The sequence below is a fragment of the Pseudomonas sp. 2835 genome, from assembly GCF_050435905.1.
Taxonomy (GTDB): domain Bacteria; phylum Pseudomonadota; class Gammaproteobacteria; order Pseudomonadales; family Pseudomonadaceae; genus Aquipseudomonas.
This window is the reverse complement of sequence record NZ_JBNDLE010000023.1, coordinates 1-85091: the sequence shown is the minus strand read 5'-3', so window position 1 is coordinate 85091 and position 85091 is coordinate 1. Positions and strand designations below refer to the sequence as shown.

The window sequence follows — 85091 nt, the reverse complement described above, 5'->3', positions numbered from 1 at the left end:
GCTGACTACACCGGCCTCATCGCGGACAAGCCCGCACACAGTGGATCTGCATTCAACGGACCGGTGGGAGCTGGCCTTGCCGGCGATCGAGCGCGAAGCGGTCGCAATTCAGCCACATCTGATGTGCTGACTACACCGGCCTCATCGCGGACAAGCCCGCACACAGTGGATCTGCATTCAACGGACCGGTGGGAGCTGGCCTTGCCGGCGATCGAGCGCGCAGCGGTCGTAATCCAGACGACACCTGAGGTGCTGGCTGCACCGGCCTCATCGCCGGCAAGGCTCCCACAGGTTTTATGCAATGCCTGTGGAAGCGATCAATCGCGAATCTTCAGCAGCCCATCGCAGCCCAGGCAACGCACTTTCTTCAGCTTGCGCACTTCGCTGAAGCCGACCCGGCGTGACAGCGCGGTGCCGACCTCATCCTTGTACAAGTGCATCATCGCTGCGTTGCACAGTGGGCAGCGCACCAGCATCGACAACGGAAAGGTCAGGAAGCCAAGGCCCAGAACCAACAGGATCCAGGTGGTGCCTACGCTTTTCGGCATCCAGTCGAACAGGGTCAGCACCATCAGCGGCGCGCCGATATAGATGATGAAGTCATTGATGTAGATATTCAGAAACGCCACGCGGCGGTAGTCGAGCTGGGGCATTTCAGTTCATCGAGTCATAGGGCAGCAGGGCGGTATCGACCACCATGTCCGCCGGCAGGGTGACAATCGCAGCCACCGGGCAGACGATGGTCACCCAGCAGAAGATCGTTGAATAACCTTCGTAGCCGCTGGCGCCGATGGTGGTCAGTAACTGGACGTTGGCCTGGGTGCCTTTGTAGTAATCGCCGCTGCCGTAGCTGTTGGAGCCGCGCGCGAGAAAAGTGCCGCAACTGGCCAGGAACAGGGTCGAGGCCAGGAGCAAAAAGGTGAAGATTCTGATGATGCCATTCCTTAGCAGATAGAGAGGCGAAACCTGCGCGCATTCTCGCACAACTGCCCTAGGATCCGCGCATCCCGCGTGCACTGAAGTACTCTTCAAGTACCTCGGGCCCGGCGCCAACCTGGGCCAGGGCCACGTAGCTGTCCGGGCGCAGCAGGTACACGCCGTCCCGCTGCAAGCCGGCCGCCTCGTGGGCGTCGCGCCATTCGAACACTTCCAGCGGCATGCCGCGCTCGCTGCACCAGGCCACCAGGCTGCCATTGGCGGCACCATACACCTGGACCTGCCAGCACAGCCGCGCCAGCCCGGCAAAGTTGTCGTGGTTGCCATCGCTGACCCACGGCATGCGCTCGCCGCCGTGCACCTGGCCAGCACTACCGACGCTCAGGGGCATGTCGCGGTAGTTCAGGTTGATTTGCGAAACGGTGCGAAACAGGAACGCCCGCGCAGCTTTGAGCGCCGCCACTCGCGGTAGCAGCACGGGGGCCAGGCGCGTGCGCAGCAGGGCGGCCAGGCGGCCGTCGGCGGTGATGAAATTGAACACCTGGTCGGTGGTCGACACCAGCCGCTGGGCGAAGGCACTGCGCTCGATTTCATAGGTATCGAGCAAGGCGTCTGTGGCGCTGCCTTGCAACACGGCCGCCAGTTTCCAGGCCAGGTTGATGGCATCGCCGATGCCGGTGTTCATGCCCTGGCCGCCGGCCGGGCTGTGCACGTGGGCGGCGTCGCCAAGCAGGAAGGCGCGCTGGTGACCAAACTGCTCGGCGACCCGGTGGTGCACGCGGTAGGTGGAGAACCAGTTGACCTGGGTGATCTCGACCTTCAGGTGCGCCATGGCCCGCTGGCTGACATCTTCGAAACGCAGGTCGCGGGGGTGTTCGGCACGCTCGTCGCGCACCGTGCCGATCAACCGCGCGCGGCCGCTGCCGGCCAGTGGGAATACGGCGAGAAAGTCGGCCTCGTCGAGGTCCACGTGCAACTCGCCATTGAACGCCGGCCCCACGCCATCGACATCGGCGACATAGAACACCTGCTCGTAGGTGCCACCGGGAAAGCCGATGCCCAACACCTTGCGCACCGTCGAGCGGGCGCCGTCGCAACCGGCCAGGTAATCGGCCTCACAAACTTCCTCGACACCGTTGGCATGGCGCAGGCGTGCAGTGACGCCGTCGGCGTCCTGGCTGAAGCCGAGCAGTTCGGTTTGCCGTTCGACGGCAACGCCATAGCCTTGCAGGCGTTCGATTAACAGGTGCTCGTGCTGGTCCTGCGGGTAGATGTGCAGGAACGGGTAGGGGGTAAAAGTGGCGCCAATGCTGTTGAACGGCAGCCGCGCGGCGGTTTCACCCTTGACCCACAAGTTGGCCGCCGGCACCTGGTGACCCTGCTCGAGGATCGCCTCGGTCAGGTCCAGCTGGCGATACAGCTCCAGGGTTCGCGCCTGCACCGCCAGGGCCCGCGAGGTGGTGCCGGGGCCGGTGGTCCTGTCGATGATCCGCACCTTGATGCCCAGCTTGCTCAGCCACAGCGCCAGCACCAGCCCAGTGGGGCCGGCGCCGATAATCAGTACGTCACAGCGGTTCATCGCAGGCGCTCCTCAGCGATGGGCGAACGCCAGGTTCAGGCCCAGGCCGGCAAAAGAGGCAGCAAAACTGCGGCGCAGCCAGTTCTGAACCCGCGGCGATTCAATCACCGCGCGACGGAACAGGTTGGCCAGCAGGCCATACAGCACAAACACCACGAAGGTCATGAGCATGAACACTGCGCTCAGGCTGAGCATCTGCCCGCTCACCGAGCCCGCCTCGGCGCTGATGAACTGCGGCAGGAACGCCAGGAAGAAAATCGTCAGTTTCGGGTTGAGGATGTTCAGCAGGCAGGCCCGCAGGATCAGGCTGCCAGCGCTACCCACCGCGCTGTTGCTGTCGACGGCGAAGGCCGAGCGGTCGCGCCAGGTGGCATAGGCCAGGTACAGCAGGTAGGCGACGCCGGCGAACTTCAGGCCCTGGAAGGCCAGGGCGCTGGTGTGCAGGATCGCCGACAGGCCGAGGATCGAGGCCAGCAGGTGCGGGACGATCCCCGCCGTACAGCCCAGCGCGGTGTAGAGGCTGGCGCGCTTGCCGGCCACCAGGGCGGTGGAGATGGTCAGGATCACGCCGCTGCCGGGAATCAGCACGACGATCAGTGAGGTAATGAGAAAATCCAGGCTCGGCATCGCGACAGGCTCCATCTCGTCAAGGTTGGCTGCAAGCATGTCTACAGACGTCAACCGTTCAGATCAAGTGTAAGAGCACTGGCAGCTTTTGCTAGTCAGTCGTCGGCGCATGGCCTGGTTACTCGGCCTTGCCGCGCACGATGCGCCCGATCTTGATTTCATCGGCATAGGCCTTGAGCTTGTCGGAGTCTTTGTACAGGCGGTTCATCAGGTGCAGCACGGCGACCACGTCGACGCCATCGATGCGCTCGGCCAGCTTGCTGATTTCACCGGCGGTGCGTTCCAGGTTGCCGGCGACGGCTTTAAGGTCGCGCTTGAGTTCGGCGGAAGATTTCTTGATGCCCATGGGGAGTCTCTTGGTGGGGTGGTGCTTGTGAGCGGGCTGCGGTGCAGCCCATCGCCGGCAAGGCCGGCTCCCACAATGCCAAGGTGCACAGTGCACCTGTGGGAGCCGGCCTTGCCGGCGATTGCTGTATCAGCCGGGAAACAAAAACGGGCTGACACCACTGCGCCCATAGCCTTCGCGCTCCACGTCGGCGTCCAGCGCCAGGGAGGCGAGGTCATCGGCCAGCACTTCCTGGTCGCGGTCCTTTTCCGGGTACAACACTTTCAGGTAGCTGTGACAGTCGTTGCAGCTCTCGGCCTTGATTGGCGCATCCTGCCGTTCCAGCGACCAGTAGTCCAGGGCGCCGGTGGCTTCGCAGTTGCTGCATTTTACCCGAACCATGTGCCAGCGGCTTTCGCACAGGCTGCAATGCAGGTACCGCAGGCCGGCCTGGGCACCGGTCATGATCACGCTGGCCACTGGCGCGCTGGCGCACACCGGGCAATGCTGGCGCTGCTCGCCCAGCGAGGCTTTGGCCGAGGCCGGCAAGGCGTTGGCCAACTGGGTGAAGTACAGCGACAGCGCGCTCCAGAGGAACAGCGCCTGGCCGCTGTCGACCTGCTCGTAGCTACCGGCCAGTAAGGCGCTGGCGCGCTCTTCCAGTTGCGCTGGCGAATAGCCGCGCAAGGCGTCGAGGGTGCTGCGCACCGCTGGCGTGGCGTCGTCGTACAGTGCCTCGATCAAGGCGCCGAGCAGCTGCTGCCAGTAAGCGTCGCGCGGGTACTCTGCGCTTGCCAGCGGCGCCCGGCCGGCGTCCAGGCGCGCCGCCAGCCCGGCCGCCAGTGCTTCAGGCAGCGGCAGGGTGGCAAGCAGGTGTTGCTGAGCCTCGGCGATACCGGCACAAAAACCCAGGTAATCGCCCATGGCGTGGCCGTCGGCCAGCTGGCGCAGGCGTGCTGCGCGTTTTGAGTAACGCTCCTTGAGCGACGGCAGCAGCACCGCGACGATCTCGTTGACGCCACCGCTGGGCGTTTGCACCGGGGTCATCTGGATGCTGCTCATTTGTCGCTCCCGGCTTTGCCTTGCTTGCTGTTCAGCTGGCGGTACCAGCGGTCGTGGTGGGTCTTGGCCCAGCTGCGGCTGACGTAGCCGGTGACCATGCCGCGGATCGAACCCTTGACCCAGAACGCCAGGTAGGCATGGCCGATGATCAGCAGAATCAGGCTTATGCCGGCCAGCGCATGCACCAGCAAGCCGATGCGGATGGTCGGGATGCTGAACAGCGGCGCGAAGTACGGCCGCCAGATCACCACGCCGCTGAGCAGCAGCAGGCTGATCAGGCCCATGATTCCCCAGAACAGGATCTTTTGCCCGGCGTTGTACTTGCCGATGTTCAGCGCCGGCTCATGCTTGCCGGCCAGCACCTGCTTGATGTTCTTGAACCACTGCAGGTCTTCGCGTTCCGGCAGGTTGTAGCGCACGAAGCGCACGAACAGAAACATCAGCAGCAAAAACACCACCACGCCGAAGAACGGATGGAGGATGCGCGCCAGCTGCGGGGTGCCGAACACCGCGTTGAGGCCGTTGAGCGAGGGGAAGAACCACGACAGCCCCGACAGCGCCACGGCGAAGAAGCAGATCACCATGAACCAGTGGCTGGCGCGCTCGATGAAGCGCGTACGCAGGATCAGTTTGTCCTTGTTCATGCGTGGGTATCCTCTTCGATCTTCTGGTCCTGTTCATCGACTTCGTTGGGGCCGACGCCGATGTAGTGGAACAGGGTGCCGGCCAGGGTGGCGAAGAACGCCGCCGCGGCCACCGGTTTCATCCAGCCTTTCCAGCCCTGGATGGCGTTACTGATGCGCGGGTCGGTGGGCAGCTTGTGGTACAGCTGCGGCTTGTCGGCATGCTGCAGCACGTAGACCACGTGGGTACCGCCGACGCCTTGCGGGTCGTAAATACCGGCCCCGGCAAAGCCGCGGCCCTGCAGCTCGGTGACCCGTTCGCTGGCCTGGTGCAGCATGTCGTCCTTGCTGCCGAAGTTGATCGCTCCGGTCGGGCAGGTCTTGACGCAGGCCGGCTCCTGGCCGACCGACACGCGGTCGACGCACAGCGTGCACTTGTAGGCCTTGTTGTCTTTCTGGCTGATGCGCGGCACATCGAACGGGCAGCCGGCGATGCAGTAGCCGCAGCCGATGCAGTGCTCGGACTGGAAGTCGACGATGCCGTTGGCGTACTGGATGATCGCCCCCGGTTGCGGGCAGGCTTTCAGGCAGCCGGGGTCGGCGCAGTGCATGCAGCCGTCCTTGCGGATCAGCCACTCGAGCTTGCCGCTTTCGTCTTCGACTTCATCGAAGCGCATCAGCGTCCAGGTTTCGGCCGACAGGTCGGCCGGGTTGTCGTACACGCCAACGTTGTGGCCGACCTCGTCACGCAGGTCGTTCCATTCGTTGCACGCCACCTGGCAGGCCTTGCAGCCGATGCAGATGCTCACATCGATCAGCTTGGCCACTTCGGCCTGGTGATCGCGGGTGTGCGGCGCCGGGGTCAGCACGTTGGTGGCTGAGCGGCGGACGATGTCTTGGGATTGCATGGACATGGTATTCGCCCTCAGACCTTTTCAATGTTCACAAGAAACGCCTTGTACTCCGGCGTGTGGGTGTTCGACTCGCCAATGCCCGGGGTCAAGGTGTTGGCCAGAAAACCCTTGCGCGTGCTGCCCTCGTAACCCCAGTGGCAGGGGATGCCGATGGTGTCGACATCCTGGCCATCGACGGCCAGGCGGCGGATGCGCTTGGTCACCACGGCCTTGGCCTTGATGTAGCCACGCTTGGTGCTGACCTTGACCAGGTCGCCCTGGACGATGCCCTTGTCGGCGGCGAGCTTCTCGCCGATCTCGATGAACTGCTCGGGCTGGACGATGGCGTTCAGCCGCGCGTGCTTGGTCCAGTGGCGGAACAGTTCGGTGATCGAGTAGGTGGTCGCCACGTAGGGGAACTCTTCGCGCTTGCCCATGCGCTGGCGGTCGCTTTCGTACAGCCGCGCGGTTGGGCTGTAGGTCACGTTTGGGTGCAGCGGGTTGCTTGCCAGCGGGCTTTCGGTCGGCTCGTAGTGCTCGGGGAACGGCCCGTCGTTCATGGCGCCGACCGAGAACAGCCGGCCCAGGCCTTCGGGCAGCATGATGAACGGGTTGACCTTGCCACCGGGGGCAGCAGTGACGGCGAAGTCCGGCACGTCGACGCCGCTCCAGCGTACACCGTCCCAGCCGATCAGCTTGCGTTTCGGGTCCCAGGGCTTGCCCTGCGGGTCGGCCGAGGCGCGGTTGTAGAGGATGCGCCGGTTCTGCGGCCAGGCCCAGGCCCAGCCCGGGGTGCAACCCAGGCCGCTGTCGGCGTTGTCGCGGCGGGCCATCTGGTTGCCCTGTTCGGTCCAGGAGCCGGCGAAGATCCAGTTGAAGCACTGGGTCGTGCCGTCGTCGCGCAGCTGCGAGAAGTCGCTGAGCAACTGGCCCTTGCGCAAAATCAGGTTGCCTTGCTCGTCGTGCAGGTCGGCCAGGGCGCGGCCGTTAGACTCCTTGGCCACTTCTTCAGGCTTGGGGTCCAGCGGGTCGGCGTAGTCCCAGGCCATGTTGAGAATCGGTGCCGGGTTGGCGCCGCCTTCTTTTTCGTACAGCTCGCGGATCTTCAGGAACAGGTGGCCGAGGATCTTGCCGTCGTGCCAGGCCTCGCCCGGTGGCGCCGCGCCGGCCCAGTGCCACTGCAACCAGCGCCCGGAGTTGACGATCGAGCCGTCTTCCTCGGCAAAGCATGAGGAGGGCAGGCGAAACACTTCGGTCTGGATCGCCGCGGTGTCGACGTCGTGCTGCTCGCCGTGGTTCTGCCAGAAGCTCGAGGTCTCGGTGGCCAGTGGGTCGATGATCACCAGGAACTTGAGCTTGGCCAGCGCTGCCTGGGCCTTGTTCTTGTCGGGGAAGGCCGCCACCGGGTTGAAGCCCTGGGCGATGTAGCCGTTGACCTTGCCCTCGTACATGCGGTTGCTGAAGTTGAGCACGTCGTAGCTGTCGTCCCACTTGGGCAGCCAGTCGAAGCCCCAGTCGTTGTCCTTGGTGGCCTTGTCGCCCCAGAGGCTTTTCATCAGGCTGACGAAGAATTTCGGCGTGTGCTTGTAGTAGTTGACCTGATCTTCCAGCAGCGCCACCGGCGTCACCTGCTTGAGGTAGGTGGCCAGGTCGGTCTGCTCGTCAGACGGCAGGTTCATGTAGCCGGGCAGGCGCAGCGACAGCAGGCCCAGGTCGGTGTAGCCCTGGATGTTGGAGTGGCCGCGCAGGGCGTTGACGCCACCACCGGCCATGCCGATGTTGCCCAAAAGCAGCTGGATCATGCCCGAGCCGCGAATCATCTGCGCGCCGTTGGTGTGGTGGGTCCAGCCCAGGGCGTAGAGGAAGGTCGCGGTCTTGTCCGGGGCGCTGGTTTCGCCAAGGATCGCGCAGATCTTCAGGAAGTCCTCTTTCGGCGTGCCGCAGACGTTGGTGACCATCTCCGGGGTGTAGCGGCTGACGTGGGCCTTGAGCAGGTTCCACACGCAGCGCGGGTGCTGCAGGGTCAGGTCGCGCTTGGCGTAGCCCTTGCTGTCGAGCTCGTAGGTCCAGGAGCTGCGGTCGTAGCTGCGCTTGTTGGCGTCGTAGCCGCTGAACAGGCCGTCGTCGAAGTGGTAGTCCTCGCGCACGATCAGGCTGGCGTTGGTGTAGTGACGTACGTATTCGTGCTGGATCTTGTCGTGGCTGATCAGGTAGTTGACCACGCCCATCAGGAAGGTCACGTCGGAGCCTGCGCGGATCGGCGAGTAGATGTCGGCCACCGCAGCGCTGCGGTTGAAGCGCGGGTCGACGACGATGACCTTGGCGCCGTTGCGGATCTTCGCCTCGATCACCCACTTGAAGCCTACCGGGTGCGCTTCGGCGGGGTTACCGCCCATGATCAGCACAACGTTGGCGTTCTTGATGTCGACCCAGTTGTTGGTCATGGCGCCACGGCCAAAGGTCGGCGCCAGGGCCGAAACCGTCGGCGCGTGGCAGACCCGCGCCTGGCTGTCGGTGCCGAGAATGCCCAGGGCACGGGTGAAGCGCTGGTCGAGCGAGCCGGTTTCGCTGCTGGCCGCCGACGAGCAGAGCATGCCGGTGCTGAGCCAGCGGTTGACCGTGGTGCCCTTGGCGTTCCTCTCGATGAAGTTGGCGTCGCGGTCGTCCTTCATCAGCCGGGCGATGCGCTCGATGGCGTGGTCCCAGCTGATGCGCTGCCATTTGTCCGAGCCCGGTGCGCGGTATTCGGGGTAAAGCAAGCGCTGTTCGCTGTGCACATAGTCAACCAGGCCGGCGCCCTTGGGGCACAGCGAGCCACGGCTGACCGGGTGATCGGGGTCGCCTTCGATATGGAAGATGCGCGCCTTGGCGTTCTTGGCGCCGTCGCCGAGGCTGTACATGAGAATCCCGCAACCAACCGAGCAATAGGTGCAGTTGTTACGGGTTTCCTTGGCGCGCAGCAGCTTGTACTGGCGCGACTGGGTCGCCTGGGCCACGCCCGGGGCAAAGCCCAGGCTTGCACAGGTGGCGGTGGCGACGCCGGCGGTACACAGCTTGAAAAACTGTCGTCTGCCAAGTCCCATGGGTATCTCCTCATTCTTATCGGCTGCACAAAGCTGCGGGCATAGGCATGCCCGGCAACAAGGCGTCGCAAGCGCAGTTGGCTGGGGTGTCGAAGCACGGTGTGTCGCAGGTCCCTGTCTGGCGCAGGGTTTTAAGCGGACGTATGCGCGCTAGTGTATTCCCGTACGGAATGTGGGACTAATCGACCTTGTTGATAGGTCTATCGATGGGATCTATCAAGGCCTGGGCCATGATCAACTGTTCGCCAGGTAACAGCAGTTGGACAGATACCGGCAATTCGAACAATTGTTTTAACCACTGCAACCGCTCAAACCCAAGGATTTCAAGGGATTTTACGGTTGGCACGGACGCTGCAACAGCTCCCTTCGAGATTGACTATACCAATAGAAACTCGCCTATTTTTTAATCAGGTGGGGAGCAAGACCTTGAATTTCGTGCCTCGGGCAACATCCGTTTTATCCAAATCTTCGACCAAAGTAGTAGGCAAGGACTGGAAGCTGGCCAGCGTCGGTGCCGCCCTGTTGAGCCTGGCGCCGCTGGCCCAGGCCGAAGACGCTGCACAGACTGAAAAACGCCTGGAGACGGTCACCGTCCAGGCTGCCAAAGCTACTCCGGTAGAAGCTGCGCAGGCGCAACTGGACGAGATCCCCGGGGGTACCGGGCTGGTCCAGCAGGCCGAGGTGGAGAAGGGCCGTTCGGCCACCCTCGAAGACACCCTGGCCTATCAGCCGGGGGTGTATGCCCAGGCGGCCGGCGGCAACGATGCGATCAAGATTTCCATCCGTGGCTCGGGCGCCAACACTTCGCCTGGCTATTTTCGCGAAGGCACCAAGTTCCTGTTCGACGGCCTGGCCCTGACCGGCGCCGGAGGCACGCCCTATGAGCTACTCGACACCCAGGGCCTGAGCTACACCGAAGTGCTGCGCGGCGCCAACGCCTTCGAGTACGGCGCCTTGTCGCTGGGCGGGGCGATCAACTTCGTCACCCACTCCGGCCTCACTGCGCCGGGTAACCGCATCAAGGTCGAAGGCGGCAGTTTCGGCTGGCAGAAACAGACCCTCAGCACCGGTGGCGTGGCCGGCAACGCCGACTACTTCATCAGTGTCGACAACTCCAAGCGTGACGGTTACCAGGACTTCACCTTCACCAAGGCCAAGGGCGTGGTGACCAACTTCGGCTACCGCTTCAACCCCAAGCTGGAAACCCGCCTGTACATCCGCTACCGCGAGGAATACCACGAGAACTCCGGGGCCCTGACCCTGGCGCAACTGAAGAAGAACTCCTCGCAAACCAACCCCAGCACCCGCGCCACCCGCGGCGACTCGACCAAGGAAGGTTCGACCTGGGTCGGCAGCAAGACCACCTACACCTTCGATGACGATTCGACCCTGGTGGCCGGGCTGGTCTATCACAACTACCCGCAGATCCTCAGCAAGAAGAGCACGGTCAACCCCAACTACTGGGACTGGCGCGACATCAACTACTCGCTCAAGTACACCCGCAGCGACCAGCTGTTCGGCCTGCCGAGCACCACCACGGTCGGCTGGAGCAGCACCCAGCACATCCGCTCCGGGGTGCGCACCTACAGCGGCGACAAGGACCTCGGCCGGTTGCAGAAGCAGGTCGAGTACGACGGCTCGTTCGACCATGTGTTCTCGCTGGGCAACGACCTTGGCCTGACCGACAACCTGTACCTGTCCACGGGCCTCTCGGCCATCGAGGTCAAGCGCAATGTCGATGTCAACTTCAGCGACCGGCCCAACACCAGCGGCATCCCCAGCCACTACCGCTATCAGGAGTGGAAACTGGCGCCACGGGTCGGCCTGCGTTACTACCTGACTCCGGACGTGCAGGTGTTCGGCAACGTCAGCCGCTCGATCGACCCGCCCAGCTCCTGGTCCAGTTCCGGCTCGGGGGTGACCACCAACTTCGCCAAGACCCTGGTGCCACAAAGCGCCAACACGGTTGAACTGGGGATTCGCGGGCGCTCGGAGATTTTCGACGGCAGCCTGACCCTGTACAAATCCTGGATCAAGGACGAGCTGCTCAACGTCGAAATTCTCCCGGCCACCAACACCTCGGCCGCCGTGGTCTCGACCTCCAACGCCAGCCCGACCATCCACCAGGGCATCGAGGCGGGGCTGACCACCAAACTCTGGCAACGCGATAACGGCGATGTGCTGAGCTGGCGCCAGGCCTACACCCTCAACGACTTCCACTACCGCAACGACCCGCTGTTCAGCAAGAACGAGCTGCCGGGCCTGCCCAAGCACATCTACCAGGGCGAGCTGTTCTACCAGTACGCCAACGGTTTCTACGCCGGGATCAACGTGCGCTCGGCATCCAGTACGGCGGTGGACTACGCCAACAGTTTTTACGCACCGTCCTACACCCTGTGGGGCGCACGCCTGGGCTACGACGCACCGAACAAGACCTGGCAGGTGTACCTGGACCTGAAGAACCTCACCGACAAGGACTACGTCACCGCCCTGGTGCCCAGCTACGACGCCAAGGGCCAGGACACCGCCTCGCTGTACCCGGGTGACGGCTTCGGCGCCTACACCGGGATTGCCTACAACTTCTGAGCCAGGGGCGGGTGCCGTTCGCGCGGCACCTGCAGGAGAACCGCATGAGAGTAATCGCAAGGCTGGGCGCGCCCGCCGTGCTTGGCGCGCTGCTGGCCCTGGGCGCCTGCAAGCCGGTGGAGCAATCGCCGGGGCAGGGCAGCAGCGGCATCGACGGCACGCTGCACAACGGCACCCTGAGCTATGCCGCGCAAGACTATTACGAGGCCGCTCCGGGCAAACCTGGCGGCACCCTGCGGGTGTCGACGGCATCGGACACCACGACGCTGGACGTGCATTCGATTTCCCACGGCAATGTGCAGTGGCTGGGGCGCATTCTGTTCGACTGCCTGCTGTACCAGGACGAGCAGGGCAATATTTCGCCGTGGCTGGCCAAGGCCTGGGAGATCTCCGACGACGGCAAGACCTACACCTTTCACCTGCGCGATGACGTGACCTTCAGCGATGGCGAGAAATTCAACGCCCGCGCGGTGCAGGTCAACCTTGAACACATGCGCGACCCGGCGACCAAATCGCCGCTGGCCGCGGCCTACATCGCCCCGTATGTCGACGGGCGCATCGTCGATGAGTACACCTTCGAAGCCCACCTGCGCGAGCCGTATTCGCCGTTTCTCGATGTGCTGGCGCAGTCGTGGCTGAGCATGATTTCGCCCCGGCAGATCCTCGAAGCGCCGAAGACCATCGCCGAACACCCGATTGGCTCCGGGCCCTTCGTGCTGGAAAGCTATACCCGCGACCAGGGCGCCAACTTCGTCAAGCGCAAAGGCTACAACTGGGCGCCCGCAGTCACCCGCCACCAGGGCGAGGCCTACCTCGATCGCCTGGAGCTGAGCATCGTCCCCGAACCGATGATCCGCTTCAGTACCCTGGAAGCCGGCCAATCGGACTTCACCGTCGATGCCCCGACCCAGAACGCCCGGGCCATTCGCGACAACCCGGACTTGCAGATGCGCAGCCGGATTCGCAAGGCCAACCCGTTTCGCAGCCTGACCTTCAACGTCGAGCGCTTTCCCTTCGACGACGTGCAGGTGCGCCGCGCCGTGGCCAAGGCCATTGACCGCGACGGCCTGGCCTGGATCACCGGTTTTGGCGAGTACCTGGCCAAGGGTGATTTTCTCGCCGCCAACACCCGCTACTACGACCCGGCGTTCAAGGACGTGCTGGCCTATGACGTCGCCGAGGCCAACCGCATTCTCGACCAGGCCGGCTGGAGCGAGCGCGACGCCGAGGGTTACCGGGTCAAGAACGGCCAGCGCCTGGCCGCGCACCTGCTGACCTACGAAACCGCGGCCTACCCGAGCAGCATCGCCGTGGCCATCCAGGCCGACCTGAAGAAGATCGGCCTCAAGATCGACATCGACCTGCTACCCCTGGCCCAGGTCACCCAGCGCCGTTACGCCAGTGACTTCCAGCTGATCGGCGGTGGTTACTGGCACACCAACACCCCCGATGGCCTGTACATCCTCTACCACAGCCAGGCGATCAGCACCGCCAAGCTGATCGGCCAGAACGCCGGGCGCTTTCGCGATGCCGAGCTCGACCGGGTGCTCAGCGCCGCCCGCCAGACCACCGACCCGGTGGCGCTGAGCAACCTTTATCGCATCGCCCAGCAGCGCCTGGCGCAGACCATCCCGGCGGTGCCGGTGTTCGAGAGCCATGTGCTGCTGGCTTACCGCAAGCAGGTCAAGGGGCTGATTTTCGACACCTCGCACAACACCCCGTTTTTCACCAGTGTCTGGCTCGACCCGGAGGGCAAATGACTAGCTTGCAACGATTGGCCTGGCGCCTGCTGGCCGGCATCGGCGTGCTCTGGGGCGCGGCGACCCTGACCTTCCTGGCCATCAACCTCAGTGCCGGCGACCCGGCCCTGGCGATTCTCGGCGGCCCCGATGCCATGCCCAGCGCCGAGCTGATCGCCCAGGTGCGCGCCGAATACGGCCTCGACCAGCCGTTGTGGGTGCAGTACGGCCAGTACCTGGCGCGCCTGGCCCAGGGCGATCTGGGCGAGTCGTACCGATTGCGCATTCCGGTGCTGCAGGTGATCGGCAGCCAGCTGGGCGCCACGGTGCAGCTGTCGCTGGCCGCCGCCTTGCTGTCGATTGTGCTGGCGGTGAGCTGCGCGGTGCTCACCGCCAACCGGCCGCGCTGGGTGCGCTCGCTGGTGTCCGGCACTGAACTGGTGCTGTCGTCGGCGCCGTCGTTCGTGATCGGCATCCTGCTGTTGCTGGTGTTTTCGTTCGGCTGGCACCTGCTGCCGCCGTCCGGCTCCAACAGCTGGCAGGCGCTGATCTTGCCGAGCCTGGCCCTGGCCCTGCCGATCGCTGCGGTGCTGACCCAGGTACTGCGCCAGGAACTGGAAGACATCCTCGAACAGCCCTTTATCGCCATGGCCCGCGCCCGTGGCATGTCCGAGACCGGCGTGCGCCTCAAGCATGCCTTGCGCCATGCCCTGGTGCCGCTGGTGACCTTGTCGGGCTTTGTTTTCGCCAGCCTGCTGGGCGGTGCGGTGATCATCGAAATGCTCTTTGCCCGCCAAGGCATCGGCCGCTTGATGCTCGACGCCGCGCTCACCAAGGACATGCCCTTGCTGCTGGGCATCACCCTTTTGGCGGCGGCGATTTATGTGGTCGTCAACTTTCTCGTCGACCTGATCAACCACTGGGTCGACCCCCGCGGCAAAAGCCTATGAACCCGAATTTCAAGGACCAGCCATGAGTGCCCATGAACTGCCAACAGCCCTGGCTGCGAACCACGCAGGCCAGGACTACGTAAACCTGCAGGCGCGCTTTGCCCCGGTGTTTGCCCGCATTGCCGAAGGTGCGGTCGAGCGCGAGCAGCAGCGTAGCCTGGCCCATGAGCCGGTGGCCTGGCTGCGCGAAGCCGGCTTTGGCGCCCTGCGCGTACCCCAGGCATTGAACGGCGCCCAGGTCAGCCTGCCGGTGCTGTTTCGCCTGCTGATCGACCTGGCCGAAGCCGACTCCAACCTGCCGCAAATCTTTCGTGCCCACTTCGGTTTTGTCGAAGGCCGGCTGTCCAGTGGCGATGCCGCTTCGCAACAGCACTGGCTGGCCAAGGTGGCGGCGGGGCAGTTGTGGGGCGCGGCCATGGCCGAACGCACCGACACCACCGGCAACTCGGTGCTGCTCACCGCCGCCGACCCGCAGGCCCCCGAGGCCGGCTGGTTGTTGCACGGCGAGAAGTACTACTGCACTGGCGCCATCTATGCCGACTGGGTGGCGGCGGTGGCCATGCTCGATGAGGATTTTGTCAGCGTGGTGGTGCCGACCACGGCGCCAGGGGTCAGCCTGGAAGATGACTGGGACGGTTTCGGCCAGCGCCTGAGCGGCAGCGGCACGACGCGTTTTGCCAATGTCGCGGTGCCGCCGCAGCAGGTCTTGCGCCGCTTCAAGCCCGGTGAGCTGCGCGCCGAATCTTACTTGTCAGCCTTTTACCAGCTGTACCACCTGGCGACGCTGGCCGGTATCGCCCGCGCCGTGCAGCGTGATGCCGTGGCCTTCGTCCAGGGCCGCACCCGCGCCTTTGGCGTGCCGGGCCAGTCCAGCCCCAAGGACGACCCGCTGGTGCAGCGGGTGATCGGCCGCCTGTCGAGCCTGGCCTATGCCAGCCAGGCCCTGGTGCTGGATGTCGCCCAGGTGCTGCAGCGCGTGCATGAAGCCGAGCTCGACGGTTCGATTGGCGAGGCGCATTACGTCGAGGCCGACATTCGCACCTACCAGGCCCAGCAGATTGTCCTTGAGCAGGTGCTCGAAGCCACCACCTTGCTGTTTGAAGTCGGCGGCGCCTCGGCCACCAGCCAGGCCCGGCGCCTCGACCGGCACTGGCGCAACGCCCGCACCCTGGCCTCGCACAACCCGGCGATCTACCGCGAGCGGGCGCTGGGTAACTACTACCTCAACGGCATCAGCCCCGGCGCCGCCTGGCGCCAGTTGCACGCCCAGGACAACGCCGCCCGCGACGAAGCCAGCGCGGTCTGATCCCACTCAAGGAGTTGCCATGAGTCAGCCTGAAAAACACATGAGCATCGGCATGAACATCCTCGGTTTCGGCGCCCATTCCGGTGCCTGGCGCCAGGCCGAGGTGCCGGCCAATGCCTATCTCGATCACCAGTACTACAGCAACATCGCGCGCATCGCTGAACGCGGCAAGCTCGATGCAATCTTCCTCGCTGACGGCCCGGCGCTGATCGGCGATGTTGGCCAGCACCCGGCCGGGCGCCTGGAGCCCACCGTGCTGCTCACCGCCGTGGCCCTGGCCACCCGCCATATCGGCGTGATCGCCACCGCCTCGAGCACCTACAACGACCCGTATAACCTGGCCCGGCGCTTCAGCTCGCTGGACCATATCAGCGGCGGCCGCGCGGCCTGGAACGTGGTCACCAATGCCGGTGATGCCGCCGCGCAGAACTTCGGCCTGGCCGGTGCGCCGCGGCACGTCGACCGTTATGCCAGGGCCGATGAGTTCATCGATGTCACCCTCAAACTGTGGGACAGCTGGGAAGATGACGCGGTGATCGGCGATGCCCGCCGTGGGCGTTTTGCCGACCCGGCCAAGGTGCATGCCATCGACTTTGTCGGCGAGCATTTCTCTGTCAAGGGCCCGCTCAACCTGCCGCGCTCGCCCCAGGGCCGGCCGGTGCTGGTGCAGGCCGGGTCTTCCGAAGGCGGCAAGGCCCTCGGCTCGCGCTATGCCGATGCGATCTTCACCACCCAGACCACCCTGGTCGACGGTCAGGCCTTCTACCAGGAAATGAAACAGCGCGCCCGCCAGTGGGGGCGCAACCCCGAGCACCTGAAAATCATGCCGGGGCTGTCGACGGTAATCGGCAGCAGCGAGGCCGAGGCCCAGGCGCGCTTCGATGAGCTCAACGCCTGGTACGGCGAAGAAGGGCTGATCAACCAGGTGGCGGCGCGGGTGGGCCTGGCGGTCAGCGAGCTGCAGCTGGACGCGCCGCTGCCTTGGGAGCGGATCGGCCCGGTGGCGGACTTCGAGCGCGGCTCCCACGGTTTTCTCGAAGCCCAGTTGAACCTGGCGCGGCGCGAGAACCTGACCATCCGCGAACTGTCGCGGCGCATCCTGGTCGGCCACCGGCTGATCGTCGGCACCCCCGAACAGGTCGCCGACACGCTTGAGCACTGGTTCCGTGCCGGCGCTGCCGATGGCTTCAACATCATGCCGGACATGTTCCCTTCCGGCGTCGAGGTGTTCGTCGACCAGGTCGTGCCGCTGCTGCAAAAACGCGGGGTGTTCCGCCAGGAGTACCAGGGCAGCACCTTGCGCGAGCACCTGGGCCTGCCGTACCCGGCCAGCCAGTACCAGCGCGCCGCCGAAGCGGTTTGAGCCTTTTAAATTACGATACGGAGCGAGCATGATCAAACGTAGATTGGGCCACAGCGACATCCAGGTCAGCGTGCTGGGGCTGGGCAGCATGACCTGGGGCCACCAGAACAGCGAAAGCGATGCCCACCGCCAGCTCGATGCGGCGCTGGCCGCTGGCATCAACCTGATCGACACCGCCGAGATGTACCCAACGCCGACCCACGGCGAAACCTGGGGCAGTACCGAGCGCTTCATCGGCAGCTGGCTGGCGAACAGCGGGCGGCGCGCCGAGGTGGTGCTGGCCAGCAAGATCATCGGCCCGGCACGCCAGCCGGGGGCCGGCGCGCATATCCGCGAGGGCCGCACGCGTCACGACCGGGCCAATATCGTTGCCGCCCTGGACGGCAGCCTCAAGCGCCTGCAAACCGATTACCTGGACCTCTACCAACTGCACTGGCCGGACCGCACCACCAATATTTTCGGCCAGCGCGAATACCCCTATGTCGAGGATGACCGCGAAACCGTGAGCATCGCCGAGACCTTGCAGGTGCTGGCCGATCAGGTTGCCGCCGGCAAGATCCGCCATATCGGCGTGTCCAACGAAACCCCGTGGGGCGTGGCCGAGTTTTTGCGCCAGGCGCGTGAGCAGAACCTGCCGCGCATCGTCAGCATCCAGAACCCCTATAGCCTGCTCAACCGCCTGTACGAGGGCGGCCTGTCGGAGTTCAGCCAGCGCGACAACATTGGCTTGCTGGCCTATTCGCCGCTGGCCTTCGGCGCCCTGACCGGCAAGTACCTCAACGGTGCCTTGCCGCAGGGCTCGCGGCTGTCGTCGGTGTACCGCACCTTCAACCGTTACGACAGCCCCGGCGCCCATCAGGCCATCGGCGCTTATGTGGCGCTGGCGCAGGAGCTTTCGATCAGCCCGGCGCAACTGGCCCTGGCCTATGTGATCAACAAGCCGTTTGTCAGCAGTGCGCTGACCGGGCAGACCAGCCTGGCGCAACTGGCCGACAACCTCGGCGCATTGGAGGTGAAGCTAGGCAGCGAAGCCCTGGCGCGCATCGAACAGATCCACCGGCAGATCCCCAACCCTGCTCCCTAACGTTCAGTTCATGGAGGTGCCCGATGGCGCCGATCAATTCAACGGCGGCGGTGCTGCCGGTCAGCGGCCTGATCCCGGCCCAGGGGCACTTTGCCAGGCGCCGGCCATTGGCGGTGCGCCCGGGGCTGGTGCTGGCGGCGCTGTTCGTCGCATTTTTGCTGCTGGCGGCGCTGCAGCCAGGCTGGCTGGTGGCCGCCGACCCGCTTGACGCCAGCGCCCGCCAGGCGTTTCAGCCACCGAGCAGCCTGCACTGGCTGGGTACTGACGAGAACGGCCGCGACATCCTCGCGCGGCTGGTCTACGCGGTGCGCCCGTCACTGGTGCTGGGCCTGAGTGCCACCGCCCTGGGATTGCTGCTGGGCACCGTGCTGGGGCTGCTGGCCGGCCTCGGTCCACGCCTGGTTGACGGTGCGGTGATGCGCCTGGTCGATGTGCTGCTGGCCTTTCCCGACCTGCTGCTGGCGCTGGTGATCATCACCTTTTTTGGCCAGGGCGCGCTCAACACCATCATCGCCGTGGGCATTGCCAGCGTGCCGCGCTATGCGCGCCTGGTGCGGGCGCAAACCCTGGTGGTGCGCAATGCCGGCTACGTCGAAGCGGCCACCACCCTGGGCCTGCCACGGCGCCAGGTGATCTGGCGGCACGTGCTGCCCAATGCGATCAAACCGATCCTGATTCTCGCCACCATCGGCATCGGCAGCACCATCGTCGCCGGCGCCGCCCTGAGCTTTCTTGGCTTTGGCGCGCCACCGCCGGAGCCGGAATGGGGCGGCATGCTCGCCATCGGCCGCAACTACCTGGCCAACGCCTGGTGGCTGGTGGCCTGGCCGGCCCTGGCCATCACCCTCACCGTGGTTTCGATCACCGCCATCGGCCGCGAGCTGCTGCGCCGCAACGAAGGTAAACGCCTATGAACGCTGTTCTTCAACACCCCACGCCGCTGATCGAGGTCAGCGATTTGCAGGTGCGTTTTGGCCAGGGCGTGCCGGTGCTCAAGGGCATCAGCTTCACCGTGCAGCAGGGCGAATGCCTGGCGCTGGTGGGCGAGTCCGGCTCGGGCAAGAGCGTCACCTCGCGCACCCTCGCCGGGCTCACGGGGGCCCATGCCCAACTGCAAGCCAGTCGCCTGGCCTTTGCCGGGCAGGACCTGCGCCAGTTCGACGAGCGCGCCTGGCGGCGGGTGCGCGGTGCGCAAATCGGCTTTGTCATGCAGGACGCCCTGGGCTCGCTCGACCCCCTGCGCCCGGTCGGCAAGGAGATTGCCGAGCCGCTGCAACTGCACCGCGAGCTGAACCGCGAACAGCGCCAGGCGCGGGTGCTGGAGCTGCTGCGTGCAGTCGGTGTGCCGGAACCTGAACTGCGCGCCCGCCAGTACCCCTGGCAGCTCTCCGGTGGCTTGCGCCAACGGGCGCTGATCGCCTCGGCAATTGCCTGCAGCCCAAGGCTGTTGATTGCCGACGAACCGACCACGGCGCTCGATGCCACGGTGCAGGCCCAGGTCTTGAGCCTGCTCGAGTCCCTGCGTGGCGACAGCACGGCGATGCTGATCGTCAGCCATGACCTGGCGGTGGTCTCGCGCCTGGCCAACCGCGTGGCGGTGATGCACAACGGCGTGATCGTCGAGCAGGGCAGTGTCGAGGCGGTGCTGCAAGACCCGCAGCACCCCTACACCCAGTACCTGCTCAAGGCCGGCGCCGCCGTGCATTTTCGCCGGCCGCAGGCAGCAAAACTTGCGGCCGTGGCGCCGCCGGTGGTGGAAACCAGCGCACCGCTGTTGCAGGTGCAGCAACTGAGCAAGGCCTTCAAGGGCCCGGACGGCGCCATGCGCACCGTGGTCGACAAGGTTTCGCTGCAGCTGCACAAGGGCCGCACCTTAGGGATTGTCGGCGAGTCGGGCTCGGGCAAGACCACCCTGACCAGGATGATCCTCGGCCTGGAAACCCCCGACAGCGGTGCAATCCAGATCAAGGGCCGGCCCTGGCTGCAACTCGATGACCAGGAGCAACGCACGCTGCGCCGCAGCATCCAGGTGGTGTTCCAGGACCCGCTGAGCTCCTTCGACCCGCGCTACACCGTGCAGCGGGTGTTGTTCGAGGCGCTGCAAGTGGCCGGTCACCTGCGCGGGCAATGGCGCCCGCAGGCCGTCGAGTTGCTCAAGCTGGTACGCCTTGACGAAAGCCTGCTGGAGCGGCGCCCGATCGAGCTGTCGGGCGGCCAGCGGCAACGCATCGCCATCGCCCGCGCCCTGGCCGCGCAGCCGCAGATCCTGGTGTGCGACGAGCCGGTGTCGGCGCTGGATGTGTCGGTGCAGGCGCAGATCCTCGAGCTGCTCGACGACCTCAAGCAGCGCCTGGGCCTGGCTTGCCTGTTCATCTCCCACGACCTGGGGGTGATCAACCACGTCAGCGACCAGGTGCTGGTGATGAAAGACGGCGTGGCGGTGGAAAGCGGCGCCGTGCGCGATGTTTTCGACCGCCCGCAACACCCCTATACCCGCGCCTTGCTCGATGCCATTCCACACCTGGAAAGCGGCCGTAAGGTCAGTTTTGAATTTCTCCGCCTGGCGATCTGATCGCCTGATCTGCACAAGGAAAGTCCATGCCTGGTTTATCCGCAGTACCGCATTTTGATCGTCGCAACCTCGACGACCTCAAAGGCAACACCGAAAACCTGCTACCGCTGATTGGCGCCGGCGCCGCGCAACGTGAACGCGAGCGCCAGCTGCCCTATGACGCGGTACGCCAGATTGCCCAGGCCGGGCTCTATACCTGCCGCATTCCCGAGCAATATGGCGGCCCGGGCGGCAGTGTCAGCGATGTGATCGGCCTGCTGCTGCGCATCGCCTCGGTGGACTCCAACGTTGCCCAGGCGCTGCGCCCAGGCTTCGGTTTTGTCGAGGGCTTGTTGTCTTCCACTGCCGACGGCGCCGAAGCTGAGCGCCAGCGCTGGTTCGCCCGCTACCTGCAAGGCGCGGTGCTGGGCAATGCCGGCTGGGAAGTGGGCGGCGCCAATGGCGCGATCAGTGCGCGCATCGTGCGTGACGGCGAGCATTACCGTGCCAGCGGCAGCAAGTACTACAGCACCGGCTCCCTGTACGCCGACTGGGTCAGTGCCGTGGCCCTGGATGAAAACGATCAGCCGGTGTCGTTCGTGCTGCCGCGCGAGCGCCAGGGCCTGGAGCTGCTCGACGATTTCGACGCCATGGGCCAGCGCCTGACCGCCAGCGGCACCACGCGCCTGAACGATGTCGTGGTGTACGCCGACGAGATCCGCACGCGCACCGTGGAGGAGGGCAAGCGCACCATCGTCACGCCGTTCTTGCAGTTGTTCCTGGCCACGGTGCAGGCCGGTATCGCCCGTAACGCGCTGGACGATGCCAGCCGCTTTGCCCGCGAGCACGCGCGGCCGATCAAGCACAGCAGCGCCACGCGTTCGGTGGATGACCCTTACGTGCAGCTCAGCGTCGGCGAGATCGCCGCCCGTGCCTTTACCGCCGAAGCCGTGGTGTTGCGCGCGGCAGCGTCGATCGACCGCGCCTGGGCCAGCGGGCTTGACTCGCAACAGGTTGACCAGGCTGCCATCGACGTCGCCCAGGCCCAGTACATTGCCGCCGAGTCCGCGCTCAAGGCTGGCGAGTTGCTGTTCGACGTCGGCGGCGCCTCGACCACCGGCCGCAGCCACAACCTCGACCGCCACTGGCGCAACGCGCGCACGGTCGCCAACCACAACCCGCGGCACTGGAAGGCCGCAGCGGTGGGCGCCTGGCAACTGACCGGCACGCCGCCACCGACTTCGGGCTTGTTCTGAGGTGGGCAGCTTGCAGGCGCCACTGTTGACCCACAGTACCGGGCAGTCACGGCGGGTACCGATGATCATCGGCTGTGCGTTACTGATGGAGCTGATCGATTCCACCGTGGTCATGACCGCCTTGCCGCAGATGGCCAGCGAGTTCGGCGCGCCGAGCGTGCGCATGAACCTGGTGGTGTCGCTGTACATGCTCGCCGCCGCGTTGGCAGTGCCGGTCAGCGGCTGGGCGGCGGACCGCTACGGGCCACGGCGGGTGTTCGTCCTGGCGATTGTGCTGTTCACCCTGTCGTCGCTGGCTTGCGCCCTGGCGGTGTCGTTGCTGCAACTGTGCCTGGCGCGCCTGTGCCAGGGCGCGGCGGGGGCGATGATGGTGCCGGTGGGCTTGATGATCCTGCTGCGCTGGTCGCCGCGCGAGCAACTGCTGCGCAACATGTCCTACCTGACCATCCCGCCACTGGTGGGGCCGATGCTCGGGCCGCCGCTGGGCGGTCTGCTGGTGACGCTGCTGTCGTGGCAGTGGATTTTTCTGGTCAACCTGCCCATCGGCGTACTCGGGGTGTACCTGGTGCTGCGCCATATTCCCGATTACCCCGGCGACAGCCAGCAACGCCTGGACCTGCGCGGCTTGTTGCTGGCCAGCGTGGCCCTGGCGTCACTGGTGTTCGGCTTCGAGGCGTTGGGCCATGGCTTGCTGGCGCGGCGCTGGGTGTTGCTGTTGCTGCTGCTCGGGCTGCTGGCGGCGCTGCTATACGTGCGCCATGCCCGCCGCTGCGCCCAGCCGCTGCTGGACTTTTCGCCCTTGCGTGTGCGCAGTTTTGCCTTGAGCTTCTGGGGCGGCAACCTGTTCCGCCTGGGGACGGCGGCGCAGCCGTTTTTGATGGTGTTGCTGTTTCAGCTGTGCTTTGGCTTGAGCCCCTTGCATGCCGGTTTGCTGACCTTTACCGGTGGCGTGGGTGCCTTTGTGGTCAAGCTGCTGGCGGTGCGCATCGTGCGCCGCTTCGGCTTTCGCCGCACCTTGAGTATCAATGCGTTGTTCACCGGTTTGAGCCTGGGCGCCTGCGCCAGCTTCAACCTCGACACGCCGTACTGGCTGGTGGTGGTGATCCTGTTCGTCAGCGGGCTGATCCGCTCGTTGCAGTTCAGCGCCATGGGCGGCCTGACCTACGCCGATGTGCCCGCACACCTGCACAGCCGCGCCAGCAGCCTGTCGGCGGCGACTGTGCAGTTGACCATGAGCTTGTCGGTGGGGGTGGCTGCTTCACTGCTCAGTGCGTTGATGAGTGTGAAAGGCGAGCAGCAGGTGGCGGTGGCGGATATCGCCCTGGTGATTGGCGTCGGGGCGCTGCTGTGCATGGCCTCGGCGCTGGTGTTTCGCACGCTGGCGGCGGATGCGGGGAGTGAGATTTATCGCTGATTGCGAGCGCTGCGCGCTCGATCGCCGGCAAGGCCGGCTCCCACAGGTTTGGTGTACACAGAGCCTGCCAGCGATAAGGCCATTAGATCGACAAGTTCAGCACCCGCTCGCCCTGGGTACTGCCCCCAGGCTGCCGGCGATTCACCGCCAGTTCACCCATCTTGATCAGCCGTGTGCGGGTGACGTTGCGGCTCAGGCCGAGCAAGTTGGCGGTGTGCACCTGGTTGTAATGGCTAAAGCGGTAGGCTGCGCGCAACAGTGCGTCCTCGACCTTTTCGTGCAAGGCGCCGCCAGGCTGTTCGAAGAGTTTCTGGAAAGCCCGCGCCAGCAAGCCTTCCGCCGAATCATCGGTGCCGGGGCTGTCGTCGGCGCGTTCGATGCGCATGTTCGACAGGCGCAGGTCCTCCTGGCGGATCACGCCATCGCGGCAGATCAGCAAGGTGTGGTGGATGACGTTTTCCAGCTCGCGGATGTTGCCCGGCCAACCATAGCTGCGCAGCTTGGCTTCGGCCTCGCTGCTGAGGCTGACCTGGCCATAGCCCAGGCGCTGGCTGTAGGCCTGGATGAAGTGACGGGTCAGCGGCAGGATGTCGCCCGGGCGCTCGCGCAGCGGCACCAGCTCCAGGCTGACGACGTCGAGGCGGTAGTACAGGTCTTCGCGAAAATGCCCGGCGTTGATGGCTTTTTCCAGTTGCACGTTGGTCGCCGCCAGCACCCGCACATCGATGGGGATGCTCTTGCGCGAGCCCAGGCGCACCACTTCGCGCTCCTGCAACACGCGCAAAAGCTTGACCTGGATCGGCATCGGCAGGTCGCCGATCTCGTCGAGGAACAGCGTGCCGCCGTTGGCTTCTTCGAACCAGCCGGCCTTGGCACTGAGGGCGCCGGTGAACGCGCCTTTTTCATGGCCAAACAGCTCGGCCTCGACCAGCGATTCGGAAAACGCCCCGCAGTTGACTGCCACGAACGGCTTGTCACGGCGGCCGCTCAAGTTGTGGATGTGCCGGGCCACCAGCTCTTTGCCGGTGCCGGTCTCGCCAATGATCAGCACGCTGGCTTCACTCGGCGCGACCCGCTGCAGGTGCGCCAGCAAGGCCCGCGACTTGGGGTCTTCGAACACCTGCGCGGTGGCGCGGATCGAGGTGGCCAGGGCCGGGGAGGGTGGAAGGGTCAACAATTGCATGGCGGTCACACTATGAGTAGAAGGTCGGAGTCGGCAATTGCCCGCGCAGGGCCCATTCACCGAGTTCGTGCAGCTTGTAGTCGAGCGGGTCGTGCAGGCTCTGGGTGCGCAGGTTGCGCCAGTGCCGGTCGAGGCCCACCGAGGCCTGGGTGGCGCGGGCGCCGGTGACTTCAAACACCTTGCTGCAAATTTCCAGGCCATCGCGGCTGGCGGCCACCTTGGCGGTGGCGATGGTCACCGCCAGGCGCCCGCGTTGCTCGGCACTCAGCGCCGCGCCTTTGCCCCAGGCCTGGTCCAGCTCATGGGCAGCCCGGTCGACCAGCAGGCGTGCGCCCTGCAGGCGCACCCAGAAATCGCCGAAATGATTGAGTACATAAGGGTCGGCGCTGCTCTGTTCGGCGAGCGATTTGAACCATGGCCGCGACTCGCGCAGGGCGTAGTGCCGGGCCTCTTCGAAAGCACCTTCGGCGATGCCGAGGAAGATATTGGCGAAATGCAGCTGGGCAATCAGCGGGCGCAGGCAGGCGAACGGCGTGCTCAAGGGGCCGGGGTCGAGCAGCAGGTCGCTTTCTTCCACCCGCACCCGTTCGAAGGTGGCGCTGCCGCTGTCGGTCTGGCGCTGGCCCATGTTGTGCCAGTCGTTGTGCAAGGTGATACCGGTGCGCCCGCTGGGGATCGCTGCGATCAACAGCTTGCCGCCGGCGCTTTCGTCCACCGCCGAGGCGATGAGCATCTCCGAATCGCTGGCGCCGGAGCAGAAGCTTTTTTTTCCCGAGAATTCGCGAAAGCTGCCACGGTCCTTGACCACCGTGCGGGTATCCAGGGGGTTGAGGGCATTGCCCCAGAACCAGCTCTTGCGCGCGGTCAGTTCGAACCACGGTTGCCACTGCGCCGGGGTGGCGAACAGGCGCACGGTGGCGAGCATCAGGTGATGAAAACCAAACACGTGGGCCAGGGAGCTGTCGACCCGGGCGAATTCGCGGACCACGTCGAAGGTTTGCGTCCAGCTGGCGCCCAGCCCGCCGAAGTCGCGGGGGATGCTCAAGGCCAGCAGGCCGCTGCTGCGGATGGCATCGCGTTCGGCCTTGGGCGTGCCGCCCTGGCGGTCGCGCTCGACCGCACTGCGGGCGAACTCACTGGCCAGTTCCCGCGCGATGTGCAAAGGAGTCGATGGAGTGCTGTGCAAAGGTGGCGCTCACTTGCTCTATGAGGGTGGCACCGATGCTAAAGGATCTAAAAAACTGAAAATAAATAACTTATAGGTCTTTCGATATGTCGATTTATATATTTCTTTTGGTTCTATATTCGTAAGTATTTATTCTTTTTAATTTTATCCGCTCGAGCGCAATCTGCACCTCAAGCACTGCGCGGCAGTGCACCCCAGGATGAGGAAGCAGCACATGACCATCAAGGCAATCAACGTACGCAATCAGTTCAAAGGCACGGTCAAGGAGATCATCGAAGGCCCGGTGGTGTCGGAGATCGATGTGCAGACCTCCGCCGGCATCGTCACTTCGGTGATCACCACTCGCTCGGTGCACGAGCTGGAACTGCGGGTCGGCAGCGAAGTGATTGCCTTCGTCAAATCCACCGAGGTGTCGATCGCCAAGCTATGAAGGGCAGGAACAACAACAGGCCGAGCCCCGGCAACGGGGCTCGGCCTTTTTTGTTTCAGGACTGGCTGGTTTGCGGCAGGATCATCTGCGCCGGGGCATCGGCGGCCTTGCGCCGTGCAACCAGGTAATACAGCACGCTGGGCACTACCAGGCCGATGATCCACGACAGGTCGACGCCGCCCAGGTGGGCAACCATCGGGCCGGTGTAGAGCTTGGTGGAAATGAACGGCATCTGCACCAGCACGCCGAGGGTGTAGACGATGATGCCGGGCATGTTCCAGCGCCCGTAACGGCCGTTCGGGTCGGCCAGGGCCGGCACGTCGTAGCGCTCCTTGGTGATGAAGTAGTAGTCCACCAGGTTGACCGCGCTCCAGGGTACGAAGAAGGTCAGCAGGAACAGGATGAACGATTTGAACGCCGCCAGGAACGAATGCTGGCCGAGCAGGGCGATCAACGTCGAGGCGCCAACGATGGCCAGGACGAAGAACAGCCGCTGGCGGCGGCTGACTTCGATGTGCCCGCGAAAGCCACTGATGATGGTGGCGATGCACATGAAGCTGCCGTAGGAGTTGAGGGTCGAGATGGTCACCTTGCCGAAGGCGATGCTGAAGTACAGCAGCGCGGCGGTGGCACCGGTACCGCCCAGGCCGACGATGTAGGCCACTTCACGGCCGGAGAACTGGCCGTTGGCGATCGCCGCGGCAAACACCCCGAGCACCATCGACGCCTGGGCGCCGACCACTGAGCCCAGGCCTGCGGCAAGGAAGGTCTTGAACGAAGAGGTGTTGCTCGGCAGGTAGCGCGAGTAGTCCGCCACATAGGGGCCGAAGGAGATCTGCCAGGACGCCGACAGCGACACCGCGAGCAGGAACGAGGCCCAGCTGAAGTGGCGGTTCTCCAGCAGCTGGCCGATGTCGCTGATGACCATGATGCGGCTGAACAGGTAGACGAAGGCGATGATCCCCAGCACGCTGGCGACCCGGCCGATCCAGTGGATCATGCGGTAGCCGAACACCGTGGCAAGCACGATGACCCCGGCGAAAATCAGAATGCCGGCGCTGTCGCTGACGCTCAGCAACTGGCCGATGGCCTGGCCCGAGAGCACCGTGCCGGTGGCGGTGAAGCCCAGGTACATCAGGCACACCAGGGCAATCGGGATGGCTGCGCCATAGACACCGAACTGCACGCGGCTGGAAATCATCTGCGGCAGGCCGAGTTTCGGCCCTTGGGCTGCGTGCAGGGCCATGACCGCGCCACCGACCAGTTGCCCGAGCAGCAGGCCGATCAGCGACCAGAACACATCGCCGCCGAGCACCACGGCCAGGGCCCCGGTGACGATTGCGGTGATTTGCAGGTTGGCACCCAGCCACAGGGTGAACTGGCTGTAGAGGCGTCCGTGTCGTTCGTTTTCCGGGATGTAGTCGATCGAGCGCCGCTCGATCAGGGGCTTGCTGCGCGAGGCACTGGCCTGGGTCATTGCTCGGGGTCTCCGCCTATTGTTTTGTTGTCGCGGTCGGGTCGCCGGCCGAACGCAGGTCGGCGACTGAAACAGATATGAGCATGTCTATACAAATACAGTCAAGTGAAGGTGTCGGCTTTGCTGCATCCATCCGTCGCGATGGATGCTGCGATGTTTTCGCCCATAAGGTTATGCTGTTGCGAAATATTACAAAGCCGTTGAGGGAAGCATGCCGTTAAAGGATTTGCTGTTGGCGCTGGTGGTGATTGTCGCCTGGGGCGTCAATTTCGTGGTCATCAAGGTCGGCCTCGATGGCCTGCCGCCGATGTTGCTGGGGGCCTTGCGCTTTGCCCTGGTGGCGTTCCCGGCGGTACTGCTGGTCAAGCGCCCGCAGCTGCCCTGGCGCTGGCTGATCGCCTACGGCGCAACCATCTCCCTGGGCCAGTTTGCCTTTCTCTTCGAGGCCATGGGCAACGGCATGCCGCCAGGGCTGGCGTCACTGGTGCTGCAGTCCCAGGCGTTCTTCACCCTGTTCTTTGCCGCGATTTTCCTCGGCGAACGGCTGCGCGCCGCCAGCGTGCTGGGCCTGCTGGTGGCCGCCGGCGGCCTGACCCTGATCGGCAGCGAGAATGGCGCCAGCGTGCCGTTTTTTGCCTTGCTGCTGACCCTGTGCGCGGCCTCGATGTGGGCCATGGGCAACATCATCACCCGCCGTTTCGGCAACATCGACCTGGTGGCCCTGGTGATCTGGGGCGGCCTGGTGCCGCCGCTGCCGTTCCTGGCGCTGTCGTGGTGGCTGGAAGGTCCCGAGCGGATCGAAAGCTCACTGCGCGCAATCGGCTGGAGTTCGATCCTGTCCCTGGCCTACCTGGCGTTCATCGCCACCATGCTCGGCTACAGCCTGTGGAGCCATCTGCTGTCGCGCTACCCGGCCGGCAAGGTGGCGCCGTTCTCGTTGCTGGTGCCGGTGGTGGGCCTGAGTTCCTCGGCCTTGCTGCTGGGTGAGCGCCTGACCCCGCTGCAAGGCTGGGGCGCGTTGCTGGTGATGGCCGGGTTGTTGATCAACGTCTTTGGCCCGCGCGTGCGTCAGTTGCTGCTGGCGCGGATGGCCGATCAAGGCAAAGCATGACCGCCGACAATGTTTGCTCGGCGCAGGGTGGTTAGCGTCTTGTGGGTTGTGCATTGGAAGGCACGGCTCTAATATCCAAGCACTTGCTTGTGTAATTGCGCTCAACCACCACGGACGTTCAAATGGATTTGCATACCTCCCTCTGGCTGTTCCAGGCGGTTCAGGCCCTTGGCCTGAGCCTCTGGCTCTGTATCGCGGTACTCAACAACCTGCAGGCGTTTCGCGCCTCCCTCGGTGCGGTCGGTGCGACCATGGCCATGGCGCCGTTGCGTCAGCCGCCGGCGATTGACTTGCCCCTGCTGTCCCGGGCCGTGCATGCCCCTGCTGCGCATCGCATTGCCCTGGTGCTGGTGCTGGTGCTGCAAGTGGTGGCCGCAGCCGCTGCCCTGGTCGGCGCCTACTCGCTGGTGATCGGTGGCGCAATCGAGCCGGCGCGGCCCTGGCTCAACCTGGCCCTGAGCGCGTTTCTCGGCTTTACCTTTGCCATGCTCCTGGGCGGGTTGTGGTTCGGCTACTGGATTCGCCAGGAGGGGTTGCAACTGACCCACCTGGTGCTGGTGCTCTGGGCCCTGCTGGCCTTTGTGCTGTTCAACGTGCAGTGGGCCTGAGGCCAGCCTCACAGGGAGTGGTGAATGAACAGGAAGTTTCTCGCGCTCGGCATCTTGCTGACGGGCGCAGCCATGGGGTCGCTGCTGGTCTGGCAACAGTCGCATACCGCGCAGGCTTCGGCGCCACCGGCACGTACGCTGGTCAAGGTGGCCCTGGGTACGGTGCAACGGGCCCCGGCCAACGGCTTTTTCGCCGGGGTCGGCGAGCTTGAAGCGGCACGCCAGGTGCTGGTTTCGGCCGAGATCGGTGGGCGGGTGACGCGGATCAACTTCGTCTCCGGGCAGAAGGTGCGCCGGGGCGATGTGCTGATTACCCTTAACGACGCTCCCGAACAGGCCGAACGCGTTCGCCTGCAGGCGCAGTTGCACAACGCCAGGATCAACCACCGCCGGGTCCGTGACCTGGTGGCGGAAAACGCCGCCACCCAGGAGCAGCTCGACAATGCCCTGGCCGCCCGGGACATGGCCAGCGGCGAGCTGGCGCACACCGAGGCGGTGATCGCGCAGAAGACCATCCGCGCGCCGTTCGACGGCGTGCTCGGTATCCGCAAGGTCAACGAAGGCCAGTACCTGAACGTCGGCGATGCCATCGTCAGCCTGATCGACACCCGCACCCTGTACGTGAATTTCTCCCTCGACGAGCAGCTGAGCATCCACCTCAAGCCTGGCCAGGCGGTCGAGGTATTGCTCGATGCCTACCCCGAGCGCACCTTCCAGGCGCGCATCAGCGCCATCGACCCGCTGATCGGCCGCTCGCGCACGGTGCAGGTGCAGGCCACCCTGGACAACGCCGATGCGCTGCTCAAGGCCGGCATGTATGCCAGCGTCAAGGTTGCCGACCCGCAGGTGGCCGAGGTGCTCAGCTTGCCGGAAACCGCCGTGACCTATACCGCCTACGGCGACACGGTGTTCCTTGCCCGCCACGATGAGCAGCAGCAGGCGCTGGTGGTGCAGCGCGTGCCGGTCAAGGTCGGTGAGCGCCAGGACGGCCGGGTGATCATCCTCGAAGGGCTGCAGGAGCACGACCAGGTGGTGACCTCCGGCCAGCTCAAGCTCAGTGACGGGCTTGCGGTCGAAGCAACCGAAGACACCCTGCAACGCCCGGCGTTGTCCGGCTCCTGACCGATCGCCCAGAGACCTTCCGATGAAATTCACCGATCTGTTCGTGCGCCGGCCGGTGCTGGCGCTGGTGGTCAGCATCCTCATTCTGCTGCTGGGCATCCTTTCCCTGCGCCAGTTGCCGATCCGTCAGTACCCGATGCTGGAAAGCTCGACCATCACCGTGACCACCGAATACCCTGGCGCCTCCGCCGAGCTGATGCAAGGCTTCGTTACCCAGCCAATCGCCCAGGCGGTATCGTCGGTCGAAGGCATCGACTACCTGTCGTCGTCCTCGGTGCAGGGCCGCAGCCTGGTCACCGTGCGCATGGAGCTCAACCGCGACTCGACCCAGGCACTCACCGAGGTCATGGCCAAGGTCAACCAGGTGCGTTTTCGCCTGCCCGAGCAAGCCTATGACCCGGTAATCGAGCGCTCGTCCGGCGAGTCGACGGCGGTGGCCTATATCGGTTTTGCCAGCAACAGTCTGTCGACCCCGGCGATGACCGATTACCTGGCGCGGGTGGTCGAGCCGATCCTGACCACCATCGACGGCGTGGCCAAGGTCCAGGTGTTTGGCGGCCAGACCCTGTCGATGCGCCTGTGGATCGACCCGGCGCGCCTGGCCGCCCGCGGCCTGACCGCTGCCGATGTGGCTGAAGCTGTGCGCCGCAACAACTATCAGGCGGCGCCCGGCAAGGTCAAAGGCCAGTTCGTGGTCTCCAACATCCGGGTCAATACCGACTTGACCAGCGTTGGCGAGTTTCGCGAGCTGGTGATCCGCAATGACGGCAACGGCCTGGTGCGCATCAAGGACATCGGCACCGTCGAACTGGGCGCCGCCTCGGTGGAAACCAGCGCCTCCATGGACGGCGTGCGTGCCGTGCACCTGGGCCTGTTCCCGACCCCCGGCGGCAACCCGCTGGTGATCGTCGACGGCATCCGCAAGGTGCTGCCGGACATCCGCAAGACCCTGCCGCCGGACGTCAAGGCCGAGCTTGCCTTCGAGACCGCGCGCTTCATCCAGGCCTCGATCGATGAGGTGAGCAAGACGTTGCTCGAAGCATTGCTGATCGTGGTCATCGTCATTTACCTGTGCCTGGGCTCGCTGCGCACGGTGTTGATCCCGGTGGTGACCATTCCGCTGTCGATGCTCGGTGCGGCGGCGCTGATGCTGATGTTCGGCTTCAGCCTCAACCTGCTGACCTTGCTGGCCATGGTCCTGGCCGTCGGCCTGGTGGTGGACGATGCCATCGTCGTGGTCGAGAACGTCCACCGCCATATCGAAGAGGGCAAGACGCCGGTGGCCGCCGCATTGGTCGGGGCGCGGGAAGTGGCCGGGCCGGTGATCGCCATGACCATCACCCTGGCCGCGGTGTACGCACCGATCGGCATGATGGGCGGGCTGACCGGTGCGCTGTTTCGCGAGTTCGCCCTGACCCTGGCCGGGGCGGTGGTGGTCTCCGGTGTGGTGGCCTTGACCCTGTCGCCGGTGATGAGCTCGTTCCTGTTGCAGTCCAAGCAATCGGAAGGGCGCATGGCCCATGCCGCCAACCGCTTCTTCGATGCCCTGGCATCACGTTACAGCCGGGCGCTGGAATTCTCCCTGTCGCGGCGCTGGCTGAGTGCCGGGTTTGCCTTGCTGGTGTTGCTCAGCCTGCCGTGGCTCTACGGTTTGCCCCAGCGCGAACTGGCGCCGACCGAAGACCAGGCCGGCTTGCTGACTGCGATCAAGGCGCCGCAACATGCCAACCTGGATTACGTCGAGCGCTTTGCCGACAAGCTCGACCAGGTCTACAACCGCCTGCCGGAAACCGTCAGCACCTGGATCATCAACGGCAGCGACGGCCTTGCCTCGGGCATCGGTGGCATCAACCTGTCGTTGTGGGATGAGCGCGAGCGTACGGCTTCGCAGATCCAGGTGGATTTGCAGGCAGCGGTCAACGATGTCGAGGGCACCAGCATCTTCGCCTTCCAGCTGCCGGCCTTGCCGGGCTCCACCGGCGGCCTGCCGGTGCAACTGGTGCTGCGCAGTTCCCAGGATTACCAGGTGCTGTACCAGACCATGCAAGAGATCAAGCAAAAGGCTCGCGACAGCGGCTTGTTCGCCGTGGTCGACAGCGACCTGGACTACAACAACCCGGTGGTCCAGGTGCGCGTCGACCGGGCCAAGGCCAACAGCATGGGCATCCGCATGCAGGACATTGGCGAGTCGCTGGCGGTGCTGGTGGGCGAGAACTACCTGAACCGCTTCGGCCTCGAAGGGCGCTCCTACGACGTCATCGCCCAGAGCCCGCGCAGCCAGCGCCTGACCGCGCAAACCCTGACCCGCCAGTACGTGCGCAGCGAAGACGGCACCCTGGTGCCGCTGTCGACCGTGGTGCAGGTGTCCGAGCAGGTCGAGCCGAACAAGCTGACCCAGTTCAACCAGCAGAACGCCGCCACCTTCCAGGGCATCCCGGCGGCCGGGGTGACCCTGGGCGATGCGGTGGCGTTTCTCGATCAGGTGGCGGCGTCGCTGCCGGCCGGTTTCAGTTACGACTGGCAGTCCGATGCGCGCCAGTACACCCAGGAGGGCAGTGCGCTGATGCTGGCGTTCCTGGCGGCGGTGATCGTCATTTACCTGGTGCTGGCGGCGCAGTACGAAAGCCTGGTCGACCCGCTGATCATCCTCATCACCGTGCCGCTGTCGATCAGTGGTGCGCTGATTCCACTGGCGCTGGGCTATGCGACGGTGAACATCTACACCCAGATCGGCCTGGTAACCCTGATCGGCCTGATCAGCAAGCACGGCATCCTCATGGTCGAGTTCGCCAACACCTTGCAGGAAGAAGAGCAGCTCGACCGCGCGGCGGCGATCAGCAAGGCGGCGCAAATTCGCCTGCGGCCGATCCTGATGACCACCGCGGCCATGGTGGTCGGCCTGATCCCCTTGTTGTTTGCCTCCGGCGCAGGCGCCAACAGTCGCTTTGGCCTGGGCTTGGTGATTGTCTGCGGGATGTTGATCGGCACCTTGTTCACCCTGTTCGTGCTGCCCACGGTGTACAGCCTGCTGGCGCGCAAGCACTCGGTGGCTGCGCGCACGCCGCGGGCAGTGTCACTGGCTGATGCGCTGAGGAGCGAAGGATGAACAGAGCGAACCTGACCCTGGCCTGTGTGCTGTCGAGCCTGGCCCTGGCCGGCTGCAAGGTCGGTCCCGACTATGCAAAGGCAACGCCTGCGGCCATCCCCTTGAGCACGCCGCAACAGCAGCAGTTTGCTGCAGGTGCGCAGTTGCCGGCACAGTGGTGGTCGTTTTTCGACGACCCGCAACTGAACCGTCTGGTCGACACCGCGCTCAAGCATAACCATGACATCCGCCAGGCCCAGGCCAACCTGCTGGCGGCACGGGCGCTGTTCGATGACCGGCGCCTGGACCAGTACCCGGGTGTCACCGCACGTACCGGTTTCAGCCAGAGCCTTGAGCAGCAGCAACTGGCCGACGGCAGCGACCCGCAGCGGATGTTTTCGCGCAGCTACCGTGCAGGCTTCGACGTGCAGTGGGAGGTCGACCTGTTCGGCCGCTTGCAGCGCCTCACCGCTGCGGCCGAGGCGCGCTCGGAAGCGGCGCGGGCCGACCTTGAGCAGATGCGCCTGAGCATCGCCGCCGAAGTCGCCCGCGCCTACTACCAGCAACAGGGTTTGCGCCGCAGCCTGGACGTAGCGCAGGCCCAGGTCGAGGCCTGGCGTGAAACCCTGAAGCTCACCCGTGCCCAGGTGCGGGTCGGCAGCGGCCAGTACGAGGATGAGCAGAGCGCCCATGCCAACCTGCTGCTCAGCGAGGCGGCGGTGCCGCCGTTACAGGCGTCGATCCAGGAGGCCGGCTATCGTCTGGATGTACTTACCGGACGTGCCCCGAGCCTTGCCGAGGAGCCTGCGCAGGCGCACTTTTTGCCGCCATTGGCGCGGCAGTTGCCCTTGGGCGATGTCAACGCGCTGATCAACAACCGCCCCGATGTCGCCAGTGCCGAGCGGCAACTGGCAGCCAGCAGCGAAGACGTTGGCGTGGCGACTGCCGAGCTGTATCCACGCCTGGACCTGGGCGGTTTCATTGGCTTCTTCGCCTTGCGCAGTGGCGACCTGGGCAGTGCTGCGCGGGCTTACGAACTGGCGCCGACGGTGACCTGGCCGGCGTTGCGCCTGGGCAATGCCAAGGCTCGCTTGCGCGCTGCCAAGGCGCAGTCGCAAGGGGCACAGGCGCGCTATGAGCAGTCACTGCTGCTGGCCCGCGAAGAAGTGGAAAACGCCGTCACGCGCCTGGCCCGCAACCAGACCCGCCTCGGTACGCTGATGCAGTCGGCGGCCCATGGCGCCGATGCTGTCGACATTGCCTCCAAGCGCTACCGGCGTGGGGCGGGTACCTACATGGCGGTGCTGGAAAACCAGCGGGCGTTCTTCTTGATCAAGCGTGAAGTGGCCGAGGCCGAGACCGCTTCGTACCTCAATGCGATTGCCTTGTACAAGGCGTTGGGCTGGGGCAGTGGCGGGGTGCAGTGATCGGCTCATCGCGGGTCCGGCGTACACAGATCCACTGGGAGCTGGCTTGCCAGCGATGAGGCCGGTCCAGCCAGCACATCACGTGGTGTCAGGATTACGACCGCTGTGCGCTCGATCGCTGGCAAGGCCAGCTCCCACAGGTTCGGCGTACATAGATCCGCTGTGGGAGCTGGCTTGCCAGCGATGAGGCCGGTCCAGCCAGCACATCAGTGTTGCCTGGATTACGACCGCTGCGCGCTCGATCGCTGGCAAGTCCGGCGTACACAGATCCACTGGGAGCTGGCTTGCCAGCGATGAGGCCGGTCCAGCCAGCACATCAGTGTTGCCTGGATTACGACCGCTGCGCGCTCGATCGCCGGCAAGGCCAGCTCCCACAGGTCCGGCGTACACAGATCCACTGTGGGAGCGGGCTTGACCCGCGATGAGGCCTTTCAGTCCGCCGCCAACCCGTTGGCCAGCAACTGCGCTTTGAGCTGCGGCCGGTAATTGCGCGCATAACAGCGGCCGATACTGCTCGACCAGTTTTGCCCCTCGACCCGCCCAACAACTTGCCAATGCTGCATCAGCTCGGCATCGTACGCCGCGATCGCCGCCGGCAACGCTTGGGCATCATAGCGCTCGTCATGACGAAACGAAGCCAGCGGCAAACGCGGCTTTTTCAACGCTGGCTGATGCACATAACCCAGGGCAACCCCGCACAGGGCAAAAGACTTTTCCGGCAGGCCAAGCAGTTCGATCATGCCGCCGGCGTCGGCGCGAATCCCGCCCACCGGCACCACGCCCAAGCCCAGCGAACGCGCCGCTGTCATCAGTGTCGAGAGAAGGATGCCACCATCGGTGCAAGCGGCAATCATGCCTTCCAGGTGCTGGTGGATGCACTGGCGGTCACCACTCAGGCGCGCCGCCTGTTCGGTCTTGTAGAAGTCCACCACCAGGGTGATGAACACCGGCGCCGCAGCAATCCAGGGCTGCCCGCCGGCCAGTTCGGCGATCTGCCGGCGCCGTTCGGCATCACGCACGACCACCGCAGACAGGTGTTGGGCGTTGAAGGAGGTCGGCGCCTGGTGGGCCGCCTGGAGGATGGCGTCGAGTAGCTCGTCGCTGATCGGCCGGTCGTGGAAACTGCGCTCGCTGCGGTGGCTGGCCAGCAGCTCGATGGTCGGGTTCATGTTTGCCTCATTCCTTAAGGTCTTGTGGGGTTACTGCGCGGGCGCCGTCCTCGGCACGACCCGGTACACGCAGCGTCGGTCACCTGATATCAGATGTTCACAGCGCTCGACAAGCGCCTGTTCACCGAGCACCGACTGAAAGATCTGCAATTCCGAGCGGCAGAACCCCTGGCAGCGGCTGGCTGCCACGCAGATCGGGCAGTGGTTTTCGATGATCAGCCAGCCGTCGTCGCTCTCGACCATTTCCGCCATGTAGCCGGCGCGCTCGCGTAGCTGCACCAGTACCCGCACTTTGTCTTCGACCGATTCGGCCTGGCTGCAGGCCTGCAGGTATTCGCTGCGGTTGGCGGTTTCCATGCGGGTGATGAGCTGATCGACGCCTTCATGGCCGAACACCTGCTCGACCGTCTCGATCAATTGCAGGGTCAACACGCTGTGGGAGTCGGGGAAGCGCCGCTGCGCGGCTTCGGTCAGGGTCCACTTCTGCGAGGGACGGCCTGCACCCTTGGTCGGTGCACTGATGCCGGTGATCAGCTCGGCGCTGTGCAGCTTCTGGATCTGCTGGCGTGCGGCTTCGAAGGTGATGTCGAGCAGGCTGGCAAGATCGGTGGTTTTCAGCGCACCACGGGTCTTGAGCAAAAACAGGATGCGGTCGGCGGTAGAGCTGGCGTCGGCGGCGGGTGCAGTCATTGTGAGCGAGTAACCCTGCGAATAGGCGTTGACGGTTGACCTGTGGCGCCATCCATTGCGCAGGTAACGAGCTTGAGCATAAGCAGTTTTAGCACTGCGGTGGTTATTTGTAAAAGGTATCAACTACAAACTTTAAAGCTCAAAAAAATATAAAAGATCGAATTTGTGTTTTTCTGGGCAGCGACTAGGATCATTTCTTAGTTTTGCCGGTGGCTGCAGTGAGCACCGCCGCCGGGCAAACCCGTGCCGTGCAGGGCAGGCCTTTAGCCTGAAGCGTTTAAGCAATGAAACTCAACAGGGAAGTGAGTGTATGAATGCGCAAAAACCGGTGACCATCTATGAGCACGCCGAGGAGGCCAACACCCTCAATGGTGTGTTCGACCTGGTGAAACTCTCGGATCAGTATCGCCAGTCGGCCATCCTTCATTCGGCGGTCGCCCAGAAGGTCTTTGACCATACTCGGCAACCGGCCAAAGCTGAGGCGGTAAGCCTGGCACTGGGCTGGGTGGCCAACAAGGGCAAGATCTTCCTCAATGCCCTGGTTGCCATGGGCCTGCTGCAAAAAACCGCACAGGGCTTCGTCAATCAACCGTTGAGCGAGCGCTTCCTGGTCAGCAGCAGTGCTGAATTCATCGGTCCGATCATTGCCCACCAGCGCTTGCAATGGCAGAACTGGCCACGTCTGGGCGAGATTCTCAGCACCACCCAATCGCTGGATTTCCAGCAGGAAAACCGCTTCAAGCATGACGTTGCCGCCCGTGATGCCTTTAACGATGCCATGGTCCGCTTCAGCCAGCCAATGGTCGATGTACTGCGTGAGTTGTCAGTGTTTGACCACGCTAGCAAGGTCATCGACCTGGCCGGTGGCCACGGCACCTATATCGCCGAAATCGCCCGCCGCCATCCGCAGGTCAAAGGTGAAATCTGGGACCTGGACGCCACCCGCCAGGCGGCCCAGAGCACCATCGGCAAGTACCAGCTTGAGCAACGGCTGAGCTTCAAGGAACGCAACCTGCTGGACCTGCCGCGCTATCAGGATGAGCGTGCCGATGTGGTGATGCTCAACGACTGCCTGCATTACTTCACCCGCGAGCAGACCAGCGCCCTGATCAAGGGCGCCAGCCAGTTGCTGGAAGCCAGGGGCGCCTTGCTGATCCTCAGCATGACCCTGGACGAGGACGAGATTCACCCGGCGCTGTCGGCGGATTTCTCCTTGCACATGATGGTCAACACGGTGAATGGCGAGCTGCATCCGACCCGCTGGCTGGCCCAGCAACTGCAAGCCCAGGGCCTGGGCGTCGAGCAGGAACCGATCGGTCGCTACACCTTGCTGATCGGGCGGAGGGCCAACTGATGCTCAAGTTCATCTTGCTGCACGCGGCCAACCCCGACGCCCCTGCGTTGACCCTGATCGGTGAACTGGGCCAGGTGGCCAGCGCTGCCGGCTTTGAGCTGCACGCCACCGCGCAACTGGCCCTCCAGGGTGAGGCCGATGGCCTGATCGTATTGCTGGCAGGTGCCGAGCAAGCGGCATTGGCGGCCCAGCTCAAAGGCGCCGAAAGCCTTTATCGCAACACCGCGGTAACTCTGGTACGCCTGGCCGACAGCCAGGGCAGGGAGCCAGGCGCAGATGCCATCCAGCAGCAATTACTGCAGGCTGCGGCGTGCTTCATCTACCCCTATGGCCTGACCCGGCTGCAGCAGGCGCAATCGAGCGATTCACTCAAAGCCTGGCTGGCCGGGTACTCGAAGTTCAGCGCCGCGGTAAAGATGTGGCGGGCCCTGGAAGGGGTATCGATCGACGCCGCTGCGCTGGCACGCCAGCAACCGCAGCTCAATCACATCAACATCCTGGCCCGCGACCTGGAGGCTTCGCAAACCTTCTACCGCGATATCTTCGGCGCGCGTTATTGCTACAACCTCGGCCCGCGCAAGGTCGTGATGGAGCTTAACGGTTTCGATTTCTTTATCGAACAGAGCGCCGGGTTCAGCTACCCGCCGGGCTATCACATCGGCATTCGCGCCTTGCCCGAAGACGTCAAGCGCATCGCCGAGCGGGTCACGGCCAATGGCTCGATCAAGCTGGTCAAGGGCAATGGCCCGGCGCCGGGCTATCACCATGGGCCGGACAACGTGCGCAGCGCCGTGTACTTCGAAGACCCCGATGGCCTGGTGGTCGAAGTCTACAGCGCAGAAATCGAAATGATCGAAACCAACCGCCGATTGCTGCTCGACCAGCTCTGAGGCTTCCCCTGGGTACTGCGTCGTGGGCCGAACCGGGTTCGGCCCCGCCGTGGGCGTCGTTACTCAAAACAAGGTGCAAGGATGAACAGTCTCAACGATCGGCACTGGCCGCAATTACCCAGCCCGCTGCCCAAGGACGTTAGCGACCGGGTGCTGATGGGCTACCCGCAACATTACCTGGAGTACCCACTGGTGGAGCAGGTCGGGCTGGCGATCAGCGCGATGCTCGATACCCCGGTCGAACAACTGCTGGCGCTGCTGGAAAGCGCCGGCGCGCCGCTGCACCGGCGCATTGGTGCAGGCGAAGTGCTGGGCTTGCGCGGCGACCCGCGCATTGACGTGTTCAATCCGCAGATGATCGACATTCCCGCCGCGACCGTGCAGATCGGCCTTGCGCCGCACAAGGTGGCCCAGGTCATGGACGACTTCGCCGGGCTGGGCCTGGACCGCAGTTGGATCGAAAAGGAAACCCCGCAGCACAGCGTTACGCTGGACAGCTACCGCATCGCCCGCTTCGCCGTGACCAACAGTGAGTACCGCGAGTTCCTGCTCGACACCGGCCACCCGGCGCTGCCCAGCAGCTGGGCGTTCGGCCGCTACCCGCAGCAACGCGCCAACCATCCGGTGTACAGCGTCAGCGACAGCGACGCCGATGCCTACGCGCAGTGGTTGAGCCAGCGCACCGGTCGGCGTTTCAGCCTGCCCACCGAAGCCCAGTGGGAGCACGCGGCCGCCGGGCCCCAGGGTCTGCAGTTTCCCTGGGGCGAGCAGTTCCACGCCGAGTACGCCAACACCATCGAGCTGGGTTACCTGGACAGCACCCCGGTGGGGGTATTCCCTCAGGGCGCTTCGGCGTTCGGTGTGCTGGACATGGCCGGCAATGTCGAGGAATACGTCGCCGATGACTATCGGCCGTACCCCGGCGGCCCGCAGATCAACGACGACCTGGTGCTGGATGTCGGTCGTCACCGGATCGCCCGTGGTGGCAGTTTCACGCGCTTTCGCGACCTGGCGCGCAACCCTCGGCGACATGGGCGTTACCCGCGACCGATCTATGTCATGGGCTTTCGCCTGGTAGAAAACAACAACTGAAGTACCTGTCATTCGTGCGAGGTTTTAATCATGAACAACGACGTTTCGCTGCACACCAAAGTGCCGATCTCGATCCTGGGCGGCACGGTTGATGCCCACTTCTTCGGCTTCAAGGGCTTCGACAAACACAACGAGCATTTTGCCGTTGGCATCAACCTGGACAAGGCCCAGGTGCCGCTGGTGCGGGTGCATTCCGAATGCATCACCGGTGATGTGTTCGGCTCCCAGCGCTGCGACTGCGGCCCGCAACTGCAGGAGGCGCTGAACACCCTGAACGTGCAGGGCGGCTACCTCATCTACCTGCGCCAGGAAGGCCGCGGCATCGGCCTGTACTCCAAGTTCGAGACGTATCTGCTGCAGGACCGCGGCCTGGACACCTACGAAGCGAACCTTGAGCTCAACCACCCGGCGGATTCGCGCAGCTTCAGCCCCGCCGTGCAGATGCTCAAGGCCCTGGATGTGCACCGCTGCCGCCTGCTGACCAACAACCCCGACAAGGTCCAGCAGTTGCGAGAGGGCGGTATCGACGTCATCGACCAGGTGCCGACCGGAGTGTTCCTCACCCAACACAACCGCAACTACCTGCTGTCGAAAGTGGCCAAGTCCAGCCACTCCATCAAGCTCTGATTGTTCTCTGAAGAAAAAAGGATTTTTCGATGAAACACATAGGCCCCATCAGCGGTATCGCCGCCCATGCAGCAGAGTTCGTCGCCACCGCCGGCTACGACAATCAGGTCATCCTGTGGAATGCCCGCACCGGCTTGCCGATTCACCGCGTGCACCACGACCACCTGGCCAACCAGTGCGCTTTCAGCGCCGATGGCAAGCACCTGGTCAGTGCCAGCAGCGACTACACCGCGCGCATCTGGGAAGTGCCGAGCATGCGCCTGAAGGCGGTGCTGTCCGGCCACCGGGACGACGTCGAGATGGCAGTGTTCTCGCCCGACGGCACGCTGGTCGCCACCTGCTCGCGTGATCACGTGCTGCGTATTTTCGACCTGCACGGTAACCTCAAAGGCAGTTTCCATGGCCACCAGGCCGACGTGATTTCGGTGGTCTGGTCGCCCGACGGCAAGCGTCTGATTTCCAGCAGCGACGACGGCACCGTGCGCCAGTGGGACACCGCCAGCTTCGCCCAGTGCGATGAAGTGGACATTGGCGGCGTCGAGACCGACACCATCGCCATCACCCGCAATGGCGTGGTGTTCGCCGGCGACGACGAAGGGCGCATCTCGATCATCGGCCAGGGCCAGGTGCGCAGCGTTGCCGCCCACGACGCCGGGATCAAGCGCATCGTCTGGAACGACGACAAGCAACTGCTGGTGACCCTGAGCTACGACCGCTCGGCGATCCTCTGGCGCTTCGATGCCCAGCACAACCTCAGCAAGCTGCGCAGCACTGCGTTGCCGAGCATCATCTGGCCGCGCAGCTGCGCCTTTGTCGGTGAAGAAGAACTGGTGTTCGCCACCTTCGGCTCGCGCTACGCCACCTGGAACTACGAGCGTGACCAGTGGAGCATCGACGGTATCCAGCCGGCGGTCAGCATCAACGCGGTGGTCAGTGCCCAGGGCCAGCAGTACAGCATTGGCGATGCCGGCTTGCTGTTTCGCGACAACCAGCCGGTCTCCGGGGTTGGCAGCCTGTGCAATTTCCTCCTGCCGTTCGGGCCGCTGCTGCTGACCGGCGGGCAGATGGGCCAGGTGTTCGATGCCCTCAGCGGGCAACTGCTGTACCAGCACCGTTCGCCGCTGAACTGCGGCACCACCTTCGAGAAAAATGGCGTGCCGCACGCGTTGATCGGCACCTACACCGGCGAAGGCCTGGTGTTCATCCTCGACGGTCGCGACGGCCTGCAACTGGTGGCATCGATCGCCATGCATGACAACGCCATCAAGGGCGTGGCCGCCAACGACCGCTATCTCTTCAGTGTCTGCGCCTCGGCTGACGCCGCTCTGCACCGCATCGACGACTTCAGTTGCGCCCGCCATATCGACAACGCCCATTCGCGCATTTCCAATGGGTGCTGCCAGATCGAAGGCGGCTTCGCCAGCATCGGCCGCGACCTCAAGCTGCGCCTGTGGCTGGACGGTGGCGATGAAGTCTACGACTCGCCGCACCAGCATTCGATCAAATGCATCGGCGCCTCGGCCGATGGGGCGATCATCGCCACCGCCGCCTACAACGGCACTGTGGCCCTGTTCGACCTGGCCACGCGTAGCTGGCAGCCGTTGCAACGGCCCACCGCCAGCGGCATTTCCTGCATCACCCACAGCGGCCAGCAGCATGACTTTTTGGCCAGTTCCTATGACGGCAACATCTACGGCATCGCCGCCCGGCGTGCTTCCTGAGTGCAAGGAGATCGGTCAATGAGCAAGCAGGCAGTGGATTTCATGGCGCCGGAGGCTTACCGCAAGGCCCTCGATACCTCGTTCGTGCACCGTTATAGCCATGGCGAAGACGAGTGGTCGTGGGACATCGGAATGGCCAGGGCGGCGCGGGTGTTTCTCGCCGCCCTTGGCGACAAACCCGATCAGCGCATCCTCGATGTCGGGGTCGGCCGTGGCCGCGATGCCTCGGAGTTCATCCAGGCGGGGCACCGGGTCACTGGCCTGGACATCGTCGAGAACTCCAGCTGGCCGCTGTTGCGCAAGCGCTGGGGCGAGCGCCTGGAACTGGTCAACAGCGCCCTGCAGGACTGGCAAACTGCCGAGGGGCGGCAGTTCGACGCGGTGCTCGACAACGGCTGCTTCCATCATCAGCACCCGGATGAATGGGATGCCTACCTTGCACACATGCGCAGCCATGTACGCAAGGGTGGCCTGATTGCCCTCAATGTTTTTGGTGTGGACAGCAGCAACCCGGTACCGGGCTGGCGTGAGATGGACAACCAGCGCCAGGGCTATTTCTTTACCGAGCAGGGCATCCGCGACACCCTCGAAGGCTACGGCTTTACCTGGCAGGAGCTGGTGGTGATCGAACGCCAGCATGGCGATGCCATGTACCTGCTGGCGCTGGTGCGCAACTGAGTTTGAACACGGCCGAGCCCGGCGTTTGGGGCCCGGCCGTGGTGTTTACTTCCTGCAGATCAGGCCGATCTGCAGGCTGTTGCTTTCAAACTCATCCCAGTAGCCCGGATCGCGGGCCTCTCTGCGTTGTTTGCTGATCAGCGGCGCGATCCAGCGGCAGTCGCTGAATCCTGCCGCTTTCGCCGCGTCTTCATATACGTCCTGGCGCCAGCGGTAGTAGGTGAAATCCGCTGGCGGCGTGGACATGAACTGGGCCTTGCAGCGAAAGCCGCCGTCCACCGCGCTTTCAGCCAGCACGCTGATGCCGTAGCGGGTGAAATTGCCCTTGTTCAGGTCGAACGCCGGGTTGGCGGTGTAGGCAACCAGGTGGCCGCCGGGCTTGAGGTTCTGTGCTGCCGCGCTGAACATCCGCCCCAGGTCCTCGACGCTGCTGGCGTAATTGAACAACCAGGCTGCGGTGACCTTGTCGTAGCTTCCGATGCGTCCCATCTGCGTGACGTCGCGTACTTCGTAGGCGATGCCGTCGTTGGCCTGGCGGGCCTGGTAGATCATGCTCGGAGAGAAATCCACGCCGCGCACATGGGCTGCGCCCCAGTCCTTGAGCTGGCGGCTGAAAAAGCCCTGGCCGCACGCCAGGTCGAGAATGTCCAGACCCTGCACGTTACCGACCATGTAGCGGAAGGTATCGACTTCGACACCGCGCTGGCTGGCGTGGCTGGTGAAGTCCTCGAACTGATCGCTGATGCGCTCGTACACCTGTTTGGCTTCTTTCATCGTTGCTCCTTGCATGGGACGGGGGACTCAACTCATCAGGCCAGGGCCTGGGCCGGAGTGCGGGTAAGCCGCCAGGCCAGCAGCAGGGCCAGCACCGGCGCGAGGGCAAATACGCCGAACAGCCAGGTTGCTGCCTGCTGTGCGCCGGCCACGCCTCCGGGCTCGACCAGCCCGGCGCTGTTGCTGACCAGCCCGGCCAGTGCCGCGGCAAGTGCGGTGGCGTATAACTGCACGGTGGTGATCGAGGCCGAGGCGAGGTTCTCTTCGCCCGCAGGGGCGTTGTTGAGCACCCGGGTCAGCAAATGCGGCCAGCCCAGGCCGATGCCCAGGCCAACCCCGGCCAGGGCCAGGCAATAAATAACCAGGCCCCAGGCCTGTTCCAGCCATGGCCGTTGCGGGGTCATCAGCGCCAGCGCCAGCAAAGCGATGAAGATCACCGCCGGGCCGAAGCGGATCATGCGTTCGGCCGCAATACCGGTACGACTGGCGCTGAACAGCGCCGCGACGGTCCAGCCGGCGGCCATGGCGGCGGTCATGTAGCCGGCGGCCAGCGGGCTCAGGCCATGAATTGCCTGAAGGAAATAGGGAACGAAAATTTCTGTGGTGATCGCCGCGATCAGCAGGCACATCATCGCGTACAGCCTACCCAGGGGCGTACTCAGCGCGTAGGCGCCAGTGGGAAGCAGGCGGCGGTTCGCGGTATGGTCGAGGCGGGCGATCAACACGGCAATGGCCAGGCCTGCGCCGATGCCGACCAGGTTCCAGAGCAGGTCGGTCGACAGGCTGGCGGCGGAAATGGCCAGCACCGAGGCCACCAGGCAGGCAATCAGGCCGTAGGGTGGGCGTGACTGCGAGGGGGCCGCGAGCTTGTTGTTCAACTGGCTGATGACGATCAGCGCCAGCAGCGCCGCCACCGGCAACAGCGACCAGAACGCCCAGCGCCAGTGGCCGCCCTGGGCAAAAATGCCGCCTACTGCCGGCCCGCACAGGGTGGCCACGCCCCACATGCCCGACACCAGGGCCATGGCCCGCGGCCACAGGCGTGGGTCGAACACCAGGCGAATCAGCGCGTAGCTCAGGGCAAACAGGATGCCGCCGCCCAGGCCCTGGACACTGCGGCCGGCCAGCAGCACCGGCATGCTCGGTGCGGCAGCGCAAATGATCGAGCCCAGGGCGAACACCGCCAGTGCCAGGAGAAAAGCGGCCCGTGCGCCCAGGCGTTCGATCAACTGCGCCGACAAGGTCGAACCGATGATTGAGGTGGCGACGAACAGCGTGGTGCTCCAGGCGTAAAAGGCCAGGCCGCCGATGTCGGCAATCACGGTGGGCAGGATGGTGGTAACGATATAGACGTTGATCGCGTGCAAGGCCACACCACCGGCCAGGGCAATCGAGCGCAGGGCATTGCGCCCGCGCAACAATTCGGCCCATGAGGCGGGGGCGGGGGTGTGGGCGGTATTCATGCGCGGCTCCTTCGCAGGTGGGGCTTCGAGTGGCTGAAAGTCTAGGTGCAGTTATACCATTACACAATGTATTGCTTGGATAAATAGGCCGCTCGCCCAGCGATGGTTTTGCTACCATCGCGTTTTTTTTACCGCCCGCGCATTGACCTGTCGGGCGGCTGACAGGCAAGGCCGAAGGAGAGCAGCATGATCATCACCACCACAGGGACTATCGAAGGCCGGGAAATTGCTGCCTATCTGGATGTGGTCAGCGCCGAGTCGGTCCAGGGCATCAACGTGGTTCGCGATATGTTCGCCAGCTTTCGCGACTTTTTCGGTGGCCGTTCACAAACCCTTGAAAGCGCCCTGAAAGAAGCGCGCATCCAGGCCACCGACGAAATCCGTGCCCGTGCGCGGAGCCTGCAGGCCGATGCGATTGTCGGCCTGGACTATGAAATCAGCATGCCGTCGGCGCGTGGTGGCATGGTCGTGGTGTTTGTCACCGGTACAGCGGTGAAGCTCAGGTAAGCGCGAAGGTGCGACAAAATAGCCCGGCCATTGGTCGGGCTTTTTTCTATCTGCCCGTGCGGTCCATAAATGACCAGCTAGTCTCAGGATCAACAGGGTCAGTACTTTTCCGGGCACTCATCTGTTGCCGGTACTGATCCGTTTTCGCAGGGAGACTGGGGCATGTTTGATTCCTACATCGAGGACAATAGCGACGAATTTCCAATCAACAGTCAGGTGCGCTGCGGCCAGAGCGGTTATCGCCTGGGCTTTGCCAACATGACCCTGGATGACACACAGGTGCGCCTGAATGCGCTGCAGCGCAGCAAGAAGGGCAAGTTCACGCCGCGCTTGCCGGCGAAGAAATAAACGAATCGACCACCCCCCCGCCCAACGGCGGGGTTTTTTTTGCATTGTTTGACCTTGCGCAAAGGTTGCGCAGCTCGCACTCGCTTGATGCCGGGTTGTGTGCCTTACTAATGCCGCCATCAATACAGGAGCCATTCGATGCGCATCAGGGAAGAGACGTACTGGAACTGGGCCGATGCACAACTGCACAGCCGCAGCCACGACGAACAGCTCAGTGACGGGACCAGCATCGACGTCCAGGTGAGGTTGTCGCGCACCGGCGCCACCCAGCTGTTCCTCGGCATCTATACGCGCCAGGGCAAGGCCATGGTCGAGGAGTATTACGACAATCGCCCCGGTGAAACCATGACCCGTGCCATGGTCTGGGGTGTTGACCGCGCCAGGGCACTGGCCACCGGTGCCTTGCCGCTGGAGAGGGCACCGCTGCGCCGTCAGGCCTGAGGGTGACGGTCGCGGCTGGCCTGGAGAAAACACGCCAGCTTGTCGCGTGAGGCGTCCAGGCTGTACGGGTGCATCTGGCGCACGGTGTGCGCCTCGTGGTTTTCATCCATCAAGCGGTAGAAGTCATCGACCAGGCGGCGCAGGCCGTCGATGCCACCGGCGGGATAAGCTCGCAAACCCAACCCCCCGCGACTCCGTGAAGAAGCATAAAAAAAGCCCAATCCGCAGGGATTGGGCTCAAGCGTGGCTGGGGCAGTGTTGCACCCCAGCGACCCTTAGCAGAGACGGTCGATCACCGCGACGCCAGGCTTGTTCTGCAGCGCAGCCCACTCGCTTTGCAGGGTCTGCAGAACCCGTCCGACATACTGGGTGTCGGCGGCGGCCTTCTTGCCAACATAGCCCTGGCCGCGACGGTACATCTTCAGGCGGGCACGCATGGTTGGCTTGCGTTCTTCGAACTCGGCTTCGTCGCTCATGGTTTCCAGGCTGTCCAGGTGAACTTCACCGGTTTTGCAGACCCAGAGGATGTGGCTGTCGAGAGTGTCCTTGCGCGCGGCGAACAGCCGGGCCAGTTCTTCAACAGTCGGTTGATTGTTCAGATTCATCATAAAGCCCCCTTGACCATTCGTTGTTTGTTCGCACTTGGCGCATAACATGTAGCGTTAAATGAAAGCTGCTACAGCAGCGTCACAACTGGGGGCTTCTACACGCTGCCTTTTGGGCAGTACCCATCCGCACACAGCTCATGGATCTGTCGAGCTGCCTGGAACACCCTTGCCAGTACCCCCGATCGGGGAGACGACCTCATCATGCAAGGGCCGACGAACGGCGTCAACAGGTTTTGTAGTGTTTTTTTCAAGGCACTACATCTTGTCGGACAATGCCTCGAATTCGGGGCATTGATGCGTATCAGTCCGCGCAAAAGCGATCTGCGCGATCATGGCCGTACATGTTCAGCAGGGAGTTTCCAATGAATTCGCCGGCCAATGTGCCTGTCTCACAAACCGCCAGAACCCGCGTGCCTATTGGCCTGCTGGTAGGTATCGCGGCCCTGGTCGGGGTGCTGTTGCTGCCGATGCCCGCCGACTTGCCGGTGGCTGGCCACCGGGTGTTGGCGATCCTCGCGTTTGCCGTGGTGGTGTGGATCAGCGAAGCGGTGTCGTATGAAGCCAGTGCGATCATGATCACTTCGCTGATGGCCTTCTTGCTCGGCACCGCGCCGACGGTGGCCGACCCTTCGGTAATCTATGGCTCGTCGGCCGCCATCACCCTGGCCCTGACCGGCTTTTCCAACAGTGCCCTGGCCCTGGTGGTCGGCGCCTTGTTCATCGCTGCGGCCATGACCCACACCGGGCTGGACCGGCGTATTGCCCTGGTGACCTTGTCGAGCATCGGCGTCAGCACCCGGCGTATCCTCATCGGCGCAGTGGCCGTTACCGTGCTGCTCAGCCTGGTGGTGCCCAGCGCCACCGCGCGCAGTGCCTGCGTGGTGCCGATCATGATGGGGGTAATCGCCGCCTTTGGTGTCGACAAGCGCTCGAACATCGCCGCCGGGATCATGATCATCGTCGCTCAGGGCACCAGCATCTGGAACATCGGTATCCAGACCGCCGCAGCGCAGAACCTGCTGACTGTCGGCTTCATGGACAAGATGCTCGGTGCGCGGGTGTCATGGATCGACTGGCTGATCGCCGGCGCACCATGGGCAGTGATCATGTCGGTGGTGCTGATCGTGCTGGTGCTGAAAATGCTACCGCCCGAGAGCGATGCGATTCCCGGTGGCAAGGCCGCGGTGAGCAAGACCCTGGCTGAGCTAGGGCCCATGACCGGCGCGCAGAAACGTCTGTTGGGCGTGTCGTTGCTGTTGCTGTTGGCGTGGGCCACCGAGGGCAAGCTGCATCACTTCGATACCACCTCGACCACCTACGCCGGCCTGGTGATTCTGCTCCTGCCCCGGCTCGGGGTGATGACCTGGAAAGACGTGCAGGCGCGCATTCCATGGGGCACGGTGATTGTTTTCGGGGTCGGCATCAGCCTGGGCACTACCTTGCTCACCACCCAGGCCGGGCAATGGCTGGGGACGCAGGTAGTGGCCCACACCGGGCTGGATCAGCTGGGCACCCTGGGGGTGTTCTCGATCCTTGCGGCATTCCTGATTCTGATTCACCTGGGCTTTGCCAGCGCCACCGCGCTGACCTCGGCGCTGTTGCCGATCCTGATCGCGGTGCTGCAAACCTTGCCGGGTGACTTCAGCCGCCTGGGCATGACCATGGCCCTGGGCTTCGTGGTCAGCTATGGTTTTATTTTGCCGATCAACGCACCGCAGAACATGGTCTGCCTGGGCACCGAGACCTTCACCGCCAAGCAGTTCGCGCGGGTGGGGATCATTGTGACCCTGATTGGCTATGGCCTGATGCTGGTGTTTGCCGCGACCTGGTGGCAGTGGCTGGGCTGGATGTAACGGCAAGACTCATCGCGGGGCAAGCCCCCTCCAAAAAAACCCCAGGAGGTGCGGGCCTTGCCCCCCCACCGATTATCAGAAGTTCGCCGGGGTGTTGGCGCTGATGATCTCGGCTTCATCCTGGCCGATATTCTTGAAGCTGTGGGGCAGGGTGGTGGGGAAGTAGTAACCGTCACCGGAGTTGAGGATGCTGACCTGGCCATCGACCCGCAGTTCGATGGTGCCACGGGTCACCAGGCCGCACTCTTCGCCCTCGGCGTGCACGATCGGCTCGCCGGAGTCGGCGCCCGGCGCGTACAGCTCGCGCAACATGCGCATCTGCCGGCCTTCGACACTGGCCCCGACCAGCAGCATGCGCAGGCCGCTGTTGCCCAGGTCGGGCTGTTCGGTCGAGCGGAACACAAAGCGCTCTTCACGGATCGGCTCGTCGAAACTGAAGAACTCCGCCAACGACATCGGAATGCCTTCAAGCAGCTTTTTCAGGGAACTGACCGAAGGGCTGACGCGATTCTGCTCGATCTGCGAGATCGTCGAGTTGGTCAGGCCACTGCGCCGAGCCAGCTCCCGTTGGGAGAGTTTGTTGCGTTCACGCACCAGTTTGAGTCGTGTCCCCGTGTCCATAGCCGCCTTATGTGTCAAAAATTTTGGGCGAGGCATTAAAACACATTCGAACCGGCTTTAGCGGCCCACCTGTTAGGCGGGCTTTTTCGGCTGCGGCCACAGCCCGACCAACAACAACAGCGCCGCGACAATCAGGTACGGCAGGCGCGGATCGGCGGCGTAGATCAGGGTCCCGGCCAGCGGCCCGATGACCACTCCCAGGCCCTGCACGGCGCCGATGGAACCGGCCGTGGCGCCTTGCTCGGAGGCGTCCATGGCGTTGGCCGCCAGTGCCGAAAACGCCGGGAACACCCAGCCCATGCCGCAGGCCGAGAAAAAGAAGCACGCCCACAAACCCACGGCACTGGTGGCCAGGGCGCTGGCGGCAAAGCCTACGGCGGCGATGCTGGCGCCGACGCGGATCATCCGCAGCGGTGGCCACTCGAGCTTGCGCACCAGGATCTGCGAAAGGATCAGCGCCACGCCGACCATGGTCAGGGCAACCCCGGCGGTCTGTGCGGCATCGGCCGGGTCCATGCCCAGGCGGTCGAGGGCGAAGAAACCGACGGTGATCTGCGCCACCGACACGCTGAGCATTGCCACGAAGGCCACCAGCAAGGGCCTGCGCAGCCGCGGGTCGGCCAGGCGCACCGGCCGTGGCGGTTGCTTGAGGTGCAGTTCCTGGCGCTTGAGCTTGAGCAGCAGCACCAGGAACGCCAGCATCGGCAGCACCGCCATCACATAGAACGGCAGGCTCAGACTGAAGCGCGCCAGCCCCGCCGCCAGTGCCGGGCCGATGACCAGGCCAAAGGCATTGGCCGCCCCCAGCGACGCCATGGCCCGGGCCCGGTGCTCGGGTTCGACGTTGTCGGCAATCAGTGCCGCGCCGCCGACCGGCAATGCGGCGTAGAACGCGCCGATCAGGCCGCGGCCCAGCACCAGCCCGGCGAACGCCAGGGCGGCGCTGGGCAACAGGTGCAAGGCGGTATCGATGAACAGACACAACGCCCAGTAGGCGACGGTGAAGCCTGCGGTGCCGAGCAGCAACACCTTGCGCCGCCCCAGCCGATCACTGGCACGGCCCCAGGGGCGGGCCAGCAGCATCCAGATCACCCCGGCAACCGTCACCGCCGCGCCGGCTTGCCAGGTGGCCAGGCCGAGGGTGCGGGCAATCGGGCCGATCAACGAGACGAACGCCATCATCGCCATGGTGCAGGCCATGTTGGCCGCCAGCAGCGGGCGTAGGTCGAAGGTAGAGCGCTCTGGTACGGCGAGCGCGGCAGGGTCCGTTGCGGTGGTCATGGGCTATCCAGGGCAGGTGAACATACCGGGTATTGTGCCGTAGGAAAGTCCTTGGCAAAACAGCAGGGTCGCAAATAATAATTATTTACAGCTCATTATGTACTGTCGAACTTCTACTTCGACAACCATGGACCTGGTATTTCTGCCAGTTTACTGATGAGTTTCACCAGACCTAACCTGACGCTGTCAGCCACACGGCTCGACACTCAGAGGATTAGGTGATGAAAGACTCAGAGTACGCAACAATTGCTTCGGCAACTGAACTTCACACGCAACCACCCGCTCCGCAGAGCACCTCGCATTTCCAGGCTACCCTGCATATCTGGAATGAAACATACGAAATCCGTGCCCAGTCTTTCGAATTACGCTATGGCTTCGACGGGGTCTTCTTGATCGCCAACGGAGGGCTGCAAACGGTCTTGATCAGCATCCCGTCTGCCTGCATTCCAGACTCGGGACATTATCAGTTCAACTTACACCCAGGTTCGGACGTTACAATCTGGATGGGTGGAGCCCAGGTGCCCATCGAGCAGGGTACGTTGACAGTTGATGTAAAACTGACAGACCAGGCGTTGATTGGTTTTTATGCGGGACGTTTTTCAAGCGTGTTGACCGATGGGAAATCAACGTTCAACTGTTCTGACTTTCTCTTTACTACGCGAGAGCGCGTTACCGCGCCGGCCAGCGAATCGCTTGAGGACAGCCGCTCGGGCAATGAGTTCAATGGTACGCGGCGGGTGGGTTATTACGAAACAGCGCTGGTTGCCGATTCGTTTTCATTGAGGAGCGATCCTGAAGGTGTCTACTTGGCGTTTCACGCCCGGGTACCTGTTTTGATAAACATTCCCCACCCTCGCATTCCGGTCTCGGGATCGTACTCTTTTGATCTGGTGAAAGCAGACGACATTGTGATACTGCAAAATGGCGTTCTGCGGCTGCCGTATGGCACGCTTGATGTCACTGTCAACAAACGCGACGATTCGCCGTATCTACGGGTGGAGGGCAGTTTTCGTGCGCGCTACGAGGACCTGATTTCTTGGATTGTCTGCGACCGGTTTGCAATCAGTTCGCGGGAAAAGTAGTGCTTGTTTGCTGGGCAGTGGGTTTCGTGGGGGCGAGTCGCTTGAGTGAATCGATTAACCTGACAGTTTTGTCAGTATCTCTGTCGGTTTTCCGCGCTTAGGGTAAAGGCACCGAAATAGCCGGTGATGAGCGGGAGCACGAAGATGGATGGTTTAAACAGAAGGCACAGGGGTGGGGCGCTTGACGATCGGGATCTCCCTGGCGACCCGAATCTTGCACCCCATTTGCAAGCGACCTTGCAGATATGGGATGAAGAATATGAAATCAATGCGCAGCAATTTCGGGTCAGCAGTAGCTGGGATAATAAAGTCTTGTATCTGGACGCCCTGAATGGCATTCAACCGTTGTTTATTGAAATCCCTATCTCGCGTATTCCGCAAGAGGGGGATTATGAGTTCGATTTGACTTACAAAGGTGACATTGAAGTCTACCTGGGCGGTACGGTTGTTCCTGTCCAGCACGGTAAACTTTCAATCAACGTATCCAAAAGCGGAGCGTTTGCCCTGTACGAGGGGCGTTTTTACATTCGCCTTGCAGTTTGGGACGCCACGTTAATCTGCTCGGGGTTCCGCTTCGCCAGCCGGGAGCGGACTTTCAGTGTGCTCGCAGCCCCAACCGCTAATGAGCGATCAAGCAATGAAATGACCGCTATCCGGCGCTTCGGTTACAACGAACTTTCGGAGCAGTCCGGCTCATTTGCGCTGGAGGTGGTTGTAGGGCCCAACGCCGTTCACCTGGGGTTTCGTGGAATGTTCTGGGTGTGGATAGAAATACCCGAGTCGCGCATTCCAGTCTCGGGTTCGTACGTCTTTGACTTGCAAAGCCATGACGATGTGCAGGTTTGGATTGGCACTTTCTCTCGTTTACCTTATGGAACCGTGCAGATTGAAGTGAGTCGGGACGCAGACCTTCGGTTTCTGCGGGTGGAGGGCAGCTTTCGCGCACGTAATCGCGACCTGGTTTCTTCCCTTGTCTGCGACCATTTCGCTATCAGTACCCGCGAACGGCAGTCGGCGACTGCTTGAGTCTCAATCGCCGACGGCTGGATGGCTTGATCAGAAATCGCCTTTGAGGGTCACCATGAAGTTGCGCGGCTCACCATAGAAGTTGCCCCAGGCCAGGGCGCCGACACTGGAATAGTAGTGCTTGTCGAACAGGTTGTTGCCGTTGACGGCAATGCTCCAGTTGTCGTCCAGTTTGTAGCCTACGCGGGCGCTCCAGATCGCATAGCCGGGCTGTTCGGTTTTCGCTGCGCGGTCCTGGTAGTGGTTGTCGCTTTGCGCATTGACCCCGCCGCCCAGGCTCCAGCGTTGCAGCGGGCCGTCCAGTTGGTAGTCGGCCCAGACCCGCAGCAGATGGCGTGGCACGTAGCTGGCGGTGAAGGTCGCGTCCTGGCTGGTGCTGTTGGTCTTGAGGTACTCAAGCTCGGTGTAGGTGTAGCCGGCAAGTACCTGCAGGCGCTCGGCCAGTTCGCCGCTGAGCTCGGCTTCGAAGCCCTGGGCGCGGACCTTGCCCTTGTCGCTGTAGCAGTAACCGTCGGAGGAGCCGGCGCACACCGAGTCGTAATCGGCTTCGGCGCGGTGCGCCTCGATGGTGCGGAACAGGTTGAACGCTGCGTTCAAGCCGCCATCGAGCCATTCGCCCTTGATCCCCAGCTCGTAGTTGGCGCCGGTCTTGGGTTGCAGCGGGCTGCCCTGGGCATCGGTGTAGGTGCCCTGGGGCTGGAAGATGTCGGCGTAGCTGCCGTACACCGACCAGGTGTCGTCCAGATCGTAGATCAGTGCGGCAAACGGGGTGACCTGGCCGTTTTCCTGGCTGCGGTCGTGCTGCCAGTAGTCCCAGGCCTGGGTGTAGGAATCGCGCTGGCTGCGGTACCAACTGACCCGGCTGCCGAGCACCAGGGTCAGGGGCTCGGCCAGTTTCAGGCGCAAGGTGGCATAGGTGCCGATCTGCCGGGTGTCGCTTTCCACCGGCAGTGGGCCGCCGCGGTAGGAGGCCGTCTGGTAGAGGCTGTCTGGCGGCTTGGGAATGTCGCGGTCGGGGGCGAAGGGGTTCATGGTTACGCCCATCAACTGAGTCATGTTGATCAGCGCGTAGCTGTCGCTGCCCTTGGCCCGGCTGGCGTTGGCGCCGACGATCAGCTCGTGCTCCAGGCCCCAGGCGGTGAATTTGCCGTCCAGGTAAGCGTCCATGCCGTAGTCGTGCTGGTCGTAGTCGAACACGCCGGAGTACAGCTGGCTGTTGGCCGAACTGCTGCCGACCGGCACGCTGCCCAGGGTCATGGCGTACTGCATGTCCTGGGTGTTGTGGCTGTGCATGGCGGCGACTTTCAGCAGCCACTGGTCATTGAAGTGATGGGTGAGGTCGGCGAACAGGTTGACCCGCTGGCTTTCCCAACTGTTCCAGGTCGCGCCCAGGCAGGTTGAGCGCGACAGTTTCAGGTCCGATCCATCGCTGTAGCGCGGCAGGCCCTGCCAGCACGGGGTGGCGTTGAGCTTCTCGTAGGCGGCGCCGATACCCAGGGTGGTGGCGTCGTTGAAGTCGTAGTCGAGGGCGCCGTAAACCACTTGGTCGTCGCGCTTGCCCATGTCGTAGAAGTACTGGCGATCCTGGCCGGCGACCACCAGGCGGCCACGCAGGCTGCCGGAGTCGTTCAGCGGGCCGCCGGTGTCGAGCTGGGCGCGGTAGTTGTCCCAGGAGCCGGCCGACAGGCTGACGCTGGTGGCGGCCTTTTCCTGCCCGCGTTTGCGAATGAAGTTGACCCCGCCGGCGGAGCTGCCCGAGCCCTTGAGCATGCCGGCGGCGCCGCGCAGTACTTCGACGCGGTCGTAGTAGGCCATGTCGCTGGCGAAGCTGTTGGCCTGTACATAGTTGCCACCCAGGTCCAGCGGCACGCCGTCGTACTGGTACTGGCCGGCGAGCATGAAGCCGCGCGAGTAGAAGTATTTACCGCCCATGGGCGAGTCATGCACGGTGATCCCCGGGGTTTTCTCCATCACCTGTTCAAGGGTGGTGAGGTTCTGCTCATCCATCATCTTGCGGGTGATCACCGTCACCGATTGCGGCGTTTCGCGCAGCGAATGCTCGCCCTTGGCGAAACTGACCTGGCGCGCGGTGAAGCTGTCGGTGGTTTCCATCGGCGCCTGCAAGGTGCTGGCGCCAATGGTGGTTGCACCCAGCTCCAGCGCACCGTTGCTGGCCGGCAGCGGGCGCAGCGAGTAGCTGCCATCGGCCTGGCGGTAAGCCTGCAGGCCGCTGCCGGTGAGAATCCGGCTCAAGCCTTCGAGCACCCCGAAGCGGCCCTGCAGGCCCGGGCTGTCCAGGCTGGCAGTCAACTGCGCGTCATACGACAGGTTGACCCCGGCGGCTGCGGCAAAGCTGCCCAGCACCCGGCTCAGGGAACCGGCTTCGATGGCAAAGACCTGGCCGCTGCTGGCGCTGTCGGCCTCTGCCGCCTGGGCAACGGTGACGGGCAGCAGGGGCAGGGCCAGTGCTGCAGCCAGCAGATGGCGGCCAATCAACTGGGGAAGGGGGGCACGGGGGAAGCGGGGTTGCATGGAAATCCTCTTCGTTCGCAAATGAGATTATTTCCTACAGAGGCGGACGAACGAAAAAAAACAGGCACCCCCTGGCTGAAAAAATTCAACTCAGGTCGACGCTGACCCAGTAGCGGTTGTAACGATGCACCTTGAGCTTGAACGAGGTGGCCAGGGCCGACAGCGCCGCCTCGCTGTCGGTCAGCGAGAACGTCCCGGAAACCCGTAGCCCTTCAAGCTCGCTGGAGTAGGACAATAGCCCAGGGCGGTAGCGGCCGAGTTCGTCGAGCAACTCGCCCAGGCGCCAGTCCTCGACGATCAGGTGCCCGCCGGTCCAGGCCGCTTCGCTGCTGGCGACGGCCTGCGCGGCGTGCACTACATGACTGTCGAACTGGCAGCGCTGGCCGGCTTCGAGGCGTCGTGCCGGCGCCTGATGCGGATTGATGCGCACCGCGTGCTCGAACACTTCGACCCGACTGGCGGCCTCGCGCTGATCGACGCTAAACCGTGTGCCCAAGGCTTCGACCAGGCCCTGGGCGGTTTCTACCCGCAACGGGCGCTGGCGGTTATCGTTGCCGCTGGTAAGAAAAATCCGCCCGTGGCGCAAGCGAATCAGGCGTTGCTGATCATCGAAGCGGATGTCCACGGCGCTGGCGGTGTCGAGCACCAACTGGCTGCCGTCGGCGAGGCTCAGGTGACGGATTTCGCCGGTGGCGCTGTGCTCATCCGCCAGCCACTGCTGCGCCGGCTGGCTGCGGTAGCTGGCCCAGCCACCGAGGCCAAGGCCAGTGGCCAGCAGCAGGCCCTTGAGCACGCTGCGCCGGGGCAGGCCCTCGGCTTCGCTGCGCTGCAAGGTGTCGAAGGCCAGCGCCCCGGGCACGCTGGCCAGGCGCCCCTGCAACTGCTCGACCCGTGACCAGGCCCAGCGGTGCTCGGCGGCGCTGGCCAACCATCGGTGCCAGGCTTGCTGGAGTTCGGCCGGGGCATCGCCGGCGGCCAGTTGCACGTGCCAGCGGGCGGCGGCTTTCAGGGCCTGGCGTTGGCGCTCGCGGTCGGTCATGGCTGGGCATCGTAGGCGAGCAGCAGGCAGCGCTCGGTGGTCTTGATCAGGTATTTTTTCACCGTGGTCAGCGACACGCCCAAGGCGGCGGCGATTTCCACGTAGGTCATGCCCAGCCAGTTGGCCATCAGAAACGCCTTGCGCGCCTTGGCGCCACAGCCGGCCAGCAGTTGGTCGATTTCACGCAGGGTTTCCAGAATCAGCACCTGCTCTTCGGTGGAGATCTGCTCGGCTTCCGGTTGTGCGGCCAGCGCTTCCAGGTAGGCGCGTTCCAGTTGCTGACGGCGGAAATGATCGATCATCACCCGCCGCGCCACGGTTGCCAGGTAATTGCGCGGCTCACGCAGCAAGCGCACCAGTTCCAGCGCCTCGGACGAAGCGAGGATACGTACGAAGGTGTCCTGCATCAGGTCCGCCGCCCGCTGTGGGCAGCTCAGGCGCCGGCGCAGCCAGTGTTGCAGCCACAGGTGATGGTGCTGGTAGAGCTGGCCGAGCTCGGCATTGGGCGGTGACGGCGGTGCGCTCATCCTGGCTGCATCCCGAAAAAATGATGCAGATGATAAGCATTCCCAAAAAACTAATAAAGGGTTGTTTTCATCCGGCCGTCACCTGCGTTTACCAGAGGGCCAGGGTGTAGCCGACGATCAGGCGGTTCTCGTCGATGTCGCTGGTCAAGCCACCGCTGGAGCGGAAGGTGGCATTGCGCAGGCGCACGCTGACATTCTTCAGCGGCCCGCTTTGCACCACGTAGGCAATGTCGGTATCGCGCTCCCATTCCTTGCCGCCGCTGACACTGGCGGTTTCGATATGGCTGCCATTGACGTAGCGGGTCATGAAGCTCAAGCCCGGTAGGCCGAGGGCGGCGAAGTTGTAGTCGTAGCGCGCTTGCCAGGCATCGGTTTCAGCTTTGGTGAAGACGTTGACGGTGACCAGGTTGACCGAGTAGGGGTCCAGGCCCGGGTAGGCAAAATCGCCATCGCCTGACAGGTTCTGGTAACCGAGGCCGAACTTGTGCGCGCCCACGCCCAAGGTCAGCATGCCGTTGAAGAAGCGGTTGTCGATCTTGCCGCCATCTACCCGCGAGGCGGCGCGCAGGTCATGGCGGCCCTGTTCGCTGGTGTCGAAGTAGCGCAGGTCGCTGCGCAGGTTGATGCCTTCGGCCAGGGGCAGGTCGTGGACCAGTCCGGCATAGTGCTGGCGGTAAATGTCCTGCATCTGTGCGTAGTAGTAACTGACGGCCAGGCGCGGGTTGAGCGTATAGGTGCCGCCGGCCAGGTCCAGGTGGTTGCTTTCGACCCCGGCGTAGCTCATCTCGTCATTGCTTGAGGAGTCGCGCAGGTTCTGTTTTTCCAGGCGGCCGAGGTTCAGGGTCAGGCCGTCGATGTCTTGCGAGGTCAGCAGGCCGCCGCTGTAGGTCGAGGGCAGCAGGCGTACGTCGTTGATCGCCGCCACCGGCAGCATCGGCTGCAGGGTGCCGAGCTTGAGGGTGGTCTTGCTGACCCGCAGCTTGGCGGTCAGGCCCAGCTCGCTGTAGTCGTCGACCGGTTCCTGGCTGGCGCCGAATGGCAGCAGGCCGGTGCCGCGCCGGTCGCGGCTGGAGTCGAGCTTGACCCCCAGTTCACCCAGGGCATCGAGGCCGAAGCCTACGGTGCCTTCGGTAAAACCCGACTCCATTTTCAGGATAAAACCCTGGGCCCATTCCCGCGCCTGGCTCTGCGGCGCACCGCTCTGGCGAAAGTCGCGGCTGAAGTAGAAGTTGCGCGTCTCAAGGCTGGCCTTGCTGTCCTTGATGAACTCGGCCTGGGCCAGGTAGGGGGTGAATGCGGCGCACAGGCCGGCACTCACCGTCAGCGAACGGGGCAGAAGCATTAGGGCTACCTTTCTTGTTGTTGTGTGTGGCGGGTGCCAGGTGTCTCTGCCTATATTGTTAACATATTATCTTTATTTTTGAATAGACCTCTTTAGGGCGCAAATGACCGGGAATGAAAAATAATTAAGATATTAATCCTTGGATAGCGGCCCTGGCCACATGCTGCGCAGCACGCCATCACGGCGGATCAGTCCGTGCACCAGCGCTGCACCCAGGTGCACCAGCACGGTGGCAAACAGCACATAGGCCAGCCAAGCGTGGGCCTGGCGCAGCAGGGCATACAGCTGCAGGTCGTGGGGCAGCAGCGCCGGCAGTTGCAACGGCAGCGGGTAGCCACCGGCAGACTGCATGCCCCAGCCCAGCAGCGGCATCGCCAGCATCAACCCGTACAACAACAGGTGCGAAGCCTTGGCCGCCCAGCGCTGCAGCGGCGGCAAATCGTCGGGTAGCGGTGGGTGCGGCAGGCTCAGGCGCAGGCCGATGCGCACAATCACCAGCAGCAACAGCGCAAGGCCAATGGCCTTGTGCAGGCTGATCAACCAGGTATGGCGCGGCGACAGGTCGCTGACCATGCTCACGCCCACAAACAGCATGGCCAGGATCAGCACGGCCATCAGCCAGTGCAGCACACGGGCCAGAGGGTGGAAGGCAACAGGTTTCATGGGCGGGCTCCCAGCTGCGCGGCTTCACGGGCGCGACGGTTGAATGATTCCGAGTAGGCCGCCGAGCGGGCCGCGAGGATCGGGTCGGCGGACGGCTGGATGCCGCTCGGCAGAATCAGCGGGTCGAAGTTCAGGTCGCGACAGGCGCCTTGTTCAGCGGCATCGACCTGGTCGATCACCAGGGTGCCGGCGTTCACCGTGGGGCGTTGCGCTGGCCAGGGCTGGCTGGGGTCATCGACGGCATCGCCGGCTTCGGCCAGGGTCAGTTGCAAGGTCCAGCGCAGCGGGCCCTGGCCCAGGCGCTGGCGCAGGTCGTGCTGCAGATAGTCTGGGTCATCGACCTGCGCCGGCAGGGCGGCAAACGGAGTTTGTGGCAGCAGGCTCCAACGCACGTACTGGGGGTTACCGCTGGTGTTGATCAGGGCAAAGGCGTTGATGCTGTTGTAGCTTGAGTTGGCGAAACTGTCCGAGGCTGTGTAGTCCTTGGCCCATTGGCGGAAGGCGGCGCTTTCCGGGTGGGCGGCGAAAAACGCCTGCAGGCGCGCTGGGTCCGGTTTGCCGGTGGCCGGGTCCGGGGTCACGGCCAGCACCTGCTGGTAGAAGGCTTCTGGGGTACCCACCGCCAGCACCGGCGGGGTGTTCATGCCCGTTCGCCACTCTTGTCCATCGTCGCTGCTCAGTTGCAGCGCCAGGCTGCGGGTCGGCACGCTGGCATCCGCGCTGTGAGGGTTGGCGCCGCCGATGGCAAAGCGGCCGATCACCGGCACCCTGGCCTGGCTGAACACCCGCGCCGTGGACAGGTTGGCCGCCGCGCCGCTGCTCTGGAAGTAGCCACTGACGCACAGGCCCTTGGCGTGATTCTTACGGTAGCCGGGGTAATGCCCGGCCTGGGCTTCGAAGGTGTCGATAAAGCGCTTGGGGGTCAGGCGCTCGGCGTCGATCCAGCCGGCGGCATAGGCAAAGCCAGCGGCCAGGGTTGCCAGCCCGAGGCCAATGGCAGCCAGGCGCAGGGCGCGGGGGCGACCGTGTAACGGAGTGCTCATGGCGGTGATCCGGGTCAGTGAATGAGCCGGTACGACGTCGGGTGCAGAAATTTATTCCAACGCCTGGGAATAATTCTTCACTGCCAGCGTCTGCCTCGTACACTGATCGCCTACAGGCCAAGACTGCGGCAATGAACGAACTAGACGACGAGCAATTGCGCGAGATGCTTCAGCGCCTGCGCCGCTTCGCCCTGTGGCTGACGCGCGAGGCCAGCAGCGCCGACGACCTGGTCCAGGCCACCGTCGAGCGCGCGTTGAGCCGCCGCGGGCAACAGCGGCAAGAGGGCAGCTTGCGCGCCTGGCTGTTCTCGATCCTGTACCGGCAGTTTATCGACAGCAAACGCCGCGAACGCCGCCAGGCGCGATGGCTGGCCTGGTTCGGCCGTGGCGAGGAGGTGGGCAGCAACACCGAGGACATCGTTGTCGCCCAGTCGGGCCTGGCGGCGTTTGCGCAGTTGCCCACCGAACAGCGCGCCCTGTTGTTGCTGGTCAGCGTCGAAGGCCTGAGTTACAAGGAGGCCGCGCTGGCCCTGGGTGTGCCGATCGGCACGGTGATGTCACGTTTGTCGCGCGCCCGTGCGGCCATGCGCGAACTGGCCGAGGGCAATACCCCGCCCGCGGCGCTGCGGAGGTTGAAATGAGCTTGATCCCGTCTGACCACGAATTGCACGCCTACGTCGACGAGCGCCTGGACAGCGAGCGGCGCCGGGCGGTGGAACTGTACCTGGCGGCCAACCCCGAACAGGCGGCGCGGGTCGAAGCCTGGCGCAACGATGCCCGCCAGTTGCGTGCGGCGCTGTCCGGCTTTGCCGGGCAAGCACCCAACCCGCGGCTGGACCCGGCCAACGTACGTCGTGAGATGCGCCGTCGGCGCCAGCGGCGCTGGGCCAGTGCCGCGGTGCTGCTGGTTACCCTGGGCATCGGCGGCCTGGGCGGCTGGCAAGTGCGTGAGGCCAGCCTGTTGGCCAGTAACCCGCCGATGGCTGATGCCGTGCAGGCCCATCGGTTGTTTGCCGATGCCAAGGCCCTCGACCTCAGCGCCCAGGACCCGGCGCGCCTGCAGGCCTGGCTGGGCCAGCACTTTGCCCATGTCGGCAACCTGCCGGACCTCTCGGCCTACGGTTTCACCCCGGTGGGCGCGCGGCTGCTGAGCAACGAGCAGGGGCCGGCGGCGCTGTTGCTGTTCGAGGACGCTCAGGGCCAGCGGGTCAGCCTGTTCCTGCGCTCGCCGGGTGAGCACTACGCGCGCATGCCTAGCGGTGAGCGAACCGACGGCCAGCTGCAGGCCCGCTACTGGTCGCGCGGCGACTACAACTACGCCTTGGTCAGCGCCGCGTCCGACAGTCGGGGTGAGCAACTGCGTCAGGCCCTTGGTATCACTTTGTAGCTGGAATGCCATTAGCGGCGTAAGCTCGAAATCGTTGTTCCTTTCGTCATTTCACTTCATTCGAGGTATCCGCCAATGAAGCGCATGCAAGGTTTGGTAATGGCCGCAGTGGTTCTGCTGGCCGGCCAAAGCGCGCAGGCTTCGGCACCAGAGGTAAAGGATGCGCGTCTGGTTGCCCATGAGCAGGCAGTGCAGGCCTATGCAGCAAGAACCGGCAAGACCGTCCCGACCATCCAGGACTTTACCTACGGCAAGTCCGTGGATGTCGCCCGTCTGATCGAACAGACCCCCATGGCCCGCGGCTGCGAAGCGGCGCCGATGCTGATGACTTTCGAGGATTCCAGCGGCCAGCTGGTTACCCTGCGTTATCGGCTCGAAGGCCAATGTCCGCGTTTTCAGTCAACGCGATAAAGCGCCCTGGCAGCGGCGAGGGATCGTCGCTGCGCCACACCAGGTAAAGCCCCAGGCGCGGGCTGGCCTCGCGCAATCGGCAAAAGCGCACTCCCGGCTGGGCATTGGCCTGGGCGGCTGCGGCGGGCACCAGGGCGATGCCGAAGCCGCAACCGACCAGGTTGATCAGCGTTTGCAGTTGCGCCGCCTGCTGGCTGATGCGCGGGTAAAAGCCCGCGCTCTGGCACAGGTCGAGCAGTTGCTGGTGGTAGCCTGCGCCCAGGGCTTGTGGGGTGAAGACGAAATCTTCATCGGCAAAATCCGCCAGGCTGACAGCGGTTTCGCCAGCGCGGCAATGCTCACTTGGCAGCGCCAGTAAAATCTCTTCTTCCAGCAACAAGCGGCTGCTCAGGCGTTCGCTCATCAGTGGCAACTGGCGGACCACGGCGATATCCAGCTGGTCATTGAGCAGTTGCTCGACCAACTGTGCCGACGAGCCCTGTTGCAGCTCCAGCTGCACCTTGGGCCAGTCGCTGCGAAACTGCTTGAGCGCGTTGAGCAGCAGCGGATACCCCGCCAGCGCCAGGCTGCCGATACGCAGTTGGCCGGCGATGCCTTCAGCGACCTGGCGTGCCTGGACGATGCCTTGCTCCAGGGTTGCCAGGGTCGCCCGCGCTGTGTGCACAAACGTCGCCCCGGCGGCCGTTAGCGCGACGCCTCGGGAATGACGGGTAAACAGGGCAAAGCCCAGGCGCTGTTCAAGCCGGGCGATGGCCTGGCTCAGCGGCGGCTGGGCCATGTGCAGGCGCTCGGCGGCGCGATGAAAGTGCAGCTCTTCGGCCACGGCGATGAACTGGCGCAGCAGGCGGGTTTCGATCATGGGTGGCGTCCTTGATTGGCGCAAGCCTGGGAAATCCTAGTCTATTGGCTGGAACGTTCGATTGATGGCCTTTAAATGTCACTTTAGTATCAGCCGATTACTGCGTGTCAGAGAGAAGACCATGAAAGCAACGGGTAGGTCGTTATGCGATTTTTTTGAGCGGACGGCGGCTGAAGAGCGACTGCTGGATTGTGTCAAACAGGGGAAAATAGCGCAGTTGAGCCCCGTTCGCCCCAATCATTCGTCTATCGACAATCGAGTGAGCGCCGATTTTTTACGTTTTTTGTTGTTAGGTGGGGATGAGAGCGCGCCTGTTCATGAGCGTGGTGTTCAACTGCAGGGTGCCTACATTGAGGGCAAGTTGGACATGAACGGTACTACCCTGCAACAGGGTATCAACTTAAGCCATTGTACTTTCAGCGAGTCGCCAGACTTTACTGACACACAGGTTTCAGGGTCAATAAATCTACGTGATTCCACTAGCCCCGGATTTATAGCCAATCGCCTCACCACACGCGGAATGGTCGACATGACTCGGTTCTGGTGCCGAGGACGGATGAGTGTTGATGATGCGCGCTTTGGGGGTAGTTTGATAATGGCTGGCGCTCGCTTGCATGGGCATGGCGGAAGGTCTTTGTCTGCAGATAGAGTGGAAATTCGGGGAGCACTGAGCCTGTACGGCGGGACCGTTGCGGATGGTGAAGTTTCCTTGCAGGGTGCACAGATTCTTGGGGTGGTGGATTGTTCGGGTAGCTGTTTCTATGGTAGCGATGGGAATGCAATAAATTTAGATCATTCGCAGTTGGGCGAAGAACTTAATTTGGCCAAGGGTTTTTCTGCCGTCGGCGCAGTGCGCGTGGCAGGGGCCCAAGTAGAGGGTGCGCTGAATTGCTTTGATGCAACGCTGGATGGTCAGGGTGATACAGCGTTATGGTTTGATGCGGCTTGCATCAAGGGGAATGTATATCTGAATGGTGGTTTTAAAGCGCGCGGACGTATAAGTTGCAAAGGCGCAATCATCGAGGGGCAACTTAATTGTATCGGTGCCAGTCTGGATGGCTGTGGGGGCGTCGCTTTTTCGGCTGATGGTGCTCATGTAAAGCAGGATGTGGTATTCCGCAGGGGTTTTTCTGCAGTCGGTGCAGTCCGATTACTGGGTGCAAAAATAGCGGGACAGTTGATTTGCAATGGTCGATTCGATGGTGACGGTGAAGAAGCACTTCATGCGGACGGTGTAGTGGTTGGCGGCGGTACGTTTCTGGGGACGGATTTTTCTTCGAATGGCCCTGTTCGCTTAATGTTCGCGGAGATTGCTGGGCAACTGGTTATTTCTGGAGGCCGTTTTGATGGCAGCGGCCAAGAAGCATTGGTTGCTGATGGCGTTATGATCAAGGGTGATTTCCACATTACCGGCAACACCCGTTTCACGGGTGAAGTTTGCTTGCTGGGGGCGCAGATTGATGATCAATTCGGTTGTAAGGATGTTGTGTTCGATGGCGCTGGCGGTGATGCAGTCTCTGCAGATGGGGGGGTGATAAAAGGAAATGTCATTCTATCTGAAGGATTCCAAGCGTATGGGACCGTTCGCATGGTGGGTGCACAAATTGGGGGTGACTTAAACTGTAATACTGCGAGATTAGATGGTTTTGGGCGGGTTGCTCTTGATGCGGATCGAGTATTAGTTGATGGTAGCGTGAGTTTGCAAAATGGCTTTCGGTCGGAGGGGGGCGTTAGGTTTCGAGGGGCGCAGATTGCGGGTGAATTGAATTGCAGTGCCGCAGGGCTAGGAGGGAAGAGCGGTACTTCTCCGTTTTTGCTGGACAACATGCGCCTGGGAGGAAAATTGGTGTTGCGCGCCCTTGAGTCTCCATTGAGCAATGCTTCCTTCACAGGCGCTGACATTAGTGTATTAGATGATGATGAGGGAACGTGGGGGAACAATATTGCCCTTAATGGTTTTGTCTACGCCGCTTTCTCGTCGGGGGCAGTGGTGAATGCGACTTTTCGGGCGAGTTGGTTGGACAAGCAAGTTGCCAATATGGCTGCCGTCAACGATCAATCCAATCCTGCAAATGATTTTCGCCCGCAACCGTGGCGACAATTACAGAAAGTGCTGGTTGAGATGGGGCACAGCGCCGAAGCGCGAGACGTGGGCATAGCGTTCGAACGCAGGCTACGCGATATCGGCCACGTGGGCCAATCCCCTGAAAACTGGTGGCCATGGGCGGGTCGAATCTACACCGCCACAAGTAGAGCCTTGCACTGCCTTTACGGTCTATTGACCGGGTTCGGTTACCGCCCGATGCAATTGTTGATCTGGTTTCTAGCAATGTGGTTAATCTGTGCTGGCATTTACTGGTATGCAGCTTTGCACAAACGGGTCTTCGCCCCCAGCAACCCGCTGGTGTTCCAGAATGAGGCCTACTTCGATTGTCGCCCCGACCGCGGCGACGCTTGGCGGGGAGCCAATCCTGGGCAGGAGATGCCGCCCACCTACTACGGTGAAGGCAACTGGTACCTGTGCCAAACCCTGCGTGAGGAGTACACCGGCTTCAGCCCCCTGGCATATTCTCTGGATGTACTGATGCCCCTGGTCGACCTGCAGCAGGAGTCGGACTGGGCGCCGCTGGTACCGACACCCAAGCAAGGCTATTGGGACGAGTTCACGTCATTTGGCTGGAAGCATTTCATACGCCTGCTGATCTGGTTCGAGATTCTGGTTGGCTGGGGTATCAGCTTGCTGATGGTAGCCATTGTCTCCGGCCTGGCGCGCCGCAGCGAGTAGTACTCTGGAGCTGCCGATATCCCACGGATATCGGCGGCCCTGTTCGATAGTATTCAACTTCTCAGCGCTCCATGGCTAGGCTGAACGGCCCATCAGGAGACTGCTTGTGACCCCATTCAGAACCGTACTCATCACCGGCGGCGCCCGTGGCCTGGGCCTGGCCTATGCCCGTGCCCTGGCACAAACCGGTGCGCAGGTGGTAATCAGCGACCTGGGCACCGACCGCGAGGGGCGTGGCAGCGATGCTTCGATTACCGAGAGCGCCGCCGAGCTGTTGCGCAATGAAGGCCATCAGGTTGTTGGCCACAGCGCTGACCTTGGTGATGAACAAGCCTGCCGGCAATTGATTGCCAAGGTACTCGACACTTTTGGTGGCCTCGACGCGCTGATCCACAATGCCGGCTGGGTCGGTTACCAGAACATCGAAGACTGCAGCAGCGACTTTATCGAGCGCGCCCTGGCCATTAACGTGCATGCGCCGTTGTGGCTGAGCAAGCACGCCTGGCCGGCACTCAAGGCCTCTGGCAGCGGGCGTATCGTGCTCACTACTTCGGACCGTGCGATGTACCTGCGCCATGCGCAAACCGGCCTTGGCGCTTATGCCGCCGGCAAGATGGCGCAACTGGGGATCATGAACGCCCTGGCCGCCGAGGGCGCCGAACACGGGATTGCGGTCAACGCGATTTCGCCGGTGGCGCGCACGCGCATGTGGGGCCAGCAGGGCGAGCCCGAAGACCTCAAGCCCGAGTGGGTCGTACCCGGCGTGTTGTACCTGGCCTCGGCAGATTGCCAGGACAGCGGCTACATCCTGCGTGCCAGCAACGGTCAGTTCTGCGCCACGCGCTTCGAGGAAAACCCGCAGGTGGACTATCCGCGTGAGCTGCGCGGGGTGTCGGCCAGTACCGTGCGGGAGGTGCGGCAACGCTGGCAGATGATCAAAGCCATGTAATAGCGCTTGGTTTGCGCCAGGGTATTAATTAGAATCAATCTCATTTGAGTCTAATCCATCCAGGTGCGTTGACATGAGCGAAGCGGCGGGCCCCACCGAGCAGACCCTGCATGGCCTCTATCGGCAACATCGCAGCTGGCTGGAACGCTGGCTGTACCAGCGCCTGGGCAACCGTTGGGATGCCGCCGACCTCAGCCAGGACACCTTCCTGCGGGTGCTGGCCAGCCCCCAGGTGCTGAGCGAACTGCGCGAGCCGCGGGCCTACCTGCTGACGGTCGGCAAGCGCTTGCTGGTCAACTTCCACAAACGGCGCAGCCTGGAGCGCGCCTACCTCGATGCCCTGGCCACACTGCCCGAAGCACTGGTGCCTTCGCCGGAGCAGCGCTGGCTGTTGCTGGAAACCCTGCAGGCCCTGGACGAACTGCTCGACGGTTTGCCGGCAGCGGTGCGTCGGGCGTTTCTCTGGTCGCAACTCGAAGGCTTGAATTACGCACAGATCGCCGAGCGCCTGGCGGTCAGTGAACGTACGGTCAAACGCTATATGGCCCAGGCCTATGAGCATTGCTTGCTGGTTGAACCATGAACCCCATTGTCACCCGCGAATCCCGGCAACTGGCCCGCACTGCTGCGCGCTGGCTGGCCCTGCTCGATTCCGGGCGGGCCAGTGCAGAGGATATGCAGCGCTTGCAGCACTGGCGCGCGGCCAGTCCGCAGCACGAGCAGATCTGGCAGCGCGCCGAAGGCTTGCGCCAGCGTTTTCAGGACTTGCCGCCGGCCGTCGCCATGGCCAGCCTCGACCGCCCCGAAAGCCAGCGGCGAACCCTGCTCAAGCGCGGCCTGGCCTTGGCCTTGCTGTTGCCCGCCGGCTGGCTGCTCAGCCAGCAGACGCCGCTACAGGCCTTGCGCGCCGACGTGCGTACCGCAGTGGGCGAACGCCGTGGCGTGCGCCTGGCCGAGGGCAGCCTGCTGCAGTTGAACACCGCCACGGCCGTCAACCTTGACCTGGCTCACCAGCGCCTGACCTTGGTCGAGGGCGAAATCGCCCTGAGCACCAGCCGCGCCCAGGCGCTTCAGGTTGAGCTCGGCATGGCCCGGGTCAGCGTCGGTCAGGCCCAGGTCTGCCTGCGCCGCGACGCCGAGCAGTGCCGCATCGCGGTGCTGCAGGGTGCAGTGCAGGTACAGCCGCGCCAGGGCCCGGCGCTGGCCTTGCAGATCGGTGATCAGTTGACCATTACCGCCGACGGCAGTGGCGCAATGGACCGTTTCGACCCGCATCAGCCGGATTGGCGTGACGGTGTACTGAGCGTCGACAACCAGCCACTGGGACAGTTCTTGCGTGAGCTGTCGCGTTATCGCCCGGGCTGGCTGCGCTGGGACCCGGCGCTGGAGTCGCTGAGGGTCACCGGCACGTTCCGCCTGGATGACACTGACCGGGTGCTGGCCCTGCTGGCGGCCAGCCTGCCGGTAGCGGTGCAGGCGCGCAGCCGCTACTGGGTGACCCTGGTGGCCCGTGAGAAAACCGTGTGAGCGGCGCTGAACTGTTCGTCGCCTGACATTTTTACCAGTAGCGTACTGAGGCGTTGTTGGTGATGATGCCGGTTCAAAGGCTGGAGCCATGCCGACATGGACGAGAACAACAAAGAGCGCCTTCGCCTGTATCAACCTGGAGACACCGTGGTGCTATACGGCTGTTTTGCCGCCGAATACGGAGTGATGGACACCCAGTCCGGCGAGGTGCGCAGCATCGACTGGTACGCCCACCAGTTGCGGCTGTATTTCGCCTGTGATGATGAATGCCGCTGCATTCCATTCGCCAGTATCACTGCGGTGCTGGCACCGGGTCGTTGTAGCGTCGCCGCAGGTGATCAGGGCTGAGCGTGCGGCAGATCCAGCAACTGCTCAAGGAGCGTGACGGGCAGGAGGTGTGAAGGCTTGTTATCCTGCCGGCTGCACTCGCAGGGATGCCATCATGGAAATACCGTCGTCGCACATCATCCACCAGACCGAGCACTGGATCCTCAACCATCACCTGGCCTCGGCCTTGCCCGGATACCTGATGCTTGGCGCCAGCGCTGGCGCCGGTTCGCTGGCCGACTTGCCGGCTGCGGCGCTGGCCGAGCTGGGTGGTTTGCTGGCGACCATCCAGCGGGTAATGGAAACCACCCTTGAACCGAAATGGCTGTACATCAGCCGCTACGGCCACATGCCCGGCTTGCCGCTGCATTTTCACTTCATTCCGGTGTACCCCTGGGTCGAGGCCTTGTTCTGGGAAGATGCGCGTTATCGACGGCTGCAGGATTTCGCCGGCCCTGGCTGCCCGGAAACCGCCACCGATGGCGCCGAGCTGACGTTGTACATCTGGCGCGAGTTTGCTGAAAACCCGACGCCGCCAGCGATTGAAGGGCCATCGATCGGGCAGGTGATCGAGCGGTTGAGGTTGGCTTTTTAGCGAGCGCCTTGCGCTCGATCGCTGGCAAGGCCAGCCCACAGGGCGCGTTACGATGGCTATTTCAGGGCCTTGGCCAGTTGCCAGACTGCGGTGTCGATTTCACTGGCTGTCAGCGATGAATAGCCCAGCAGCCAGCCCTGCTGCTTGTGTTCACCGGCATACAAACGGCTGAGCCCGGGCAGCTGCACGCCGGCGCGGGCGGCCAGATTAATGGTGTGTTGCTCTGACCAGCCTGGCTCGAGCAAGCAGGGAATCTGCAGGCCACCCGGTGGGCGCATGGCGGTGACGATGCCCGCCAGGTGCTTGCCAATGGCATCAAGCAGGCAGGCCCGGCGCCCGGCGTAGAGTTTGCGCATGGCACGCACATGGGCGTTGTAGTGGCCGTCGTCCATGAAACGCGCCAGGGTCAGTTGCAGCACCTGCGGCGTGTGCCCGTCGATGATGCTGCGCGCCGCGCTGAACGGCGCTACCAGTTCGGGCGGCAATACCATGTAGCCGATGCGCAGGCCAGGGTAGAGGGTCTTGCTGAAGGTGCCGATGTAAAGGGTGCGCTGATGGCTGTCCAGGCCCTGCACGCAGGCGGTCGGCAGGCCGTCGTAGTGGAACTCGCTGTCGTAGTCGTCCTCGATGATCCACTTGCTGTTTTGCGCCGCCCAGTTGACCAGCTCCAGGCGCCGCGCAAGGCTCAGGGTCGCGCCCGTGGGGTACTGGTGCGACGGCGTGACGTAAACGCAACTGGCACCGCTGCGGTCGGCAAGCAGCAGGTCGGTGCGGATGCCGTGGGCGTCGACGTCGATCGGTACGATCCGCGCTTGCGCCGCTTCAAAGGCTTTCTTCGCGCCAAAGTAGCCGGGGTTCTCCAGCAGGATCGGCTTGCCGGCGTCCACCAGCATCTGTGCGCACAGGAACAGCGCCTGGCGAGTACTGCTGAGCACCAGCACCTGCTCGGGCGCCACTTTGGCGCCGCGCTCCAGGTTCAGGTAGGTGGCGATGGCCTTGCGCAGGGCCTCGCTGCCCTGTGGGTCGCCGTGCAGCAGGACGTTGCCGCGGTGGTCTTTCACGGCCTGGCGCTGCAGGCGTTCCCAGACCTCAAGCGGGAACGAGCGGGTTTCCGGCAGGCCGGTGGCGAAGGCCTTGATCACCTGTTGGTCGCTGACGCCGCCGGTGTCGAACAAGGTGCGCCCGCGCTGGCTCAAGCCCTGGCCGGGTTCGAGGTCACTGCGTTTTTGCCCCTGTGTCCTGATGCGCCGTTGCGCGCTACCGCGCAATTGAGCGCCGAGGTTGTCCGACACATAACTGCCCGAGCCCGCGCGGCGGACGATGTAGCCATCGCGCTGCAGTTGCACGTAGGCGTTCTCGATGGTGTCGCGGGCGACGCCCAGCGAGGTGGCCAGGGCGCGGCTGGCCGGCAGCTTGACGCCGCCGGCCAGGGCGCCTTCAAGGATCAACGCGCGCAGCGCACGCTGGATGCGCTGGTGCAGGTCCAGCGCTGCGAACTCGGCGTCATTGACGCGAATCCTCAGGGTTTCAAGCTCGAACGTGGTTGCCATGCGGTCTGCCGTAACGGTGGAAACTGGCGAGATAGAGCGGGCCAGTCTATTCGTCCGGGCGTTGACCTGTCAGCATGGGCGGGTACTTGCCCTGACAACGAGGTCATCTGTGAAATACGCCATTGCCCTGCTACTGAGCCTGATGCCGCTGCTGGCCAGCGCCGCCGAAGTCGGCGAACGCCTGGCGCCTTTTACCTTGCTCGACCAGCACGACCAGGCCTACAGCCTCAACGAACAGACCCGCGTGCTGCTGGTGGCGCGCAACATGGACGGTGCCAAGCTGGTGCAGGTCGCGGTCGGTGAACAGCCCCAGGGCTACCTGGAAGCGCGCGATGTGGTGTTCGTCGCGGACATCCAGCGCATGCCGGCGCTGGTCAGCAAGCTCTTCGCGATCCCGGCCATGCGCGATTACAGCTACCGGGTGGTGCTGGACCGCGACGGCAAGGTGGTTGCACGCTATCCGGGCGCTGAAGGCCAGGTGCTGTGGATTCAACTGGAGCAGGGCAAGGTGGTAGCGCAGAAGGAATATGCCAGTGCCGAGGCGTTGGCCTCAGCGCTCGAGGCTGTGCCGCAGCAGTGAATATGGGGCTGCATTGCAGCCCATGGCTGGCAAGTTCAGCTCCCGGAACTGCCAGCAGGCACAAATCCTAGAGCGGCACCTGCAAGGTGGTCTTGACCCGCTCCAGCACCACGATGGTCCGAAACCACTTCACATTCGGATTGTCGTGAAACAGCCGCTGGGCGATGTCCTGGAACACGGTCATGCTCGCCACCGTCAGCACCAGCAAAAAATCGGCATCGCCGGTGACGTAGTAGCACTGCTGAATCTGTGGCCCCGAGAACGCGCGCTTCATGACTTCCAGGTCCGCCGACTGGGTGCGGTCGGCGTGCACCTCGACCATCAGGGTAATCACCTGGCCGACTTTGTCCGGGTTGATCACTGCGGCATTGGCCTGGATTACCCCGGCCTTTTTCAAACGCTGGATACGCCGCTGCACCGAGGCCGTAGACAGGTGCACCTGCTCGGCCAGTTCGCGCAGGGGCTGACTGTTGTCGCGCTGCAGGGCGGCGAGCAGGGCAAGGTCGAACTCATCCAGGTCCATGCAAAAATTTCTCATCTTGAGGGGTGAAAACGAGGGCACTTATCAGTGGCTGCGGAATAAATTATCACCCTCTGCTGGTCCTCATTAAGGAATTTGCAATGACCGCGCATAACTCCACGTTGGGCGTCGTGCTCAATGTCCTCGCCTCGATGCTGTTCGCGGTGATGTACGCCTACACCAGCCTGCTCGCGCCGCTGGACGGCGCCGAAATCTATGGCTGGCGGATCCTTCTGACCGTGCCGTGCCTGACCCTGATGGTGATCGCCAGCGGGCACTGGCCGCAGGTGCGGCGGATATTCCTGCGCCTGTTCGAAGAGCGCTGGTTCTGGGCGATTCGCCTGGTGTCGGCAGTCTTGCTCGGGGCACAGCTGTGGCTGTTCATGTGGGCACCGATCAATGGTTATGGCCTGGACGTATCGCTGGGCTACTTCCTGATGCCGCTGGTGATGGTGATCGTCGGTCGCCTGGCCTTCAAGGATTCGATCAGCCGCCTGCAATTGCTGGCCTGTGCCCTGGCGGCGCTGGGCATCATCAACCAGATCGCCATCGCCAAGGCGATCTCCTGGCCGGTGCTGGTGGTGTCGCTGGGCTACCCGCTGTACTTCTGGCTGCGCCGAGTGACCGACACCAACAACATGGGCGGGCTGTGGTTCGACATGAGCCTGAGCCTGCCGGTGAGCCTGTATTTCGTGCTCAAGGGCGGGGTAGTGCTCGGCCTTGCCGGAGCAGCTTCGAGCCTGCCCTGGCTGGTGCTCGGCCTGGGGGCGATCAGCGCTGCGGCCCTGGGCTTGCAGGCGTTGTCGGCGCCGCGGCTGAACCTGACCCTGTTCGGCCTGCTGATTTATGTCGAGCCGGTGCTGCTGGTGGTCGCCGCAGTGCTGCTGGGCGACAGCATCGCCCCGGCGCAATGGCCGACCTATATTGCCATCTGGCTGGCGGTGCTGGTGCTGGTGGTGGAGGGCGGTTTAAGCCTCAACGGCAATCGCCGCGGTTACTCGCCCAGCCGCTGCTCGCGCGAAGGCGGGTAGCCGAAGTAGGCGCAGTAGCACTTGCTGAAGTGCGAGACCGAGACAAAACCGCAGGCAATCGCCACGTCCATCAGCGGCAGGTCGGAATACTGCAGCAGGCGCCGGCTCTTGGTGATGCGCAGTTCCATGTAGTAGCGGCTCGGCGAGGTGCCCAACTGTGCCTGGAACAGGCGGTCGATCTGCCGCCGCGATCGGCCGCTGTAGGCTGCCAGCTGATCGAGGCTGAGGGTCTCTTCAAGGTTGCTTTCCATTAGCTCGACGATGGTGCGCAGCGGCGCGCTCATGGTTTTCTTCTGGCTGCTGTCGACCCGGCGAAAGCGCGCGCTGGAAAATGCCAGGATCTCTTCGACACCCTCGGCCAGCGCTTCGCCATGCTGCAGCTTGAGCAGCGCCAGCATCATTTCCAGCGCGCCATTGGGGCTGGCGGCAGTCAGGCGCTCGCGGTCGAGCACAAAGCTTGCCGGGGTGATGGTGCACTGCGGGCTGCGCTCGGCCAGGCTGGCCCGTTGTTCAGGGTGGATGGTGCAGTTGTAGCCCTCCAGCACCCCGGCGCGGCCGAGAAACCAGGCACCGTTCCACAGCCCGCCGAGGGCCAGTTGGTGGGCGGCAGCATCGTTCAGCAGCTTGTCCAGCTCCGGGTACTTGAGTGGGGTACGCAGGCCGCCGCAAACAATCAGCATGTCGAGGTTGTCCAGCGCTGCGCGGTCCAGGTGCGCGGCATAAATCTCCAGGCCCAGGTCACTGGTAACCCGCTCGCTACCCAGGGAAAACGGCGAACTCAAGAACAGGTTACTCTTGAGCAGGTTGGCCGTCACCAGCACATCCATGGCCACGGTAAAGCTGGCCATGGAGAAGTTCTCCAGCAGCACAAAACCCACCTGGTACACCGGGGTCGAGGCAGCCTCGGGGTGCTTGAGGTTGAGCATGTTGCTGGTGCTGGATTTCTTGCTGAACTGGCGTGGGGTGGGCAAGGCGCGGCTCCGCGAACTGGCAGGTTGAGGCGATGATGCCAGATATTGCCCGGCCCGCAATGGCAATCAGAATGAACCCTGATCTGCTTGGCACACCTAACCTTCAGAACCCCTCTGGAGGCTACCCATGGAAAACGGTCATATCTGGATCACCCTTGCCGTATTGCTCACCCTGGTCGAACTTTGGGCCATCAAACGCATCATCGGCAGCAAAAGCCGGGCGGATCGCAAGATGTTGTGGATCGTGTTTATCGTCTTCGTACCCGTGCTGGGCCTGATCGCCTGGGCCATGGCCGGGCCGAAAGCCAGCGCGGGGGTGCCGATTTCGCGGGAGGGTTGACCCGGCGGCTGGCGACAGGGATTGTAGGGGCTGCATCCGCACTGGAAGGCACCATGACCAGCAGACACCTCGACCCTTTGCGCCAGGCCATCCGCCAGCAACCGGTGGCGCCCGCGCCCGCGCCGTGGAAACTGACTGGCCAGTTCACCGTCGCCGGCCTGCTGGAGGTGGGCTTCGACCGCGACAGCGAGCGGCTGCTGGTGGCTTCGAGTTCAGGTCGCAGTGTCATCGACTGTCGCAGCGGCGAGAAAATCGCCCGCGACCGCACCGACAACCTGGGCAGCGACCACTACCTGGAAACCCGTGGCATCGGCCCGCTCAACGAGCGGGTGATCCGCATGTCCGGCATCCAGGGTGGCGGCCTGCCGATCAGCACCAGCGATGGCTGGGTGGTGGAGAACATCACCCTGGCCTGGCCCGAGCAGCACCTGCTGCTGGTCGAGCCGGGCTCCTGGCTGCATGGCGCGCGCTATAACCGGCCGTGGCAGTTTCACACCCTGGCGATCGAAACCGAAGTGCGTGCCTTCGGGTTTTCCTACACTGGCCTGAGCCTGGTGATCGCCACGGGTGGCGAGTTGCTGATCTATGGCCGTGCGGCGGCGCTTCGCGGATGAATCGTGTTGCCTGGATTACGACCGCGTTGCGCTCGATCGCTGGCATGCCGGCTCCCATGTTGGAACTGCGGGCGCCGGACCTGTGGGAGCGGGACTTGCCCGCGATCGAGCGCGCAGCGGTCGCAATCCGGGCGCCGCTGGCGTATTTTCGATCACCGATTTGAAGACGCCGCTGCTGATGCCAACCCAATCTTTCCATCCCTGCCAATCACTCGCCGACATGCTGTTGCCGCATCTGCCTGCAGACAGCAGCGACGGCTCCCATGACCTGGCCCACATCCACCGGGTCTGGAGCAATGCCCGGCGGATTCAGGCCCGGGAGGGTGGTGATCTGTCCATCCTGCTGGCCGCCACGCTGCTGCACGATTGCGTCGCGGTCGAAAAGAACTCGCCGCTGCGCGCCCAGGCCTCGACCCTGTCCGCTGAAAAAGCTGCCCGGATACTCGCCGATCTTGGCTGGCCCGGCGAGCGCATCAGCGCTGTCGCTCATGCCGTCGCTACGCACAGTTTTTCAGCCGGCCTGCCGCCCGAAACCCTCGAGGCAAAAATCCTTCAGGACAGTGACCGTCTGGACGCCATCGGTATGGTCGGTGTGGCCCGCTGCTTCTACGTCGGTGGGCGCATGGGCTCTGCCCTGTACGATTTCACTAATCCCAGCGCGGCAGGCCGCGACTACCTGGACCACCAGTTCAGCCTCGAGCACTTTCACACCAAATTGCTGAAACTGGCCTCGGGCTTTCAAACCGGGGAGGGCGCACGCCTGGCGGCCGAGCGGCATCGGCGCCTGGAGCTGTTCGTTGCAGGCTTCATGGACGAGATTGCCGGCCCTCAAGACTGATGCGGGCCGCGCTGGAATCGTGCATTCTCGGCTGCCGAGCAATTTCAGCGAGAACCCACCGATGATCACCTGCTACCTGCGCTACGTCCTCGACCCTTACAAACTCGCCGAGTTCGAACACTACGGCAAACTCTGGATCCCGCTGGTGGAGCGCTTCGGCGGCCAGCACCACGGCTACTTCCTGCCTTCGGAAGGTGCCAACAATATCGCCCTGGCGATGTTCAGCTTTCCAAGCCTTGCCGCGTACGAACGCTACCGCCAGGACTCGATGAACGACCCCGAGTGCCTGGCCGCCTTCCAGTACGCCCAGGATACCCGGTGCATCCTCAGCTATGAGCGTTCGTTCTTTCGGCCAGTATTCGGTCGGGACTGACAAACGGCGGCTCAGCCTCTATAAGTAGGACATTTCCCACTCAATGGGAATCGAGTTTCACCTATTGAGAAAGACTGTGCACCATGGCGGCAAGGAGCACATATGACCTACACCACGCCCACCGATCGCCTGCTGCAGATCCTCGTCGCCCTTGGCCAGGCCAACGAGGCCGTGTCGGCCAAGGAGCTGAGCCTGCAACTGGACCAGCCCCTGAGCAGCACCTATCGGCACCTGAAAACCCTGCTGCGTTGGGGCCTGGCCGAAGACAACGGCCATGGCCGCTACCTGCCGGGCCCGGCCTGCCTGCAACTGGCGAAGAAGTTCGACCGCGAGGCGCTGCTGGTGTCGCTGGCCAAGCCCGAGCTCAAGCGCCTGGCCGAACTCAGCCAGGAGAGCGTGGCGCTGATGGTGCCGAGCAACGGCCAGGCTATCTGTATCGAACTGCTCGACAGCCCGCAGCCGCTGCGTTGCTGCTACCAGAAGGGCCTGGCGCAACCGCTGCGGGTCGGTGCTTCGGCGCGGGTGTTGCTGGCGCACATGGAGCCGGCACGTAGCCTGGCCATTCTCGAAGAGCAGGGCGTGGACGACGAAGCACTGGACAGCTACCGCCAGAGCTTCGTGCAGATCCGTGACCAGGGCTATGCCATCAGCCTCGGTGAAATCGACGACGGCATCTGGGGCGTCAGTGCCCCGGTGCTCGACAGCCGCAACCGCCTGCATGGCGCAATCAGCCTGATGGCCCCGGCCATCCGCGCCCGGCAGAACAGCGAGCGCCTGACCCGCTGGACCTGCGACGTGGCCCTGCGCATCGGTGCGCGGCTGGACTGAATCTACTGGAGTACCCGCATGAACAGCACTACCGCACTGCCGCTCTGGCAGGGCCGCGTCGACGCCGCAGAAGGCGCGGCGGCCCTGCGCTGGCACCAATGGGTACAGCCCTGGGCTGACCACCAACCGGCTGGCAACGCCCTGGTGGGCCTGGCCTGTGACGAAGGGGTGATCCGCAACCAGGGCCGCAGCGGCGCCCGCCAGGGGCCGCCGGCCCTGCGCAAGGCACTGGCTAACCTGGCCTGGCGCGGCCAGCGCCCGGTGTATGACAGCGGCGATTTCGTCTGCCTCGGTACTGACCTGGAAGGTGCCCAGCAGGCCTATGCCAAGCGGGTGACGCAACTGCTGGGGCAAGGGCATCTGCCGCTGGGCCTGGGCGGCGGCCACGAAATTGCCTATGCCAGTTTTCTCGGCCTGGCCGGCCATTTACGCCAGCAAGAGGCGCAGCCGCGCATCGGCATTCTCAATTTCGATGCCCACTTCGACCTGCGCCACAGCGCCCAGAGCAGCTCCGGCACGCCGTTCCGGCAGATCGCCGAATACTGCCAGCAAGCCGGCATGGCCTTCGAGTACTGCTGCCTGGGCGTCAGCGAACTGAACAATACCCAGGCACTGTTCGACCAGGCCCAGCGCCTGAACGTGCGCTATCGCCTCGACCGGCAGATGCAGCCATGGAACATCGCCGCCCTCGAAGCCTTTGTCGATGAGTTTATCAGCGGCATCGACCACCTGTACCTGACCCTCTGCCTGGACGTCCTGCCGGCCAGCCAGGCGCCTGGCGTCAGTGCCCCTTCGGCCCACGGCGTCGAGCTGATGGTGGTCGAGCATCTGGCGCGGCGCGCCAAGGCCAGCGGCAAGTTGCGCATGGCCGACATCGCCGAACTCAACCCCGGTCTTGACCAGGACCAGCGCACCGCGCGCATTGCTGCGCGGCTGCTGGCCAGCCTGGTCGACTGAAATCCTCAACCCCTATCCAACTATAAAAAGAAGAGTGTTAACCATGCTGACCCTGCAACTCGATGCTCTGACCACCGTCGCCCTGGCGCTCCTGCTGCTGGCGATGGGTGCGCAACTGAAGAAGCACAGCTACTGGCTGCGCCAGCTCTGTGTCCCGGCGCCGGTCATCGGCGGCTTTGGCTTCGCCCTGGTGGTGTGGCTGCTACGTGACCAGCAGTGGCTGGACATCAAGCTCGACACCGCCATGCAAACGCCGTTGATGGTGGCGTTCTTCACCACCGTCGGCCTGGGTGGCAGCCTTGGACTGCTGCGTCAGGGCGGCAAGATCCTGTTCATCTACCTGGGTGCCTGCTGGGGCCTGGCGCTGCTGCAGAACCTGGTCGGCGTGGGCATGGCCAAGGCCCTGGGCATCGACCCGCTGCTGGGAATCATGGCCGGCGCCGTGTCGCTGGAGGGCGGTTTTGGTGCGGCCGCAGCCTTTGGCCCGATCGCCGAGAGCCTCGGCACGGTCGGCGCCACCACCGCCGCACTGGCCTCGGCAACTTTCGGCATGGTTGCCGGTGGCCTGCTCGGCAGCCCGGTGGCACGCTACCTGATCGAACGCAAGAAACTGGTGGTACAGGCAGACCAGGTCGACGCCCTGCAAGCCCTGGAAAAAGCCAATGAAACCCCCGCCGTCAGCATCGATACGCCGGTGCTATTGCGTCTGCTGACCTGCATGCTGGTGATCATGGTGCTCGGTTTCTGGATCGGCGATGCCTTGAAGGCGCACCTGGGCATCGTCCTGCCGGTGTACGTCGGCGCCATGTTCGTCGCCATCCTGGCGCGCAACTTCAACGACCGCGCACGGGTCATCGAGATTCCCGACAATGCCGTCAGCACCCTGGGCGACATCAGCCTGGGCATGTTCCTGACCATGGCGATGATGAGCCTGAAGTTCTGGGAACTGGAGCAACTGGGCCTGCCGCTGCTGGTGATCCTGGTGGTGCAGGTGCTGATCATGGTGCTGCTGTGCATCTTCGTCTTGTTCCGCCTGTTCGGCGGCAACTACGACGCGGCGGTGCTGTGTGCCGGCTACATGGGCCATGGCCTGGGCGCGACGCCGAACGCGGTGGCCAACATGGGCGCGATCTGCGACCACTACAAGGTGTTCTCCTACAAGGCCTTCATCATCGTGCCGCTGTGCGGGGCGGTGCTGATCGACATCGTCGCCTTGCCGCTGATTACCTGGTTCATCAACGCCTTCAGCTGAGGGTGCGAGGCGGGGCGCAAGGCCCCGCCTGGTTTAGCCCAGCGCCGCCAGCCAGGCCGAGGCAATCAGCAGCAACGCCAGCAACTGATTCAGCCGCCGCACCTGCTGCGGCGAGCGCAGCAAGCGCGCACTGCCGACGCCCATCAGTGCCCAGGTGGTCATGCAGGGCAGGGCGATGAGCAAAAACAGCAGCGACAGTTTCAGCATGTGCTGCAGCGGGTCGGCATCAGCGCTGTTGAACAAGCCGATCACCGCCATCGCCATCAACCACACCTTGGGGTTTATTGCCTGCAGCAGGGCGGCGCCCAACGGGCCCAGATCGCGTGGTTGCGCTGTACTGGTCAGCGGCGTTACGCCGGCGTGGAGCAATTGCCAGCCCAGCCAGGTCAACCAGGCCACCCCGAGCCAAGTCATCAGTTGCTGCACGCGCGGATAGGTCAGCAGCACTTCGCCCAGCCCCACACCCACCAACAACAGCACCAGTGTGGCCGACAGGCAAGCGCCAAGCACCAGCGGCAGGGTGGCGCGCAGGCCGAAGCGCGCGCCATGACCGAGGATCAGGATGTTGGTCGGGCCGGGGGTGATACTGGCGACAAAGGCGAACAGGGCAAAGGGCAGCAGGTTGGGCAGCATGATCGGGCTCCGGTGCAAGGGAGGCCCATGTTCAGTGCTGGCGGGGTTTCAGTCTGGAAGCTTTGCGCAGCGGCGGCGGTAATCGGCAGGTGTGAGCCGGTAGGCGCGGCGGAACCAGCGGCCCAGGTGGCTCTGGTCGGCAAAGCCGAGGGCGGCGGCGACCACTGCCGGGCTGTCACCACGGGCCAGCCAGCGGCGCGCCTTGGCCAGGCGCAGCTGGATCAGGTAAGCATGGGGCGCCAGGCCAAAGGCGCTCTTGAAGGCACGGTTGAGGCGAAAGCGATCGACCTGGCAGGCCTGGGCCAGCTCCACCAGGCCAATGTCCTCGAAGTAATGCGCATGCAGATACTCGCGGGCCCTGCGCGCCACCTGCGGCAGGCGCGGGTCGGGGTCGATGCGTTTGCGCCACAGGGTATGGCGGGTCATGCAGCCGAGCAGCTCGTCCATTGCCGTCTGCCGGAGCATTTTCAGCTCACCGCCATGCAGCGCCTGGAAGGCCCGGGCAATGGCCCCGGACAGCTGCACGTCACTGCTCAAGGTATCGGCAAAGCTGGGCTGGCTAGCCGCTGGCGCCTGCTCGAACAACGCTTGCAGCTCGCGCTCCAGCCACTGCGGGTCGAGGTAGAGCATCGAGTAGGTGAAGCCGTCTTCGGTCGGAGCATGGCCGTCGTGGATTTCCCCGGGTTCGAGCATGAACACCTTGCCCGGGGTGCTAAAGTGCTTTAGCTGGCGGCAATGGAACTGCTGTACACCTTGCTCGGTGACACCGATCAGGTAACTGTCGTGCCAGTGCGGGTCATAGGCGTGGCCCTTGAAATGCGCGCGCACCGACTCGATGCCGGTGTCGGCGTCCTGGGCGAGATCGATCCAGTTGGGGCTGGGCACGGCGTGGCTCCGGGCAGTGAGGCGTGGGCATGCACGACCATAGCGCGTTTGCGCGGTGGGTGTTTAGAACAATTGTGCGCACGGCTCACACCGGCAACGCGCTTCGATTGGTCAAAAACCGACCGCTGATCAAGGGAAAAGCGCTTTTGCTCTTTCGACTTGAGGCAAGGGAAGGCACAATGCGTGTCCTTTTTTTGGCCGGCCTGGCCGGGGGCCTCGAAATGATCAAAACGCCGTACTACCTCATCGACAAAACCAAGCTGCTGCGCAACATGGAGAAGATCGCCTACGTGCGCGAGCAGTCCGGGGCCAAGGCCCTGCTGGCACTCAAGTGCTTTGCTACCTGGTCGGTGTTCGACCTGATGCAGCAGTACATGGACGGCACCACCTCGTCGTCGCTGTACGAGCTCAAGCTTGGCCGCCAGAAGTTCGAGGGCGAGACCCACGCCTACAGCGTGGCCTGGGCCGACGATGAAATCGAAGAGATGCTCGACAACTGCGACAAGATCATCTTCAACTCCATTGGCCAGCTGCAGCGTTTTGCCGATGCCTCCGAAGGCAAGGTCCGTGGCCTGCGCGTCAACCCGCAGGTGAGCAGCTCTGACTACCTGCTGGCCGACCCGGCGCGCCCGTTCAGCCGCCTGGGCGAGTGGGACCCGGTGAAGGTCGAGGAAGTCATCGAGAAGATTTCCGGCTTCATGTTCCACAACAACTGCGAGAACGGCGACTTCGGCCTGTTCGACCAGATGCTGTACACCATCGAAGAGCGCTTCGGCCACCTGCTGCACAAGGTCGAGTGGGTCAGCCTCGGCGGCGGTATCCACTTCACCGGCGAAGGCTATGCCCTCGACGCCTTCTGCGCGCGCCTGAAAGCCTTTTCCGAGAAGTACGGCGTGCAGGTTTACCTGGAGCCGGGCGAAGCGGCTATCACCCAGAGCGCCTCGCTGGAAGTTACCGTGCTCGACACCCTCTACAACGGCAAGCACCTGGCCGTGGTCGACAGCTCGATCGAAGCGCACATGCTCGACCTGCTGATCTACCGCCTGAACGCCAAGCTGGCACCCAGCGAGGGCGAACACACCTACATGGTATGCGGCAAATCCTGCCTCGCCGGCGACATTTTCGGCGAATACCAATTCGATCGTCCGCTGGCCATCGGCGATCGGCTGTCGTTTGTTGACGCAGCGGGTTACACCATGGTCAAGAAAAACTGGTTCAACGGCCTGAAAATGCCGTCCATCGTAGTGAAACAACTCGACGGTAGTGTCGAGCTGGTTCGTGAGTTTGGTTTCGAAGACTACTTGTCCAGCCTGTCGTAAGCTGGCAGTAAAGGAGAGCAAGAGAAATTGAAGAAGAACGTTCTTATCATTGGTGCAGGAGGTGTCGCCAAGGTGGTGGCCCACAAGTGCGCGCAGCACAACGACGAACTCGGTCGTATTGCTATCGCGTCGCGCAACATCTCCAAATGCCAGGCCATCATCGACAGCGTCAAGGCCAAGGGTAGCCTCAAGCAGCCCGCAGAGATCAAAGCCTTCTCGCTGAATGCGCTGGACGTCGAAGCGACCAAAGCGCTGATCCGCGAAACCGAATCGCAAATCGTCATCAACGTCGGTTCCGCTTTCCTCAACATGTCGGTGCTGCGTGCCTGCATCGATACCGGCGTGGCCTACCTGGACACCGCCATTCACGAAGAACCGGGCAAGATCTGCGAGACGCCGCCCTGGTATGGCAACTACGAGTGGAAACACCTCGAAGAGTGCCAACAAAAGAACGTTACCGCCATTCTTGGCGTGGGCTTCGATCCGGGCGTGGTAAACGCCTATGCGGCCCTGGCCAAGCAACAGTATTTCGACAGCATTGATTCGATCGACATTCTCGACGTCAATGCTGGATCCCATGGCAAGTACTTTGCCACCAACTTCGACCCGGAAATCAACTTCCGCGAGTTCACCGGGCAGGTGTGGAGCTGGCAGAACAGCCAGTGGACCAGCAATACCATGTTCGAAGTCAAGCGTACCGACGACCTGCCGGTAGTCGGCTCGCAGAACCTGTACCTGACCGGCCACGACGAAGTGCACTCGCTGTCGAAGAACCTCGACGTGCCGAACGTGCGTTTCTGGATGAGCTTTGGCGAGCACTACATCAACGTCTTCACCGTGCTGAAAAACCTTGGCCTGCTCAGCGAGCAACCGGTCAAGACCGCCGAAGGCCTTGAAGTAGTCCCGCTCAAAGTGGTCAAGGCCGTTCTGCCGGATCCTGCCTCGCTGGCTCCGGGTTACACCGGCAAGACCTGCATCGGCGACCTGGTCAAAGGCACCAAGGACGGCCAGCCACGCGAAGTGTTCATCTACAACGTAGCGGACCACGAAGAGGCTTACGCCGAAACCGACAGCCAGGGCATTTCCTACACCGCAGGCGTACCACCCGTAGCGGCAGCGCTGCTGGTTGCCCGTGGCGAGTGGGATGTGCAGCGCATGGTCAACGTCGAGGAGCTGCCAGCCGAGCCGTTCCTCAAGGCGCTGGACGTGATGGGCCTGCCGACTCGGGTCAAAGACGAGAACGGCGACCGTCCGTGGAACTAAGCTGCGCACGGTAAAAAAGCCGGGTGCGCCCTGTCGGGCGTAGCCGGTGAACGGTCGAGGCGCCGACCTGGCGCCTCGATTCAGAGTAAGTGGCTGTTTTAACAACAATTTGTTTGCCCGGGGGCTTCCCAGATGCAATCAAGTTTGTTAAATTGCCAACCATTCTTGCAACGGCCCTCACGGGGCTGGCAGCGAAGGCCCGCAACTTCCCAGGTTGCACCGCGCTGCATCATCGCAAGCGAGTGCCAGGCACTCATCGCTACAGCTACAGGGGCGTCGCCAAGCGGTAAGGCAGCAGGTTTTGATCCTGCCATGCGTTGGTTCGAATCCAGCCGCCCCTGCCATTTTCTCGTTGCACATTCCCAATACTTACGCACTTCCTGGCACAAACAGCACGACCACGCACAGCGCGTAGATAGAAAGCAGCGTATTCATCTTCAAACCTTGAAAACCGGGAGCGCGTTCATCGCCCGGAGTGCCCGGGCGTGTATAGACCAACGGCGCTCGCCGGTGTCTACAAGGCTTAGAACGTGGCTTTCACCTGCAGGCCGAGCACCAATGCGTTGTCGATGTTGTCTCCCGAAAACGCCCCCGGCTCGATGATGTACTGCACATCCGGGCGCAGGGTCAGCCAAGGGGTGGCCTGGTAGCCGTAGCTCAGTTCGATCAACTGCTCGGCGCTGTCCAGGTTGGGGTAGGCAACCCCTGCGGCCACGGCAGCGTCTTGCTGCACATCACGGCTGCGCGGGTTGGGCACGGCGCGGCCATAGCCCAGGGCAAGCGTGTCACGCGGGCGACCTTCGAACGGCTTGTACAACACCACGCCTGCGCCATACCACTTGCTGAACGGCGAGGCGGCAGCGCTGGCGGCCGAGTACTGGCCAAAGGCATGCAGACTGCGGCCCTCGGTGCCTTGCGAGGCCCAGACGGCCTGATCCACCAGCAGGTAATGGCCGCCACGGCCGGACACCTCTTTATCGCTGCCGATGCGTTTTACATCGGAGCTGTCATAGTAGTAACCGAGCTTGTACTCACCCGGCAGTTCGCCGGCAAGCTTATACACCAGCTCCACCGGGACCACGGTGCCGGTGGTGTGCTTGGGACCCAGGTGCCAGGCGCGGCTGGAGTTGCCGTTGCTTTCGGGGTCGACGTTGAACGCCGCCACGCGCAGTTGCCAGGCCGGCGACAGGTCGTATTTGACCCGCACGCCCAGATGCGCGTTGGGGTAGTTGGTCCAGCCGCTGCCGCCGGACATGTTCAGCGGATGGCCGCAGAAGCCGGCGTTCATGAAGTTGCAGAGGATGCCGCTGTCGAGGCCGCCGAGGTCGTTGCCCATGGCCATGTAGCCGAGCTTGACGTTCAGCGCCGGGGTCAACAGGCTGCGCTCGTAGCTCAGTTCAGTCAGGCGGGTGTAGAGGCCGCCGTAGTTTTCCTGAATCGGCAGGCGGTTGCCCACCAGGTCTTCGGAGGCGCTGTTGCCGCGGCGGTCGTTGACCGTCAGCTGGACTTTGCCGCCGTTGTCCAGGCCGTACAGCTTGCCCAGGTCGAACTGCACGCCTAGCTTGAGGTTCTGCGAGTAACGCGCCGAGCGGTGCAGGCCGCCATCGGCGTTGTAGGCGGTTTCGCCGCTGTAGTCGCCAGTGAACTTGATGCCCTGTTCGTCGAGCTGATGGCGCAGGCCGCCCCAGTCGCCGGTCAGGGTGTTGCGGGTCATCAGGTCGTCGGCCAGGGTTGTGGAGCTGGCCAGGGCCAGGGCCAGGAGCAGGGCAGGGGTGATGCGAGAAGCGCGGGGCATTGCGGGGTATTCCTGGGAGGTCGGTAAAAGTCCCATCGCGGGGGAAGCCCCCCCCCCCCCGGGGCGGGGGTGTACCCCCCGGGGGGGCTGCGGGTTTATGGCCCGCCGAGGGCAAAAAAAAGTAG

Annotated in this window: 80 protein-coding genes, 1 tRNA gene and 1 pseudogene; 49 read left to right on the top strand and 33 right to left on the bottom strand. The window is 63.6% G+C overall.

Translation table 11 applies throughout. The features are described 5' to 3' along the window. Positions 1-317: 317 nt before the first annotated feature. From ABIE20_RS24140 to fdnG, 9 genes are all read right to left on the bottom strand, one after another. Entirely contained in the window at positions 318-653 is a 336-nt protein-coding gene (locus ABIE20_RS24140) for a hypothetical protein (protein ID WP_429507831.1), read from the bottom strand. A gap of 1 nt (position 654) precedes the next feature. Next, on the bottom strand, positions 655-915 hold the full coding sequence (locus ABIE20_RS24135) for a YceK/YidQ family lipoprotein (RefSeq protein ID WP_306764570.1): 261 nt from the start codon (positions 913-915) through the stop codon (positions 655-657). Between the two features lie 76 nt (positions 916-991). Beyond that, positions 992-2515, bottom strand: coding sequence for an FAD-dependent oxidoreductase (locus ABIE20_RS24130; RefSeq protein ID WP_429507830.1), 1524 nt, complete (start codon positions 2513-2515; stop codon positions 992-994). Between the two features lie 12 nt (positions 2516-2527). Beyond that, positions 2528-3142 carry a LysE family translocator gene (locus ABIE20_RS24125; RefSeq protein ID WP_429507839.1) on the bottom strand — a complete coding sequence of 205 codons (615 nt, stop codon included), beginning with the start codon at positions 3140-3142 and terminating at the stop codon, positions 2528-2530. 118 nt (positions 3143-3260) lie between these two features. Next, a complete protein-coding gene (locus ABIE20_RS24120; RefSeq protein WP_429507829.1) occupies positions 3261-3488 on the bottom strand; it encodes a hypothetical protein in 228 nt (75 codons plus the stop codon). A gap of 129 nt (positions 3489-3617) precedes the next feature. Then, positions 3618-4529: a formate dehydrogenase accessory protein FdhE gene (gene fdhE / locus ABIE20_RS24115; protein WP_429507828.1), complete on the bottom strand. Its 912-nt coding sequence runs from the start codon at positions 4527-4529 to the stop codon at positions 3618-3620. Next, entirely contained in the window at positions 4526-5173 is a 648-nt protein-coding gene (locus tag ABIE20_RS24110; protein ID WP_429507826.1) for a formate dehydrogenase subunit gamma, read from the bottom strand. The genes fdhE and ABIE20_RS24110 overlap by 4 nt, the downstream gene beginning before the upstream one ends. Then, positions 5170-6060 carry a formate dehydrogenase subunit beta gene (gene fdxH / locus ABIE20_RS24105; protein WP_429507838.1) on the bottom strand — a complete coding sequence of 297 codons (891 nt, stop codon included), beginning with the start codon at positions 6058-6060 and terminating at the stop codon, positions 5170-5172. The genes ABIE20_RS24110 and fdxH overlap by 4 nt, the downstream gene beginning before the upstream one ends. 17 nt (positions 6061-6077) lie before the next feature. After that, positions 6078-9128: a formate dehydrogenase-N subunit alpha gene (gene fdnG, locus ABIE20_RS24100; RefSeq protein ID WP_429507825.1), complete on the bottom strand. Its 3051-nt coding sequence runs from the start codon at positions 9126-9128 to the stop codon at positions 6078-6080. A 498-nt stretch (positions 9129-9626) separates the two neighbouring features. On the opposite strand from fdnG, the gene ABIE20_RS24095 reads away from it, so the two are divergent. The 10 genes from ABIE20_RS24095 to ABIE20_RS24050 all read left to right on the top strand — a co-directional run bounded on the left by ABIE20_RS24095 (position 9627) and on the right by ABIE20_RS24050 (position 23377). Further along, entirely contained in the window at positions 9627-11714 is a 2088-nt protein-coding gene (locus tag ABIE20_RS24095) for a TonB-dependent receptor family protein (protein WP_429507837.1), read from the top strand. Between the two features lie 44 nt (positions 11715-11758). Next, entirely contained in the window at positions 11759-13474 is a 1716-nt protein-coding gene (locus ABIE20_RS24090; RefSeq protein WP_429507824.1) for an ABC transporter substrate-binding protein, read from the top strand. Beyond that, a complete protein-coding gene (locus tag ABIE20_RS24085; protein ID WP_429507822.1) occupies positions 13471-14403 on the top strand; it encodes an ABC transporter permease in 933 nt (310 codons plus the stop codon). The genes ABIE20_RS24090 and ABIE20_RS24085 overlap by 4 nt, the downstream gene beginning before the upstream one ends. 22 nt (positions 14404-14425) lie before the next feature. After that, entirely contained in the window at positions 14426-15709 is a 1284-nt protein-coding gene (locus tag ABIE20_RS24080; RefSeq protein ID WP_429507820.1) for an acyl-CoA dehydrogenase family protein, read from the top strand. 19 nt (positions 15710-15728) lie between these two features. Continuing rightward, positions 15729-17072 carry an LLM class flavin-dependent oxidoreductase gene (locus tag ABIE20_RS24075; protein ID WP_429507819.1) on the top strand — a complete coding sequence of 448 codons (1344 nt, stop codon included), beginning with the start codon at positions 15729-15731 and terminating at the stop codon, positions 17070-17072. 28 nt (positions 17073-17100) lie between these two features. Further along, on the top strand, positions 17101-18156 hold the full coding sequence (locus ABIE20_RS24070; protein ID WP_429507817.1) for an NADP(H)-dependent aldo-keto reductase: 1056 nt from the start codon (positions 17101-17103) through the stop codon (positions 18154-18156). Between the two features lie 23 nt (positions 18157-18179). After that, positions 18180-19070: an ABC transporter permease gene (locus ABIE20_RS24065; protein WP_429507816.1), complete on the top strand. Its 891-nt coding sequence runs from the start codon at positions 18180-18182 to the stop codon at positions 19068-19070. Next, the gene (locus tag ABIE20_RS24060) at positions 19067-20728 is read left to right on the top strand and encodes a dipeptide ABC transporter ATP-binding protein (RefSeq protein WP_429507815.1); all 1662 of its coding nucleotides are present in this window, start codon (positions 19067-19069) and stop codon (positions 20726-20728) included. The genes ABIE20_RS24065 and ABIE20_RS24060 overlap by 4 nt, the downstream gene beginning before the upstream one ends. 26 nt (positions 20729-20754) lie before the next feature. Further along, positions 20755-21963 (top strand): acyl-CoA dehydrogenase family protein, encoded by a 1209-nt coding sequence (locus tag ABIE20_RS24055; RefSeq protein WP_429507814.1) that lies wholly within the window; start codon positions 20755-20757, stop codon positions 21961-21963. A 61-nt stretch (positions 21964-22024) separates the two neighbouring features. Continuing rightward, positions 22025-23377: an MFS transporter gene (locus tag ABIE20_RS24050; RefSeq protein WP_429507836.1), complete on the top strand. Its 1353-nt coding sequence runs from the start codon at positions 22025-22027 to the stop codon at positions 23375-23377. An 82-nt stretch (positions 23378-23459) separates the two neighbouring features. Here ABIE20_RS24050 and ABIE20_RS24045 read toward each other — a convergent pair whose 3' ends face one another. Together ABIE20_RS24045 and ABIE20_RS24040 are read right to left on the bottom strand one after the other, a co-directional pair. Beyond that, a complete protein-coding gene (locus ABIE20_RS24045; RefSeq protein WP_429507813.1) occupies positions 23460-24560 on the bottom strand; it encodes a sigma-54 interaction domain-containing protein in 1101 nt (366 codons plus the stop codon). 10 nt (positions 24561-24570) lie between these two features. Further along, positions 24571-25746 carry an acyl-CoA dehydrogenase family protein gene (locus ABIE20_RS24040; protein ID WP_429507812.1) on the bottom strand — a complete coding sequence of 392 codons (1176 nt, stop codon included), beginning with the start codon at positions 25744-25746 and terminating at the stop codon, positions 24571-24573. Between the two features lie 214 nt (positions 25747-25960). Between ABIE20_RS24040 and ABIE20_RS24035 the strand changes: the two genes are divergently transcribed. Next, complete coding sequence (locus ABIE20_RS24035) at positions 25961-26176, top strand: TOBE domain-containing protein (RefSeq protein WP_010227092.1); 216 nt, start codon at positions 25961-25963, stop codon at positions 26174-26176. A gap of 55 nt (positions 26177-26231) precedes the next feature. Here ABIE20_RS24035 and ABIE20_RS24030 read toward each other — a convergent pair whose 3' ends face one another. Next, positions 26232-27653 carry a purine-cytosine permease family protein gene (locus tag ABIE20_RS24030; protein ID WP_429507809.1) on the bottom strand — a complete coding sequence of 474 codons (1422 nt, stop codon included), beginning with the start codon at positions 27651-27653 and terminating at the stop codon, positions 26232-26234. A 211-nt stretch (positions 27654-27864) separates the two neighbouring features. Between ABIE20_RS24030 and ABIE20_RS24025 the strand changes: the two genes are divergently transcribed. The 5 genes from ABIE20_RS24025 (at position 27865) to ABIE20_RS24005 (ending at position 35006) form a co-directional block, all read left to right on the top strand. Then, entirely contained in the window at positions 27865-28764 is a 900-nt protein-coding gene (locus ABIE20_RS24025) for an EamA family transporter (RefSeq protein WP_429507808.1), read from the top strand. A gap of 122 nt (positions 28765-28886) precedes the next feature. Continuing rightward, positions 28887-29372 (top strand): DUF2165 family protein, encoded by a 486-nt coding sequence (locus tag ABIE20_RS24020; RefSeq protein ID WP_429507806.1) that lies wholly within the window; start codon positions 28887-28889, stop codon positions 29370-29372. A 24-nt stretch (positions 29373-29396) separates the two neighbouring features. Beyond that, entirely contained in the window at positions 29397-30494 is a 1098-nt protein-coding gene (locus tag ABIE20_RS24015; RefSeq protein WP_429507805.1) for an efflux RND transporter periplasmic adaptor subunit, read from the top strand. 22 nt (positions 30495-30516) lie between these two features. Further along, positions 30517-33600 carry a MexW/MexI family multidrug efflux RND transporter permease subunit gene (locus tag ABIE20_RS24010; RefSeq protein ID WP_429507803.1) on the top strand — a complete coding sequence of 1028 codons (3084 nt, stop codon included), beginning with the start codon at positions 30517-30519 and terminating at the stop codon, positions 33598-33600. Continuing rightward, a complete protein-coding gene (locus tag ABIE20_RS24005; protein ID WP_429507801.1) occupies positions 33597-35006 on the top strand; it encodes an efflux transporter outer membrane subunit in 1410 nt (469 codons plus the stop codon). Before ABIE20_RS24010 ends, ABIE20_RS24005 begins: the two co-directional genes overlap by 4 nt. A gap of 431 nt (positions 35007-35437) precedes the next feature. On the opposite strand, the gene ABIE20_RS24000 is transcribed toward ABIE20_RS24005, so the two are convergent. After that, positions 35438-36175: a nitroreductase family protein gene (locus ABIE20_RS24000; RefSeq protein ID WP_429507800.1), complete on the bottom strand. Its 738-nt coding sequence runs from the start codon at positions 36173-36175 to the stop codon at positions 35438-35440. Positions 36176-36205: 30 nt separating this feature from the next. Continuing rightward, the gene (locus ABIE20_RS23995; RefSeq protein WP_429507798.1) at positions 36206-36865 is read right to left on the bottom strand and encodes a helix-turn-helix transcriptional regulator; all 660 of its coding nucleotides are present in this window, start codon (positions 36863-36865) and stop codon (positions 36206-36208) included. A 310-nt stretch (positions 36866-37175) separates the two neighbouring features. Here ABIE20_RS23995 and ABIE20_RS23990 point away from each other — a divergent pair, with 310 nt between their 5' ends. From ABIE20_RS23990 to ABIE20_RS23965, 6 genes are all read left to right on the top strand, one after another. After that, entirely contained in the window at positions 37176-38219 is a 1044-nt protein-coding gene (locus tag ABIE20_RS23990; protein WP_429507796.1) for a methyltransferase, read from the top strand. Further along, on the top strand, positions 38219-39109 hold the full coding sequence (locus ABIE20_RS23985; RefSeq protein WP_429507794.1) for a VOC family protein: 891 nt from the start codon (positions 38219-38221) through the stop codon (positions 39107-39109). Before ABIE20_RS23990 ends, ABIE20_RS23985 begins: the two co-directional genes overlap by 1 nt. 81 nt (positions 39110-39190) lie before the next feature. Beyond that, complete coding sequence (locus ABIE20_RS23980) at positions 39191-40201, top strand: formylglycine-generating enzyme family protein (protein WP_429507792.1); 1011 nt, start codon at positions 39191-39193, stop codon at positions 40199-40201. A gap of 30 nt (positions 40202-40231) precedes the next feature. After that, the gene (ribA, locus tag ABIE20_RS23975) at positions 40232-40828 is read left to right on the top strand and encodes a GTP cyclohydrolase II RibA (protein ID WP_429507791.1); all 597 of its coding nucleotides are present in this window, start codon (positions 40232-40234) and stop codon (positions 40826-40828) included. A gap of 29 nt (positions 40829-40857) precedes the next feature. After that, on the top strand, positions 40858-42549 hold the full coding sequence (locus tag ABIE20_RS23970) for a WD40 repeat domain-containing protein (RefSeq protein ID WP_429507789.1): 1692 nt from the start codon (positions 40858-40860) through the stop codon (positions 42547-42549). 18 nt (positions 42550-42567) lie between these two features. After that, positions 42568-43227 (top strand): SAM-dependent methyltransferase, encoded by a 660-nt coding sequence (locus ABIE20_RS23965; protein ID WP_429507788.1) that lies wholly within the window; start codon positions 42568-42570, stop codon positions 43225-43227. 45 nt (positions 43228-43272) lie between these two features. On the opposite strand, the gene ABIE20_RS23960 is transcribed toward ABIE20_RS23965, so the two are convergent. Both ABIE20_RS23960 and ABIE20_RS23955 read right to left on the bottom strand, forming a co-directional pair. Further along, positions 43273-44001 (bottom strand): class I SAM-dependent methyltransferase, encoded by a 729-nt coding sequence (locus ABIE20_RS23960; RefSeq protein ID WP_429507787.1) that lies wholly within the window; start codon positions 43999-44001, stop codon positions 43273-43275. Between the two features lie 35 nt (positions 44002-44036). After that, on the bottom strand, positions 44037-45464 hold the full coding sequence (locus tag ABIE20_RS23955; protein WP_429507786.1) for an MFS transporter: 1428 nt from the start codon (positions 45462-45464) through the stop codon (positions 44037-44039). 186 nt (positions 45465-45650) lie between these two features. Here ABIE20_RS23955 and ABIE20_RS23950 point away from each other — a divergent pair, with 186 nt between their 5' ends. From ABIE20_RS23950 to ABIE20_RS23940, 3 genes are all read left to right on the top strand, one after another. After that, positions 45651-45971 carry a YbjQ family protein gene (locus ABIE20_RS23950; protein ID WP_429507785.1) on the top strand — a complete coding sequence of 107 codons (321 nt, stop codon included), beginning with the start codon at positions 45651-45653 and terminating at the stop codon, positions 45969-45971. A gap of 162 nt (positions 45972-46133) precedes the next feature. After that, positions 46134-46319, top strand: a complete 186-nt coding sequence (locus ABIE20_RS23945; protein ID WP_429507783.1) for a hypothetical protein — start codon at positions 46134-46136, stop codon at positions 46317-46319. A 138-nt stretch (positions 46320-46457) separates the two neighbouring features. After that, a complete protein-coding gene (locus tag ABIE20_RS23940; RefSeq protein WP_429507781.1) occupies positions 46458-46760 on the top strand; it encodes a hypothetical protein in 303 nt (100 codons plus the stop codon). A 23-nt stretch (positions 46761-46783) separates the two neighbouring features. Here the strand turns inward: ABIE20_RS23940 and ABIE20_RS23935 are convergent. Together ABIE20_RS23935 and ABIE20_RS23930 are read right to left on the bottom strand one after the other, a co-directional pair. After that, positions 46784-46981: pseudogene (locus ABIE20_RS23935) on the bottom strand (hypothetical protein); the annotation flags it as partial. Between the two features lie 54 nt (positions 46982-47035). Continuing rightward, positions 47036-47368, bottom strand: coding sequence for a hypothetical protein (locus ABIE20_RS23930; protein ID WP_429507779.1), 333 nt, complete (start codon positions 47366-47368; stop codon positions 47036-47038). Between the two features lie 362 nt (positions 47369-47730). Here ABIE20_RS23930 and ABIE20_RS23925 point away from each other — a divergent pair, with 362 nt between their 5' ends. Further along, complete coding sequence (locus tag ABIE20_RS23925; protein ID WP_429507778.1) at positions 47731-49221, top strand: DASS family sodium-coupled anion symporter; 1491 nt, start codon at positions 47731-47733, stop codon at positions 49219-49221. Positions 49222-49296: 75 nt separating this feature from the next. Here the strand turns inward: ABIE20_RS23925 and ABIE20_RS23920 are convergent, their stop codons facing one another. Then, on the bottom strand, positions 49297-49842 hold the full coding sequence (locus tag ABIE20_RS23920; protein WP_010226800.1) for a cupin domain-containing protein: 546 nt from the start codon (positions 49840-49842) through the stop codon (positions 49297-49299). A gap of 72 nt (positions 49843-49914) precedes the next feature. Then, positions 49915-51123 (bottom strand): MFS transporter, encoded by a 1209-nt coding sequence (locus tag ABIE20_RS23915; protein WP_429507777.1) that lies wholly within the window; start codon positions 51121-51123, stop codon positions 49915-49917. 221 nt (positions 51124-51344) lie between these two features. Between ABIE20_RS23915 and ABIE20_RS23910 the strand changes: the two genes are divergently transcribed. Beyond that, on the top strand, positions 51345-52205 hold the full coding sequence (locus ABIE20_RS23910; protein ID WP_429507776.1) for a hypothetical protein: 861 nt from the start codon (positions 51345-51347) through the stop codon (positions 52203-52205). A gap of 144 nt (positions 52206-52349) precedes the next feature. After that, complete coding sequence (locus ABIE20_RS23905) at positions 52350-53231, top strand: hypothetical protein (protein ID WP_429507774.1); 882 nt, start codon at positions 52350-52352, stop codon at positions 53229-53231. Between the two features lie 30 nt (positions 53232-53261). Here ABIE20_RS23905 and ABIE20_RS23900 read toward each other — a convergent pair whose 3' ends face one another. The 6 genes from ABIE20_RS23900 to ABIE20_RS23875 form a co-directional block, all read right to left on the bottom strand. Then, positions 53262-55763: a TonB-dependent siderophore receptor gene (locus tag ABIE20_RS23900; protein WP_429507772.1), complete on the bottom strand. Its 2502-nt coding sequence runs from the start codon at positions 55761-55763 to the stop codon at positions 53262-53264. Between the two features lie 85 nt (positions 55764-55848). After that, complete coding sequence (locus ABIE20_RS23895; RefSeq protein WP_429507770.1) at positions 55849-56802, bottom strand: FecR domain-containing protein; 954 nt, start codon at positions 56800-56802, stop codon at positions 55849-55851. Further along, positions 56799-57329 (bottom strand): sigma-70 family RNA polymerase sigma factor, encoded by a 531-nt coding sequence (locus ABIE20_RS23890; protein WP_429507768.1) that lies wholly within the window; start codon positions 57327-57329, stop codon positions 56799-56801. The genes ABIE20_RS23895 and ABIE20_RS23890 overlap by 4 nt, the downstream gene beginning before the upstream one ends. Before the next feature lie 88 nt (positions 57330-57417). Next, on the bottom strand, positions 57418-58671 hold the full coding sequence (locus ABIE20_RS23885) for an OprD family porin (RefSeq protein ID WP_429507767.1): 1254 nt from the start codon (positions 58669-58671) through the stop codon (positions 57418-57420). Positions 58672-58803: 132 nt separating this feature from the next. After that, the gene (locus ABIE20_RS23880) at positions 58804-59334 is read right to left on the bottom strand and encodes a cytochrome b (protein ID WP_429507766.1); all 531 of its coding nucleotides are present in this window, start codon (positions 59332-59334) and stop codon (positions 58804-58806) included. Beyond that, positions 59331-60377 (bottom strand): catalase family peroxidase, encoded by a 1047-nt coding sequence (locus tag ABIE20_RS23875; protein ID WP_429507764.1) that lies wholly within the window; start codon positions 60375-60377, stop codon positions 59331-59333. The genes ABIE20_RS23880 and ABIE20_RS23875 overlap by 4 nt, the downstream gene beginning before the upstream one ends. Before the next feature lie 131 nt (positions 60378-60508). Here ABIE20_RS23875 and ABIE20_RS23870 point away from each other — a divergent pair, with 131 nt between their 5' ends. The 3 genes from ABIE20_RS23870 to ABIE20_RS23860 all read left to right on the top strand — a co-directional run bounded on the left by ABIE20_RS23870 (position 60509) and on the right by ABIE20_RS23860 (position 62175). Further along, positions 60509-61018 (top strand): sigma-70 family RNA polymerase sigma factor, encoded by a 510-nt coding sequence (locus tag ABIE20_RS23870; protein ID WP_429507763.1) that lies wholly within the window; start codon positions 60509-60511, stop codon positions 61016-61018. Next, on the top strand, positions 61015-61764 hold the full coding sequence (locus tag ABIE20_RS23865) for an anti-sigma factor family protein (protein WP_429507762.1): 750 nt from the start codon (positions 61015-61017) through the stop codon (positions 61762-61764). The genes ABIE20_RS23870 and ABIE20_RS23865 overlap by 4 nt, the downstream gene beginning before the upstream one ends. 75 nt (positions 61765-61839) lie before the next feature. Next, positions 61840-62175 carry a DUF2790 domain-containing protein gene (locus tag ABIE20_RS23860; RefSeq protein ID WP_123566224.1) on the top strand — a complete coding sequence of 112 codons (336 nt, stop codon included), beginning with the start codon at positions 61840-61842 and terminating at the stop codon, positions 62173-62175. Here ABIE20_RS23860 and ABIE20_RS23855 read toward each other — a convergent pair. Beyond that, complete coding sequence (locus ABIE20_RS23855; RefSeq protein ID WP_429507760.1) at positions 62120-63034, bottom strand: LysR substrate-binding domain-containing protein; 915 nt, start codon at positions 63032-63034, stop codon at positions 62120-62122. The genes ABIE20_RS23860 and ABIE20_RS23855 overlap by 56 nt on opposite strands. Before the next feature lie 121 nt (positions 63035-63155). Between ABIE20_RS23855 and ABIE20_RS23850 the strand changes: the two genes are divergently transcribed. The 6 genes from ABIE20_RS23850 (at position 63156) to ABIE20_RS23825 (ending at position 69217) form a co-directional block, all read left to right on the top strand. Next, entirely contained in the window at positions 63156-65819 is a 2664-nt protein-coding gene (locus tag ABIE20_RS23850; RefSeq protein WP_429507758.1) for a hypothetical protein, read from the top strand. Between the two features lie 106 nt (positions 65820-65925). Further along, on the top strand, positions 65926-66768 hold the full coding sequence (locus tag ABIE20_RS23845) for an SDR family NAD(P)-dependent oxidoreductase (RefSeq protein ID WP_429507756.1): 843 nt from the start codon (positions 65926-65928) through the stop codon (positions 66766-66768). Between the two features lie 73 nt (positions 66769-66841). Beyond that, positions 66842-67351: a sigma-70 family RNA polymerase sigma factor gene (locus ABIE20_RS23840; RefSeq protein ID WP_429507755.1), complete on the top strand. Its 510-nt coding sequence runs from the start codon at positions 66842-66844 to the stop codon at positions 67349-67351. After that, positions 67348-68295: a FecR domain-containing protein gene (locus ABIE20_RS23835; RefSeq protein ID WP_429507753.1), complete on the top strand. Its 948-nt coding sequence runs from the start codon at positions 67348-67350 to the stop codon at positions 68293-68295. Before ABIE20_RS23840 ends, ABIE20_RS23835 begins: the two co-directional genes overlap by 4 nt. Positions 68296-68391: 96 nt before the next feature. After that, positions 68392-68643 carry a hypothetical protein gene (locus ABIE20_RS23830; protein WP_429507751.1) on the top strand — a complete coding sequence of 84 codons (252 nt, stop codon included), beginning with the start codon at positions 68392-68394 and terminating at the stop codon, positions 68641-68643. A gap of 94 nt (positions 68644-68737) precedes the next feature. Beyond that, the gene (locus ABIE20_RS23825; RefSeq protein WP_429507749.1) at positions 68738-69217 is read left to right on the top strand and encodes an HIT family protein; all 480 of its coding nucleotides are present in this window, start codon (positions 68738-68740) and stop codon (positions 69215-69217) included. 56 nt (positions 69218-69273) lie between these two features. On the opposite strand, the gene ABIE20_RS23820 is transcribed toward ABIE20_RS23825, so the two are convergent. Next, on the bottom strand, positions 69274-70767 hold the full coding sequence (locus ABIE20_RS23820) for a PLP-dependent aminotransferase family protein (protein ID WP_429507748.1): 1494 nt from the start codon (positions 70765-70767) through the stop codon (positions 69274-69276). Positions 70768-70876: 109 nt separating this feature from the next. Here ABIE20_RS23820 and ABIE20_RS23815 point away from each other — a divergent pair, with 109 nt between their 5' ends. Further along, on the top strand, positions 70877-71347 hold the full coding sequence (locus tag ABIE20_RS23815) for an FAD/FMN-containing dehydrogenase (protein ID WP_429507747.1): 471 nt from the start codon (positions 70877-70879) through the stop codon (positions 71345-71347). Positions 71348-71414: 67 nt separating this feature from the next. Here the strand turns inward: ABIE20_RS23815 and ABIE20_RS23810 are convergent, their stop codons facing one another. Continuing rightward, on the bottom strand, positions 71415-71870 hold the full coding sequence (locus ABIE20_RS23810; RefSeq protein ID WP_429507746.1) for an Lrp/AsnC family transcriptional regulator: 456 nt from the start codon (positions 71868-71870) through the stop codon (positions 71415-71417). A gap of 98 nt (positions 71871-71968) precedes the next feature. Here ABIE20_RS23810 and rarD point away from each other — a divergent pair, with 98 nt between their 5' ends. After that, positions 71969-72898 (top strand): EamA family transporter RarD, encoded by a 930-nt coding sequence (rarD, locus tag ABIE20_RS23805; RefSeq protein ID WP_429507745.1) that lies wholly within the window; start codon positions 71969-71971, stop codon positions 72896-72898. Here rarD and ABIE20_RS23800 read toward each other — a convergent pair. Then, positions 72862-73869: a GlxA family transcriptional regulator gene (locus ABIE20_RS23800; protein WP_429507743.1), complete on the bottom strand. Its 1008-nt coding sequence runs from the start codon at positions 73867-73869 to the stop codon at positions 72862-72864. The two genes, rarD and ABIE20_RS23800, sit on opposite strands and share 37 nt — an antisense overlap. Positions 73870-73996: 127 nt before the next feature. On the opposite strand from ABIE20_RS23800, the gene ABIE20_RS23795 reads away from it, so the two are divergent. The 7 genes from ABIE20_RS23795 to gltS all read left to right on the top strand — a co-directional run bounded on the left by ABIE20_RS23795 (position 73997) and on the right by gltS (position 79071). Beyond that, positions 73997-74209 carry a PLD nuclease N-terminal domain-containing protein gene (locus tag ABIE20_RS23795; protein ID WP_429507742.1) on the top strand — a complete coding sequence of 71 codons (213 nt, stop codon included), beginning with the start codon at positions 73997-73999 and terminating at the stop codon, positions 74207-74209. Positions 74210-74262: 53 nt separating this feature from the next. Continuing rightward, complete coding sequence (locus tag ABIE20_RS23790; RefSeq protein ID WP_429507740.1) at positions 74263-74823, top strand: hypothetical protein; 561 nt, start codon at positions 74263-74265, stop codon at positions 74821-74823. 178 nt (positions 74824-75001) lie between these two features. After that, on the top strand, positions 75002-75661 hold the full coding sequence (locus ABIE20_RS23785; protein WP_429507835.1) for an HD domain-containing protein: 660 nt from the start codon (positions 75002-75004) through the stop codon (positions 75659-75661). A 61-nt stretch (positions 75662-75722) separates the two neighbouring features. Continuing rightward, positions 75723-76034, top strand: coding sequence for an NIPSNAP family protein (locus ABIE20_RS23780; protein WP_429507738.1), 312 nt, complete (start codon positions 75723-75725; stop codon positions 76032-76034). A 102-nt stretch (positions 76035-76136) separates the two neighbouring features. After that, on the top strand, positions 76137-76862 hold the full coding sequence (locus tag ABIE20_RS23775; RefSeq protein ID WP_429507737.1) for an IclR family transcriptional regulator: 726 nt from the start codon (positions 76137-76139) through the stop codon (positions 76860-76862). 18 nt (positions 76863-76880) lie between these two features. Beyond that, positions 76881-77819, top strand: coding sequence for a formimidoylglutamase (gene hutG / locus ABIE20_RS23770; protein WP_429507736.1), 939 nt, complete (start codon positions 76881-76883; stop codon positions 77817-77819). 43 nt (positions 77820-77862) lie between these two features. After that, positions 77863-79071, top strand: a complete 1209-nt coding sequence (gene gltS, locus ABIE20_RS23765) for a sodium/glutamate symporter (RefSeq protein WP_429507734.1) — start codon at positions 77863-77865, stop codon at positions 79069-79071. A gap of 33 nt (positions 79072-79104) precedes the next feature. Here the strand turns inward: gltS and ABIE20_RS23760 are convergent, their stop codons facing one another. Both ABIE20_RS23760 and ABIE20_RS23755 read right to left on the bottom strand, forming a co-directional pair. Beyond that, the gene (locus ABIE20_RS23760; RefSeq protein WP_429507833.1) at positions 79105-79701 is read right to left on the bottom strand and encodes a LysE family translocator; all 597 of its coding nucleotides are present in this window, start codon (positions 79699-79701) and stop codon (positions 79105-79107) included. 51 nt (positions 79702-79752) lie between these two features. Next, positions 79753-80589 (bottom strand): AraC family ligand binding domain-containing protein, encoded by an 837-nt coding sequence (locus ABIE20_RS23755; protein WP_429507732.1) that lies wholly within the window; start codon positions 80587-80589, stop codon positions 79753-79755. A gap of 221 nt (positions 80590-80810) precedes the next feature. Here ABIE20_RS23755 and nspC point away from each other — a divergent pair, with 221 nt between their 5' ends. From nspC to ABIE20_RS23740, 3 genes are all read left to right on the top strand, one after another. Beyond that, positions 80811-81908: a carboxynorspermidine decarboxylase gene (gene nspC / locus ABIE20_RS23750; protein ID WP_429507832.1), complete on the top strand. Its 1098-nt coding sequence runs from the start codon at positions 80811-80813 to the stop codon at positions 81906-81908. A gap of 27 nt (positions 81909-81935) precedes the next feature. Continuing rightward, positions 81936-83171 carry a saccharopine dehydrogenase family protein gene (locus tag ABIE20_RS23745; protein WP_036996162.1) on the top strand — a complete coding sequence of 412 codons (1236 nt, stop codon included), beginning with the start codon at positions 81936-81938 and terminating at the stop codon, positions 83169-83171. Between the two features lie 269 nt (positions 83172-83440). Further along, positions 83441-83515 (top strand) — tRNA-Gln (locus ABIE20_RS23740). Between the two features lie 179 nt (positions 83516-83694). Here ABIE20_RS23740 and ABIE20_RS23735 read toward each other — a convergent pair. Beyond that, positions 83695-84966, bottom strand: coding sequence for a carbohydrate porin (locus tag ABIE20_RS23735; RefSeq protein WP_429507730.1), 1272 nt, complete (start codon positions 84964-84966; stop codon positions 83695-83697). Positions 84967-85091 lie beyond the last annotated feature (125 nt).

What these genes read in the sequence shown, in the direction of transcription:
- ABIE20_RS23990 (WP_429507796.1), top strand. Translation starts at nt 37,176, where the DNA reads ATGAATGCGCAAAAACCGGTGACCATCTATGAGCACGCCGAGGAGGCC.
- ABIE20_RS24090 (WP_429507824.1), top strand. Translation starts at nt 11,759, where the DNA reads ATGAGAGTAATCGCAAGGCTGGGCGCGCCCGCCGTGCTTGGCGCGCTG.
- ABIE20_RS23780 (WP_429507738.1), top strand. Translation starts at nt 75,723, where the DNA reads ATGATCACCTGCTACCTGCGCTACGTCCTCGACCCTTACAAACTCGCC.
- gltS (WP_429507734.1), top strand. Translation starts at nt 77,863, where the DNA reads ATGCTGACCCTGCAACTCGATGCTCTGACCACCGTCGCCCTGGCGCTC.
- ABIE20_RS23915 (WP_429507777.1), bottom strand. Translation starts at nt 51,123, where the DNA reads ATGACCACCGCAACGGACCCTGCCGCGCTCGCCGTACCAGAGCGCTCT.
- ABIE20_RS23980 (WP_429507792.1), top strand. Translation starts at nt 39,191, where the DNA reads ATGAACAGTCTCAACGATCGGCACTGGCCGCAATTACCCAGCCCGCTG.
- ABIE20_RS23735 (WP_429507730.1), bottom strand. Translation starts at nt 84,966, where the DNA reads ATGCCCCGCGCTTCTCGCATCACCCCTGCCCTGCTCCTGGCCCTGGCC.
- ABIE20_RS23810 (WP_429507746.1), bottom strand. Translation starts at nt 71,870, where the DNA reads ATGGACCTGGATGAGTTCGACCTTGCCCTGCTCGCCGCCCTGCAGCGC.
- ABIE20_RS23945 (WP_429507783.1), top strand. Translation starts at nt 46,134, where the DNA reads ATGTTTGATTCCTACATCGAGGACAATAGCGACGAATTTCCAATCAAC.
- ABIE20_RS24050 (WP_429507836.1), top strand. Translation starts at nt 22,025, where the DNA reads ATGATCATCGGCTGTGCGTTACTGATGGAGCTGATCGATTCCACCGTG.
- fdnG (WP_429507825.1), bottom strand. Translation starts at nt 9,128, where the DNA reads ATGGGACTTGGCAGACGACAGTTTTTCAAGCTGTGTACCGCCGGCGTC.
- ABIE20_RS23835 (WP_429507753.1), top strand. Translation starts at nt 67,348, where the DNA reads ATGAACCCCATTGTCACCCGCGAATCCCGGCAACTGGCCCGCACTGCT.
- ABIE20_RS24120 (WP_429507829.1), bottom strand. Translation starts at nt 3,488, where the DNA reads ATGGGCATCAAGAAATCTTCCGCCGAACTCAAGCGCGACCTTAAAGCC.
- ABIE20_RS24005 (WP_429507801.1), top strand. Translation starts at nt 33,597, where the DNA reads ATGAACAGAGCGAACCTGACCCTGGCCTGTGTGCTGTCGAGCCTGGCC.
- ribA (WP_429507791.1), top strand. Translation starts at nt 40,232, where the DNA reads ATGAACAACGACGTTTCGCTGCACACCAAAGTGCCGATCTCGATCCTG.
- ABIE20_RS24085 (WP_429507822.1), top strand. Translation starts at nt 13,471, where the DNA reads ATGACTAGCTTGCAACGATTGGCCTGGCGCCTGCTGGCCGGCATCGGC.
- fdhE (WP_429507828.1), bottom strand. Translation starts at nt 4,529, where the DNA reads ATGAGCAGCATCCAGATGACCCCGGTGCAAACGCCCAGCGGTGGCGTC.
- ABIE20_RS23985 (WP_429507794.1), top strand. Translation starts at nt 38,219, where the DNA reads ATGCTCAAGTTCATCTTGCTGCACGCGGCCAACCCCGACGCCCCTGCG.
- hutG (WP_429507736.1), top strand. Translation starts at nt 76,881, where the DNA reads ATGAACAGCACTACCGCACTGCCGCTCTGGCAGGGCCGCGTCGACGCC.
- ABIE20_RS24060 (WP_429507815.1), top strand. Translation starts at nt 19,067, where the DNA reads ATGAACGCTGTTCTTCAACACCCCACGCCGCTGATCGAGGTCAGCGAT.
- ABIE20_RS23860 (WP_123566224.1), top strand. Translation starts at nt 61,840, where the DNA reads ATGAAGCGCATGCAAGGTTTGGTAATGGCCGCAGTGGTTCTGCTGGCC.
- ABIE20_RS24055 (WP_429507814.1), top strand. Translation starts at nt 20,755, where the DNA reads ATGCCTGGTTTATCCGCAGTACCGCATTTTGATCGTCGCAACCTCGAC.
- ABIE20_RS23870 (WP_429507763.1), top strand. Translation starts at nt 60,509, where the DNA reads ATGAACGAACTAGACGACGAGCAATTGCGCGAGATGCTTCAGCGCCTG.
- ABIE20_RS24110 (WP_429507826.1), bottom strand. Translation starts at nt 5,173, where the DNA reads ATGAACAAGGACAAACTGATCCTGCGTACGCGCTTCATCGAGCGCGCC.
- ABIE20_RS23880 (WP_429507766.1), bottom strand. Translation starts at nt 59,334, where the DNA reads ATGAAACCTGTTGCCTTCCACCCTCTGGCCCGTGTGCTGCACTGGCTG.
- ABIE20_RS24045 (WP_429507813.1), bottom strand. Translation starts at nt 24,560, where the DNA reads ATGCAATTGTTGACCCTTCCACCCTCCCCGGCCCTGGCCACCTCGATC.
- ABIE20_RS23910 (WP_429507776.1), top strand. Translation starts at nt 51,345, where the DNA reads ATGAAAGACTCAGAGTACGCAACAATTGCTTCGGCAACTGAACTTCAC.
- ABIE20_RS23925 (WP_429507778.1), top strand. Translation starts at nt 47,731, where the DNA reads ATGAATTCGCCGGCCAATGTGCCTGTCTCACAAACCGCCAGAACCCGC.
- ABIE20_RS23890 (WP_429507768.1), bottom strand. Translation starts at nt 57,329, where the DNA reads ATGAGCGCACCGCCGTCACCGCCCAATGCCGAGCTCGGCCAGCTCTAC.
- ABIE20_RS24035 (WP_010227092.1), top strand. Translation starts at nt 25,961, where the DNA reads ATGACCATCAAGGCAATCAACGTACGCAATCAGTTCAAAGGCACGGTC.
- ABIE20_RS23965 (WP_429507788.1), top strand. Translation starts at nt 42,568, where the DNA reads ATGAGCAAGCAGGCAGTGGATTTCATGGCGCCGGAGGCTTACCGCAAG.
- ABIE20_RS24020 (WP_429507806.1), top strand. Translation starts at nt 28,887, where the DNA reads ATGGATTTGCATACCTCCCTCTGGCTGTTCCAGGCGGTTCAGGCCCTT.
- ABIE20_RS23830 (WP_429507751.1), top strand. Translation starts at nt 68,392, where the DNA reads ATGGACGAGAACAACAAAGAGCGCCTTCGCCTGTATCAACCTGGAGAC.
- fdxH (WP_429507838.1), bottom strand. Translation starts at nt 6,060, where the DNA reads ATGCAATCCCAAGACATCGTCCGCCGCTCAGCCACCAACGTGCTGACC.
- ABIE20_RS23905 (WP_429507774.1), top strand. Translation starts at nt 52,350, where the DNA reads ATGGATGGTTTAAACAGAAGGCACAGGGGTGGGGCGCTTGACGATCGG.
- ABIE20_RS23795 (WP_429507742.1), top strand. Translation starts at nt 73,997, where the DNA reads ATGGAAAACGGTCATATCTGGATCACCCTTGCCGTATTGCTCACCCTG.
- ABIE20_RS24065 (WP_429507816.1), top strand. Translation starts at nt 18,180, where the DNA reads ATGGCGCCGATCAATTCAACGGCGGCGGTGCTGCCGGTCAGCGGCCTG.
- ABIE20_RS23820 (WP_429507748.1), bottom strand. Translation starts at nt 70,767, where the DNA reads ATGGCAACCACGTTCGAGCTTGAAACCCTGAGGATTCGCGTCAATGAC.
- ABIE20_RS23950 (WP_429507785.1), top strand. Translation starts at nt 45,651, where the DNA reads ATGATCATCACCACCACAGGGACTATCGAAGGCCGGGAAATTGCTGCC.
- ABIE20_RS23940 (WP_429507781.1), top strand. Translation starts at nt 46,458, where the DNA reads ATGCGCATCAGGGAAGAGACGTACTGGAACTGGGCCGATGCACAACTG.
- ABIE20_RS23960 (WP_429507787.1), bottom strand. Translation starts at nt 44,001, where the DNA reads ATGAAAGAAGCCAAACAGGTGTACGAGCGCATCAGCGATCAGTTCGAG.
- ABIE20_RS23850 (WP_429507758.1), top strand. Translation starts at nt 63,156, where the DNA reads ATGAAAGCAACGGGTAGGTCGTTATGCGATTTTTTTGAGCGGACGGCG.
- ABIE20_RS24030 (WP_429507809.1), bottom strand. Translation starts at nt 27,653, where the DNA reads ATGACCCAGGCCAGTGCCTCGCGCAGCAAGCCCCTGATCGAGCGGCGC.
- ABIE20_RS24080 (WP_429507820.1), top strand. Translation starts at nt 14,426, where the DNA reads ATGAGTGCCCATGAACTGCCAACAGCCCTGGCTGCGAACCACGCAGGC.
- ABIE20_RS23955 (WP_429507786.1), bottom strand. Translation starts at nt 45,464, where the DNA reads ATGAATACCGCCCACACCCCCGCCCCCGCCTCATGGGCCGAATTGTTG.
- rarD (WP_429507745.1), top strand. Translation starts at nt 71,969, where the DNA reads ATGACCGCGCATAACTCCACGTTGGGCGTCGTGCTCAATGTCCTCGCC.
- ABIE20_RS23875 (WP_429507764.1), bottom strand. Translation starts at nt 60,377, where the DNA reads ATGAGCACTCCGTTACACGGTCGCCCCCGCGCCCTGCGCCTGGCTGCC.
- ABIE20_RS24025 (WP_429507808.1), top strand. Translation starts at nt 27,865, where the DNA reads ATGCCGTTAAAGGATTTGCTGTTGGCGCTGGTGGTGATTGTCGCCTGG.
- ABIE20_RS24140 (WP_429507831.1), bottom strand. Translation starts at nt 653, where the DNA reads ATGCCCCAGCTCGACTACCGCCGCGTGGCGTTTCTGAATATCTACATC.
- ABIE20_RS23790 (WP_429507740.1), top strand. Translation starts at nt 74,263, where the DNA reads ATGACCAGCAGACACCTCGACCCTTTGCGCCAGGCCATCCGCCAGCAA.
- ABIE20_RS23970 (WP_429507789.1), top strand. Translation starts at nt 40,858, where the DNA reads ATGAAACACATAGGCCCCATCAGCGGTATCGCCGCCCATGCAGCAGAG.
- ABIE20_RS23840 (WP_429507755.1), top strand. Translation starts at nt 66,842, where the DNA reads ATGAGCGAAGCGGCGGGCCCCACCGAGCAGACCCTGCATGGCCTCTAT.
- ABIE20_RS23900 (WP_429507772.1), bottom strand. Translation starts at nt 55,763, where the DNA reads ATGCAACCCCGCTTCCCCCGTGCCCCCCTTCCCCAGTTGATTGGCCGC.
- ABIE20_RS24070 (WP_429507817.1), top strand. Translation starts at nt 17,101, where the DNA reads ATGATCAAACGTAGATTGGGCCACAGCGACATCCAGGTCAGCGTGCTG.
- ABIE20_RS24010 (WP_429507803.1), top strand. Translation starts at nt 30,517, where the DNA reads ATGAAATTCACCGATCTGTTCGTGCGCCGGCCGGTGCTGGCGCTGGTG.
- ABIE20_RS24125 (WP_429507839.1), bottom strand. Translation starts at nt 3,142, where the DNA reads ATGCCGAGCCTGGATTTTCTCATTACCTCACTGATCGTCGTGCTGATT.
- ABIE20_RS23865 (WP_429507762.1), top strand. Translation starts at nt 61,015, where the DNA reads ATGAGCTTGATCCCGTCTGACCACGAATTGCACGCCTACGTCGACGAG.
- ABIE20_RS23825 (WP_429507749.1), top strand. Translation starts at nt 68,738, where the DNA reads ATGGAAATACCGTCGTCGCACATCATCCACCAGACCGAGCACTGGATC.
- ABIE20_RS23930 (WP_429507779.1), bottom strand. Translation starts at nt 47,368, where the DNA reads ATGATGAATCTGAACAATCAACCGACTGTTGAAGAACTGGCCCGGCTG.
- ABIE20_RS23785 (WP_429507835.1), top strand. Translation starts at nt 75,002, where the DNA reads ATGCCAACCCAATCTTTCCATCCCTGCCAATCACTCGCCGACATGCTG.
- nspC (WP_429507832.1), top strand. Translation starts at nt 80,811, where the DNA reads ATGATCAAAACGCCGTACTACCTCATCGACAAAACCAAGCTGCTGCGC.
- ABIE20_RS24130 (WP_429507830.1), bottom strand. Translation starts at nt 2,515, where the DNA reads ATGAACCGCTGTGACGTACTGATTATCGGCGCCGGCCCCACTGGGCTG.
- ABIE20_RS23895 (WP_429507770.1), bottom strand. Translation starts at nt 56,802, where the DNA reads ATGACCGACCGCGAGCGCCAACGCCAGGCCCTGAAAGCCGCCGCCCGC.
- ABIE20_RS23855 (WP_429507760.1), bottom strand. Translation starts at nt 63,034, where the DNA reads ATGATCGAAACCCGCCTGCTGCGCCAGTTCATCGCCGTGGCCGAAGAG.
- ABIE20_RS24075 (WP_429507819.1), top strand. Translation starts at nt 15,729, where the DNA reads ATGAGTCAGCCTGAAAAACACATGAGCATCGGCATGAACATCCTCGGT.
- ABIE20_RS24015 (WP_429507805.1), top strand. Translation starts at nt 29,397, where the DNA reads ATGAACAGGAAGTTTCTCGCGCTCGGCATCTTGCTGACGGGCGCAGCC.
- ABIE20_RS23995 (WP_429507798.1), bottom strand. Translation starts at nt 36,865, where the DNA reads ATGACTGCACCCGCCGCCGACGCCAGCTCTACCGCCGACCGCATCCTG.
- ABIE20_RS24000 (WP_429507800.1), bottom strand. Translation starts at nt 36,175, where the DNA reads ATGAACCCGACCATCGAGCTGCTGGCCAGCCACCGCAGCGAGCGCAGT.
- ABIE20_RS23775 (WP_429507737.1), top strand. Translation starts at nt 76,137, where the DNA reads ATGACCTACACCACGCCCACCGATCGCCTGCTGCAGATCCTCGTCGCC.
- ABIE20_RS23885 (WP_429507767.1), bottom strand. Translation starts at nt 58,671, where the DNA reads ATGCTTCTGCCCCGTTCGCTGACGGTGAGTGCCGGCCTGTGCGCCGCA.
- ABIE20_RS23920 (WP_010226800.1), bottom strand. Translation starts at nt 49,842, where the DNA reads ATGGACACGGGGACACGACTCAAACTGGTGCGTGAACGCAACAAACTC.